Raw genomic sequence first — 115343 nt, 5'->3', positions numbered from 1 at the left:
TTTCCTCCAGGGCATCTTCCCCTTCCACGGAGCCGGGCTGGAAAAGCCGATCCCCATCCACAGCCAGCTCTCCCGCTACGTGCCCGACGGCGTGATCAACCAGACGCTGTATTTCCGCGGCGGCAACTCCTCCCCCGAGCTGATCACCGTGGTGCTGATGCGCGACGGGATCCCCATGCGCTACTTCCCCATCGGGGCCAGGGGCAACATCCACGTTCCGCTGCGTGTCGTGGAGGACATCGAGGGCGGCTCGCTGATCGAACTCAGGCTGCTGGCGGATACGGGAGTGAGCGGCTCCGTCGTGGTGGACCTGGGCATGGTGGAGCACTGATGACCACCCTGGTGAACCGCGCTCCCCGGACCAAGAGTGTGGATCCACGCCGCCGGCTCGTGGTGATCGGCAACGGCATGGCCGGGGCGCGCGCCGTCGAGGAGATCCTGGCCCGCGGCGGTGGAGTGCAGTACAGGATGACCATGTTCGGCGACGAGCCATACGGCAACTACAACCGGATCATGCTCAGCCACGTCCTCTCCGGCGAGGAGGACCCCGGCAACATCTTCCTCAACTCCCTGGCCTGGTACCAGGAAAACGGCATCACCCTGCACGCCGGCGTCCGTGTGGAACGAATCGACCGGTTCGCCAAGCTGGTGTTTTCCGACGACGGCCGGGCCACGCCGTACGACGTCCTCGTGATCGCCACCGGCAGCAGGCCCCACCTCCCGCAGATGGACGGGATGCGCACACCTGGCGGCCGGCTGTTGCCCGGAATCTTCGCCTTCCGCACCATTGACGACACCCGGACCATGGTTTCCCACGCCCGGCAGGACCACCATCACCGCGCCGTGGTCATCGGCGGCGGACTGCTGGGGCTGGAAGCCGCGCGGGGGCTGCAAAGCCATGGCATCGGCGTCGACGTGGTGCACTCCGGCGGGCACCTGATGAACGCACAGCTGGGGCCCGACGGCGCCGCCGTCCTGCGCCGCAGCGTGGAAGCCCTCGGCATCCGGGTTCACACGCGCAGCCGCACCGCTGCGGTCCTCGGTAAGGACAAGGTGCGCGGCGTCCGGCTTCGGGACAGGGACAGGGACACTCACAGGGACATCGAATGCGACATGGTGGTGGTCGCGGCAGGCATCCGCCCCAACGTGGAGATAGCGGTCACCAGCGGGCTGCCGGTGGAGCGGGCCATCGTGGTGGACGATTCGATGCGCGTCCCGGATGAGGACGAGATCTACGCTGTCGGCGAGTGCGTCCAGCACCGCGGCGAGGTCTACGGCCTGGTGGCCCCGCTGTGGGAGCAGGCAGCCGTGCTGGCGGACCAGGTGACCGGCGCCAACCCCAAGGCGGCCTACCTGGGCACCCGGACCGCCACCAAACTCAAAGTGGCCGGCGTCGACGTCGCATCCATGGGGCTGCAGGCCCCCGAACGCGATACCGACGAACACGTCCTGTTCTCCGAACCGAGCCGGGGAGTTTTCAAGTCGATCGTGATCCGGGACGGCAAGATCGTGGGCGCCACACTGCTCGGCGACAGCCGCAAGGTGGCATACCTGACGCAGGCGTTCGACCGCGGCCTTCCGCTCCCCGAGGAGCGCATCGCACTGCTGTTCGACGTCGGCGGGCCGGGCGAGGAAGCGGGAGTCGCCGAACTCGACGGCGGCGCCCAGGTCTGCAACTGCAACGGCGTCAGCAAGCAGGCGCTCATGGATACGGTGAAGGGCGGCTGCAGCACCCTGGCCGGCGTCATGGACACCACCCGGGCGGGCAAGGGCTGCGGCTCCTGCAAGCTGCTGGTCCGCCAGGTGGTCGAGTGGGCCGCGGACGGCGCTGTGGAGGAGGATCCCGCGGCCCGCTACTACGTGCCGGGCATTCCCCTGGAGAAGGCCGAGCTGATGCAGGCCATCCGCGGACAGGGGCTGCGCTCCGTCTCCGCGGTGTTCGCGGCGCTGGCTCCCGGCGGTACCGAGGACGCCAAGTCGAAAATGGGCCTGGCCTCGCTGCTGAAAATGATGTGGGCCGCGGAGTACATCGATGAGCGTGACGCCCGGTTCGTGAACGACAGGGTCCATGCCAACATCCAGCGCGACGGCACGTTCTCGGTGGTCCCGCAGATGAAGGGCGGCGTCACGTCACCGGAACAGCTGCGCCGGATCGCCGACGTCGCAGACAAGTACAAAGTTCCACTGGTGAAGCTAACCGGAGGGCAGCGGATAGACCTGCTTGGCATCCGCAAGGAAGACCTCCCCAAGGTGTGGGCCGATCTCGACATGCCGTCCGGCTATGCCTATGGCAAGAGCTTCCGCACCGTGAAGACCTGCGTGGGGCAGGAGTTCTGCCGCTTCGGAACCGGAGATTCCACGAAACTGGGCGTGGAGATCGAGTCGAAGTTCCAGGGCATTGAGTCGCCGGCCAAACTGAAGCTGGCTGTATCCGGTTGCCCGCGGAACTGCGCCGAGTCGCTGGTGAAGGACGTGGGTGTGGTGGCCGTGGAGGGCGGACGCTGGGAGATCTACGTGGGCGGTGCGGCGGGGGCACATATCCGCAAGGGCGACCTGCTCGCCACCGTGGACGACCCCGAAACCGTCAAGCTGCTGGCCGGCCGGTTCATGCAGTACTACCGCGAGCACGCCAACTGGCTGGAACGGACCTACACGTTTGTGCCGCGGGTAGGGATCGGGCATCTGCGTTCGGTGATCGTGGAGGACTCCGAGGGGCTCGGCGCGGAGCTGGATGCCGCCATGCAACGGTCTATCGAGAGTTACGTTGACCCCTGGACCGAACGCGACGATCCCTTCACACCAGGCCAGTTCCGCACTTCGCTGCCCCTCGAGGTCCTCCCCCAGGTGCCGGTCCGATGAGCGCGTGGCCGTCCACAGGACAGGACGCAGGACAGGACACAGGAGCGGGGGCTGATCCGGACGCCGGTGCGGACACAGGGCTGCACGTCCTCGGTCCGCTTGAACAGGTTCCCGTGGGCGAGGGACGGGCCTTCGCGGTGGCGGGCGAGCAGGTTGCGGTCTTCCGGCTGAGAGACGGCACGTTCCGGGCGGTCTCGGCAGTCTGCCCGCACAAGGGCGGCCCGATCGCCGACGGCACCATCGACCAGTCCGAGGTGATGTGCCCGCTGCACCAGCACGCCTTCGAGCTGGCCACCGGATGCTCAACCACCGGCGCCGGCCCGCTGCGCAGCTACGCGGTCTCCACCGACGGCGGGGGAAACATCGTCCTGCAGCTCCCTAAACCACCCGCCCCGGCGAACCCAACTCAGTAGCACTTGTGGTCATTCTGGGCGCTCAGAACGGCCACAAGTGCGACCTAGTTGGGCGGGGGATCCTGTGGCAGGGTAGACCCATGGATTACGCCGCCGATTCGCGCGTTGATGCGTACATTGACGCCCTTCCCGAGTGGCAGCAGGCCGTGTGCCGGCAGGTCCGTGACCTAGTCCACGCCGCCGACCCCGACGTGACCGAGACGATCAAGCGGACCCGGCAGCCGTACTTCGAACTCCAAGGCAATGTCTGTGCTTTGCTGGCCGCCAGGGACCACGTCAACGTCTTCCTGTACGACGGCGGGCTGACCCCGGACCCCGAGCACCTCATCACCGGCGGGCACGGGAACAAGACCGGCCGGACCGTGGCCTTCTACGAGGGCCAGAAGATCAACGGACCGGCGCTGACGGAAATGTTCAGGTCCATCATCGCCACCAACCGCGCCGGAGGCTGGCGCAGGATCCAGAAAGGCACCGAACATTGAGCACGCACGAGCCGCCGTCAGGCCACACCGAAGACAGTCGCCAAAAAGAGGGTCACCAAACAGACAGTCACCCAGAGGACAGTGCCATGGAAGGCAGCCACCCTCGAACAAACCACGACGGCGCCGCCCGGCTTTGGGACGACATGTACCGCAGCCGCCCACGCGTCTGGAGCGGCAGGCCCAACCCGCAACTGGTTGCCGAAGCAGCCGGCCTCGCGCCGGGAACCGCCTTGGATCTCGGCTGCGGCGAGGGGGCCGACGCACTCTGGCTCGCCGAGCGGGGCTGGACGGTGACCGCAGTGGACGTCTCCGCCGTCGCGCTTGAACGGGCGGCCGGGCACGCGGCGGAATCAGAGGCCGGACACCGTGTCACGTGGCTGCAGCGCGACCTGGAAACTTGGCAGCCGGACACGACCTTCGACCTGGTCTCCGCGCAGTTCCTGCACTCCACGGAAATGCCTTGGCAGCGGTCGCACCGGACAGCCGCGGACGCCGTGCGGCCGGGGGGCACACTGCTCGTGGTGGGTCACCATCCGGACGGGATGCCGCCCTGGTCGAGCCACAGCGAGACGAGCCACAGCCAGTCGACCCCCAGCGATGCGAGCCACAGCGAGGCGGGCCACAGCCATTCCAGCGGCGCGGCGGATCACAGCGCCGGCCACAGCGGCACCGCGAGGTACTTCACGGCGGAACAGCTCGTGGATGAACTGGGCATCACGCTGCCGGAGTGGAGTGTGGAAGTGGCCGAAAGCCGGGAGCGGGAGGCCACCGGCCCCGACGGGCAGGTGGCCATTCTCGCTGACGCCGTCGTGCGCGCCGTCCGCCTCGGCTCCCCTGGCTCCTGACCGAGGTCCAAGCCGCCTGCGGGGTGGCTAGCCAGCGCCGTGGGGAACTGAGTCGGCGCGCGGCTCCGGGCCGACGCGGGGTGCTGTGGCGACCGCGGCTGCGGCGATCAGCGCCGTCAGGGCGAAGACGCCGGCGAAGGAGGCCGCCGTCGTCGTAAACGAGGTGAACACGATGCCCGTGGCGGCCAGCGCGAGGGCGCCGCCGAGGGAGTCCGCGATGGACACTGCCGAACTGTTGAAACCCTCGGTGTCCGGCGTGGAGAGCGCGAGCGTCATGACGCTCAGCCGCGGATACATCAGGCCCATGCCGCCGCCGGCGAGGACCCAGCCAGCAATGGCGACGGCGGCCGGCCAGCCGAAGGCGGTGGTCACCAGCGCGAGCAGGATGGCAGAGAGCACAAGCACGGATCCCATCCGCACGGCCGCCGGGCTGGTGAGCCGTGCGCCCAGGCGCCCCTGGACGGCGGAGGCGGCGGCCCACGAGAGGGCCCCTGCGGTCAGGGTGAGGCCTGCGAATGTCGGTGAGAAGGCGTAGCGTTCCACAAGCAGGTAGGGCAGGTAGACCTCGGCTCCGAAAAACCCGGCCGAAGCGAGCCCGCGGGTCAGGATCACGCTGGGCAGGCCGCGGCGTGCAAGAAGCGTGCCGGGCGGCACCAGCGGCCTGACAGCCAGCAGTGCCACAACGACTGCGGCGCCCGCCAGGAGGGTGCCCACGGCCGGGATGCGGGCGGACAGGTTGAGGCTCAGGACGGCGAGGGCCGCGAGCGCGGCCCAGGCCAGCCGCCCGAAAGCCCAGGGCGCCGGCAGGTCCTCGGCGCCGGAACGGACGCCCCGCAGCGACGGGACCAGCATGGCCAGGGCCGGAATGACCAGGCCCACCACGCCCAGGAACACCCATTGCCACCCGACCGTCTGGGCCACGAGGCCGGCCGCAAACGGCCCCACCAGGGAGGGGATGACCCATGCTGCGGAAAATGCCGCGAAAATCTTGGGATGCAGCACCGGCGGATAGGCGCGGGCCACCACAACATAGAGGGCCACGGTCATGGCACCGCCGCCCAGCCCCTGCACCAGCCGCCCGGCCACCAGCACCTCCATGGCCGTGGAGGTGCCGGCAATCAGCAGTCCCAGCACGAACACCGCCACCGACACGTAGAGCGGGGCGAGGGGACCGCGGCGGTCCGACCAGTTGCCGGCGCCCACCATGCCGATGACCCCGGTGGCCAGCGGTCCTGCGAACGCGAGGGCGTACAGGCTTGCCCCGTCGAGTTCCCTGCTCACGAGCGGCATGACGGTGGTGACGGCCAGCGACTCGAAGGCGGCCAGGAACACGAGGGCGCAGGACCCCACTGTCACCAGGAGGTAGGGGCGCCGGAGGATCCCCTGGGCAGGGGCGGCGGAGAGCGGCGGAGCGGATTCGTGCACGGCGGCCTGATCGGTAGTCGGTTGGTACCGGGTAGCTTGCCACAGGACGGCGCCGATGTGGAGGATGGCCCCGCTGCTCCGGCTGACCTGCTCTGGATAACAGGTTCCGGCTAACCCGGGAGCTTCAGCCCCCGGGCATCAACGACGACGGCGCCACTCGCCGTGGAGTCCTCGTTCAGCATCCAGCCAACCCTCTTCACCGTGGTCAGCATAACGACGCTTTCCACCAGTTCGATGCCTGGAACCTTCTGCTGCAGGGCAAGCTCGGCATCCATGACGGCGGCCAGGGACTGCAGCCACATGATGATCACAAAGTTGGTTGGCCCGGTGGTGGACGCACTGAGCCGCACGTTCCGGATGGACCGGAGGCTGGCGGCGGCAGCTTCGTGCTGCCCGGCGGGTACGTTGACGAACCACTGGCACGTGACCGGAAACGACGAATACCGCTGCGCCACCTCGCACCGCAGGGACAGTATCCCGCTGGCCAGCACCCGGTTCAGCTGGCGCTGGACTGTAGCCGGATTGCGGTCCAGGCCCCGGGCAATGTCGGCAGCCGTTGCCCGGCCGTCTCTTGCCAGATACGGCAGCAGGTCCAGATGGCTGGCCGGCAGTGTTTCCCGGGAGGCGTCTGCGCGGTCCGGGTCCGAGGCTCCCGGCCGTGCGAATGCCTGCAAAGCCGCCTGCTGAGCGCGGGTGAGGACATTGAGCCGCCAGGCGTCGGCGCCCATATGCAGCCGTGTGCACAGCGACGTCTGGTACTTCACCAGGCCCTCGGTTTCCTTCAGCCGGGACACCACCTTGGTGCTGAAGTCCTCCAGTGACCGGGTGATGACGGTGAGCATGAGGTCGCGGTTGCTGGCGGCTTCTTCCACCGTGACGATCTCCGGTACCGCAGCCAGGCTCGCGGTGACCTGCTCCCGGCGGTTCATCTCACAGTCCACGGCCACGAAGGCAAGGCACATCTGTTTGGGGTCACCGATCAGATGCGCCGTTGTCCAGGAAGCACCGGCCGCCCGCAGCCGCTCCCAGCGGGCGGCCAGCGTGGTGGCGTGGACGCCAAGGACCTCCGAAGCGTCGGACCAGCTGAGCCGCGGCGCGATCTGAAGGGCGTTGATGAGGGCAAGGTCTTCCTCGCTGAGCTCCACGGACCCCTCTCCCGTTGCATGATTCCTGCAAAAAGCTCCCCCTCTTGCATTTTTCCAGTACTTCAGCGCACTGTGAAGCAGGTCACCTCAGAATAGACCACAGAGTCAGTACCCGAAGTCAAAGGAGTTCACGTGCCCATTGCCGCTGATGCCAAGGAGATGCAGGGCGACCTCGCCCGGTTCCGCCACGCCCTGCACTGGGAACCGGAAATCGGCCTGGACCTGCCGCGGACGCAGGAAAAAGTCCTCAAGGCGCTGGACGGGCTCCCTTACGAAATCACCCTGGGCAAGGACACGACGTCGGTCACCGCAGTTCTGCGCGGCGGCGCCCCCGGCGGAGCAGACGGAGCGGCCGGCCGAGCAGGCGGAGCGGGCAGGGCTGCCGGCGCTGCCTGGACGGGCCGTCCGGCCGTCCTCCTCCGTGCTGACATGGACGGGCTGCCCGTGCAGGAGAAGACCGGAGTGGACTACACGTCCCGGATCGACGGCGCCATGCACGCCTGCGGCCACGATCTGCACACCTCGATGCTCGCCGGCGCGGCAACCCTGCTGGCCGAACGGCAGCACCAGCTCCCCGGCGACGTCGTCCTGATGTTCCAGCCGGGCGAGGAAGGCTTCGACGGCGCCAGCTACATGATCCGGGAAGGCGTCCTGGACGCTCCAGGCCGCCGCGTGGACGCCGCCTACGGCATGCACGTGTTCTCCTCCCTCGAACCCCACGGCATGTTCTGCACCAAGCCCGGGGTCATGCTCAGCGCCTCCGACGGGCTCGTTGTCACCGTGCTCGGGGCCGGCGGCCACGGCTCGGCACCCCACTCGGCCAAGGACCCCGTGACCGCCGCCGCAGAAATGGTGACGGCTCTGCAGGTCATGGTCACCCGGCAGTTCAACATGTTCGACCCCGTGGTCCTCTCAGTGGGCGTTCTTCACGCCGGCACCAAGCGCAACGTCATCCCGGAAACGGCGCGCATTGAAGCCACCATCCGGACCTTCTCGGAAGAATCCCGGCAGAAGATGTCGGACTCCGTGCCGCGGTTGCTCAAAGGCATCGCCGCCGCGCACGGCCTGGAGGTCGACGTCGACTACCAGCAGGAATACCCCCTCACCGTCACTGACGAGGACGAAACGCACACTGCCGAGAAGGTCATCTCCGGCCTGTTCGGCGACTCGAGGCTTTCACGCTGGGCCACTCCGCTCAGCGGCTCCGAGGACTTCTCCCGCGTACTCGCCGAAGTGCCGGGCACCTTCGTTGGGCTGAGCGCCGTGCCGCAGGGCGTGGACCCGTCCGTCTCGCCGTTCAACCACTCACCGTACGCAACGTTCGACGACGGCGTGCTGGCTGACGGCGCCGCCCTGTACGCGGAACTCGCCATCTCACGGCTGGCTGCCCTGGATGCAGCCGCACCGGCAGCACCGGCCGCCTCCTCCGCCCCCGCCGCTTCCTAGCACCGCCCATATAAGGGAGAAACCATGAGCACCACCATCAACCAGCAGCAGGCTGACCGGATCTCCACGCGGAAGACCATCGTCGGCACCGGGATCGGCAACGCCGTCGAATGGTACGACTGGGCCATCTACGCGACCTTCACGCCTTTCATTGCAAGCCAGCTGTTCAGCAAGTCAGACCCGGCGTCGGCCGTGCTGTCCACCCTGGCGATCTTCGCCGTCGGCTTCGTGGCCCGCCCGTTCGGCGGGTTCGTCTTCGGCTGGATCGGGGACCGGGTGGGCCGCAAGGCCTCGATGACCCTCGCCGTCGGACTGGCGTCCCTGGGCAGCCTGATGATCGGCATCGCGCCGACCTTCGCGGCGGTGGGCGCCTGGGCGTCGCTCATGCTGCTGGTGGCCCGGCTGGTGCAGGGCCTGGCGCACGGTGGCGAGCTGCCGTCGTCGCAGACCTACCTCTCGGAAATGGCGCCCAAGGAGCACCGCGGCTTCTGGGCGACCCTGATCTACACCTCAGGCACGGTCGGCATCCTGTTTGGAACGCTCCTGGGCGCGGTGCTGAACATGGTGCTGAGCACCGAGGTGATGAACGCCTGGGGCTGGCGGATCCCGTTCCTGATCGGCGCCGCGATGGGCCTGTACGCGCTGATCATGCGTGCCAGGCTGCATGAGACGGACGTCTTCGAGGGCGAGACTGTCACAGAGAAGCGCGCCCCGATCTGGCCGCAGATCGTCCAGCACCGCAAGCAGGCCCTGCAGGTGATCGGCCTGACGGTCGGCCTCACGGTGATCTACTACATCTGGGGCGTCGTGGCACCGAGCTATGCGACCACTGCCCTGAAAATCGACCGGGGCGAAGCCCTGTGGGCAGGCGTCATCGGCAACGTTGTCTTCATCGCCGCCCTGCCGTTCTGGGGCAAGCTCTCCGACAAGATTGGCCGCAAGAAGGTGCTGTGGTCCGGCGCCATCGGCTCGGCGGTGATGCACTTCCCGATGACCTGGCTGCTCAAGGACTCCGCGTGGCAGCTCGCCGTCGGCATGTCGGTCATGCTGATTTTCATCGCCGCGAGCGCCGCCATCGTGCCTGCCGTGTATGCAGAGTTGTTCCCCACGAGCATCCGTACCGTGGGCGTGGGCGTCCCCTACTCCATCTGCGTGGCACTGTTCGGCGGCACGGCCCCGTACCTGCAGCAGTGGCTGGGCACCACGCTGCGCATGCCCGACCTGTTCAACGTCTACGCCGTGGTGCTCCTGGCCGTGAGCGCGGCGTTCGTCTTCACCCTCCCCGAGACGAAGGGCAAAGACCTCGCTCACTAGCTTGTCCAGCTCACCGATTCTCCCCACCTTTGAATAGCGACGCCGGCGATCACCGGCGGGCCGGCCCGGACACGCCGGTGATCGCCCTTCAAAAGTGGGGAGTTTCCGCCAGCCGCCGCGAGGTGGGCAGCCGCGAACACCTCAACCCCCGATGAAGCGGTCCCGGCCGGCCCGGTAGCCGAAGACGGCAGCGAGCAGGCCGACCGCCAGGAACAGCACTCCTGCAGCGGCGAACGAGCCGGTGGACTGGTACAGCTGGCCCACCATGAGCGTCCCGGTGGATCCAACTCCGTAGCCCACGCCCTGCATCATGCCGGAGAGGTGAGCTGCAGTGTGACCGTCCCGGGTCCGCAGCATGATCATGGTCAGGGCCACGGCCGTCAGGCTCCCCTGGCCCAGGCCCAGAACACCGGTCCACACCCAGATCAGCTCCTGCGGGCCGAAGATGCTGAGTGCGAAGCCACCGCCCGTCATGAGAGCCACCACTGTATTGATCGCCCGCTGGTCGCGGAACCGTGCCGCCAGCGCCGGGGCAAACAGCGAGCCCAGCATCTGCAGCACGATCGAGACGGACACCATGAGCCCCGCTGTTCCGCCGTCGACGCCCCGTTCACGAAGGATCGGTGCCAGCCACGCGAAAACACTGAAGGACATCATGGCCTGCAGCACCATGAAGAGCGTGACCTGCCACGCCATCGCCGAGCGCCAGACGCTTACGCCGTCACGCACGGTTTTGTGCCTGCCGTGCCGCTGCCTCACGGCAACAGGCAGGAAAAGAAAAAGGACGACGGCGGCCGGCACCGCCCAGAACCACAGCGCCGAAGTCCACTCCCCCGTCGCCCGGAAAACCGGGTACGTGAACCCGGCGCCGAGGGCTGCTGAGGCGCAGATGGCAGTCGTGTAAAGGCCGCCCATCAGCCCGAGCCTGTGGGGAAAGTCCCGCTTCACCAGCCCGGGCAGCAGCACGTTGCATAACGCAATGGCCGCGCCGCATGCGGCTGTCCCGGCCAGCAGGGCCGGCAGGTGCCCGGCCCCGGGGATGTCCACCGGCCGCAGGAGGAGCCCCGCCGTCAGGACCGCCATGGCCCCGAGCAACACACGCTCGGCACCGAACCGTCTCGCGAGGACAGGAGCCAGCGGCGCGAACACGCCAAGGAGCGTCACCGGAACAGTTGTCAGCACCACCACCGACCAGCCCGGGAGGCCTGCGCTGGATGTTATTTCGGGGAGCACGGCCGAAAAACTGGAGAAGACCGTGCGCAGGTTGAGGCCGATCAGGACCAGGCACAGGCCGAGATAGGCCAGGGCGCGCGGGCTGCCCACCTGTGTGGGTGCAGCGGCGGGGATCTCGCCGATCTCGGCGTCCACGAGGGTGCCGCCACCGCCGTCAGGGCCCTCCCGCCGCAGCTCGTTGGGTGCTGCTGGATTCTTCGCATCGGTCACCCGCCCATTCTTGCAGTCACGCCGCGCAGGCCTGCCCACGGCCCGAAACGAGCCTCCTCGCCGGTTATCCATGAACGAGCGGTTATCCACATAGGAACGACGCGCAATATTCACGGCCCGCGCGCGGCAATACGCTGGGTTGCATGTCCGTGCAGAGACGCCGGCCAGCCCGAATCTAGGAGGGGCACCATGGATTTTCCGCAGGCACCAAAGGTCCGCAGCCAGCCGCCAAGATATCGGCCCGGCGGCCAAGGTCCGGAGGGTCCGGTCAGCCCTCGTGAGTCCGGCAAGGGCGTGGCCAGCATCGCGTGTGCCACGCTGGTGGTGCCCAGCATGGTCGTCACGGCCATGCCCACAATGTTCGTTGCACTTTTCACACGTCCGGACACCGGCAGTAATGGTAAGGAATGGATGGCAAACATGGTCTTCCTCAGCCTGCCGGTGCTGTTCGGGCTGCTTTCCGTAATTTTCGGGCTCGTTGCACTACGACGGACGCCACGCGGTACCAACGGGTGGAGCCTGGGTGTTGCCGGGCTCATAGTGGTGGGAGTGGAGGCCGTCGTCATACTTCTGCCGGCCGTGCTGCGCGGCCGTTTTGATGTTTTCTATTGACGCGGCCGGTCCCATGGCTTCGCTGGTTCGCTGTTTCCGCCCCGCTTCCCCTGAGGACATGCCTCTCTAAACCGCCGGTATTCTGGAAGGGATGAGTGAATCTCCCGAATCCCCGCAGCCGCCGGCAAATCCGAACCAGCCCCGCCCCGTCACACCGGGCAGCCAGGCCTCGTACGGGACCTATGGCGGTCGGCCGGTCAGCTTCGTGCGCCGGGGAACCCGCCTTCAGGGCCGCCGCCAGGCTGCCTGGGAAGAGCACTCGGAGCGGTGGGCCCTGAACGTGCCGCGCCACGTCGCCAACACGTCGGTCCACCCGGACTACGCGTTCGATGCCGTGGCCGAGTTCGGGCGCAAGGCTCCGCTGATCGTCGAGGTCGGATCGGGCCTCGGCGACGCCGTCTGCCACGCCGCCGAGGAAAACCCCGACACGGACTTCCTCGCGGTGGAGGTGTACACCCCCGGCCTGGCCAACACGATGATCAAGATCAACAGCAGGGGCCTGACCAACGTCCGCGTCGTGGAGGCCAACGCCCCCGAGGTGCTCGCCACCATGCTCCCACCGGGATCGGTCAGTGAACTGTGGATCTTTTTCCCCGACCCGTGGCACAAGTCCAGGCACCACAAACGCCGCCTCATTCAGCCCGAGTTCGCAACTCTTGCTGCCCGGGCGCTGAAGCCCGGCGGGCTCTGGCGCATCGCAACCGACTGGTCCAACTACGCTGTGCATGTACGGGACGTGCTGGCAGGCTCAGCCGATTTCGTCAACATGCACGACGGCGAGCGCAGGGGACCAGAGAGTCCGCTCACCCACGTCTGGCAGACGGGCGTGGAGTCGGTGGTGGGCGGTGCGCCGGTCCGGGAAGGCCGGGCCCCGGTCAGCACGGAACACACTGGACCCAACGAAGGCATTGACGAAACCGGCGGTTGGGCGCCGCGGTTCGAAGGCCGGATCCGCACCAGCTTCGAAAACAAGGCCCACGAGGCCGGGCGCATGATTTTCGACCTCTGCTACCGCCGGGCCTGACCGCACCCGGGCCGCCGGCTGTTGCGCTCCGCCAGCTGTTGCCGTCCTCCGGCTGTTGCGCTCCGCCGGCTGTCGCGCTCCGCCAGCTGTTGCGGCTCCGCCAGCTGTTGCCGTCCTCCGGCTGTTGCGCTCCGCCGGCCTGTTGCACATCCACCGCGCGTGGCACGATGGGGATTGGGGAAGCCTGAGGAGATCCCAGGTTTGGTGCCGGCGCGAAGGAACGATCATCAAACGAGAACTGCAGGGCGCCGCGGACAAGGCCGAGGAAGTCACAAATTCCCGCGGACTGGAAGTACTGGCCAGGGCAGGATTCGCCGTCAGCGGCCTGCTTCATTTCCTGGTCGGGACCATCGCCATCGGCCTGGCGTTGGGCAAGGGCGGCAGGGCCGACGTCAGCGGCGCGGTGGCCGAACTGGGCAGCCAGCCCGCCGGACCGCTGCTGCTGTGGTCCAGCTTCGCGGCGTGCGTGGCGCTGGCCCTGTGGCAGGCGGGTGACGCCTTCTTCGATTACGGGCATCTGCCTGCCAGGAACAAGGCAGTTAAAAAGACCAAGGCCGCGGCCCAGGCCGTGGCATACTCCGCAATGGCCGTTACACTCGCCGCGTTCGCTCGGGGCAGCGGCAAGGACAACCGGGAATCGGCGAGTGACATGACGGTGGGCATCCTGCAGGCACCCGGCGGCCTCCTGCTCCTGATCGTTATCGGAGCAGCGATAGCCGTAGCCGGGATTGTTTATGTGGTCCGGGGGTTCCAGAAGGCGTTCAAAAAACACCTCCGCATGCCCGCATCTCCCACCGCACGCAAGGCCGTAACGGGCTTGGGGATCGCGGGCTATCTTGCCAAAGGGGTTGCCCTCTTCGTGACCGGCCTGCTCGTCATCATCGCCGCAGTCACGCTCCGCCCCGAACAGTCGACGGGACTCGACGGTGGCCTCAGGGCACTGCGCGAACAGCCGTTTGGCGTATACGTGCTCGCAGGTGTGGGCTTAGGGCTCATTTGCTACGGCGCGTTTATGGTGGTTCGGGCGCGGCTCGCCCGCATGGAAGCCTAGTTCAGGACCCTATGGCTTGAAGTCGTCGTGCAGCACGATGCGGGAAAGCTCCACCTGGCCGTTCAGAGCCTTCCAGTAGTGCAGCCGCCGGGCCGACGCCACGCCCTGTTCGATGGCCGCCCGGAAGCACCTTGCGCCGTCGTCGCGCTGGTGCTGGGGAGCATCGCCGCCCTCGCTCACGCGCAAAGGATGTACCTCGCGGGCTGAGCTGCGGTCTGCCAACCCCGTCAGCACTTCCACTACTGTCTTCAGCGCCTTGGCCACTGCACCCTGCTCCGTGCGTGCATACAGCGACGCGGCGAACTCCTGCCCTATGGTGAACTCCGCCGGCAGGGGAAATCTCGGTTTATCTTCGGCGGGGATGTACCTGGCCCAGGTCATGTAAATGTCATGACGTACCTGCTCGTCCGGTGTGGCGAACGCTCCGCTCTGATCATCCCTGCTCCGTTTCAGCGCCTGCTGCATTTCGCGGTTGCGGGCCCTGAGTGTGCGCAGGTCCTCGAGCTGCCTGACGTTCCTCGCCGCCAGTCCGGCCACATGCTCCTCACCGGCGGCGCTGTGCCGGTGCTCCAGCTCAAGTTCCCCACGCAGAGCGGCCAGTTCACGCTCCAGCCTCAGAAGCTCCGGCCCCGCACTGCTTCCGGCCGTCACCAGCTCCTGAAGCCTGGCGACCTCAGCCTTTTCGGTGTCGAGGGCAAGCTGCGCCGAGATCAGCGCAGCCGAGGCTTTCACAGGCGGTCGTGGCACGGCAACGGAGTGCCCTTCAGCCGCGGGCAAGCATCCCGCAACAGAGGGGCCAACCGGTGACAGTCCCTCGGCGGCCGATCCGTCAGCATTGGCCACTGTTTGGGCCGCTTCAACGAGGTGCCGGCCGGACTGCAGCCAGGGCGTGCCGCCGCGCAGCAGTTCCGGGGCACCCCGGACGTCGGCATCATCATCGACGTCAATGAGGGACAGGACGACGGAGCCCTTCACCCTCAAAAACCGGACCACCACCACCTCTCCCTCCGTCACCAGGCTGTCAGCGGTGTCCAGCGGGTTGGAGGAAATCCGCTGGACGGGAACTTCCCAGCTGGACCCGGGATACAGGGTGAGGATGGCCGCTTTGGCTCCGACTTCTTCAGCGAGTGCCAGCACCAGGTCGCCGGACGAGTAGAGCTCGGTGAGCCGTGGCACCAGCTTCAGCGCACCTATATCCAAGGTTCCGGCGGCAGGGTCATGCAGTCCGGACACTACCTGCCCGACAGCCAGCATCCAGTCGAGCCGTACAGACGGAGTGACACGCTCCCGCTGGATGGTGCAGCGCTGGCCTCCGTCCAACTCCACGATGGCCCGCGAACCCGCGCTGGCAAAGGCCTCAACTACCCCGGCCTTCTCTTCGAGCGGTTTCTGGGGAGCCGCAACAGCCGGCGGTGCCGTGACACGGTTCAAAACGTCCTCGATGATGCATTCCTCGGCAATTGCAGCGGCACGGGGAGTTTGTGCCATCCGCAACGGGCTCCGGTAAACGTCACGCAGCCAGTCGAGATCCGCAGAGTAGACCCGGGCGGCGTTCCCATAAACGTGCGCACCGGCAGGAAGCGCGTGTGCAAAGCGGAAGGACTCAGGACCATTCTCGAGGTAGTAGATGTCCGCCAGGTCACCCACCTCACGGGCGATCCGGCCGACGTCGATCCTGTTCTCCGGCATGCCGGGATGCCAAGCGATGACAGCCGCCGGACGCGTCCGGCCCACTGACATCAGCGTGCGGGCGAGCTGCTCCCCGGATGCGACGACCTGATAGTCAGCGGCCGCAGGTTCACGCTTGGGGTGGTCCCGGTTTGCCGGCCCCCGGCTCACAGCGGCACGGCTAGCGTGCTCCCGACGTTCATGGCCGTGGTCCCTGTGCCGCTGCTGCATCGCATCCCCTTCGTCCTGGAACCAGTAGAACAGCAGGGGGAGACAAAATTGGCTATTCAGCCGCCCGGCACGGCGATCACCGCAATAGTCTGCTGCTGTTCGTTCCGCAGCTCAACGCTGGCAATGCTCGCGAACGGCAGCGGGGTTGCGCTGGTAACCCTGGCCCTGCCGCTGGGGGTTGCCATCCAGGCACAGGCACGGTCTTCTGTCCCCGCCCGGTCCTTGACCCACAGCGAGAGCTTTCCCTTGTTCGGCAGGCTCCTCCCGTCCACGGCCAGCTCGGTGCCCCAGGTTTTCTTGACCATGCCGACGGTGACCTCGATGCCGGTATCCGCCTCGACCGAGTAGCTTGCGTCGGGTTTGTTGGCCGGGGCCAGCAGCGGCGCCGCTGCGAATCCCAAGGCGAGGCAAGCGGCGGCGACCGCCCCGACAAAGGCGGCCAGCCGCCGTCGGGCAGTCCGACGCCGGGCCGCAAGCTCATCCAGCACAGGTTGCGGCACGCTGGACGGAGTATCAGCGGCGGGCATGCGGGCCGCCGGAATGGCGAGCGCCACTGCGTCCGGAACCGGAACGGCGGCCAGAAGCCCCGGAAGTGACTCCAGATCCGCCAGCTCGTCCCGGCACATTCCGCACTGCTGCAGATGGTCTTCGAAGCGCGCCCTGTCCGCGTCGTCGAGACCCCCCAGCACGTACGCCCCCAGCAACTCATGGAGTTCCTTGCCGTTCACCGTTCCACACCCATCTCATCAAGAACTGTCCGCAGGGCCTTCACCGCGTAGAAGGCCCTGGATTTAACTGTGCCGCTCGGAATATTGAGCTGGACCGCGGCCTCATTGACTGTGAAGCGCCGGTAGTGCAATGCCACGAGCACATCCCGGTGCTCGTTGCTCAACCGGAGCAGCGCCTCTTCCATCAGCACCCTCGTAAGGAGCTCATCGACCTTTCCAGTGACCTCGGCAGGGTCGGCAAGATCGCGCTCCTCGGCCTCCTGCGGCCTGCGCTGGGACTTCCGGTAGTTATCGATCATGATGTTCCGGGCCGTGCGGAACAGATAACTGCGCAGACTCCCGGTGATCTTCGGCGCCTGCTGCCAGACGCGCAACACCGTTTCCTGAACGATGTCGTCGGCGAGCACCGGGTCATGGGAGGCACTGATCACGAACCGGCGCAGGGCCGCCCCGTGATCGCGGTAGATTGCGGCAACCACATCCTCGTCCAGCGGCACCAGTACCTCCCGGCGGTCACTCGCATCCGGTCCCTGCAGACCGGCATTACTGGCATGTAAGACGCCCGCGGGGACCAAAAAGTTCATTCAGATCCGTCGTCGGATCCTTGAACCATTCTTCACCTGCATGCGTCATTCCAGATAGCGCCGGTTCCCAGATGCCGGCCTGAGCCAAGGAGCAGCACATGAACAGGCAATTGAGCGTTGGCATTGCAGTTTTGGCCCTTGCCGCGTCGCTGACCGCTTGCGGCGGCGGTACGGGTACCACCCCGGCCCCGGCAACCACCGCCGCCGAGACCACTGCCGCGGAGTCGCCCGCGGCCACAGGCACGGAAACCGCGACAGCCGGCGAGACCGCCGCAGTGGACCTGAAGACCGCGACCTCGGACAAGGGCGAGATTGTGGTGGACGGCAAAGGCATGAGTGTCTACTACTTCACGAAGGACGTGAAGGACTCTGGCAAGAGCAACTGCACCGGTGACTGCCTCGTTGCGTGGCCGCCGGTCCTCACCACCAATGACACCCCCACGGTTGAGGGCGTCACCGGAAAGGTCGGGACCATCGACACTCCTGACGGCAAGAAGCAGGTGACCGTCGAAGGCATGCCCGTCTACCTGTGGGAGAAGGACAAGGCTCCCGGTGACACCACCGGACAGGGCGTCGGCAACGTCTGGTACCTCGTTGCCCCGGACGGCGCGATGATCAAGTGACCCCATAGGGTCACGCACGAACGGTGCCGGTGTCCATGCCCTCGGGCGCCGGCACTACCATCGGAGCATGGCAAACACACCTGACCTGAAATCCGCTGCGAGGACATGGCAGACCATGGTGGACAGCAACCAGGCCCTGCTGCTCCGGAAGTCCGGCCGCGATGTGCGCTGGTGGGTGGAGCAGGGGCGCACCGCCGGGGTGAAGAACGACGGCGAGCTCCGCGACTGGATGCGCGACGAGCACGGCATCACCGGGTACGCCCAATATGCCGTGTCCTGGGAAATGTTCGGCTATCCGGAGTTCATGCTTCGGGACGCCGACGAGCTCATCGACGGGCAATACGACTCCCACCCGCACCTGCGGCCCATAGCTGACGCCCTTCTGGCTTGGGCCGCAGCCACCGACGGGGTGGAAATCCAGATGCGGAAGGGATACGTCTCGCTCCATAGTCCCCGTCGCAAGTTCGCGCAGGTGACCCGCGCCAACAAGACGGCGGTGGACGTGACACTGCGCATCGAGAAGCCCATTGGGGGGCGACTCGAAGCCGCCACCGTCCGCGGCGGTGACTTCTTCGACCGGAAGGTCCGGATCACCGCCGTGGAACAGGTGGACGAGGAGCTGCTCGATCTGCTGGAAACAGCGCTGGAGCAGAACAGCCAGCCTGCTCGCTGACGAGCCCACGCCCGCTGATCGAACCTGATCTTGCGACCGTTTCGACGGTTCCGTGCACACTCGACACTGCGATGCGTCGAGCCGGCAGGGAACCGCCGAAACGGCGGCAGACGCGACGGCAGGCTCAGCCGGCGATGGTCAGGCTCAGCAGGGTGCCGGCGTCGCCTTCTGCCAGGAGGCCGACGGCGGTGCTCGAGTCTGAGGGGAACACCTGGTCCGTGATGGTGGCCAGCCCGTCCTGGGCGAAAACTTCCACGGAGCACCGGTCCAGGAAGATCCGCAGCCGCAGCCGGCCGTCGATCAGCGGAACGGCCACCCGCTCCACTGACGGGAAGGTGTCGTGGAAGCTGACGTTGCCGGACGACGTCCGGTCCAGGCTGAGCTCCCCGGTCACGGAATCGTAGGCCAGCACGGTCTGCTCGCTCCCCGAATCCAAGGCGGAGCAGCCGGAGGCCCGGAGCACCAGACCCGTTTTGCCCGCACCTGCCGGTTGAAGCTCGGCATCGATCCGGAGCACATCACCGGACGCCCCGGACGGCAGCCAGGTGATGCCGCGCTCCAGTTCCTGCCTGCCCAGCGTGAACGGCTCAGCTCCGGAGGCCGTGAAGGGATCCACGGCTTCCTGGACCAGCACGGGTCGACCGCCCCGGGATTCCAGCCTGACCTCGCGGGGCAGGGACATGGCGCTGCGCCAACCATCCGACGGTGTGGCGGCGGCGTACTGCCAGTTGTTCATCCAGCCGATCATCAGGCGGCGGCCGTCGGGCGCGTTGCTGAAGGACACGGCGGCGTAGTAATCGCGGCCCCAGTCCAGCCAGCCGTACTCGGCCATCCGGCTCCCGTCCGTCTGCAAACCCTCGGTGACGGTGCTTTCGGACCGGAACGTCACGCCGTCGAACGTCCCCACGAAATACTGGCCTGCCGAGCCGCCGGCGATACCGCCGGGGTTCAGGTTCACGATGAGGACCCACCGTGTGTCGTGGGGATCCCCGTCCACCGGCAGCTCAAACAGGTCGGGGCACTCCCAGACACCGCCGGTGGCGTTGGCCGGACCGAAGGAGCTCAGGAACTCCCAGGTTTTGAGGTCGGCGGACTTGTACAGGACCACTTCCCTGTCCTCGGCCTCGACGGCGGCCATCACCCAGTAGCTTCCGGCGCCTCCGTCGTACCAAAAGACCTTGGGGTCCCGGAATTCCGCGGACGCCCGGTCCAGCACCGGGTTCCCGGCGTACTTGGTCCAGGTGGCGCCGTCGTCGGTGCTGTAGGCGAGGGACTGCGCCTGCCGTCCGGCGAGGGGCGATCCCGGTGCGTAGGCGCTGGTGTAGATGGCCACCAGCGGCGGAACTCCCCCCACACCAAAACCGCTGGTGTTGGAGGTGTCCACCACTGCCGAGCCGGAGAAGATGGCTTCCTGCTCGTCGCACGGAATGGCGACGGGCTGCTCGTCCCAGGTCAGCAGGTCAGCGGAGGTGGCGTGGCCCCAGGACATGTTGCCCCAGACGTCGCCGTGGGGGTTGTGCTGGTAGAAGAGGTGGTAGACGCCGTTGGAGTACACGAGGCCGTTAGGGTCGTTGAGCCAGTTGCGTTCCGCGGCGTAGTGCCATTCGGGCCGGTACCGGCAGCCGAGTTCGGCTGTTGGGTTCATGGGTGTGGTCGTCTTTCGAACTAGGAAAAGCCGGTCAGCCTTTGACGCCGCTGGAGGCGATGCTGTTGATGAACGAGCGCTGGAAGGCGATGAACAGGACCACCACGGGAACCGTGATGAGGGAGGCGTAGGCCATCACTTCGCCCCAGGAAACGTTGAGCTGGAAGAAGTACTGGATGCCGATCATCACCGGGCGCAGCTCCTCGGACTGGACCACCATGAGCGGCCACAGGTAGGAGTTCCAGGCGGGCAGGAAGGTCAGGATGGCCACGGTTGCCGTGGCGGGCCCGGCCAGCGGCATGACCACCTGGCGGTAGATCTTGAACCAGCCGGCGCCGTCGATCCGCGCCGCCTCATCCAGTTCCTTCGGGATGGATTCGAAGTACTGGTGGTAGAGGTAGATGGAGAAGGCGTTGGCGATGAACGGGATGATCTGGACCTGGTAGGTGTCCAGCCAGCCCTTGGAGATTTCGAGGCTGAAGCCGTTGAGCTCGAAGTACGGGAGCTGGTTGACCCACCACACGAGCGGCAGCGCCAGGGTCTGGAAGGGCACGATCAGGGTGGCAAGGATGGCCGTGAACACCACGCGCTTGCCGCGGACCTGCATGCGGGACAGGGCGAAGGCGCACAGGCTGTTGATGAAGATGCCGAGCACGACGGTGACCGCGGAAATGCCGATGGAGTTGATCAGGAAGCGGGCGGCCGGCACCCGGTCGAAGACCGCGGCGTAGTTGTCCAGCGAGATGTTGCCGACGGGCAGGAAGGCGGCCACGGAGGACATGTCCCCGAAGATCTGCTGGTCCGGCTTGAGCGAGGACACGAGCATGAAAACGATGGGGAAGGCGGCGACGGCGGCGAACAGGATGCGCACGGCCATTGCCCCGGCACTGCTGAGGCGAAGAGCGCTTTTCACGTCAGTCCTTCTCTCGGGTCAGGTAACGCTGCACTGCGGAGATCAGCAGCACGAGGACGAAGAATACGAGGGAGATGGCGGAGGCGTAGGAGGTCTCCTGCTGCTTGAAGCCGGAGCGGACCGCCTCGTAGATGATGGTGGTGGTGGAGTCGAGCGGGCCGCCCTGGGTCATGACGCTGACCTGGTCGAAGAGCCCGAGCGCCTGGATGGTGATGGTCACCAGGACCAGGCTGCGCGTGTGCTTCAGGCCCGGCCAGGTCACGTACCGGAACTGGTGCCAGCGGCTGGCGCCGTCGAGCTGCGCGGCCTCGTACAGCTCGCCGGAGATGCTCTGCAGGCCGGCGAGCCAGATGATCATGTGGAAGCCGGCGGCCTGCCAGATGGACAGTGCGATGATGGCCGGCATGGCGGTGGCGGGGTCGTTGAGCCAGTCCGCCCCGGGAATGAGGCCGAAGCTCACCGTGGACAGGATCTCGTTGATCAGGCCGTCCTTGCGGTACATGAACAGCCACAGCAGGGACACCACCACCATCGAGGTGACCACGGGAAGGAAGTAGATGGTGCGGAAGAAATTCACACCGCGGAACTTCTTGTTGATCAGCAGCGCCATGGCCAGGGCCAGGGCTGACTGGACCGGGACCACCACGACGGCAAAGTAGCTGACGTTCAGCAGCGCACGCCAGAACGTGGGATCGGTGAAGAGCCTGGCGAAGTTGTCCGTTCCCACGAACTCCACGGGCCGGGGTGAAATAAGCCGGGCGTTGGTGAACGCGAGGCCGAAGCCGAGGATGGCGGGGAGGAACACGAAGGCGAGCAGGAGGACCGCTGCCGGAGCGATCATCCCCCAGCCGCTGAGCTGTTCGCGCAGGTAGCCCGGGCGGCGGCGCCGCGGGGCGACGGGCGGAACAGGCGGCGCGGCTGTGGTGACGCCGGAGCGGCGGCGGGGAGGAAGCTGGGTGGTTGTCATGGGAGTCTCCGTTGACAGTCAGTGCCGGCGGGAGGGCGACGGCGGCAGGTGCGTGCCGCCGTCGCCCTCCCCCTTGGCAGACGGCTAGTTCTTGTAGCCGCCGTTGGACTTGATGTTGGCGTCAATCGCCTTGACCGCTTTGTCCAGCACGGTCTTGGGTTCCGCCCCGGCCAGGATGTCCTGGACGGCCTTGCCGTATTCCGTGGCGATGAAGGGGTAGGCGGGCGTCTCGGGACGCATGACGGCCTGCTCGCGGGAGAATTCCATGAGCACCCGGTTGGCGCCTCCCTCGGCGAATTCCGGGAGGAGCGCAGCAGCCTCGTTGGTGGCCGGGATGGTTCCGGTTGCCTTGGCCACCGCGGCAATGTTCTCCGGCTTCAGGGAGTAGGACAGGTAGTCCATGGCAGCCTCGGAGTTACTGCAGCCGCTGGTCACGCCCCACTGCCAGGAGGCGCCGCCGATCTTCGGGCCGTTGCCGAGGTCCACGGTGGGCATGACCGCCAGGTCCTTGCCGAGTGCCTTGCGCGCCTTGTCCGCGGCCCAGGAGCCGGTGTACACAATGGCGCTCTTGTTGTTCAGGAAGTCCTGCGTGGAATCCTTGCCGCTCTTCTTGGCCATGAGGCCCTGGTCCGCGAGGCCGCGGAACCACGTGGCCCACTCGACGGCCTTCTCGCCGTTGAGGGCACCGTCCGCTGACTGGAAGCCGTCACGGTTGATGAGGTCGCCGCCGAAGGACTGCAGCAGCGGGGAGTAGGCGTAGGGCAGCCATTCGCCGGCGCCCGCCGTTCCCATGTCGAGGGGGTACTGCCACTTGCCCAGGGCCTTGAGCTTGGTCAGGGCATCCTGGAATTCTTCCTTTGTCCACGGCTTCTCAATGGTCGCAACGCGGATGCCGGCGGCCTTGAGGTCGGAGGTCCGGGCGAGCATCGCCAGCGCGACGTCGTAATAGCCGACGGCGTACGTCTCACCTTCCCACTTGGCCACCGTGCTGGGCAGGTGCTTGGACAGGTCTGTCGAGAGCTTGAGCGGGGCCAGATACTGCGCCCACGCCCAGTTCGGCACGTTGGGGCCGTCGATGTCCACGATGCAGGGCAGTTTTCCGGCGGCAGCGGCGGAGACCACGGAGTCGTTGTAGGATTCCTGCGGGAAGGCCTGGACCTTGATCTGGGCCTTGGCGCCGCTGCTCTTGTTGTAGGAGTCAACGATGCCCTGGATGGCCTTGAGCTCGTCCGGGTTGCCGGCGTTGTGGGTCCACATGGTGATCTCGTTGGAGCCCTCGGACGTCGCCGAGGCACTGCCCTTGCCGCAGGCGCCGAGGGTGCCCACGAGTGCGGCCGCGGCTATGCTGGTGGCCAGGATCCGAGTGAATCGCTTGTTCATGATGGTCAATCCTTCTGCTGAATTTGTGCGTGGATGATTGCCCCGGGTCCGCCGGGACGCGGCCGCTGCAACGGCTGCGTCCCTTTTTACGCGGATCCCCCTGCAGATCTTTCTGCGGATCGCCCGGGAGGGTGGTGGTGTGGTGGTGTTTCGTGTGCGGGGGCGTTCTGCCCGAGGCCCCTTGGCCGCCTACGCCGGCGGCGGGCCTACCGAGCCCCGCTCGATCAGGGGGCATTCCAGCTGGGCCTGCGCTGCGGGAGTCCCCGGATGTTCAATATCGTCCAAGATGCGGTTGACCGCCCAGCGCCCCATCTCGTAGTGCGGCAGGGCCACCGTGGTGAGGCCGGGCCAGAGGGCATCCGCAATGAGTTCAAGGTTGTCGACGCCCACGATCGAGACGTCGTCGGGAATGCTCAGTCCCAGGGCCGCTGCGGCCTGGTAGGCCCCCATGGCAACCCTGTCGCTGAAGCAGAACAACGCGGTCGGCGGTTCCTCCTGGCCGAGCAGGGCAAGGGCTGACCGCCGGCCCCCCGGGGTGTCCGACACGCCGGCGACGAAGTGCCGGGGGTCGTGCTCCAGGCCATGCCTCCGGAGGGTGTTGAGGAAACCCTCCAGCCGGCCGTGGGTGGCAGGGATGTCGTCCACATTGTTGATCATCCCGATCTTGGTATGGCCCGCCCGGATGAGGGCTTCGACGGCGGTTTCGGCCGCGCCCACCTCGTCCGGGACAACGGACGAGACGGAGCCGTTACCGGTGACGGCGTCCAGCAGCACCGTGGGAAGACCGGCCAGCTCACCCGGCAGCTCCACCCCCTGGTGGTACAGCCGGGCGTACACCACACCGTCCACCTGGTGCTGCTGGAGCATCCGGATTTCCCGAGCCTCCAGCTCGCTGTCGAGGCCGGAGTTGACCACCATGACCACATAGCCGCGGTCGTAGGCGGCGTCCTGCGCCCCGCGGATCATGGCGCCGGCGAAGGGGGTGGTGGTGATTTCATCACTGACAAGCCCAAGGATCTGGGACCGCTGGTTGCGCAGTCCGCTGGCGAGCCTGTTGGGTGCGTAACCAAGGTCCTTGGCTACGTCCCGGATGTGCTGCTGGGTTTCCGCTTTGACCCGGAAGCTGGTGGCTTCGTTGAGCGCGTGCGAGACCGTGGTCACCGAGACCCCGGCAGCTTTCGCCACCTCGCGTATACCAACCCTTGTCACCATCGACTCTTCCTTTGCAAAACGTTTTGTACTCCGTGTGATCCAGAGTACACAAAACGTTTTGCAAGTGTCAACGGGCTGGTGTGGGACTACCTCCAGGGGCTGGCGGCCCTCAGCCTTCCGAGCCTGCAACGAATAGCAGCAGTGTGTTGAGTGGGGTCAATAGAAGACATAGTGTGGCGTTGGCTCATAGAAACGCGAATACTCCCGGCGGGCCGGGGTACGTGAACTCTGAGCAAAGGTCTTGGAGGCATCCACGGCACCGAGGAACAACCTGTGGAAGGGAGAAATCTGTGCGGGAATCAAGCACCGACGAGAGAATTTCAGCACCGGAGGCAGTCGCCGCTGAGGCGGCCGCCGTCGAGGTGAAAGAAACAGAGGCCGAAGAAACAGAGGCCGAAGAAACTGAGGCTGAAAAAGTAGATGCGGCTACGGCCGACTCTGCAGCCGAGCCGGCGGACATCACCTACGACGAGCAGTTTTATCCGGCCCGCCCGAAGGCCCTGAGGCCGATCGCCCGCAGGCGCCAGTACCTGGCTGCCAGGCCCTCTCTCGAATTCGACGGCCGCAACGCGGCGTACGTCGACTGGCTGCGGAACCAGGCGATGCTGGGAGACGCCAACGTGCTGGCCCGGCAGCTCTCCGGGCAAGCCAGCATGTGGCAGAACTCCTACGCGCATCCCAACCCCAGGGCCGCCGTCGAACGTGCTCCCGTATGGTTCACCGCTTACCCGCTGTCCTTCATCACACAGCATGGCCAGTCCTTCCTTTCCGCCCTGGGCGATCCAGGCATGTGGGAAGCCTTCCGGGAGATCGGGATCAGGGCACTCCACACCGGCCCCGTCAAACTGGCGGGAGGCATCAGCGGCTGGACCCAGACTCCCAGCGTCGATGGACACTTTGACCGGATCAGCATGGCAATCGACCCGGTGTTCGGAACCGAGGATGAATTCCGGCAGATGTGCCAGGTAGCCGCCGACCACGGCGGAACGGTCATCGATGACATTGTTCCGGGCCATACCGGCAAGGGAGCCGACTTCCGCCTTGCCGAAATGAACTTCCGGGACTACCCGGGCATCTATCACATGATTGATATCCCCGAGGAAGACTGGCACCTGCTGCCGGACGTCCCCGAAGGGCAGGATTCGGCAAACCTGAGCCCCGAGTCTGAACAGGCGCTGCAGGAAGCCGGATACATCATTGGCCGGCTCCAGCGGGTCATCTTCTATGAACCCGGCGTCAAGGAAACCAACTGGAGCGCAACGCGGCCGGTCGTGGACACTACCGGAAAGACCCGCCGCTGGGTCTACCTTCACTACTTCAAGGCAGGCCAGCCCTCCATCAACTGGCTGGACCCCACCTTCGCCGGAATGCGCCTGGTCGTTGGGGACGCTTTGCATTCACTCGTTGACCTGGGCACCGGAGCGCTCCGCCTGGATGCCAATGGCTTCCTGGGCGTGGAGAAGAGCGCTGAGGAGCAGCCGGGCTGGTCCGAGGGACATCCGCTCTCCGAGGCAGCGAACCAGCTCATCGGGTCCATGATCCGCAAGGTGGGCGGGTTCTCCTTCCAGGAGCTGAACCTGACCATCGACGACATCAAGGCAACCTCCGAGGCGGGCCCTGACCTTTCCTACGACTTCATTACACGTCCGGCGTACCATTACGCGCTTGTCACCGCCGACACCGAGCTTTTGCGGCTGACGCTCCGTCTGTCGATGGAAATCGGCGTTGACCAGGCCTCGCTGGTCCACGCGCTGCAGAACCATGACGAACTGACCTACGAACTGATGCATTTCGCCTCCGGACACAGGGACGAAGTGTTCGAGTTCAACGGCCAGGAGCTCACGGGGGCCCAGCTCGCCGAACAGGTTCAACAGACCATGAGGGAGCGTTTGACCGGGGAGAATGCGCCCTACAACGCTGTCTTCACGACCAACGGCATCGCCTGCACCACGGTGAGCTTCATCATGGGCGCGCTCGGTATCCAGGACCCTGAAGCGATTACCCGGGAGCAGGAGGCCCAAGTACTGGATGCCCACATACTGCTGTCAATGTACAACGCCCTGCAACCGGGCGTTTTTGCCCTCTCCGGGTGGGACCTCGCCGGCATCACGGCCCTTGACCGCAAGCACGTCCAGGAGCTCACCTCGCAGGGCGACACCCGCTGGATCAACCGCGGCGCCCACGACATCATGGGCACCAGCCCGGACGCGGAGACCTCCTCAGCAGGCATGCCCCGCGCCCGCAGCCTGTACGGCTCGCTCCCCGAGCAGCTCCAGGATTCCGCGTCCTTCGCCCGGCGGCTCCAGCGCATCCTGGAGGTCCGGGAAGAAAGCGGAATAGCAACGGGCACTTTGTTGGACGTGCCGGATGTTTCCCACCGCGGGCTGCTCGTCATGGTCAACCGGCTGGGTGACGGGGCGCTGGAGGTCACCGTTCTCAACTTCTCCGGCCAGGACATCGCGGGCAGCATCCAGTCCGCCCACCTGCCCCCTGGTGCCAGCGTGCAGGACCTGTTCAGCGGCGAGACGGTGGGTCACGTGGATGACCTGCACAGCTTCTTTATCGAACTGTCCGCCTATCAGGGCACAGCACTGCTCCTGAAGGAAGAGGAACCTGGGGACGAGGAAGCGCCCGGTACGTAGCCCTGCGACGTCGGGCAGACGTTCCCTGCGTCCGGGACCGTGCCGTCGGGAACGCTGCGTTCCCGACGGCGGTCCCTCCGGAGCCGGCACAGCTCGCCGACCGCCCGGGCCGGGTTGCCCATCGCCAGGGCGTTGGGCGGCACGTGGCGGGTAACCACCGCGCCGGCGCCGATCAGGCAGTTCTTAAGGCGCCTGGCGGGTAAGGTCTGCGAGCGTCTGGTCGGCGTCCTCGAATTCGACGGCTGCGACGATTTCCTTGGTCTCTGGATTGAGCATGAAGGCCTCGTCGTCGTCCTCGATCATGAGGAACTCGCCGTGGTCTGTGCTGAACTTCCAGGCCAGGACGGTCTCGCCGTTGTGCTCGTAGTTGGGGTCGCCCATGGTGATGGCCTGCAGGGTGTACCCTGCGACGTCGCAGAGTTCCCGGATGATCAGTTCGAATTCCGGCGCAGTTTCGAGGGCTGCCTGCTCGGCGTCGGCAAGGCGCTGTTCCAAGTCAGGAACCTGCTCCAGCCGCAGTGCGATGTGGGCGCTGAGTTCTTCGCCCTGCAGCAGCAACAGCCCTTCCTGTTCGCGCAGCCAGGCTGCGTTCAGGGCGGTGATGTCCTCGTTTTCCAGCAGCGCCTCAAAGGCGGCGTCGAGGTCTTCCATGGCCTGGACGGCGTCCGGCAGGTCACCGTCCGTGGCCGCGTCCCACTCGCCGTCCAGGTAGATTTCTGCCTCCTCCTCCGAGAGGGCGCCAAAGGCGTCGGCGGCGCGGTCGAACAGTGCCAGGTGCGCGTTGGCGCCCATGCCCTTGAGGCCTTCGCGGACGTAGTTGTCGACCTCGTCCCGGTCGGCGGCCGTGAAAACGTACTGGGCAAAGCCGCCGGCAAGGGCCTGGGTGAGATAGAAGTCGACGAAGTAGCTGCGCAGTGCGTTGGGCGCGATTTCCCCGGGGCCGAGCAGTTCACGGTACATGGCGTTGACGACGGCGACGTTGGCGTCAACCACCTCCTCATCCCGTGCATCGGTGCCTTCAAGGGTCAGGACGACGGGGTACTCGTTGGAAGTCATGGGAATCCTCACTGCAGAAGCCGGTAGCGCTCAGGACAGTTACAACGTATGCCCCGCCTCCGGCGCGGAGGTTGGAAGCAGGTGAACGCCAGGCAAAATCTGCCGGAGCCCCGCAGGCAGCACAACGGCGTGAGTCCTCCGTCCGCTATGAGGCCCCACGCCGTCCGCTTATAAAGGGATACAGGCTCCTGATCCAGCGTTCCGCAGGTTACCTTTCCCGCGGCACCGCCGGTCCGGTGTTCCACCGCAGCAGTGCCGCCGCGTTTGCCCTGCCGGGAATGGCGGTAATCGGCACGAGCTCAACGTCGGCGTCCGTCAGCACCGCAGCCCGGATGAGGGCCGACGCCGCGGGGGCCTGCCCCAGGACCTGGGCCCCGAGAGCCTCGGACTTCTCAAGCGCCACCCACGGGCTCGCGGCGAGCACCAGCATGTTGTGCGCGGAACGGCTGCCAGGCCCGGCAGCCGTGTTGTCGGCGCCAAGGTCCCGCGTCAGCTCATTGCTGAGCACCAGGGTCTGGACCTGCGCCTGCTGCAGGGCATGGACCACCTCCCCGAGGCCGAATGCAGCCCTGCCCCTGTTGTGGCCCTTCTCCTCGGCGAGCTTGTCCAGCAGCTGATACTGGGACCGCGCCTCAACTTCGGCCAGCAGCCGTTCGACGGCGGCATGCATCACTTCGGGATCGGCGCCGCCCGCCCGGGTATGCGACTCCACCTGCGCAGCAACGGCGCGGCTGGCATCCGACAGCTGGTCAAAGACGAGCTCCCGCGCCCGGATGTCACCGCCGATGGCGACGACGGCGGGGCGCTCCGCCTCAACGAGCCGGTCGATTTCCGCGGCCACTTCTTCAGCGTTCTTCCGCCATACCTCCTCCGTCCGGTGCTGGAACTGTCCTTGGGACCAGCCTCCGGTGGGTACCTTCTTCAGGTTTTCGGTGATGCCTTGCGTTGTATAGGTGGACGTGCCCCCGGCGCCAAGCGGCCGCGCGGCATGGGCGAGGGTGATGTCGGCCCCCGTCCGGTCCACGCTGACAGCCACAAAAGGCATGTCTGCCGTGCTGTGCCGCAGCAGGGGCAGCAGATCCGGGATCACGCCAACGTTGACGTACGGACTGTCCACGCGTTCGCCGGTCATTACTTCATCGACTTCAACGTGGCCGTCATGGGCGATGACAAACCGGGCAACAGGGCTTGGCACTCCTTCCAGGGGCTTGACTGCTTCTTCCACCGCCCTGGCGTCCGCCGAGGCAGCTCCGGCCGCCAGCAGTTCGTCCCGGATGTGGCCGGGTCTGACGTCAGCCGCCTCAAGGGAATCAGCAGTGCCAGTTCCGGTGTCCGTCAGCACGGTGCACCAGGTGCCTCCGGCGGCCAGCAGCTTGGAATACTTGGAGAGTGTCATGGACATGCGGGTCGATCTCCTTTCCTTTTTGAACAGAGCCATGTCCGGGTAAGACATGGGGTCAAAACGTCCTGCAGATCACTTTCCACGGTAGCACCGGGGCTTTTCGCGGTGAACTGTCCGGCGAAGTTTCAGGGCCCCCGCCGGCTGACTAAGATGGATCAGATAACCTGCAGATGTTGACCTGCCGAAAGTAGCGCGCACCATGCCATCCAGACCGGACGAGAGTGCGGCACTGGCAATCCAGACCCCCGCAATCAACGACCGCTCCCTCGCGGCCGGGCTCGCCTATGCCATGGGGAGCCGCGTCACCGGCATTTCGTTTGACGCCGCGACCGGACTGATGCTGGGCAAGGTGCGCGGCGGCGCGGACGCGCCGTATTCCACCACCGCCAAGCTGGTGCGGAGGGCGGGCGGCTGGAGCTGCACCGTGGGCGTCTGCAGCTGCCCGGTGCGCAAGGACTGCAAGCATGTGGCCGCCCTGCTGTTCGCCGCAGAGGACAACCCCGCCATCCGGGTGCAGCTGCTGGCACCCGCCGACGTTTCCCGCCTCGCCAGGGAGCCCTCGCTGGCTGAGCCGGCAGGATGGGAGCAGGCGCTCAGCCCGCTGATTTCGCAGCCCGGCATCGCGCCCTCCGCCGGCGGGACCCCGCTGGCACTGCAGTTCGAAGTGGAGGAGCCCGCCCCGCACTTCTCCTACACCGGCCGGCGGGATCCCCTGCGCAGCGTCCGGCAGCTCAAGGCCCGCCCGGTGATTATGGGCGCCAAGGGCAAGTGGATCCGCGGCGACGTTTCGTGGAACACCCTCAGCTATCTGAGCTTCAAGCGGGAATGCAACCAGACCCACGTGGAGTGGATGCAGGCCTTCCTCGCCGCCCACACGTCTGCCGCCAACCGGGTGCATTCTTCCTCCGCCCTGTGGCTGGGAATGAACACGTTCGCGGGCAAGAACCTGTGGGGCCTGCTGGAGGAAGCCAAAAAGATCGGCCTTGCCCTGGTCCACAGCCGCGGGCAGGAGCCGGTCCGCATCGCCGAGTCTGCCGCCGTCGTCGGCCTTGATCTGAGCCGCCACGGCCCTGCCGTAAGCGGCAGTTCCGTGAGCGGCAGTTCCGCCAACGGCAGGAAATCCGACGACGGCGGGCTGGAGCTCGCCCCCACCATCACCATTGAGGGCGCCGGCGTTGATCCGGCCTCCGTGGGCACCATCGGCCGGCCGGCCCATGGCATCTTCGCCACTTCCGGTGGGGACGCGCTCCCCGGCATCAACGGTGATTCCGTCATCACGCTGGCACCGCTGGAAAGCGGGCTCAGTGAGGAACTGCTGGCGTTCGTGACGGCCGGCAGCACCCTGCACATCCCGGCGCGGGACGAAAGCCGCTTCCTGACCGGCTTCTACCCAAAGCTCAAGCAATCGGCGCGGGTGACCACATTGGACGAGTCCGTGGAGCTGCCCGAGCTCGCGGTCCCCACCCTGTCCCTGCTGGCCAACTACGGCGCGGACCACCGGGTGCGGCTGCACTGGGAATGGCATTACACGTCGGGAAACCTCGTCACCGCGCAGCCGCTGTGGCGCCATCCGGGCGATCATGGGTACCGGGATGATGCCGCGGAGGCACGCATCCTGGAGACAGTGGGCCAGCCGTGGGACGTGGTGCCCAAGCTGGGTGAATCATCCACCGGAGGCTGGGGCACGCCGCGCCTTGCCGCCTCCGCCGAGCTGAGCGGGCTGGACACCCTGGCCTTCACGGAGGAGGTTCTCCCCCGCCTGCAGAACACACCCGGCGTCGAGGTGGACACCTCCGGGGATATCGCCGATTACCGTGAGGCCGAAGAAGCCCCGGTGGTGGCGATCTCCACCACGGCCACCGACCAGCGGGACTGGTTCGACCTCGGCATCGTGATCACGCTGGAAGGCCAGCCCGTCTCATTTGCCGCCCTGTTTTCAGCGCTCGCCGCGGGTCAGACGCGCATGCTGCTGCCCAGCGGTGCGTACTTCTCGCTGGACCTGCCGGAGCTGCACCAGCTGCGGGCCCTCATCGACGAAGCCCGCGCGCTCCAGGACAACAAGGACGGCCCGCTGCAGATCAGCCGGTTCCAGGCAGGATTGTGGGACGAGTTGGCACAGCTGGGAATCGTGGATGAGCAGGCCGCTGCCTGGCGCGAAGCGGTCGGCGGACTGCTTGAGGGTGATGTGCAGGGCCTGCCCCTTCCCGCCACCCTGAATGCCGAACTGCGGCCGTACCAGCTGGAAGGCTATAACTGGCTGAGTTTCCTGTACCGGCACGGCCTCGGCGGTGTGCTGGCAGACGACATGGGACTCGGCAAGACCGTCCAGGCGCTGGCCCTGATGTGTGCGGCGAAGGAGCACGCCTCCGGCACGGTTTCCAAGGACGGTGCGGCTGCTGAAAACAACACAACGTACGACGGCGGTGCGCCCTTTTTGGTGGTGGCCCCCACGAGCGTCGTGGGCAACTGGGCGGCTGAGACGGAGCGCTTCGCTCCCGGGCTCACGGTCCGGGTGATCAGCGAGACGTTTGCAAAAAGCGCAGCTGACCCGGCCGGGACCATCGCGGGAGCCGACATCGTCATCACCTCCTACGCCCTCTTCCGGATCGACTACGAAGCCTACGCCGGACACCGGTGGGCCGGACTCGTGCTGGACGAGGCGCAGTTCGTGAAGAATCACCAGTCCAAGGCCTACCAGTGCGCCCGCAAGCTCCCCGCAGCCTTCAAACTCGCCGTTACGGGCACGCCGCTGGAGAACAACCTCATGGAGTTCTGGGCCCTGACCTCGATTGTGGCGCCGGGGCTCTTTGCCAGCCCCTCCCGCTTCGCGGAGTATTACCAGAAGCCGGTGGAAAAGAACGGCGACAAGGGGCAGCTGGACAAGCTCCGCCGTCGGGTCCGCCCCCTGATGATGCGCCGCACCAAAGAGCAGGTCATCAAGGACCTGCCGCCGAAGCAGGAGCAGATCCTGGAGGTGGTGCTCAACCCGCGCCACCAGAAGGTGTACCAGACGCACCTGCAGCGCGAACGGCAGAAGATCCTGGGCCTGATCGAGGACGTGAACAAGAACCGCTTCACGATTTTCCAGTCGCTGACCCTGCTGCGGCAGCTCAGCCTGGACGCGTCGCTCGTCGACGCCTCGCTGTCGGGCGTGCGGTCCAGCAAGCTGGACGTGCTTTTCGAGCAGCTGGAGGACCTGGTGGCGGAAGGCCACCGCGCCCTGATCTTCAGCCAGTTCACGGGCTTCCTGGGCAAGGTCCGCGAGCGCCTGGTGGAGGAGAACATCGAGTTCTGCTACCTCGACGGCGGCACGCGGAACCGCGCGGACGTGGTGAACGAGTTCAAAAACGGCGCAGCGCCGGTGTTCCTGATCAGCCTCAAGGCCGGCGGTTTCGGCCTGAACCTCACGGAGGCCGACTACGTGTTCCTGCTCGACCCGTGGTGGAACCCGGCGTCGGAGGCGCAGGCAGTGGACCGCACGCACCGCATCGGCCAGGCGCGGAACGTCATGGTGTACCGGCTCGTGGCCAAGGACACCATCGAGGAAAAGGTCATGGCGCTCAAGGCGAAGAAGTCCCAGCTGTTCGCAGATGTGATGGAGGGCGATGCGCTCTCCGGCGGCGCGCTCACCGCCGAGGACCTCGCGGGGCTCTTCAACGACTGATGGGTTCCGACGTCAGACGTCGCCGGCGTCGTGCATCACCGGCGTCGTTCATCACTGGGAGGGCACGTCACGCTGCAGCAGTGGCTGGCCGAAAGCCGCCCGCCGTCTGCTTCCTGAGCCACTTGCCCAGCGCCTTGCCTTTGCCCTTCCACCAGCTGTCCTCGTCAGTGTCGGTCCGCCACCGGTACGTCACCACCATCAGCACAAACATGCCGAGCGTGACGTCACCCCATACGCCGGTCGCCGCGTCGAGCAGCACGGTGCACGCCATGACCAGAATTGCCGGAAGCGCCAGGGTCCGGAAGACGGTGTTGGCCATGTAGCGCCCGCGCGAGCGGGGCACCGAGAGCAGGCGGAGCATGTCTGAACAGACGCACACCAGGACAAGGGTCTGCCCCAGCGCCAGCAGGATCGACCCCGGCAGGGAGGCGGCGAACTGAACAGCCGGGGCCAGCCCGGAGCTCACGGCGCACCCCCGGACGCTGCTGCTGTCTGTACGGGCATTGCCGACGCCGCGACCGGCGTTCGTAAGCAGATCATGCTGGTACCCCCTCGAACGGACTCTCCCTTGAGTGCCATTTAAAGGCGCGCGCAGCCATCACGTCACGAGAGCCGGCTACCCGTTCTCCGGCACCGCCACTACGCGGAAGCTAGTCGCGGTACGCAATTGGTTAGCCGTTAGGCTTTGCTGGGGAGTCGGGCGAAGGCGGGGTGGGGAGCTGCGCGATGATCTGATCGGCCCACGCGTCGACGGCCTCCCAGTCGCGCAGGTCACCGAACTTCCCGCCTGTGAGGCGGAACAGCCGCGGAGCAAGGGCGGCATTTGGCTGGCCTGATAGACGCCGGAGAAAAGCTCATGGTCCCGAAGGAGCATCTCTGATTGCAAGGCTTCCGCGAGCCATGAGGGGACTCCCTTCCGTTCTCTAGCGTGGCAGATATCTTTGCCAGCGGAAGGTGCCGAAAGGCTTCACCACGCGGTCGTCACCGCGATTTCCACGCATACCTGCGCTCGGGACGTCCGACGCCGTACTTCAGGGTGACCTCCACCTGCCCCTCATCGTTGAGGTACTCAAGGTAGCGGCGGGCGCTCACGCGGGACGTTCCCACCAGGACCGCGAGTTCTGCGGCGGAGACGTCACCGTCCGCCTCGCGCAGCGCACGCTCGACTACCTGCAGGGTTTCGGCACTGCAGCCCTTGGGCAGCGGCCGGTCACCGCGCTCCAGGCCGAAGACCCGGTTGACGTCGGCCTGCTCCGCCACGTCCTTGGAGGCATCCAGGCTGCGGTACGTGTTCCGGTAGTGCTCCAGGCGCTCCTGCAGGTCAGTCTGGGAAAACGGCTTGATCAGGTAGTGGACGATGCCGCCGCGCAGCGCCCGCCGGACGGTCTCCACTTCCCTGGCGGCGCTGATCACCAGCACATCCAGCTCCGGCGCCACTTCCCGCAGCCGGTGCATCAGGTCCAGCCCGTTGATGTCCGGCAGGTGGATGTCCAGCAGGACCAGGTCCGGCTGCAGCCGCTGCGTCTCCAGCACCGCCTGCGCCCCGGTGTGCGCCACTCCCACAACCTGGAAGCCGGAGGTGCGCTGGATGAATCCGGCGTGCACCTTCGCCACCATAAAGTCGTCATCGACAATCAGGACGTTGATCATGGCCGCCTCACCTTGCCTGGCTTTTCATTTCCCGCGGCTCCCGCCCGGAGCAGTTCGGCCGTGAACACCGCGCCGGCGTCGTTGTGCACCGTCAGCCGCCCGCCATGGCGCCGGCACACCACCCGTGCGAGCGCCAGGCCGTACCCCCGCCCGCCCTGGGACGACGTCTTGGTGGTGAAACCCTGCCGGAAAATGTCTTCCGTCATCTCTGCCGGGACCCCCGGTCCTGAATCATGCACCACAACCGTGATGCCGCCGTCGGCCTCCTCGATCAGCACCTCAACCTCGGCGCCGGCCGTGTTGGTGACCGCATCAAGAGCGTTGTCCACCAGGTTCCCCACCACAGTGGTCAGGTCCCGGGACAGCTCTTCATCCACCCGGTCCAACCGGGACTCCGGCGCGAGTTCCAACGAGACGCCCCGCTCGGCCGCGAGACTTGACTTGGCGATGAGCAGCGCGGCCAGCGCCGGGTCCGCGATCCTGCTGGTGACCTCGTCATTGAGCCGGGTGCGGTTGGACGTGGCGCCGTTGACGAACTGCACGACGGCGTCATACTCACCGATCTGGATCAGGCCGGAAATCGTGTGGAGCTGGTTGGCGAATTCGTGCGCCTGGGCGCGGAGGGTGTCGGTGGCCGTGCGGGTGGTGCCCAGCTCGCGCTCAAGGGAAGCCAGCTCCGTGCGGTCCCGCAACGTTGTCACTGAGCCGATGACGCGGCCGCGGGACCGGATAGGCACCCGGTTCAGGACCACCAGGCTCTCCCCGACAAGCACCAGGCGGTCGGCGACGGGCTGGTCCTCGGTGAGCACCTCCTTCAGCGACGGCTCCACCTCAAGGCTGGCCAGGTCCTTGCCCACGCAGTTGTCGGGCAGGCCCAGCAGCCGCCTCGCGCTGTCGTTGGCCACGGTGATCCGCTGCTCCGGGTCCAGCGCAACCACGCCCTCCTTGAGTCCGTGAAGCATTGCCTCCCGGTTCTCGACGAGCCCGGTGATCTCATCCGGCTCCATGCCCAGGGTCTGGCGCTTGACGCGCCGCGCCAGGAGCAGCGATCCGGCCACGCCGAGGACGCTCGCGACCCCCAGGTAGGTAAGCAGATTCGGCACCGCATCAGCCAGCCGTTCGATGACGGACGGGTAAGTCCTGCCGACGGCGGCGATTCCCACTATTTCGCCGGTGTCGTCCAGCACGGGCACGTGGGCGGAGAGCGCGTCTCCTGACCCTGTGCTGACCACGCCGGTCCAGGCACGCCCGGACATCACCACACTGTCGCCGAGTTCGAGTTGCCGGCCCTGCTGCGAGGGGTCCGACGACGTCACGACAGTCCGGTCGGCGCGCGCCAGTGCAACATGGGAGGACCCGGAAATGGTGCGCACTGATTCGGCGACAGAGGGAAGGGCAGCGCCGCTTCCCGGCTGGGCATCCTTCAGGAGGCCGCGGACTGTCGGGTTCGCCGCAAGAGTCTCAGCGGCCGACAACGCACGGCGCCCCTCGATGCGCTCAAAGGAAGCTGCGGACTGGGCCAGCGAGATCGCGACCACCGCCACGAGCACGGCAAACACGATCAGCAACTGCAGGCGGAGATACTGCCCCGCAAGGGACATTCCTCGCCGTCGAGTCATTGTGCTGCTGGCTTCCTGTGTGTGTTGGGCCGCCGCGGTGCGGGGGTGGTGGGGTGCAGACGGGAGGAGTTCGCCACACCCGTTATTCCGCGCCGTTGCCGTCGCGGTGTGGTGAACTATACCGCACCTGCAGCGGCTGGTTTTGCCGGTGGTCCAGGCCGCCCACCCTTCCAGCGTCACGTCGGAGGCAGTGGCAGGAGCCACAAGTCGGCACAGCTGCGAACCTTTCATTGGAGGGGGAGGCGCCGCATGATAGGCGCATGACCCAAATGACATCGGCCGACGAATCCGCCGTAGCAAGGGCACAACGCGAACTACAGGAGGCCGGCGTCCGCACCGTGATCGGCACGGTGGTGAATGCTTCGGGCATCACGCTGGCTAAGAGCGTTCCATTAGCCAGGCTTAGAACCTTCCACCAATCCGGGATGGGTGCCGCCCCTGTCTGGCACGTCTTCACCATCGACGGCGGGATAGCGTTCACGGACACCATCACGCCCGTTGGCGATATGCGTCTCAAGGTCGATATCGCGGGACTCCGTGTCCTGCAAGGGGGCCGGGCATGGGCACCGGCCAGCCTTTACGAACAAGACGGAGCCGCCTCTCCGGCCTGCGCGCGCGGCATTCTGTCCGACGTCTACGGCAGTCTCGACGAGGCCGGATACCAGGCACTCGTGGGCCACGAACTTGAATTCTTCCTCATCGCCCCGGATGGTTCAGCGCTGGAAACAACGCCCTGGGTCCCGTACGGGGCAACCGGTCTTCTGGACCGATCGGCATTCCTCGACGATCTGCTGTCGGCGTTGAACCGGGCCGGCATTCCCCTGGAGCAGATCCACGCCGAGTACGGCAGAAACCAGTTCGAGTTTTCCCTTCCGCCTGCCTCGCCCGTTCAGGCCGCGGACAGCGTGGTCCTTGCCAAGATCATCGTGGGCATCGTCGCCAGGGCACACAGCATGCAGGCCTCTTTCTCCCCATCGCCCTTTCCCGGCACCGTCGGAAACGGTGCCCACCAGCACTTTTCGCTCCAAAAGAACGGCCTGTCGCTGTTCTCCGGCGGCAGCGGACAGCACGGCATCTCCAGCGAGGGAGGCGCGGCCATCGGAGGGATCATCGCAGGACTCCCTGATATCCAGGGTTTCCTCACGGGATCAGTTTTGTCCGGAAGCCGGTTGGCACCCGGCACATGGTCAGGTGCCTACTTATGTTGGGGTCTGGAAAACCGGGAAGCCTCGGTGCGCTTTCTAAACGAGGGCGAGAGCAATCCGCACGGAGCCAACGTTGAGGTAAAAATCGTCGATCCGTCGGCCAACGTGTACCTGGCGTCCGCAGCCATCCTTGCACTCGCCCTTGATGGCATCCGCAGCGGGCGCAAACTTCCGGCAGAGGTTCCGGGTGACCCGGGAAGGTTGTCCGCCGACGAGCGGGACCGGGCCAACGTCCGCCTGCTCTCAAACTCCCCCACCGCCATTATCGACACGCTGGATAAGTCACGCCTTGCTCGCGGGCTTCTCGGAGACGCCATCGTCGATGCCACGGTGGCCGTCCGGCGCTATGAACAGCGGACCTCCGCGGAACTCGCGCCTGATGAGCTCGCCGAACGCTTTCGGCTGGCGTGGTCGATCTAATGGCGGGCAGTTCCTTCCCGGACTTTGTAGAATACGTCGGCCTCATCGATCACCACGTGCATGGCGCGTTTCACGCCGACGGCGACGAGGCACGCTTTCAGAACGCCCTCAACGAGGGGAACACCGAGTCCCTGGCCAAGCCAGAAGACACCTACAACACGCAGCTCGGTATCGCCATCCGATGCTGGTGCAGCGGCATTCTTGACCTGCCACGGCACGCCTCAGCGGCGGATTACTGGAGCCGGCGCTCCGAGCTTGGAGAGCTCGAGGTCAGCCGGCGCATGACCCGCGCGGCAGGGGTGAGCGACTGGCTGATCGACACAGGATTAGATACCGCTGACTATCTCGGCCCGGCTGGCATGGCCGACGTCTCGGGTGGGCGAACCCACGAGATCATTCGACTGGAAGTGGTCGCAGAGCAGCTGATACAGAAGATTGCCAACCCGGCCGACTACGCCGAAGAGTTCGGTCAGCGGCTGCAAAACCTCGCCCTCAACGCTGTGGGCTTCAAAACAGTTCTCGCCTACCGCGCAGGATTCGACCAGAATCTCAGCCGACCAGCCCCGGCTGCGGTCGCTGAATCTGCCCGCCGCTGGCAGGAGAACCTAGGTACCGGCACAATTGCGAAGCTCACCGACGTGACCCTCATGGCCCACGGGATCCATACGGCGGTGTCGATGAAGCTTCCGCTGCAGTTCCATGTGGGATTCGGCGACCGCGACCTGGACCTCCACAAAACCAATCCCCTGTACCTCCTTGACTTTCTCAGGTCCGCCGAAGTCCGGGACACACCGATCATGCTGCTGCACTGCTATCCGTTCGAGCGCGAGGCCGGCTATTTGGCCCACGCCTTTGAAAACGTCTACATCGACGTGGGACTTGCCGTGAACTTCACAGGGTCACGGAGCCGGAACCTGGTGGCCCGCTCATTCGAACTGGCTCCCTTCTCAAAAATCCTTTACTCCTCCGACGCATTCGGCCCGGCCGAACTCCACTACCTCGGAGCGAGGCTATGGCGCAACGCAATTGCCAAGGTCGTCGGCGGATGGATCGACGACGACGACTGGTCCGAGGCGGACGCCCGCCGGATCGTGCAGCTCATCGCACACGAAAACGCGCGCCACGTGTACCCGCTCCCCTGAGGGCGCCAAACCTCCCGCCGGGCCCTCGTTGGGCCCCGGAAACGTGAACGCAATGAACTTAACTTTCTCTGGTTACACAAGAGTGAGCCGCGTCACTTTGGGTCCTAGCATCAGAACCACACCGATCAAATGGACCAACGAGAAGAGGAACACCATGCGCGGACTCAGCGCATTGCGCATAGCAGCCGTAGCGGCAGGCATCGCCCTGATGGCTTCAGGCTGCGGAGCAACAGGCAAGACTGACGCCGGCACCGCCACCACCGGAGCAAGCACCGCACCCCTGACCGGGCTGCGCATCATGGTGCCCAACACCCCCGGCGGCGGCTACGACACCACCGCACGCGCCGCGGCAAAGGTTCTCGAAGACGAGAAGCTCGCCACCAACCCCGAGGTCTTCAACCTCGCCGGCGCCGGCGGCACCGTCGGCCTGGCCCGCGTGGTCAATGAAAAAGGCAACGGCGACTTGGCCATGCTCATGGGACTCGGCGTCGTCGGCGCCAGCTACACCAACAAGTCCGAGTCGAAGCTGACCGAGACCACCCCGCTGGCGAAGCTCATCGAAGAGCCGGGCGCCATCATGGTTTCCAAGGACTCCCCGTACAAGACCATCGATGATCTTGTGGCCGCGTGGAAGAAGGACCCGTCCAAGGTGAGCGTCGGCGGCGGTTCCTCGGCGGGCGGCCCCGACCACCTCCTGCCCATGCAGCTCGCTGGTGCCGTGGGCATCGACGCGACCAAGGTCAACTTCGTCTCCTACGATGGCGGCGGAGACCTGCTGCCGGCCATCATCGGCAACAAGCTCGGCTTCGCAGCCTCCGGCGCAGGCGAATACATGCAGCAGATCAAGTCCGGCGCCATCCGCGTCCTGGCAACGAGCGGTGAGAACCGGCTGGAAGGCGTGGACGCCCCCACCCTGAAGGAATCCAACATCGACCTGGTCTTCACGAACTGGCGCGGCATCGTGGCCCCTCCCGGCATCAGCGACGCCGACCGCGACGCACTGATCGCCACGCTGGAGAAGATGCACGAGTCAGCTTCGTGGAAGGAAACCCTGAAGACCCGCGGCTGGACCGACGCCTTCGTCACCGGTGATGAGTTCAAGACCTTCCTCACCGACCAGGACAAGCGCGTCGCCGACGTTCTGACGAAGCTCGGCCTGGCGTGACCTCCTTGGCCTCCCGCCTCAAAGGCCGCTCCGAGCTGGGCATCGCAGCCCTGCTCGGGGCGGTCGGCGCACTGGTCCTCATTGACGCAGCGCGCCTGGTTGTGCCGTACTCCCAGTCGGACCCGGTGGGCCCCAAGGCCCTGCCGATTATCGTGGGAGCACTCCTGCTCGTCTGCGCCGTGCTGCTGGCAGTGAACGTTCTCCGGGGCGGAAGCGGCGAGGCCGAGGGTGGCGAGGATGTCGACCTGACCCACCCTAGCGACTGGAAGACCGTCCTCCCCCTGGCCGGCGCCTTCATCGCCAACATCCTGCTCATCGACTGGGCCGGCTGGGTCATCTCCGGAACGGTCCTCTTCTGGGGCAGCGTGTGGGCGCTCGGCAGCCGGCACTACGTCCGCGATGGACTGATCTCCCTGGCTCTGGCACTCCTGACCTTCTACGGCTTCTACCTCGGCCTGGGCATCGCCCTCCCCGCCGGGCTCCTTGAAGGGATTCTCTAGATGGACATCCTGTCCTCACTCATGGACGGGTTCGCGACGGCGCTGACCCCCATGAACCTCCTGTACGCCCTGATCGGCGTCCTCCTGGGCACCGCCGTCGGCGTCCTGCCCGGCATCGGCCCGGCCATGACCGTCGCGCTGCTGCTCCCGGTGGCCACCGTCCTTGAACCGACCAGCGCGTTCATCATGTTTGCCGGCATCTACTACGGCGGCATGTTCGGCGGTTCCACCACCTCGATCCTGCTCAACACCCCCGGCGAATCCTCCTCGGTGATCACCGCGATCGAGGGCAACCTGATGGCCAAGGCCGGTAAAGCGGCCCAGGCCCTGGCGACGGCGGCCATCGGCTCGTTCGTCGCCGGCACGATCGGCACCACCCTCCTGGTGGTCTTCGCGCCGATTGTCGTCCAGTTCGCTGTGAGCCTTGGCTCCCCCAGCTACTTCGCCATCATGGTCCTGGCCCTGCTGGCCGTCACCGCCGTCCTTGGCTCGTCCCGGCTGCGCGGCTTTGCGTCCCTCGGACTGGGTCTGGCTATCGGCCTGGTCGGCCTCGACTTCGTCTCCGGCCAGGCGCGGCTCACGTTCGGGCTGCCGCTGCTCTCCGACGGCCTCGACGTCGTGGTGGTCGCCGTAGCGATCTTCGCCGTCGGTGAAGCATTGTGGGTTGCCGCGCACCTGCGCCGCACTCCGCTGCAGATCATCCCGGTGGGCGCGCCGTGGATGGGCAAAAAGGACTGGAAGCGGTCCTGGAAGCCGTGGCTGCGCGGCACGGCCTTCGGTTTCCCGTTCGGGGCACTGCCCGCCGGCGGTGCCGAGATCCCCACATTCCTCTCCTATGTGACCGAGAAGCGGCTCTCCAAGCACCCCGAGGAGTTCGGCAAGGGCGCCATTGAAGGCGTCGCCGGGCCGGAAGCTGCCAACAACGCGGCCGCGGCCGGCACCCTGACGCCGCTGCTGGCGCTGGGCCTGCCGACGAACGCCACCGCCGCCGTCATGCTGGCAGCGTTCGTGCAGTTCGGCATCCAGCCCGGGCCGCTCCTGTTCGAAAACGAAGGCCCGCTGGTCTGGGCGCTGATCGCCAGCCTGTTCATCGGCAACTTCCTGCTGCTGCTGGTCAACCTTCCCCTTGCCCCGGTCTGGGCGAAGCTGCTCCGGCTGCCGCGCCCGTACCTGTACGCAGGCATCCTCTTCTTCGCCACGCTGGGCGCCTACTCGGTGAACCTGCAGGCGTTCGACCTGGCGGTCCTGCTGGTCCTGGGCGTGCTGGGCTTCCTCATGCGCCGCTACGGTCTGCCCGTTCTGCCGCTCATCCTCGGAGTGATCCTCGGGCCGCGCGTTGAGACGGAGCTGCGCCAGACGCTGCAGCTGAGCGCCGGCGACGTCTCGGGGCTGTGGAGCGAGCCGATCGCCGTCGTCGTCTACATCATCCTGGCGCTCGTGCTCCTCTGGCCGTTCCTGTTCAAGATGTGGCGCCGCACCCGCCGCGGCGGGGTAGCAGTTGCCGGCGGCGTTGCTCCAGCTCCGGCGCCCGCCGGGGGTCCTGCTGACGCCCAGGCTGCTGACAGTCCTGCCAAGGACAGCCCGACGGCGAGTGGATCCACCGCTGTCAGCGAGGGTCACCCGGATTCCACCGACGGCCGGAAAGACACGCCCAAGGTCACCCATGCCAATCACGGACAGGAGAAGCAGTGAGCATCATTGTCGGGTACGTACCCACGCCGGAAGGCGCAGCCGCCCTTGACCGGGCGATCAGCGAGGCCCGGAATCATCAGAGCAGGCTGGTCATCATCAACTCCTCCCGCGGGGACGCGCTGGTGGACAAGCGGTACGCCCAGGCCGAAGACCTCAATGCGGTCACCGACAGGCTGGAGAAGGAGGGCTTGGAGCATCTCGTCCTGCAGCGGGTCCGCGGCAATGATGCGGCGAGTGAAGTGCTGGAGGCCGCTGAGGAATACCAGGCCGAACTGATTGTCATCGGCCTCCGCAAGCGGACTCCCGTGGGGAAGCTGATCATGGGCAGCACGGCCCAGCAGATCCTGCTGGAGGCAACCTGCCCGGTGTTGGCAGTCAAGGCCGGCTGACCCGTAAACAGGCCCACTCAATTAGCCTCAGAGGTAGGTTCCCGCACCGGCGGGTTCCTACCTCTTTGGTCTTGAGGCAGAAGGACACCATGCAGCAGCTCGCGATTCTCGATGACTACCAGCGCGTCGCCCACAGCTTCGCCGACTGGAGCTCCCTCGAACAGCGTGGCGTCGACGTCACTGCGTTCAACCACCACCTCGCTGCGGAAGCGGATGTCGTGAAAGCACTGCAGGACGCCGACATCATCGTTGCCATGCGGGAGCGGACGCCGTTTCCCGGCCGCGTCCTCGAACAGCTGCCCCGGCTGAAACTGCTGATTACCACCGGCGCCGCCAACGCCTCGATCGATGTGGACGCAGCATCCCGGCTGGGCATCACCGTCTGCGGAACGGGCGGCTCCCCCGCTGCCGCGCCCGAACTGACCTGGGCGCTGCTGCTGGCATTTGCCCGGGACCTGACGCACGAGGAAGCCAGCCTCCGCGACGGGCGCTGGCAGACCGGCGTCGGCTTCGAACTGTCCGGCAAGACCCTCGGCATTGTGGGGCTGGGGAAGATTGGAAAGCGGATCGCCGGCTACGGCCGCGCCTTCGGGATGGAGGTGCTGGCTTGGAGCCAGAACCTGACCGGGGACGTCGCTGCGGACGCAGGTGCCCGGAAGGTCGGCAAGGACGAGCTCTTCCGGGAGTCCGACGTCGTGTCCCTCCATTTGCGGCTATCGCCGCGTTCGGAGGGAACAGTCGGTGAACGTGAACTGCGGCTGCTCGGGCCGGACGGCGTGTTGGTGAACACCGCCCGCGGTCCCCTCGTGGACCAGCGAGCTCTGGTTACAGCACTGTACGAGGGATGGATCCGCGGGGCGGCGCTCGACGTGTTCGACCAGGAACCGCTGCCGGCCGGCCATCCCCTCCTCGGCGCGCCACGGACCCTGCTGGCACCGCACTTGGGCTACGTGACCGACGCCAGCTACCGGGCCTTCTTCGGCGGCGCCCTTGAGGACGTCACCGCATGGCTGGACGGCTCCCCGATCCGGGTGCTGGCGCCGTAGGAGACTTATGACGCCGGCAGGAATCGCCGTTGTCGCGTCTGTTGGCATGTGAGGGCCGGGGATAAGACCGGGCCCAGGCACGGTCACACTCCTGCGAGGTGGCCACCGGAACAGCCGGCCATGCCGCCGGAACAAGCCGCCAGAACAAGGAGACCCGGCCCGCCTTCAGGCCGCGCTGGTGGGACAGGCGGCCTTTTAGGCTGCTGCCAATGAGGCCCAGTCGGGCCGTGGATCTGCCGGCCGTGCTGGCCCTACTCCGTCGAAACCGTCCGGGTCGACGAAGTCGTCGGGGTCGATGAAGCGGTCGGGGTCGATGAAGCGGTCGGGGTCGATGAAGCGGTCGGGGTCGATGAAGCGGTCGGGGTCCTGCCAGTCCTGGGCGGGTGGCGGTTCCGGCCAGGTGGGCGGCTCCCAGTCCTGGTGTTCGCTGGGGTAAGACCGCCCCGACGGTGAGAGCCAGCCCGGGGCCGCGTCCCGGGTCGCGCCGACCGGTCGCCACGCTGTGGCGTGTTTCAGGCGGTGGTGTTTGGGGCAGGTCTGGCCGAGATTAAGGATGCCGGTGCTGCCGCCATCGGACCAGGCCAGGAGGTGGTCGGCGTCGTTGTCGAGGGAGTGGTTGTTGCAGGCGGGGAACGTGCAGCGCGCGTCGCGGAGCCGCAGCCATTGGCGCATTGGCTTCGTGACCCGGTAGCTCGTGCGTCCGATTTCCAGCGGCGCCCCGTCCCGTGGGTCGGTCAGCACCCGCAGGAACGAGCCCGCGCCGTCGGCGACGAGCCGGCGGGCCATGCTGGCGGGAATGGGCCCGTAGCCGTCGAGCATGGCCGGTTCCTCGGTCAGTCCGAGCAGTGAGAACACCGGAACCGTGACCAGCACCTGCGCCTTAGGGGACGGCACATCACCGGCCGGGGCGGAACGTGCGGGCATCAAACGTGCATGCACTGAACCTGCGGGCACGGATTCTGCGGGCGGGCCGTCAACCGTGCCATCAACCTCGTGGTCTGCCGTGAGCAACCAGCTGGCGAAAGCGTCGACGCGCAGCTGCGTCAGGGTCCGTGACTCAGCCTGACCCTGCATAGCCCGGGCGGCGGCGGTGGTCCGGTCCCAGATCCCGGCAGCCTGGTCCGCCGGCAGATACGCCGAGACCCAGGCCATACCGTCCCGGTCCGGAACGTACTCCAGCCGCCGATCCTTCGCACTCTTGGTGTGGCGGGTTTCGATGCTGTCCTGGTGATGCCGCTCCCGCCAATACCGCGCCTTGGCCCGGAACCTGCCCGGCGTCAGCTCCCCGGCCGGGCAACCCCGCGCATACCCGGGCGCGTCACGGTCTAGAAAATGCGCCTCGAAAGCAGCCGCAGCCGCCGGATCCAGCCCTTCGGTTTCATTGCACATGATGCGCCCGTGTTGCCACGAGAAAGTCCCTGCCTGAAGGGCGCCCAGCGCCAACGGCAGGTCGTTGCTCAGAGTGGCGGATTCGACCAGCAGCCGTGAGGCTGCCCCTTCACTGATGGTCAGGGCGCCAGCAACCTCAGCGGTCACGGACATCTGCCGGACGGTGCGGTCCTGCGCGGACGCCCCAGGCGGGGTCATGGCCTCGTCCGCCTCCGCGAACCCGGCGGCGAGGTGCACCTTCACCGCCGCCAAACGGGCCTCCATACGAGCCACATCGGCCAGGCCGTCCAGGCATGCATCCGCCTGATCCCCCAGCGGGTCCGCCTCGTCCTGCGGAAGCTCCGCCTTATCCGGTCGTGGATCCGCGCCGGCCGGGCCCGGATCCGCGCCATCCGCACCCGGATCAACCGCCCGGCGAAGCGCAGCAGCCAGTGAAAGAGCGGAGGCGCTTATGGCCTCCAAGGTCTCCGCAACTGCCGCGTTATCCATACCCGCAGCATGACAGGGGGCACCGACATTTAAGGGTGGCAGGGCGCCACGTGCGGGCCGAATCGAAAATGATTCTTTGATCCACCCGAGAACGAAAACTAGGTCGCAGATCGGGGCGTTCCCGTCCCTGAGAACGCCCTGATCTGCCACCCAGTTGGGCACTGGGTGAGCGGGCGCCCGTCAGCTGCCGGCACCCACTCAGCGGCCGGTACCCTCGAGGGCCGCCAATCAGGCCCCGGAGGCGTCGAGCGTCACGGTGCCGGCGTCGCCGTCGACCGTCACTCGCCGGCCGTTTGACACCCTTTGGGTGGCCACACCGGTGCCGAGGACGGCAGGGATGCCGTACTCGCGGGCGACGATCGAGCTGTGGCTCAGCGGGCCGCCAACATCCGTGACGACGCCGGACGCCATCGCAAATAGCGGTGTCCAGGCGGGGGTGGTCATGCGGGCCACCAGCACCTCGCCGGGCTGCATACTCGCAAAGTCGTCGGGGCCGTGCAGCAGCCGGGCCGTTGCGCTCACCTGTCCCGAGCTGGCAGCGACGCCGCAGATAACGTCCCCGGGCTGCTGCCGTGAACGCGCGGGCATCATGCTGCCGAATGCCCGCTCTATCCACCGGCTCTCGGGAAGCAGCTGCGGGACCGCGGCCTTCCGCTGGCCCCGCCACAGCATCCTGCGCTGCTCCACGGCTTCTGCCCGGACTGGCCGCCCTGTTCCGGTGATGGCTGCGCCGGGGTCCGCCAGACCGAAGTCAATGGCGGTGCGGAGCTCATTGATGCGGAGCCAGAAAATGTCGGACGGATCGGGGATGACGCCCGAGTCCGTGAGCCGCTTTCCCAGCTCAAGCAGCATCCGGCGCATTAGCGGCCAGGCCAGGCCGACGTCGGCCAGTGCGTCCTCGCGCACAGGCGCTGCCTGCTGCGCCCAGCGCAGCAGCCGGTGGAAGACGGCACGGCGCCGCGGCCCCAGCCTGGTGGCGATCTGCCGGGTCTGCTCCTCCCGCCGGTCTGCGGAACTCTGCTGCCGCTGGTAAGGATCCTTGCCCTGCCCGCTAACGAAGTACCTCAGGGTCTCCAGCAAGGCCGAGGGATCATCCGCCGGCACAGGGTTGACGAAGTCGAGGTTGTAGACGGCATGTCCGAAACGGTCCAGGTGCCGCCGGAAGCGGGAACTAAATTGGCCCCACTGGTCCCCGTCCACTCCCACCGGAGGCGTCGCGCTGCCGAGAGATTCAGCGATTCCGGCCGCCGGCACTTCAATGACGGCAGCGGCAAGCTGCGGCCGTTCCCGGGCCCACAGTGCCAGGTCATACAGCGACTTCTCGGCGCGGATGGGCTCGCTGTCATAGCCAAGGAGGAAAATCTCCGCGGACGGATCTCCGGGCCGCCGGAGGAGCTTGTCGTAGTAGCCCCGAAACATGATCTCGCTGGTCGCGGCGGCGGGGATAATGGACTGCACCGCGGTGTAGTACTCGGCGGCGGCGTCCAGGAGCGCGGAAATGCCCTCCAGCAGTTCTGCCGCCGGACGGTCCGATGGCGGTTTGGCCGCCCAGAACTTCACGAGTCCCCGGTATCGGGGGTGGGAGTGTTCCCGCCAGCCCTTGATACCCATGTGGGCCTTGCCTTGCGCCAGGCCGCGTACCGCCGTCAACGACTTGCCCAGCACACGCCGCATGCCGGCGTTGTTGTAGTAGTAGTACGCGTAGCCGTTGATGGTGGGCAGCGAGATGTCCCCCGGCCGCACCACGTTCTTACCGAACGCCTCGGCCATGAGGGCGTTCAGGGACTTCACCACGGAGCTGTCGATGAGGTCGGCGAACAGGGGCGACAGCGGATCCGGCAGCTGCTCAACGATGCTGGCCCGGAAATACAGGCCCTTGGGATACGGCAGCGGCCACTCCGTCGGCGCGTCGGCCGAGGGCTCGGGCAGCGCGGTGATGGGCCGGGCCTGGAGGATGAAGAATTCTCCGGCCGCACGGGCCCATTCAATGTCCTGAGGCGCCCCGAAGTGCTTCGCGATGGCGGTTCCGTGGCGGGCCAGCACGGCGGCCGCCTCGTCGTCGAGCACGGGCTCCCGGCGCTTCCGCTCCGGCACCGGCTGCTCGGCGGTGGCTGTTCCGTCATACACGGTCATGACGTCCTTGTCCGCTGTACGCCGATGTTCCACCCTGCCGGCAGCGGGATCCACCACGATGTCGTCAGTGGCGACGGCCCCGCTCACCACCGACTCGCCCAGCCCCCAGGCAGCGCTGATCAGCGTCTGGTCGCGGCGGCCCGTGGCGGGGTTGGCCGTGAACAAAACGCCGGCGGAATCGGCGTCGACCATCAGTTGGATCACGACGGCGAGGCGCACGGTGGCCGGATCGATCCCGTTCCGTGAGCGGTATGCCATGGCGCGGGCATTCCACAGCGATGCCCAGCAATCGATGACGGCGCCGGTGACTGGGTCGGCGCCGGCGATGTTCAGGTAGGTGTCCTGCTGGCCGGCAAAGCTGGCGGAGACGAGGTCCTCCGCCGTGGCCGAGGACCGCACCGCGACGCGCGCCCGCGTTGCTGGGGGACTGTGGTTTCCGGCCGCCGTCGCCTGCTGGCTGAGCCTGTCATAGGCGGCACGCAGCTCGCCGGCGATCTCCTCAGGCATGATGCTTTCGGTGAAAAGGGAACGGACCTGCCGTGCGGCGGCATCGTAGTCGTCGTTCGAAGCGCCGGCAGGTAACGCGCCAAGCTCAAGGATTCGGCCGGCAATTCCGTTGGCATTCACAAAATCCTGATAGGCCGCGGTGGTGAGCACGAAGCCCGGCGGCACCGGAAAGCCGGCCCGGGCCAGCTCACCGAGGTTGGCACCCTTGCCGCCTGCCTCGTCCAGGTCGCCGCGGCCCACCTGGCTGAAGTCCTTGATGTAGGTCATGACCACACGCCTATTGTCCGCCCCGCGGCCTCCATACCACGAGGGCCTGGGACCGGGCACGGGGGCGCTGGCCGCGGGCCAGGCTGACGACGTCTCCGGCAGCTCCGGCGGCAAAGATCCTGGAGTCGAAGGACTCACGACGGCGGCCCAGTTCCTCGGTCAGTTCGCTCACCCGGGCCTGCAGCGCGGCCACCTGGTTCTCCAGCTCCAGGATGCGTTTGATGCCTTCGAGGGAGACGCCTTCGTGTGAGAGACGCTGCACCTCACGGAGCATGTTCACGTCCCGCTGGGAGTACCGGCGGGACTTGCCGGGCGCGCGGCTGGGCCTGACGATGCCCAGCCGGTCGTACTGGCGGAGCGTCTGCGGGTGCATGTCCGCCAGCTCCGCCGCCACCGAGATCACGAAGATCGGCTGATCGAAGTTAATGTCCACGGCTGACGCCTTTTTTCTAGAGCCGGGCCTTGGCTGCCAGACCCTGGCGGACATCGGCACCGTTGGTGGCCTCTGCGAAGGCCTTCACCGCCGCCTCGGCGTCCTTGTTCAGGTTCTTTGGAACGGCGACGTCGATCGTCACGAGCAGATCGCCCGTCCCCTTCGACGTCTTCACTCCGCGGCCCTTGACCCGCAGGGTGCGCCCGGAGGGCGTGCCGGCGGGAACGCGGACCCGGACATTGTCGCCGTCGATCGTCGGCACCTCGATGTCGGCGCCCAATGCAGCTTCAGGGAAGGTGACCGGCACATGGATGCGGAGGTTGTCGCCGTCGCGCATGTAGAAATCGTGCGGCTTGACGTTAACGGTGACCATCAGGTCGCCGTTGCCGGCGGGGCCGTACTGGCCCTTGCCTCGGACACGGACCTTTTGCCCGTCCCTGATGCCGGGAGGAATGCGGACATCGATGACTTCGCCGTCCGGCTCGCGCAGGCCGATGGTGGTGCCACGGATGGACCCGGCAAACGAAATGCTGGTGGTCGCCGTGCGGTCAGCACCTTTCTGGGGCGCACGCTGGTAACCTGCCGGGCCTCCGGCACCGCCGAAGCCGCCGCCGAACAAGTCGGCAAATTCGGGAGGGATGCCCCCGGCAGTGCTGAAGCCGCCCGAGTGACGCCCGCCGCCGCCCGTGAACAGCCCACCGAACAGGTCTTCGAAGCCCCCGTTGGCGGAGCTTCCGGCACCGTGCGGAGCGAAGCGCGCTCCCCCGCCCATCGCCCGGATGGCGTCATACTGCTGGCGCTCCTCGGGGTCCGACAGCACGGAGTAAGCCTCGGAGATGTCCTTGAACTTCTTCTCCGAGACAGCATCACCGGAATTGGTATCCGGGTGGTACTGGCGCGCCAGCTTCCGGTAGGCCTTCTTAATGTCAGCGTCGGAAGCGTCCTTAGCGACACCAAGGATCTTATAGAAGTCCTTGTCCACCCAATCCTGGCTAGCCAATGGCGTTTCCTTTCAAAAGTTCAGAACGATAAGGCGAGACTACCGCTGAACGCCGTAGCGGATGAGGGGGCCCGGGAGTGGCATCGGGCCGGCCGGAGCGTGGCGGCTTAGGTCCGTAGGACCAAAGCCGCCACGCGTAGGGGCGGGGCCCCCTCATCCGTGAAGGCGTGGAGGTGCGACCTACGCCGGGACGGCCACAATTACTTGTGCCGCGCGGAGGACACGCTCGCCTGACTTGTAGCCCGAGCGGAGCACCTGGCTGACAGTGTCAACCTCGATGTCCTCGCCGGGCTGCTGGATGAGGGCCTCGTGGATCGTCGGATCGAACTCCACGCCGGTCTCATCGATGCGGGTCAGGCCATACGTCTTCAGCGCATTTTCCAGCTTGGCGGCAATCGCAGCGAACGGGCCGTCCGTGAGATCGCCGTGCTGGCGGGCGGCGTCGACGTCGTCCAGCACCGGCAGCAGCGAGTTCAGGACGCCGATGACGGCCATCTCCCCTGCCACGGCACGGTCGCGTTCCACGCGCTTGCGGTAGTTGACGTACTCGGCCTGCAGGCGGAGCAGGTCGTTCTTCAGCTCCGCCGCCGCGGCGGCCTCGGTACCCTGCGCCACAGACTCCTCCGCGGGCACCTCCACCCGGTTCAGGATCTCCTCAGCCTGGGCGAGGGCGTCCCCGTCGGAATCGGCTGCATCCACAGCCGGCTCCGCCGGGGTCCCACCCTCCGGGTGCCGTGCCTGCCCCGTCACCGGGTCCACCTTGCGGTGGTCCCGGATGACCGGCTCGTCGCGCTTGCTTCCCTGGTCGCGGGAAGAGCTGTGCTCTTCTTCGTTACCGTGATGAGGCATGGTTACTTCTTCTCTTCTTCGTCCACGATCTCGGCGTCGACGATGTCTTCATCTGAAGAAGAACCCGTCTTGTCGCCGGCAGCACCCTCAGCTCCAGCAGCACCGGTAGCACCGTCCGGCGAACCGGCCTGTGCGTAGATTGCTTCGCCGAGCTTCGTCTGGGAGGCCTGCAGCTTCTCAAACGCAGCCTTCACAGCGGCATCGTCGGTGCCTTCGAGCGCCTTCTTGAGGGCGTCGACGTCGGCCTGGACCTCGGTCTTGACCTCTTCGGGCAGCTTGTCCGCGTTGTCCGCGATCAGCTTGTCCACGGAGTAGGCCAGCTGTTCGGCGGTGTTGCGGGTGTCGGTTGCCTCGCGGCGGGCCTTGTCCTCGGCAGCGTGCTCCTCGGCGTCGCGGACCATGCGCTCAATGTCTTCCTTGGAGAGCGCGGTGCCGCCGGTGATGGTCATCGACTGTTCCTTGCCGGTGCCCTTGTCCTTCGCGGACACGTGCACGATGCCGTTGGCGTCGATGTCGAACGTGACCTCGATCTGCGGCACGCCGCGCGGAGCCGGAGCGATTCCGGTCAGCTCGAACGTACCCAGCGGCTTGTTGTCGCGGGTGAATTCACGTTCGCCCTGGAAGACCTGGATGGCCACGGACGGCTGGTTGTCGTCCGCAGTGGTGAAGGTTTCGGACCGCTTGGTGGGGATGGCCGTGTTGCGCTCGATCAGGTGCGTCATGACGCCGCCCTTGGTTTCGATGCCGAGGGACAGCGGGGTGACGTCGATGAGCAGGACGTCCTTGCGCTCACCCTTCAGCACACCGGCCTGCAGGGCAGCGCCGACGGCCACAACCTCGTCCGGGTTGACGCCCTTGTTGGGCTCCTTGCCGCCGGCCAGTTCCTTGACCAGTTCGTACACGGCGGGCATGCGGGTGGAGCCGCCCACAAGCACGATGTGGTCGATCTCGGAAAGCTTGATGCCCGCTTCCTTGATGACGTCATGGAACGGCTTCTTTGTGCGCTCGAGCAGGTCCTTGGTCAGGTCCTGGAACTTCGCACGGGTCAGCTGCTCGTCCAGGTGGACCGGGCCGTCGGGGGTGACGGAGAGGTACTGGAGGGAAACGTTGGTGCTGGAGGAGGAGGAGAGTTCCTTTTTGGCCTGCTCAGCTGCTTCGCGGAGGCGCTGCAGGGCGATCTTGTCCTTGGACAGGTCGATGCCCTTGACCTTGAGCTGGTTCAGCAGGTACTCCACGACGCGGTTGTCCCAGTCGTCGCCGCCGAGGCGGTTGTCACCGGCGGTGGCGCGCACCTGGATGGTCGAAAAGTCGTCTTCGTCCTTGCCGACTTCCAGCAGGGAGACGTCGAACGTGCCGCCGCCGAGGTCGAAGACCAGGATGAGCTCGTCTTCCTTGCCCTTGTCCAGGCCGTAGGCGAGGGCAGCCGCGGTGGGCTCGTTGACAATGCGCAGGACATTCAGGCCTGCGATTTCGCCGGCTTCCTTAGTGGCCTGGCGCTCGGCGTCGTTGAAGTAGGCCGGAACGGTGATCACAGCGTCGGTGACCTTTTCGCCGAGGTAGGACTCGGCGTCGTTCTTCAGCTTCATCAGCACGCGGGCGGAGATTTCCTGCGCCGTGTACTGCTTGCCGTCAATCTCGTGCTTCCAGTCGGTGCCCATGTGGCGCTTGACGGAGGAGATGGTGCGCTCAATGTTGTTGACGGCCTGGCGCTTGGCGATCTCGCCGACCAGAACCTCACCGGACTTCGAGAACGCAACGACGGACGGCGTGGTGCGGCCGCCCTCGGCGTTGGCAATAACGGTGGGCTCGCCACCTTCGAGAACGGAGACGACGGAGTTGGTGGTTCCGAGGTCGATACCTACTGCACGTGACATGTGTTGCTTCCTTCTTTCCTTGGAAACTGTGTGGCCCGGGATCCCGACGCCCGCAGGGTTCCAGCCCTGATCAAGCATGTCCGGATTCCAGGCTCGCCCACTCCTTGAGCGATCTGCACTCAACTCTACTCAGCCCCGGATTTAAGTCAATCCAAAGTTGAGTCAGCTTCGCTCAAGTTTGCTTGGGGGCGCGTCGCTCGACGGGTTCCCGCTAAGAAAGATGGCCCCCGGTTTTCCGCGGAGTCTAGCGGAAAACCGGGGGCCAGCATCGGGGTCAGTCCGTTTCGCTATGCGTGAACTCCCCCAGGGCCTCAGGGCGGGCTCAGCCGCCGGCGGACCGGCCGCCGTCGTCATTCCTGGGTGCATTAACCTGGCCGTCCGTGAGCTTGTCCCGGAGGTCGTCAGCAGCAGCCTGCCCGTTTGTGGCGCCTGCAGCCCCGTAGTCACCCTCGGGGTATTCGCCCTCTTCGTCACCGGGCCGTTCCTGGCCTACGCCGCCAGCCTTGCCGTAATCACCTTCGGGGTATTGGCCTTCCTCGGCCTCGGCAGGCACGTTCCCGGCCACACCGGCGTCGCCATAGTCGCCTGCGGCGTATTCGCCTTTTTCCGTGGGAGCGGGCTCCTTGCCGGCTACTCCGGCATCACCGTAGTCACCTTCCACGTACTGCCCGCTCTCGCTTTCAAGCGCAGGGTTCCGGCTGCCGGTGTGGGCCTTTCCCGCGCTGCTGGACTCGCTGTTCTCGGTCATCGCTTGATCACTCCTCAGGAGGACTGGGCGCGCCCGGCCGGACGCACTGGAAGTCTACTCAGATGGGCCGGACGGCAACAGGGCCTCTGGCCGCGGCCTTCGTCAGCGAACTCCGGCCTCCTCTGTCTCGGTTTCGTTCCGAATACCGGCATTAGAAACAGGTTTCGTGTGGGCCAGCCGGGCCGGCCACCAGATGCGCCGGCCCAGGTCATAGGACAGGGCCGGCACCAGGAGGGAGCGGACCAGCACTGTGTCCAGCAGTACTCCGAACGCCACGATGAACGCGAGCTGCACCAGGAACATGATGGGAATGACGCCGAGAGCGGCGAAGGTCGCCGCGAGCACCACGCCGGCGGAGGTAATCACGCCGCCGGTGACGCCCAGACCGCGGAGGATGCCCGGCCGGGTGCCGTGCTTCAGCGATTCTTCCCGGACGCGGCTCATGAGGAAGATGTTGTAGTCCACGCCGAGTGCCACGAGGAATACGAAGCCGAACAGGGGCACCGTGGCGTCTGCTCCCGGGAAGCCCAGGACGTGGTTGAACACCAGGGCAGAGACGCCCATGGCTGCCGCGTAGGAAAGAACCACCGAGGCAACGAGCAGGAGCGGGGCCAGGACGGAGCGGAGCAGCAGCATCAGGATGACCAGGATGACGCCGAGCACCAGCGGGATGATGGTGACGAGGTCCCGCTGAGCCGTGGTGTTGGTATCCAGGGCTGTTGCCGTCACGCCCCCGACAAGCCCCTCGGGATCCGCGGTCTTCACGCTCTCGCGCAGTGCCAAAACTGCGCTCTCCGCCTCGGCGGAGTCGGCCGCGAAGCCCAGGGTGGCATTGATCAGCACTTTCCCGTCCCGCACAGCGGGCTCGGAGGGTGCTCCCGGTGCCCCGGTGATGGGGACGCTGCCCTCGGCCAGAAGGTAAGCGGTCCCCACGCCGTCGGCTGCCTTTACTTCGTCAAGCACCTGTCCGGCCGCACCCTCGCGGGCAACGATCACGGCCGGGCTGCCGCTTCCCGCGTCGAAGTGGCGGGCCAGGGCATCCTGCCCGTCAACGGCGTTAGAGGCGCTGAGAATGACGTCGGTCTGCGGGACGCCGTTGGCCTTGAGCTGCAGCAGCCCGGCAGAAGCGGCGAGCAGCAGCAGCACCGAGGCCACCCAGACTGTCCGGGGACGGCGGGCAACCAGCGCTCCGGTGGCGCGCCACAGCCCCTTCTGGCCCTCCAGCCCGGTTGTCAGCACGCGCTCACGCTCTTCGTCCGGCACGGGCTTCGGGCGGAACGGCCAGAAGGCGGCGCTGCCAAGGAGAGCCATCAGCGCAGGCAGCAGGGTCAGTGCGCCAAACAGTGCGCAGAGGATGCCGGCTGCGGCGACCGGACCCAGGGCCTTGTTGGAGTTGAGGTCGGAGAAGAGCAGGCACAGCAGGGCAAGGATCACTGTGGCCCCGGAGGCGAGGATCGGCTCGAAGGAGGCCTTCCACGCGGTGAGCACGGCCGCGGTCCGGCTGGGCGTGTGGGTGAGGGCCTCGCGGAACCGCGCCACGTACAGCAGGGCGTAGTCCGTGGCGGCACCGATCACCAGGATGGAGAGAATGCCCTGGCTCTGGCCGTTGAGCTGGATCCAGCCGAGCTTCGCCATGCCGAACACCAGCAGGATGGCGGCGCACAGCGCGAAAACGGACGTCAGCAGCACGGCGATTGGAAGGAGCAGGGAACGGTAGACAACCAGGAGGATCACGAACACCGCCCCGAGCGCCACGAGCAGCAGGATGCCGTCGATCCCGGCAAAAGCGCTGACCAGATCGGCCGTCAGGCCCGCCGGACCGGTGACGAACGTTTGGATGCCGGCCGGGGCCGCGGCCTGCACTTCGTCCCGCAGCCCCTGGACGGCTTCCTTTATCTCGTCGGCGGTCTCGATGGGCACCACGAACTGCAACGCCCTCCCATCCTCGGACGGAATCGGCCCGATGACGGCGCTACCCACTTTCAGGGCTTCCAGCTTCCCCTTGAGCCCCGCCGCCTCACCCAGTTGGGCGGGCGTAAAGGTTGCATCGCTTTCAAGAACGACGACGGCGGGGACCTCACGTGAGTCCCTGAACTTGTCCTGCCAGGCGCGGGCCTCCGTTGCTTCCGCTCCGGCCGGGAGGAACGAAGCCTGGTCATTCGAGGAGACTTCGTCCAAGCGGCCAAAGGTCGGTCCGCCAACTCCGGCCACGGCCAGCCAGATGAGGACAAGGAGAACGGGAACCAGCCAGCGGAGCAGGAACGGAACGCGCGGCTGGCTGTCTGTGGGCTGCTTCATGGCGTCCTTCGTTCGATCACGGTTTGAGCGGCCGGAGTATAATAGTTCCATCATAGAATAACTCGATGATGGAGATACTTCCAGAGAAGGGAAAGCTGCGTCTTGGAACGCGCGGCTGAAGTAAACTCCGGAAGGCATGGATCGCGAAAGGGAGGTTGACCTTGGCCGGTAATTCGGTTGCCCTCCCGCCCGAGTCTGGTCAGTCACAAGTCGGTCCGCCGCCCGCCGGTCCGCCGCAGGCCGGTCCGCCGCAGGCCGGTCCGCCGCCCCTGGTCCGACTGCTTCAGGAGTTCACGCTCGAGGCCAACCGGTATGTGGATGCCGCCGGCGGGCGGAACGACATGCACCGGACCGACCTCAACGCGCTGGCCGTGATCATGAGGCACGCCGCCAAAGACCAGGTTGTCACTCCGGGCACGTTGCGGAAGGAGCTGAACCTCAGTTCGCCGGCTACGACTGCACTGATCGACCGGCTGTGCGGCTCAGGGCACCTGGTCCGCGAGCGTCAGGGCCAGGACCGGAGGCAGGTCCAGCTGCAGATGACCGAGAAGGCCTACCGGGACGGCAGCGCCATGTTCCTTCCGCTGGCCCGGCACATGGGTGCGGCAATGGCCGAGTTCACCGCCGACGAGCTCGAGATCGTCACGCGGTTCATGCACTCAATGATCGACGCCACCGTCCGCGCCGGCGAGGAAGCCTCCGGCCAGTCATAGGCGCAACCGCCCCGACACCCGCGCTGCAGCCCCAACTGGGTAGCAGCACGGGCCGTTCTGAGCCGTCAAAACGATCTGTGCTGCTACCTACTTGGGGTGGGGAGTAAGGAGTAGCGTTTCCCTATGAGTGCGCAGCAGCCAGAAGATGTGTACACGCACGGCCACCACGAGTCGGTGGTCCGCGCCCACGCCTCCCGGACCGCGGAGAATTCTGCGGCCTTTGTCATTCCGCACCTCACTCCCGGAACCAGTGTGCTGGATGTCGGCTGCGGCCCGGGAAGCATCACCTGCGACTTCGCCATGCTGGTGGCACCCGGAACCGTGACCGGACTGGACCGCTCCGCAGATGTGATCGCCCACGCCCGGGAGCTCGCTGCCGACCGGGGCGTGGAGAACGTCGAGTTCGTGGCCGGCAACATCTACGATCTGGACTTCGAGGACGACACCTTCGACCTCGTCCACGCCCACCAGGTGCTGCAGCACCTGACTGATCCAGTGGAAGCACTCCGGGAAATGCGGCGGGTAGCCAAACCCGGCGGTATTGTGGCCGTCCGTGACGCCGATTTCCACGGCATGAGCTGGTATCCCGCCATTCCGGAGCTCGATGAATGGATGGAGCTGTACCAGCGGATCGCGCGCCGGAACGGGGCCGAGCCCGACGCCGGGCGCCGCCTCGTGTCGTGGTCCCAGGCGGCAGGCTTCACCGACGTCGCCCCCAGCAGCAGCAACTGGCTCTACGCCACCGGGCAGCAGCGGCGCTGGCAGGCCCGCGTGTGGGGAGAACGCGTGCTGCATTCGGCCTTTGCCGAACAGGCGCTCGAGTACGGCTTCGCGCAGGAAGCGGACCTGACCCGCATCTCTGCCGGCTGGCACCGCTGGGGATCCACCGACGACGGCTGGTTCCTCATCCCCAACGGCGAGGTCATCGCCCGCGCCTGACTGGCGGACCGCCGTCGCACGCTTCTCTCCGTCATACCCGGGCCGCCGTCGTACAAACCAGTGGCTGCACGTCCGGCATGGGCGCACTAAGATTGATTAGTGCAATTTTCCCTGTGGCTGGCCCTCCTTGGCGCCGGCCTCCTCATCAGTTTTACTCCCGGCGCGGGCGCCATCAACACGATGAGCAACTCGCTGACATCGGGGTTCCGGCGCTCCATCTGGGGAATCCTCGGGCAGCAGGCTGCCCTGATCGTCCATGTGGTCATCGTGGCCCTCGGCGTCGGGGTTCTGGTGGCGGGATCTCCGGTTGCCTTCAACGTCATCCGCTACGCCGGAGCCGCCTACCTGGTGTATCTCGGCATCAGGCAGTTCCTGCACAAGCCGGATCTGGACCAGGAGAAGGCGGACGCACTCAGGAACGAGCCGGCATGGTCCATGTTCCGGCGGGGCCTGTGGGTCAACCTGCTCAACCCGAAGGCCATCGTGTTCTTCCTCGCGTTCACGCCGCAATTCATCCGGCCGGAACAGCCGCTGCTGCCGCAGTACGCGGTGCTCATCACCACCGTGGTGGTCATCGACATCCTGGTGATGTGGTTCTTCTTCGCAGCGGCGGCGAAATCCTTCCAGCGTTTCACGCACAACGCCCGCGGCCAGACCATCCTCAACAGAGCGTTCGGCATTCTGTTCGTCGCCGTCGGTGTCCTGCTGGCGCTTGTGCACTGAGGCGCGGATGAAATTTTATGAATAATAAGACTGCTTACTAGCCAAGTGGCATCGGCATCCCCCATGCTTAGCAGCATGTCCTCAACGACGAGCCCCTACCGGATCATCGCGGTCTGCACCGGCAACATCTGCCGCTCCCCGATGGCCGAGCTGATACTGACGGAAGCGTTCGCAGCGGCGGGGCTTGCAGATGCCGTCACCGTCGATTCCGCAGGCACCACGGCCTATGAGGCAGGGCGTCCCATAGATCCCCGTGCCGCACGCAAGCTGACCGCCCACAATCTCACGTCGGACCGGCACATTGCCCGGGAATGGCAGCCGGAATGGTACGCGGAACGCCACCTGATCCTGGCCCTCGACGTCGACCATTACGGCTGGCTCCGCGCGTCTGCCCCTGACCCAGAATCGGCGGCACGGGTCCGCATGCTGCGCAGCTTCGACCCCTCGCTCGAGTCGGACTACCCCCTGGACCAGGGCATCGAGGACCCCTGGTACGGGGACCACAGTGATTTTGAGGCTGTCTGGGACCAGATCCAGGCGGCCGCGCCGGGCATCGTCGACTTCGTGCGGGCCGTGCTCGACGCAGAACAGGCCCGGCTCATAGTTCAGGACAGTCAGCAGGTACGCTCTATCCCATGAGCCCCGCACCTGTGATCATCGCCATTGACGGGCGGTCAGGTGCAGGCAAAACCACACTGGCGATCGAGCTAGCGGCCAGGCTGCGGAACCACCACAAGGTTGCGTTGTTCCACCTTGAGGACATTTACCCCGGCTGGAACGGACTGGCTGCCGGCATCGACCGCTATGTCAGCACGGTGCTGGCACCCCTGAGCAAGGGTGAACCGGCAACGTGGATCAGCTGGAACTGGGAGCGGCATTACGACGGCGATGCCCGGGTCACGCTGCCAGCAGAGATCGTCATCGTGGAAGGTGTGGGGGCCGCCGCGGCCGCCGCCCGGCCGCTGCTCGACGCCGTCATCTGGGCTGATTCCCCCGACGACGAACGCCGGACCCGTGCCCTGGCGCGCGACGGCCAGACCTACGAGCCCTACTGGGACCAGTGGGCCGCCCAGGAGGCCGAACTCCTCGCCTCGGACGACGTGCGTGGCCACGCGGATATTCGGGTGCTGAACCATGCCGATGACGCTGCTCCCGCCGACGTCCTGCAGGCGCTCACCTACCTCCCCGCCCTTGCCACGGTGCTGGTTCCGGAGCTCTCTGCCCGCCGCGGCCTCCGGCTCCTCGCCGAGCGGATGGACGCCCGGCCGGACGCTGCTGCTCTCTTCCATTCCCTGTACGGGGAGTCCGGGAATGCCGTCTGGCTGGATTCCTCGCTGGTCCCGCCGTCGCCTGCACCGCCGCAGGGCAAACACAGCGGGCCGGACAGGAGGGGCGCCGCGGTCGCGGCCGGGCGCAGCCGCTTCAGCATCCTGGCAGACGACTGTGGCACGTTCGGGCAGTTTGTCCGGCACGGGTCGGGCACTACCCTGGTCACCACCGGATGCGCCACCGCCGAAGTACCCGGCACCTTCTTCCGCTGGCTGGAGACCGCCTGGGGACAGCCGACAGTCGCCCGACCCGAAGGCTATTCCTGCGACTTCACCCTGGGCTGGCTCGGTTACCTCGGCTATGAGCTCAAGCGCGAAACCGGCGGCTCCGACGTTCCCGCAGAAACCCCGGACGCCGCGCTGATTTTCGCGGGCCGGGCCGTGGTCCTGGACCACGCCGAGGGCACGGTGTGGCTGCTGGCTTTGGATGCCCCGGACGCCGCCGGCTGGCTCGCCCGAGGCCGCAGCGCCGTGGAGGCTGCCGGAGCAGCAGGCGCCGGTGCCGCTGCCGGCGCCGGCGCCCACGCAGGGGGCGGCAGCACCGCCGTCGAACTTCTTGCCGCCCCGGCCTTTGACTGCCGCGACACCGAGACGGACTACAAGGGCAAGATTGCCCGAGCCCAGCATGAGATTGCTGAAGGCAATTCCTACGAGGTGTGCCTCACCACCGCCCTCACTGCCGAGGTTGCGGCCGACGGCCTGGATTCCTGGCCCATTTACCTCGCGCTGCGGCAGAGGAACCCCGCGCCGTTTGCGAGCTACCTGCGGTTTGGCGGGCTCACCGTGGCGAGCACCTCGCCCGAGCGGTTTCTGAGGATAGCGTCCGAAGGCGGGATGCGCGCGGAGCCGATCAAAGGCACCCGCCGCCGGGCTGCGGACCCGGAAACGGACGCGGCGCTGCGGCACGACCTGGCGACGTCGCTGAAGGACCGGGCCGAGAACATAATGATTGTGGACCTTCTCCGGAACGACCTCAGCCACTTCGCGGAGCCCGGATCAGTGACCGTCAGCCGGCTTTGCGAGATCGAAAGCTACGCCACGGTCCACCAACTGGTGAGCACCATCGACGCCCAACTCCTGCCGGGTGCGCCCCGGGCCGAGGCAGTGGCGGCATGCTTCCCGGCGGGCTCCATGACCGGGGCGCCAAAAATCAGCACCATGGCAATTCTGGACCGTCTCGAGGAGGCGCCCCGCGGGGTCTACTCCGGCGCGATCGGCTACTTCTCGCTGAACGGCGCCACGGACCTCGCGGTGGCGATCCGGACGCTCGTAATCCAGACCCGGGACGAGCCCGGCAGCGCGACGGCCATCTTGAGCCTCGGGGTCGGCGGCGCGATCACGGCTGATTCCGTAGCGGAGGATGAATACGAGGAGATCCGCACCAAGGCCTTCGGCGTGCTCTCAACCCTCGGCTCGGAATTCCCCGCGCGAACGGGCACTTAAGGCCCCGCCCACCTGCGCGAACGGGCACTTAAGGCCCCGCCCACCTGCGCGAACGGGCACTTAAGGCCCCGGCACGTCGCTGACGGAGGGCCATAAGTGTACGTTCGCGCTCCAGGACGCGGCCATAAGTGTACGTTCGCGCTGGAACTACTGCACGGTGGCCGTCAGGCGGGCCACGTTGTCCACGTACCTCGCCGCGAGGGGGCGTCGCATCCAGTCCCCGAGCCTGAGCTCGTGGGAGATGTCCCGGTACGTGTCCTCCACCGCCCGCATGCTGTTCACGATGTCGGCGCCGAGGAGCATCACGGACACCTCCATGTTCAGCGAGAAGGAGCGCATGTCCATGTTGCTGGAGCCGAGGACAGCCACCTCGTCATCCACCGTGAAGTGCTTGGCGTGCAGCACGAACGGCGCCTTGTACAGGTAAATCCGCACGCCCGCCTCCAGCAGCGCCTGGTAATAGGACTGCTGGGCGTGGTGGACCAGGAACTGGTCGCCCTTTTCGGAGACGAAGAGCTCGACGTCGACGCCGCGCTGGGCCGCGGTGGTGATCGCGTAGAGCAGCGAATCGTCCGGCACGAAGTACGGGCTGCAGATGGAGATCCGGTGCTGAGCAGAGTAGATGAGCGTGTTGAACAGCCGGAGGTTGTTTTCGGTGCTGAAGCCGGGGCCGCTGGGAACAACCTGCGCGGTGACGTTGCCTGGAGCGGTTTCGGCAGGCAGCTCCAGCTGCGCTTCGAGCTGGGCCTCGAGCGATTCGTCCGTCTCGCTGAGCCAGTCGGTGGCGAATACCACGTTGAGGGTGGGCACGATGGGGCCGCGCAGCCGGGCCATCAGCTCCACCCATTCGCGGCCCACCTTCCGGTGCCGCGGGTTGTTGTAGGACGGCTCGATCAGGTTCTGGGAACCAGTGAAGGCCACTTGGCCGTCGATCACCATGATTTTGCGGTGGTTGCGGAGGTCCGGCCGGCGCCACTGGCCGTGGATTGGAAGCAGCGGGAGCATGCGCCGCCACTGGATCCTGCTGGCTTTGAGGCGTTTGAGGAGCTTGCTGTATCCCCTGACGCGGAGCGTGCCGATGTGGTCAAAGAGGACCCGGACCTCCACGCCCCGGTCGGCTGCTTCCTCCAGCGCCGTCAAAAGCTCGTCGGTCACATGGTCGGTGCTCATGATGTAGAACTCGGCGTTGATGAAGCGTTTGGCCTTCCGGACTTCCTCGGCCATGGCCTTAATGGAGTCCGGGTAACCCGGGATGAGCTCCACGGAGTTCCCGTCCACCATGGGGATGGAACCCAGCCGGCGGTTGAGTTCTGCGGCCGATCTGACCCATTCGGGGCCCGGATACACGCTTCCGACGTCGGACAGCAGGGATGTGCGCGCCCTGACCCTTTCGCTGACGAGCTGCTGCTGCTCGACCCGGCGCCTGGACAGCCTGAAGTTGCCGAACAGCAGGAAGAGGATCAGCCCGATCACAGGTATGAAGAAGATGCCGAGCAGCCAGGCCATGGCGGTGGTGGGCCGGCGGTTGCCGGGGATGATGCCCAGGGCAAGGATCCGGATGATGAAGTCCGCGGCGCTCAGCACGAAAACCAGCCAGGTCGGCAGGGTTCCAGTGAGCGGAAATGGCCACAGCACAGGCACAAACCCCCGTTGTTTCTTGCCCCCGGGCATTCCGGAAAGACGGTCCTGATCAGCCTATCGGGGACAGTCCCCACTAAGCTGGAGGCATGACTGCTCCTGCCGCCGCCACTGTGCTGGTATTCCTTGACCCGGACTACGAATACGGCCGGATTGCCGACCCCACCCAGCCGCAGCTGATGGCCACCGATCTGGGAGCCACCCGGGGTGACGGTGTCTTTGAGTCCATGCTCGCGGTGGCCGGCCGCACCCGGAAAGTCGATGCGCACCTTGACCGGCTGGCCGGTTCGGCACGTGCCCTGGACCTCGACATCCCGGACCGGGAGGTCTGGCGGCGGGTGATCGGGACGGGCGTCGCGGCGTTCCGGTCAGATTACCCGGCGGCTTCCCGTGAGGAGGACGAGTGCGTGGTCAAGCTCCTGGTGACGCGGGGCGTAGAAGGCGCCGAACGGCCCACCTGCTGGGTCCAGGTTTCGGCGGTCGGGGCAGCGGGCCGCCGGCAGCGCGAAGCGGGTATCGACGTCATACTGCTGGACCGCGGCTACGACAGCACCGTCGGCGAGCGCGCACCGTGGCTCCTGCTCGGCGCCAAAACCCTCTCCTACGCGGTGAACATGGCCGCCCTCCGCCATGCCCACAAGCAGGGCGCGGACGACGTCATCTTCACCTCGTCCGACGGCCGCGTGCTGGAGGGCCCGACGTCGACAGTTCTGCTGGCGCACGTCGAGGAGTCCGACGGCGGCACAAAGGTGAAGCGCCTCATCACGCCGCAGCTGGACAGCGGCATCCTCGCGGGCACCTCGCAGGGTGCCCTGTTCGCCGCAGCCAAGGCGGCCGGCTGGGAGCTCGGCTATGGACCGCTGGAACCGCAGGACCTATTCGACGCCGATGCCGTGTGGCTGATTTCCAGCATCCGCCTGCTGGCGCCTGTGAATTCGATCGACGGAAAAGAAATTGGCACCCCGGCACTGCGCAAGCAACTGACCGCGGAACTGGCTGAGCTGTTCGCCGGGATCGAGTAAACGGCACCAGCCGCTTGTTTGCGCCACCACGCAAACGTCGCAGGAACCATCCGGCGAACCATCCACCCCGCTGAGGGCGACGAATAACCGGCATGAGCAATGCGGAGAAAAAGAACCTGCGGTACTGCGACTACTACTGCTTCATGTCGTTGGCGGATTTCACTGCCTGGGTGCAGGACGACAGCGGCAGCGAACCGGACATGTCATATACGCGGGTTCCGAAAACCCGCACGTGAGATGTCGGTTCCAAAAAAGACAGACAAATTTTAGGTCCCCGTTGTACTCTTCTAGAACGGCCTGACCGCAGCATTCCCAGGGATGCGACGGTAAGGGCTGTGTCCCGGGCTCAGCCGGAACGAGTAGCCACAAAGGAATAGCCGATGTCCAGGGATGAAACCTCCCTTCCTGCATTGACAGACTCACTACCCGAGGGCTTGGGGGCCCAGGCAGCGTTGCCAGGGGACGTGGGTGAAATAACCGTGCGCTGGCAGGCACAGGAAATTATCGACCTGCTCCTGGCCGAGTCCGATCCGGACAGCGCCTGGAGCCGTGCGCGCCTGCGTGAGCTGGCCTCCTCCCATCCCGACAGTCCCGAGTTCGTGCTGCTCGAACACCTCAGCGCGGTCACGGCCATCACCAACGCCGAGGATGAGGCCGTGGAGCCGGTCCTCGCCGAGGCTGAGCCTGTTCCGGTTCCGTTTACCAGGCGGAGCAGGAACAGGATCGAAGCCGTCCTCGGTGACAAGATGCTCATGACGGCCTTCCAGCCGGTGCGGCAGCTCCCCGACGGCCACGTCATCGGCGTCGAAGCCCTGACCCGCTTCGTGAGCGATGACGGTGCCAGCGCGGACCACTGGTTCAGTGAAGCGGAATCCGTAGGCCTCGGCACCGATCTTGAAGTTGCCGCCCTGCTGCGGGCACTCACCGCGGCTCAGTCTGTTCCCGAACCCCTCTTCATTGCCCTGAACCTCACCCCGACAACGTGCTTGGATCCGCGTATCCAGGGCCTGCTGGAACACTCCCAGCTGGCGATTGACCGGATCGTCATTGAGCTGACCGGCCAGGTAGCCCCCGACCAGTACGCTCCGCTGACCGCCTCACTGGCGCCGCTTCGCCGCCGCGGCTTGAGGGTTGCCGTGGACGGCGCCGGCGCGGGCTTCACGTCCATGGACCAGATACTCGAGCTGTGCCCGGATATCATCAAACTTGACCGCCGTTTCATCCAGGACATCGAGCATTCGGAAGGGCAGCAGCTCCGTGGCGCGGCGATGGCAAACCTCGCGCAGTCCATCGGCGCCGAGCTCGCGGCGGAAGGAGTGGAAACCGTTGCTGAACTGACGGCCGTAACGGCTCTCGGGATGACCGCGGCGCAGGGCTACCTCCTGGGCAGGCCATCGGTGCACCCGCTGGATTGGACCGCCTGGATCCGTTCTGACAGCGAAACCGCCGCGAGCGGTTCGGCCTCCTGACCAGCCCGTCTTAGTCCAAGTCCAGACGGATGTGGTTGTCCGCAAGCCAGTCCGGGTTGAACGCCTTGCTCAGGTAGTTGAGCCCGGTGTCCGGCGCGATGGCCACCACCAGGGATCCATGCGGGGCGGCCCGTGCAACGCGCAGGGCGGCAGCAACCGTCAGCCCTGAGGACGGACCCAGGGACAGCCCCTCCTCGTTGAGCAGCTTGTGCACGGTGGTGTACACCTCGTTGTCCGGAATGCGGAGGAATCTGTCCAGCAGTCCGGGATCGAAGACCTTGGGCCAGTCGGGCTTCGGCCAGGAGTTGCCCACGCCATCCACCAGGATCCGGCCCGGGTGCCCGCCACTATATACCGAGCCGTACGGATCGGCGCCGATCACCTCCACATGGCCGGACGACTTCTCCTTCAGAAACCGCCCGTTTCCGGTGATGGTGCCTCCCGTGCCCACCCCCGCCACGAAATGCGTGATTCTGCCTGCCGTCTGTTCCCAGATTTCAGGCCCGGTTCCCTCGTAGTGCGCCCTCGGGTTGGCCGGGTTGTCGAACTGCAGGGGACGCCAGGCGCCCGGCGTCTCTGCCGTGATGCGCGCCGCCACGGCCCTCGCGTTGGCCGGCGAATCGGAGGGCGCGCTCCAGTCGGTAAACACCACCTGCGCCCCGTATCGCTGCAGCGCCTCGAGTTTTTCGGACGAGATGGAGTCCCCCGTCACCACCACCACGGGATGCCCGGTCAGTGCCCCGATGAACGCCAGCCCGATCCCTGTGTTCCCCGACGTGCTTTCCACGATGGTGCCGCCGGGCTGCAGGTCACCGCTGCGCTCGGCCGCCCGCACCATGCTCAGCGCCGTCCGGTCCTTGATGGAGCCGCCCGGGTTCTCCGATTCCAGCTTCACGAAGACAGTTCCGGGAAGTCCCCGGCTGAGCGTTTCCAGGGGCACGAGCCGTGTGGAACCCACCTGGGCCAGCACAGTGTCGGCGTCCGCCTCCACGTCAATGGCCGGCGCCGCATGCCGTGGCAGCCCGTCCTCCCCGGTGGTGATGCTCATCCCTCTCCGCCGATCTTCTCCGTCAGTCTTCTCCGTCTGTCCGCGGCATCCGCAGCTCAGGCAGCTCCGGCAGGAGTTTCCGCAGCGCCTCCCGTCCGCGCTCCACCAGCTCCGCCGCCGGCAGGTGCTCCGCGAGGAGCCCGGACAGGCAGTCGACGACGGCGGACGTCCCCTTACCGAGCGGCCGCACCTCCGCATCGGACTCCCTTTCGCCGGCCTCCGCCTCCCGGGTCTGGGCCAGCAGGTAAGCGGCGGTCAGGGCCTCGATGGTGAGCAGCTCCTCAGCGGCCCGCACCGACCGTTCCAGCTGCTGGAGCGCCAGCGGTGCCAGCGTTGAGTGGTCCTCCACGTCGGCCGAAAGGGTGGGGGCACCAAGCGTGGCCGGTGCCGCCAGGAACTTCAGCTCGGCAAGCAGCCCGGCGGCGGAATACCAGAGCAGGCCCGGCAGCTCCTCCGACGCCAGGGGCGTGCCGCTGCGGGCCGCCTCCAGGTTCAGCTGGCGGATGAGCCTCTGCGGCGGATAGAGCTTGGCGATCCGCCGCTCGCTGCTGATCCCCAGATGGGCCAGCCCAAGCCGCAGTGTCTCGAAGGCCAGGGCCAGCTGCATGGGCTGGAAGTTTCCGCCGGAAATCATCCGACCCGAATCCAGGTCCGTCAGCGGATTGTCGCCGCGGCCGTTCAGCTCCACCTCAAGGGCATCGGCAAGGGCGGTGACCTGGGCACGGAACGCCCCGTGCGTCTGCGGGGCGGCCCGGAAGGACAGCGCGTCCTGCACCGAGGCCTGACGGTACGGATCCTCAAGCCAGCCTCCCCGGACCAGGTTCCGGACGTTCGCCGCCGAAATGCGCTGGCCGTCCACCGGCTTGGCCGACTGCACAGCCGGCGAAAACGGGCTGAGGTTCGCACCGCCGTCGTACCTTCCCGTGGCCTCCAGTGACAACGCGAGGGCGGTGTCCGCGAGGTCTGCCACACGCAGCAGGCGGCCGAGCTCCAGCGCTCCGGCACCGATTGAATATGAGTTGGCGCTGACGAGGGCCAGGGCCTCGCCGGGCGCAAGCACCAGCGGCTGCAGGCCGGCCGCGGCGAGCGCCGCGCCTCCGGGCACCAGCGGACCGTCGGGGTCCAGCGCATGGCCTTCTCCAATGGCGACGGCGGCAATTGCGGCCAGCTGTGTGAGGTCTGAGGAGCCCACAGAGCCCTCGCGGGGAACGGCGGGCACCACTCCCCGGTTGAGCAGTTCAGCGTAGAACCGGGCTGTTTCCGGCCGGACACCGGAGCCGCCCCGGGTGAAGCCGATCAGCCGCGCCAGCATCACGGCGCGGACCTCCGCCGGGGTGAGCAGGGCGCCGATGCCGCTGTGGTGGTAGCGGACCACCTGCACCTGGTAGTCGAGGACGGACTCTTCCTCCACGGCCGTGTCCCTGCCAGAGCCCAGCAGGGTGTTGAGCCCGTACACGCGGTGTCCCGAGTCGATCGCGGCCTGCACCACCTCACGGGACAGGCTGATCAGGTCCAGCGCGTCGGCACTCAGGACCACCTCGACCGACGGATCGGCCGCCACCCTGGCCACGTCGGCGGCCCGGAGGTGCGCCGTGCCGATCAGGAAGGTGCCGGATCTGGTTCCCGGCATCGGCTCTTCAGGTCCTCCGGTCCCTGTCATGGCACTGAAAGTCCCGTCATGGCACTAGAAGTCCAGCAGGTTCCGGCGGAGTCCGCCGTCGCCGTAGGTCGTCCGCAGCAGTCCGCGCCGCCGCAGTTCCGGTGCCAGTTTGTCCAGCACTCCGTGCACGGTGGCCGGGTCCACGAAACCGGAAAACAGGAAACCGTCCCCGCCCACCGCTGCGCCTGTCTCCTCGAGGTGATCTGCAATTTCCCCGGCAGTGCCGATGATGCTGTCGCCGGCGCCGCCGCTGCGGGCCTGCAGGATCTCGCGCAGGGTGGAACCGGGCGGGGCCGCCTTGGAGAAATGCTCCAAGGTGCCCTGGTTGCTGTTGGTGGTCAGCTCCGGGAGCGGCTCGTCCAGGTCGAACTGTTTGAAGTCGATCACCGAGAGGTAGGAGATGGAGTTGAGCTGGCTGTCGATGTCCCGCTGCGTCAGTTCCTTGCGCGCGGCCCGCAGCTCGTCGGCTTCCGCCGTGGAGCCCACGACAGTGGGTTTGAGCACGAACAGCACCTTGACGTCGTCCGGGTTGCGGCCTGCCCCGGCTGCCTCGGCCCGGATGGAATCCCGGTAGGCCTTCATGCCGTCCACGCCGCGCGCGAGCGCAATGGCGACGTCCGCATTCCCGCCCGCGAACGCCTTGCCCCGCGGCGACGCACCTGCCTGCACCAGCACGGGCTCCTCGGGCAGGGGGGCCGTGTTCAGCGGGCCGCGCACCTTGAAGAACTCGCCGCTGTGATGGATCGGGCGCACCTTGGTGTGGTCGGCGAAGACACCGGCCCGGGAATCCTCCACGACGGCGTCCGGTTCCCAGCTGCGCCACAGCTTCCGCACCACGTCCACGAACTCCTCCGCCTTCTCATAGCGGAGGTCGTGCTCGATCTGCTGGTCCACGCCGTAGTTCTGGGCGGCGAGGTCGCTGCCGGAGGTCACCACGTTCCAGCCGAGCTGGCCGTTGGAGAAGTGCTGCAGCGTGGCCAGCAGCCGGGCCGCCGTGAACGGCGGGTAAAAGGACGCGCTGACCGTGGGGACAATGCCCAGGTGATCCGTGGCGGAAAGCAGGTACGGCACCAGGGCCAGCGGATCGTGCTTAGGCGCGAAGGACGCCTGCGCGAGGGACACCTCAGCTGTTCCCCCGTAGGTGTCCGGTACGGTCAGGGAATCCTCGATGATAAACAGGTCCAGTCCGGCCCGCTCGAACTCCCGCACCGCGTGCTGGTACAGCGCCGGTTTCTTCCAGTCGTAACCGATCCCGTAGCCCGGCGTCCCCCAGCCCTGAACCCCGAACCCGTGGCCCACAAACCACCCAAAATGGAGCATGGGACGGACTGTACTGGCGTTCGACTCATTCACTGCTGCCTGGTTTCATCCGGCGTTACGGCGGTTCATCTTCCGTCATTATGCACCCGGGCAGCCCCTTTGTAACCGCGGCGCGGGACCAGGTGCGGCCGGTTCGGAGGTCCCGGCAGGCCCGTCAGTGCCGCCGCGCTGCGGCCGGAAGCGTTACGGAACATGACGACGACGGCGGTGCGCGCCGCCGTCGTCGGTGTTACGTTTTTGGGGAGTCATGAGTACCGGCGCCAAGCCCTGACTGGCCGGTCGGCAACCCTCCCTCGCGGCGGGGTGCCTCAGGTGAATACTCGGCATATCGACCACTTCGAGCTGCAAGCGTGAGAGAAGGAGATCCGTCATGACGGAAGCCCCCGCCGGCGTTACCCTGCCAACCCAGCAGGTTACATCTGAGGACAAGCTGGCCTACCGCCTGATTACCGGGCCGGACAACCGTGCCTTTTGTGAGCGCATTTCCGACGCGCTGGCCGAAGGCTACGTGCTGCACGGCAGCCCCACGGCCGCCTTCAACGGCAGGGACGTGATCGTGGCGCAGGCCGTCGTCCTCCCCGTCGCCGTCGCCACGGCAGACGCTGCGGTTGCCACGGCAGTGGACCAGCTGGACTCTGACGAGAACCTGGACGCGGAAGCATTCGAGGGGCACGCATGAGCTACGCCGGAGACCTCACCCCGGAGGAGGCCTGGGCAAAGCTGGAGGAAGGCGCCGTCCTGGTGGACGTCCGCACCGAGGGCGAATGGGCCCACATCGGCATCCCTGACACCAAGGCCACCGAGAATGACCCGCTGTTCATCCAGTGGACCTTCCCCGGCGGCATCCCTAACCCGGACTTCATCGAGCACCTCCGGCAGCAGGCGCCGGAGGACCAAGGCACGGAGCTTGTGTTCCTGTGCCGGTCCGGCCAGCGCTCCATCGCCGCCGCCATTGCCGCCACGCAGGCCGGCTTCACCTCGTACAACGTCCTCGAAGGGTTTGAGGGCGAACCCGACCGCTATGGCGAGCGCACCGTCAACGGCTGGAAGAACCGCGGCCTCCCGACCAACCTGGGAAAAAACTAAGTGACTTTCAATCAAGATGCCGCCGGCTGGAGCCCCGAGACCCAGGCCGTACGCGGCGGGCTGGACCGCACCAATTTCCAGGAGACCACGGAGCCGATTTTCCTCAACTCCGGCTTCGTTTACGAGTCGGCGGCGGCCGCTGAGCGGGCGTTCACTGGCGAGGACGAGCGCTTCGTCTACTCCCGCTACGGCAACCCGTCCGTCGCCACCTTCCAGGAACGCCTGCGCCTCCTCGAAGGGACGGAGGCCTGCTTCGCGACCGCGTCGGGCATGTCCGCCGTGTTCACCGCTTTGGGCGCGCTGCTGGGCGCCGGCGACCGCATCGTGGCCGCCCGGTCCCTGTTCGGCTCTTGCTTCGTCATCCTGAATGAAATCCTGCCCCGCTGGGGCGTGGAAACCGTGTTCGTGGACGGACCGGACCTGGAGCAGTGGCGAGTAGCCCTGTCCACCCCGGCAACCGCCGTCTTCTTCGAGTCGCCGTCCAACCCCATGCAGGAGATCGTGGACATCGCCGCGGTCAGCGAACTGGCCCGTGCGGCCGCCGCGAAAGTCGTCGTCGACAACGTCTTTGCCACTCCCCTGCTGCAGCGCTGCGGCGAGCTCGGCGCGGATGTTGTGGTCTACTCAGGCACCAAGCACATCGACGGCCAGGGCCGCGTGCTGGGCGGCGCCATCCTCGGCACCAAGGAATTCATCGACGGGCCGGTCAAGCAGCTCATGCGCCACACCGGCCCTGCCCTCTCCGCGTTCAACGCGTGGGTGCTCACCAAGGGCCTGGAGACCATGGCGCTGCGCGTGAACCACTCGTCGGCCACGGCGCTGCGCCTGGCCGAATGGCTGGAGGACCAGCCAGCCGTCAGCTGGGTCAAGTACCCGCTGCTCAAGTCCCACCCGCAGTACGAACTCGCCGCCAGGCAAATGAAAGCCGGCGGCACCGTTCTCACCCTGGAACTCGCGACGACGGCCGGCCAGTCGGGCAAGGACGCCGCCTTTGCGCTGCTGGACGCCCTGAAGATTATCGACATCTCCAACAACCTCGGCGATGCCAAGACCCTCATCACCCACCCGGCCACCACCACCCACCGGGCGATGGGTCCTGAAGGCCGGGCAGCGATCGGACTGACCGACGGCGTGGTGCGGCTGTCGGTCGGGCTGGAGGATCCGGAGGACCTGATCGGCGACCTCGAGCAGGCGCTTAAGCAGATCTGAGGTTCAGGGTTCGGCCTGGACCGTCAGCCGGACCTCCACCTCGTCACCGGCGACAAGGTGCGCGGCGTCCCGGACGGATTTCTTCACCGGCAGCAGGTACGAGCCACTCTGCGCGTCAGGGAAAATGGAGGTCTGCCAGGACTGGCCGCCAGCCTGGGCAGTCACCTTCACGGACCCGAACCCCTTCCGGAAAGCGGCGGACTCCTCCCGAATGTCGTCGGCGACCCCCACGGGCAGCGTCAGGAAATGCCACCCTGCTTCCCCCGGGTAGAGCCACAGTTCTGCGCGGAATGAGTACGAGGTCGCCACGGTCCGAGTATGGCACCGTCACAGACATTTGTTGGATTTGATCCTGGCGCGAACGGGCAGTTGTGGCCCCAAATCCGCCGCGAAAAGGGGGCTTAAGTGTCCGTTCGCGCTCCGGGCAGGGGGTCAGGGCTGGCGCACGTGCACCAGCTCGGGCGCCGGAACAGGGTCCGTTTCTAAGTCGTTATCCGTTCCCCGCATCGTCGCCCGCACAGCATGCGCGACGACGGCAGCCAGCCCGCCGTCGTCGGGCGCTGCTTTGTCGATCACCGTCTGCCGCACGCGGCGCTGTTCCTCAGCACCGGTGCCGCGCTCAAAAACGGCGGCGATGCCGTTGCGTACGAGCTCCACTTCGCCCTGCTCGGCGAGCACGGGTTCGAGATATTCCACCAGGGAATTCACCACGTCGGCGGCGGGCGCCGGGCGGAAACTGCCGAAGTCCAGGAGCTCGCCGCAGAGGCCGAATTTACTGGCCTGCCACGACGCCATCCGCAGCAGCACGGTGGGGACGGGGGAAGGCTCCACACCTCCGCGCCATTCCCGTGCCGCAGTTTCTACGAGGGCGCGGACCAGGACTGCTATGAGCGCCGCGTCCTCTGCACGGAGGCAGACATCAGCCACCCTGACCTCCACCGTGGGATGGTTGCGGGAGAGCCGGGCGTCGAAGTAGATCATGCCTTCGTCCAGCATGACACCGCTCTCCAGCAGCCGCTGCACAAGGCGGCGGTAGGCGGATATGCTGCCGAAGATGGCGGACGGGCCCGACGTCGGCCACCGGTTCCACGCCTGTGTCCGGTAACTTTCAAACCCCGTTTCCATCGAGTTCCAGAACGGGGAGTTGACGCTGAGGGCCATGAGCACGGCCAGCTTGTCCCGGATCCGGTCCAGAACCGCCGCACCTTCCTCCTGCGACTCGATGTAGGTGTGGACGTGGAATCCGCAGGTCAGCTGTTCCTGAGCGGTGAGCCCAAACCGCTCCAGCATGCGTGCGTATCGGGGGTCCGGAGTGGTGTGGCTGGCCAGGGCCAGCGGTGACGTGGCCAGTGCGGCGACGCGGGCTCCCTGTTTGAGCGCCGCCTGATCCGCCATGGCCCGGCCTGCACGGATCTGGCGGAGCAGCTCATCATGATCCAGGCACGGGCGGGTCTGGGTCTCGATCTGCTCGAGTTTGAGTTCAGCGCTCAGGCCCATTTCGTCGTCGTCGAACGGGGTCTCACCGTGCGGCTCCAGCACCCGGGGCTTGTCCGGGGCGTCATCGGCTGCAAGTTTTCGGCCGGCGAGCAGCGCATCGGCGAGCGCCAGTGGCTCTCCCGTCCGGGGATCCACGATCAGCAGTTCTTCCTCGACCCCAAAAGTCCGCATGCGTACATTGTCCGTCAGACCAGCCGAAACGTCCCCGACATGACGAAGCGCGAACGTGCAGTTAATGCCCTCACATTCGTCGTTGGAGGGCCTTAAGTGCCCGTTCGCGCTCGACGGCGGGGGCTTAAGTGTCCGTTCGCGCTCGGTTTGTGCGGCGGGTCAGTCCTGGAAGTACTCGATCTTTGCCCCGATGGTGTTAAGCCGCTCAGCCAGATCCTCGTAGCCGCGCTCGATCACGTAGATGTTGCGCAGCTCGGACACGCCCCGCGCCGCGAGCATGGCCAGCAGCAGGCACGCGGCCGGCCGCAGCGCCGGCGGGCAGCCTACCTCGGCGGCACGCCACCGGGTGGGGCCGTTCACGTAGATCCGGTGCGGATCCAGCAGTTGCACGCGTGCCCCGAGCTTGTTCAGCTCGGTGAGGTAAATGGCCCGGTTCTCGTAGACCCAGTCGTGGATCATCGTCTGGCCCTCCGCGTTGGCGGCGATGACGGCGAAGAACGGCAGGTTGTCGATGTTCAGCCCGGGGAAGGGCATGGGGTGGATCTTGTCCTCGGGTGCCCGCAGCTCGGACGGTTTGGTGGTGACGTCGACCAGCCGGGTACGGCCGTTGCGGGCCACGTACTCGCCGGAAATCTCCAGCTTCTGGCCCATCTGCTCCAGCGTGGCCAGCTCGATCTCCATGAACTCAATCGGCACCCGGCGGATAGTCACCTCGGAATTGGTGACGATGCCGGCGGTGATGAGGCTCATCGCCTCGATCGGGTCCTCGGAAGGAAAGTACTCGATGTCGGCGTCAATGGATGGCTTGCCGGTGATCTTCAGCGTCGTGGTGCCGACGCCGTCGATCTGGATGCCGAGCCGCTCCAGGTAGAAGCAAAGGTCCTGGACCATGTAATTGGGGCTGGCATTGCGGATGACGGTGGTACCGCTGCGGTGGGCGGCGGCCATGATGGCGTTCTCGGTAACGGTGTCGCCGCGTTCGGTGAGCACAAAGGAACGGTCGACGCCGTCCGCCACGGGTGCCTGCACCGTGTAGAAGCCTGCGCTGGCCTGCACGGCCAGCCCGAACTGGCGCAGGGCCTGCATGTGCGGCTCGACCGTCCGGATTCCGAGGTCGCATCCCCCGGCGTAGGGCAGCCGGTATTCTTCGGCTTCGTCCAGCAGCGGACCGAGAAGCATGATCACGCTGCGAGTGCGCCGGGCAGCTTCAACATCCATGGACTCCAGGTCCAGGACGGCAGGGCGGCGGAGCCGGAGGTCGTTGTCGTTGAGCCAGGTGCATTCGACACCGATGCTTGAGAGCACCTCGACGATCCTGTTGACCTCCTCGATGCGTGCCAGGCGGCGCAACGTGGTGGTGCCGCGGTTGATGAGGCTGGCGCAGAGAAGCGCCACCCCGGCGTTCTTGCTGGTGTTGACGTCAACAGAGCCGGAGAGTGTCTGGCCGCCTTCCACGCGGAGGTGGGTCATCTGGGACTTGCTCAGCTGCACGATGCTTTGTCCAAAGATCGCCTCCAGCCGCTGGATCATTTTCAGGCTCAGATTTTGCTTGCCCTGTTCCATTCGGGCGACCGCACTTTGGCTGGTCCCCAGTTCGGCGGCGAGCTGTTCCTGGGTCCAGCCCTTTTGCCCGCGGGCATCCCGGAGCACGAGGCCAACTTGTTCGGCTGTCTGCTGTGTCATGAAAGAAATATATCATTTATGAGTTACTACTGCTCAGTGCCGGGGTGTTTCAATCCGAGATCGGCGGCCGCTACCCGCGTCATGCGATGATGCTCCCGCCAAGATGGACGGCTTGGGGAGACGTTCTACTACCGACCACCGGCACCCTGCCAGGCAGAGACCCCCTGCGGCACTATGCGCAGCGGGCGGCTGGGCCTTGACCTGACCACTCACCGGGAGCAAGCTAGCGCTAGCGGTTAGCGGCCACGATGAGGGAATGGGAGGCCGCCATGTCCATTTTCAGATCCGCCGCGTTCAGCAGAACGCGCCCGTCCAGGCAGCAGGTGACGGCCCTGGTGTCCTTCGTGGTCGCGACCGCTGTTGGGTTCGTCCCCGGTCCCCGCCTGGACGACGGAACGCCTCCGGCGCCGGAGTCTTCCATCACCCAGCCTTCCCGGTCAACCTCCCCGGCCCCATCGTCTTCGGCGTCCGCCGTTCCCTCGCCGTCGGCTTCCGCCGCCCCGTCCCCAACCTTGCAGGCGCAGCCGTCCGCCCCGTCGGACCGGAAAACAGCGCTGCTCGGCAACGACGTGTCCTGGCCGCAGTGCAACAAGGCGCTTCCCAAGGACCCCGCATTCGCAATCGTGGGTGTCAACAACGGACTGGCGAACAACACCAACCCCTGCCTCGCCGAACAGCTGGAATGGGCCAACAAGATCAACGACGACGTCACCGGCCAGCCCAGCGTGGCCCTCTACGTGAATACCGCAAACCCGGAAAAGGCCGGATCCTGGTGGCCCACCAGCAACGATTACGGCGGCAAACCGGTAGCGAACCCATACGGCACCTGCAAAGGTGAGCCGGACGCTGCGTGTGCCTACATGTACGGCTGGGCCAAGGCCTTCGACGACGCCTACATGCGCGGCATCAGCGAGCCGGACGACTACCTGTGGTGGCTGGACGTGGAGACGGAAAACAGCTGGAACGGCAGCCATGAGGAAAACAGGGCGGTCCTGGAAGGCATGACGGACTTCTTCCACAGCATTGACTCGGAGGTGGGCATCTATTCCACGGGCCTCCAGTGGTGGCAGATCGTCGGCACCGTCCCGGAAGGCAGCAGCCTCTACCGCCTGCCGAGCTGGCTGGCCGGAGCCAGCACGGCGAAAGGAGCCAAGAGCAACTGCGCCCTGCCTCCGCTGACAGCGGGAGGCAAGGTCACCATGACCCAGTTCGTCTCCAGGGGCTTCGACTACGACTACTCCTGCATCTAGGCCCGCTCCCATCGGGACTCTTTCCGCGGAGTTGGAGCCCGATACCGCACCCCCGCGCTCGTTAGACTCAGCCCATCGATCCCAGGGACGCCGTAAAGCCACTCATCAGGACAGCCGCAGCAGCGGACGCGCCGGTACTGGCCAGGCTGCACCTTCAGTGCTGGCGCGAGACCTACTCCGGTTTGCAGGCCTAGGCCCCTTCCAACCACACCATGTTCCAGGTTCCGGCCCAGACGGCGGCGGCCACGGCGCCGGCCGCGATGGCCGTTCCCCCGAGCAGCACCCAGATGTCTAGCCGGCTGTACGTCGATTCCCGGGCCCAGGTCCTGCCGGTGCCGCCGAAGCCGCGGGCCTCCATGGTGACCGCGAGACGGGTCGCGCGTCTGATGGCCTGGACCAGCAGCCCGAAGCTTTGCCCGAGGGTGGCACGCAGCCGCTGCCACGGGTTCCCGCGGGATCCGACGCCGCGGGCCCGGCGGGCCATGCCGATGGTCTGCCATTCCTCGGCCATCAGACCCACCAGACGCATGGCCGCCAGCGTTCCAAGCACGAAGCGGTGCGGCAGGCGGGCCTTCTGCGCGAGGGCGTCGGCGAGGTCGGTCGGGTCGGTGCAGCTCATCAGCAGCACCGCCGGCAACGCAATCGCCAGGCCCCGGAGCAGGAAACCCAGCCCCAGCTCAAGCGACCCTTCGCTCATGGACCAGATGCCGACGTCGAGAAGAATCCCTCCGCTGTCCGGCGCCAGAATGGAGGTACTCCAGCCGCCCACAGCGGCCGCGAGGATCAGGGGCCAGCCACGCTGCCAGAGCAGAGTCAACGTCAGGCCTGCGAGCGGGAAGAGCAGCAGCTCACAGACCAGCGCCACGGAGGCGGACATCCAGTCGATGGACAGGGCCAGGACCAGCGTGATGAGGAAGACTGCGGCGAGCTTGGCGAGCGGGTTGGCGCGGGTCAGCACCGCCTGGTTGCCGGAAATTGTCAGGGCGGCCCTCATGATGCGGCCGCTTCCGGGGTTCCGACGCCGGGTGCATGGAGGTCCGGGGCGCCGAGTTTGAGCTCGGTGCCGCCAAGCACGTGGGTGAATTCCTGGTCGTGCGTCACCGACACCACGGCGGTGCCGGCGTCGAGCAGTTCGGACAGGAAGGAGGCGAGTTCGGCCCAAGTGTTGGCGTCCTGGCCGAACGTCGGTTCGTCGAGCACCAGGACCTGCGGGTGTGCGGCCAGAACGGTGGCCACGGAGAGCCTGCGCTTCTCTCCGCCGGAGAGTGTGTAGGGGTTGGCATCCACGAGGCCCGTAAGACGGAGCCGCTCCAGCAGCTCGTCCACGCGCTCCTCGCCGTGCCCCAGGTGCCGGGGGCCGAACTGCAGCTCGTCCAATACCCTGCCGGTGACGAACTGGTGCTCGGGTTCCTGGAAGACCGTGCCGATCCTGGCGATCAGCTGCTCGGCCCGCCATTTGTAGGGGTCGATGCCGGCTCCGCGGCTTAGCTCCACAGTGGCGGAAACCTTGCCCTCGACAGGCGGAATCAGCCCGGCAAGCGTCAAGGCGAACGTCGACTTGCCGGCTCCGTTGGGACCGGTGATGGTGAGGGCTTCCCCCGCGCGGACCTGTGCGGTGACGTCGCGTTGCACCGGAACGGGCGGAATGGATTTGAAGCCCCGGCGGCGGGGGCGTTCCCGCGAGACGCCGAGGCGCTCAGCGGCGAGCAGCAACTGGCCCGGCACCAGCCCCCCGTGCGTGCGTCTCCCTTCGGTGCCGGCGCGCCCGGCCAGCGTACGTTGGCGGGTGGGCGGAACGTAACCGGGAACCCAGACGCCGGCGCGGATCAGCATGGTGCGGGCCTGCTCCAGCACCTGCTCCGGGGGGCCGTCGATCAGCACCGCCGGCTGAGTGTCGCTGCCCGGCTGCAGCACTACGATCCGGTCCACGAGGTCTTTCCACACGGCAACCCGGTGCTCGACGACCACCAGCGTCGCGCCGGTCTTGTCGACGCAGCGGGCAACGGCGTCGCGGACCTCAAGGACACCGGCGGGGTCAAGGTTGGCCGTGGGCTCGTCCAGCAGAATGAGACCGGGGCGCATCGCCAGGATGCCGGCCAGCGCAAGGCGCTGTTTCTGCCCGCCGGACAGAGCCGATGTCGGATGGTCCAGCGGAAAGTGCCCTAGTCCGACGTCGTCCAGCGCCTCGTGCACGCGGGACCAGATGTCGTCGCGGGGCACCGAGAGGTTTTCGGCGCCGAAGGCGACGTCATCGCCGAGGCGGGAAAGGACCACCTGCGTCTCCGGGTCCTGCTGCATGAGGCCGGCACGGCCGCGCTGGGCCCGGGGCGGTTCGCCGTCGACCAGGAGGCTGCCGCTTTCGTCCGCGTCGTCGCTCTCCGCCGTGCCGCCGTCGTCCGGTGTGCTGTCGCCAAGCACCCCGGCAAGCGCATGGAGCAGGGTGGATTTGCCGGCCCCGGAGGGTCCCAGCAGCAGCACCCGTTCCCCCGGCCGGATGTCCAGATCGAGGGCATTGACTGCAGGCCTGGTGCGTCCGGCGTGGCGCCAGCCCCAGCCGCGGGCGGTGACCGCGGCCGGGCGGACGCCGGCGTCGTGGTGTGCGGGCATCAGTTGAAGACGGGCTCCGTGGCTGCCTTCCGGGACGCGAAGGAGCTCAGCACGCCGGTCCTGGCCAGGCCGCGGGTGGCGATCCAGGACAGCGCACCGGCGATGATGGCACCGGAAACGGCGGTGAAGATGATGTAGGCCAGCTTGTCCCCGGCGGCGTAGGCGATGTTCCAGCCCCACGGAGCGAACGAGTCGTTCAGGCCGCAGAACAGCCCGGCGCCGGCACCCGCCAGCAGCGAGACGGGCAGGTTGAACTTCTTGTACCGGAACGCGGCGAACACCAACTCCGCACCCAGGCCCTGCAGCAGGCCGGAGATCAGCACCGTGGTGCCGTACTGCGAGCCCATGATCAGCTCGCCCGTGGCTGCCACCGTTTCGCAGAACAGCGCGGCACCGGGCTTGCGGATGATGAGCATGCCCAGCACCGCCGGGATCATCCAGCCGCCGGCGTAGAGGCCGGTCAGCGGCGGGTAGACCGCGTTTAGCGGTGCGGAGATAAGGTTGGCGCCCTGGGACCAGGCCCAAAAGATCACACCTCCGGCGACGGCGATCAGCGCCGCCACCACGATGTCGGCGACGCGCCAGTTGTAGCCGGACTTTTTAACTGTTGCTGTTGTCATGATGGTCCTCCTGAGGATCAGGAGGGGAAAGCGCTCCCCGGCTGCTGGCTTTGGGGTGCCTGCTGCCGGACACTTTGAGAACTCGACTCCCTTGCGCCGGTACTAGCCGGATCAGGTTCGAGGGTCTGCGGTTGTCCGCACTCTCAGCGCCCACCCGCGACGTCCTGGCAATGCCAGTGATGCCCGACGGCGGCGCTCCCCTGTCGTAATGAATATGCCCTTGGTGGGCTGGTCCAGTTTACACCGGCGATCCGCCTTCAGCCCGGCGCCGGAGTCACAATCCGGGAAGTAGGGCGGAGTACATTGGGGCAATGACCCCAGAGGACTCCGGAACCCCAGCCCTTTTTGACCCTGACTCCCCCGCCGAACAGCCGGCGGGAGCACTCGAGTCCCTGATTGCGGACATTGAGTCAGAGATCTCGGAACTCCAATTCCCGCGTTTCAGCAGGGACGACGCCCTCAACCTGGGCCTCCTGCTGGTTGAGCTTGGCAAGGACGGCCGCCTGCCTATCGCCATCGACATCTCCAGGGGCGAGCAGGTGCTCTTTCACGTTGCGCTGGATGGCGCCACCCCGGACAACGGGCACTGGGTCAAGGCCAAGCGGCGTGCCGCAGCCCGCTATGAGGAACCCTCCCTGCTGGTTGGCCTTCGGGGCCGGCTGGGCGGCGGCCGCATTGAGGACAACGCGTGGTTCGACCAGTCCACGTACGCCGCCCATGGCGGCTCGTTCCCTGTCTACGTGCAGGGCGTGGGGGCCGTGGCCACCGTGACGGTCTCGGGGCTGCCGCAGAAAGCGGACCACGACCTGGTGGTGCGGGCCCTGCGGGAAATCCTCGGGTCCATGCGGCTAGGCTAAGGACGAACTAGTAGTCACGTTGCAAGGGGTTTCGGAATGAGTTTTTTCATCAAGCTGCTTGGCACCGGCATTAGCCTGCTCGCCGGGTTCGCCGGCACCAAGGCCGTGGACGCCATCTGGGAAAAAACCACGGGCCGCAAGCCCCCCAAGGGCGACAAGGACGACGTTCCAACGACACTGCGCTCAGCCCTGACCTTCGCCTTGGTTTCAGCCTCGGTAAGCGCCGTCATCCAGGTTCTGACCAACCGCGGGACGCAGCGCGCCATCACCCGCTTCGCCAAGACCCAGGACATCGTCTAGGCACCGTTGTTCCAAGCCCTCTGATCCAGGCAACGCGCGCTAATACACGTTGCCTGGCCAGCAGTCGGTCCAGGCACCGGTGGCCTGCCCACCGTCGCTCGAGCAACCGCCGCTCTAGCCGTTGGTACCGGCCGCCGGAGCCTCCGGAGCAGTCGGCGCGGCTGTAGCTGCCGTGTCCGGTTCCGTTGCGGGCTTCTGCTGCACGTGCCGGGCGGGAACGGAAGTCGGCGCAGCACTGGGCGAAGAGGTCGGTTTGGGTGACGCCGTAGGTGCTGGAGCCGCCGTCTTTGTAGGCGACGGGGCAGGCGCAGCCGTCTTTGCAGGCGAGGGGGCAGGTGACGGCGTGGGACGCGGGGCAGGCGCAGCCGTCTTTGCAGGCGAGGGCACCGGCGTCGGACGCGGGGCCGGCGCGGCAGTCTTCGCAGGTGACGGCACCGGCGTGGGCGTAGGCCGCGGAACCCGCACCGGTGTCTTCACGGGCGAAGCGGGCTTGGCAGGCGCCACAGTCTTTTTTGGCGCCACAGTCGTTTTTGCAGGTGCAGAAGCGGCAGCGGAGACACGGGCTTTGGAACGAGAAGGAGCCTTGGCCGCTTTACGCTGTGGCGACTCGTGCTCATCGTGGTCCACCGCATGGTTGTGGGCCTCGGCGGCCGGGACCGCCCAGGCAGGTGTGTCCTTCGGCGTGCCGGGCTTCCGGTAGTCCGTCATCGTCACGTCAGCAGCTGGTTCCGCCGGATCAAGCGGCACCAGCGTCCACTCCTCAGGATCGGTGTGGCTGCCGTTGAGGACGGTTTCGAAATGAAGGTGGCATCCCGTTGAAGCGCCGGTGGTTCCGACCTCGGCAATGACGTCCCCGGCCTGTACCGACTCGCCCTTCCTGACCGCGATACCCTCAAGGTGGTTGTAGGTGGTGATCAGGCCGTTGCCGTGATCGACTTCAACCCGGTTGCCGCCGCCCCATTGATGCCATCCCACTGCCCGCACCACGCCGGCGTCCACAGCGTAGACGCGGGTCCCGCAGGCAGCTGCAAAGTCGCGGCCCCAGTGAAACTCCCCGGCATCACCCGTGATCGGGCTCTTACGCAGCCCGAAGGCAGAGCTGGGATGCAGGACCTCCAACGGCGACATCAGGGTCCCGGTTGCGGGACGCCGGGACCTGGATGACGAAGCGTCAAGCGTCCGGGTCCCTTCCTTTGCTCCCGTGAAGACCACGGAGCGGCTGTAGGAAAGTGAGGCACCCGCCGGCGCAGAAACAGGCGCAGAAACAGCCGCAGATACGGCGGCGGAGACGGCAGCGGCGCCCGAGGCGGGGACGGCGCCCAGAACGGCATCCCGGGCACCCCCGGCAGCGGCAGCGGAGCCCGCGGCCATCTTGACCGTGACGCTGCCCGGCGTCTGGGCCGACACATGGCTGGCGGAAAGCACTGAGCCGTCGCCGTGCATTCCGGAGGCATACGCCGCAAGCACCGCCGTTCCTGCGCCCATGCTCATTCGGATGGCGCGGCGTCGCTGCTGGGCAGCGCGCCGGGCAGCCCTCGGTGCCAGATGTTTTGCCACGTGGATCCCCCCATGAAGGCCACCCGAGTCCCCCGGGTGGCAGGCGTTTCTACCATGGGACCATGCAGCGTCGGCCGGCTGAAGCGAAAAAGCCTGCTATGTGGATAAGCTCAGAAAATCCTGCCCCGGTCACCGGTGACCTGCGGAAATCTTCACAGGAAGTTGAGCCAATTGCAGCGAATTCCCCCGAGGCGAGAAGACCCGGATACGGCAGTCAGCGGCCGCCGTCGGAATCCCGTGTCCTGGCCGCCTCGGCGGCCTTCAGCACGACGGCCTCCAGTTCGTCGGTGCTGAGCAGTTCCTTGTGGAGGTGCTTGGTGCGGTAGCCCGCGCGGCCCACCATGTGCGCAGACACCGGCACCGTCAGCAGCTGGAAGATCCATGCCACCAGCATCACAGGCCAGACCCACCAGGTTCGCATCTGCAGTCCCAAAGCGGCCAGGAGCAGGAACAGCCCGAGTACCTGCGGCTTGGTGGCGGCGTGCATCCGGCTCATCAAGTCCGGGAACCGCAGCAGGCCAATCGCTGCGGCCAGGGACATCAGGGCCCCCACGATCATGAAGACGGCCGACACTGCATCGATGACGGCATCCACTGCGTTTGTGTCAGGACTCACTGGGCTGCTCCCGCCGGTCGGCCACGAAGCGCGCCACGGTCACCGAGCCGATAAACCCGATGACGGACACGGCCACCAGCAGCATCAGGTTGTTCAGGTGCCTGTTCACGGCCATGTCGATGCACAGCGCCGCACCGAGGATGGCCAGCAGGACATCGGCCGCCAGCACGCGGTCCAGCAGTGACGGGCCGCGGGCGATGCGCACAATCGCACCCGCGCCGGCGAGGGACAGCACCACGGCGGTGACCGTCAGCACGAGTTCCATCATGCGCGTGCCTCCTGGTTCAGTGTGGCAAGTTCTTCTTTCGTTCCCATGACGCGGATCAGCCCGGCCTCCGTGTCCCGCACTTCCTTCCGTAGCTTCAGCACGTCATCGGCGTTCCGCACGTTCAGTCCGTGGATGTAGAGGGTCGAGGTCGACCTGTCCACCTCCACCACGAGCGAGCCCGGGATCAGGGAGATCACGTGCCCTGTCGCGGTCACCATCAGGTCCGAATGGCTCCGGAGCGGGACGGCGACGACGGCATTGGTCACCTTGGGGCCACGCACCACGGCCAGATAGAAGACCTGGAAGCTGGCGAGCACCACTTTGCCAAGGAACTGCAGGGCAAACGGGATGGCCCGCAGGATGCTGAAGCGTCCGCTGAGCTCCACCGGCGGCAGGTAGAACAGGCGGGCCACCACGACAGCGAGCAGCGCGCCGAACAGCAGGTTGCCCGGGCTGAAATCCTGCCAGAGGGCGCCCCAGACGATGACGAGCCATACGAGCAGTGGCAGTTCCTGCCTCAGGGAGATCCGTCGCCGGCTCATTTCCCACCGCCGTTCAGCGTGCCGCCGCCGGCTGCGCCGCCTTCAACTGCGCCGCCGCCGACCATGGACCCGTTCAGGGCAAATTCGGGGACCGTCGCCTGCTGGCCCAGCACGGCGTGGATGTACGCGGACCTGTCCAGCATGGCTTCCGCGGACTGGCCGGCCACCTGGAACAGCGGGCCCGCGAAGACCGTGAGCCCCACGCCCAGCACCACGAGCCCCAGCGTGGAACCCACCATGGTCCGGGGCAGCAGAATCATGCCCCGCTTGCCGGCCCGGAGGCCTGCAGGGGAATCCTTGGCGGCGGCGAGCAGCACGGGTGCGGGATGCTCCGCGTCCTCAGGCTTCCGCCAGAATGCGCGGTTCCAGACGCGGGCCACGGCCAGCAGCGTCAGGAGGCTGGTCAGCACGCCGCCGATCACCAGCGCGTACGCCAAGGGCGTCCCGAGCTGGATGCCGGCCTGCATCAGGCCCAGCTTGCCGAGGAAACCGGAGAACGGCGGAATGCCGGCCAGGTTCATGCCGGGAACGAAGAACAGCAGGGCCAGGATCGGGGAGAGCTTGGCCAGCCCTGCCACCCGGTCCATGGAGGAACTTCCGCCGCGGCGCTCGATCAGACCGGTCACGAGGAAGAGGCTGGTCTGGATGGTGATGTGGTGGGCCACGTAGAACACGGCCGCGGCGAGTCCTGCCACCGAGGACATGGCAAGGCCGAACACCATGTAGCCGATGTGGCTCACGAGCGTGAACGACAGCAGTCGCTTGATGTCGCTCTGGGCCAGGGCGCCGAGGATTCCCACCACCATGGTCAGGAGGGCGGCGATCATCAGCGGAGTGTTCAGCGAATCGCCCGGGAACAACAGCGTTTCGGTGCGCACCATGGCATACACGCCCACCTTGGTCAGCAGGCCGGCGAACACCGCCGTAACGGGGGCCGGTGCGGTGGGATAAGAGTCAGGGAGCCAGAACGACAGCGGAAACACGGCGGCCTTGATGCCGAAGGCCACCAGCAGCATGACGTGCAGCAGCGTCTTCGTGCCCTGGTCCAGCTCGGCCAGCTTGATGGCCAGATCCGCCATGTTGATGGTGCCCGTGGCGCCGTAGATCATCGCGATCGCGATGAGGAACAGCACCGAGGAAACCACCGACACCACCACGTACGTGACGCCTGCGCGGATCCGCGGGCCGGTGCCGCCCAGGGTCATCAGCACATAGCTGGCTGTCAGAAGGATCTCGAAGCCGACGTAGAGGTTGAACAGGTCGCCCGACAGGAAGGCGTTGGACACCCCGGCGACGAGGATCAGGTAGGTGGGGTGGAAGACCGACAGCGGCGCGTCGTGATCGCCGTCGGCCATGCCCTGCCCGGTCGCATAAATGAGCACGGCGAGGCTGACGGCCGAGGAAACCACCAGCATCAGGGAGGAGAACTGGTCCACTACCAGCACGATTCCCCACGGCGGCAGCCAGCCGCCGATGCTGACCGCCTCGGTGCCGCCGCCCCACACGGAGGCGAGCAGCAGGCACTCGAGCACCAGGGTCAGGGACAAGAGGGCGATGCTCACCGCGCGCTGCGCCCGGGAATGCCGGATCAGCACGAAGGTCAGGGCGGCGCCGAGGATGGGAAGAACGACGGCGAGAGGGGCCAGGGCAGCCAGGCTCACTTTCCGCCTCCTTCCGGGTTCATGTCGATGTTTGCCGAGCCGGGTTTCTCTTCATGCACCGCGGTCTCGCCAGGAATGGTGCGGCCGCCCGCCGGGACGGTGGCGGGCAGTCCTGACGAGGAGCTGCCCCGGGCGGAAGTATCCGGCAGCGGTTGATCGGGCGCCGGGGAATCCGACACTCCGCCACCGTCCGTGCCGAGCATGGTCAGCGGGAACTCGGAGGTTTCAGCGGGAATCACGGCGTCGTCCTCGGCGTCGAAGCTCGGAGTGGCCGCCACGCGGCGGTCCTCGAGGTCGTCCTGGATCTCGTCCTGGCGGGCCAGCACCCAGGTCCGGTAGATGATGCCGAGCATGAACGCAGTGACGGCGAAGGAGATCACGATCGAAGTCAGGATCAGCGCCTGCGGCAGCGGATCGTTGTAGGCTCCCGGGTCCGTTTCGTTGCTGAAGAGCGGGGCCAGCCCGGCGTAGCCGCCGGTGGCCAGAATCAGGAGGTTGGTGGCATTGGCCAGCAGCATCAGCCCGAGCAGCACGCGCGTAAGGCTGCGTTCGAGGATCAGGTAGATGCCGCATGCATACAGGGCGCCCATCACGGTCAGAAGGGTGAGGTTAACGCTCATGCCTGGCCCCTTCCGGTGGTTTCAGCGGGGATACCGGCAGCCTCCCAGTCCGGGGCCCTACGGGCCTCTTCGGACGGTCCTGCCTGGGCCTGCTCAGCGTTGGACAATTCACTGTCGGACAACTCCGCGTCGGACAGCTCAGCATCGGACGGCTGGCTGCCTGCCGGCGTCCGAGGCTGTTCTTCGAAGTGCTCGTCAATCTCGGCCCCGAGGGTGCGCAGCACGTCAAGCACCAGCCCCACCACCACGATGTACACGCCGATATCGAAGATCGTGGACGTGACGAACTTGATGTCACCGAAGACCGGCAGCCAAAACTCTACGATCGCGCTCTGGAACACTGTGCCGCCGAACAGCAGTGGTGCCACGCCGGTGGCAGCCGCCGTTGCCAGACCGATGCCCAGCAGGGTCCCGGCGCTGATGGGGGTGGCCTCGCGGAGTTCGTACCGGCCGCCGGCAAGATACCGGACGGTAAGAGCCAGCCCTGCCAGGAGTCCGCCGGCGAACCCTCCACCGGGAAAGTTGTGCCCGGCCAGCAGCAGGTACAGCGAGAAGATGATCATCGAGTGGAAGATCAGCCGCGTAATAACTTCGAAGATGATGGAGCGCCGCTCGGGCGCCAGTGTCCGGCCCGCCACCAGCCAGGCGTCGCGGTTGGCGGTGGCGAACTTGCGGGCCAGCGCGAGGGCGGCACCGTCGCGTGAGGATTTGTCCACGCCCCTGCGCCGGCCGACGGTCCCTTCGGCGATGGTGGACGATGCGCGGATGCCGTCGCCGCGGCCCCGGATGAAGATCAGGCTGGCCACGCCGGTGGCGGCCAGAGCAAGCACGGAGATTTCACCGAACGTGTCCCAGGCGCGGATGTCCACGAGCGTCACGTTGACGATGTTCAGCCCGCCGCCGCCCTCGTAGGCCAGCTTCGGGAACTCCAGGGACACCGGAGTGGCAATGCGCGCACCCATCGCGTGGATCGCGGCAAAAACCATCGTGGTCCCGAACGCGAGCCCGATGATGACGCGCACCACGCGGTACTTACCGCCGGTTCTGTCCCTGAGTTCGGCAGGAAGACTGCGCATGGCCAGCACAAACGCCACAAGGATAATGGTTTCGACCAGCATCTGGGTCAGCGCGAGGTCGGGGGCGCCCTGCAGGGCGAACATCAGGGCGATGCCGTAACCGGTCACGGACACCATGAGCACGGCCAGGAACCGCTTGTTGGCGCGGACGGCGGCCAGCGCTCCGATCACGATGCCTGCGCCCGCCACAGCCTGCAGCGGCGAATACGGGTCAATGAAGTACAGCCCTTCGGGCAGCGGCTTCCCTGCGGAGACCAGGGCGGCCAGGGGTAGCACGAAGGCGACGGTCAGGATGACGGCCAGGTAGAAGTACAGCGAACCGCGCTGGGTGCGGCCCGTCAGCCAGACGGCGACGTCGTCCAGGGCGCCGATGGTCAGCCGGTAGCCACGGTCTGCGTCGATCCAGTCCGGGACGAGGCTCTGGGCGCGTCCCACTGCGTCGCGGGCGAAGAACATGGCCAGCCCGAGGGCGAAAGTGACGGCGGTCAGGCCGAGGGCGGGGGTGAATCCGTGCCACAGCGCCAGGTGCCCGGCGGCACCCGCGCCGGTGCCGCCGTCGGACGCGGTGAAGAGGGCGGCGTACGGCTGGATCCAGTCATCCACGGGCGCTGGCCACAGGCCGTACACGATGGTGAGGAAACTCAGGACTGCGGGGGCCGCCAGGAACGACGGTCTGATGGCTTTGAACGGCGTGTGGTCGACGCCCGGCTTCACGGCGAAGGCACCCCACAGGAACCTGGCACTGTAGGCGAAGGTGAGCACGGATCCGAGCACCACGCCGGCGAGGATCACGATTCCCCACGGCCCGTAGCCCGGCTCCCCCGCGAAGTGGACGAAAGCCTCCAGCACCGACTCCTTCGCGACGAAGCCGCCGAGCAGCGGGACGCCCGCCATCGACGCGGCACCGATGCCGGCCACGATGCCGAGGGCGCGGGAGGACTGGAAGACGCCGGAGAGTTCGCGGATGTCGCGGGTGCCGGACTGGTGGTCGATGATCCCCACCACGAGGAAGAGCGTTGCCTTGAACAGGCCGTGGGCCAGCAGCATGGCAAGGCCCGCGAGCGCCGCGTCCGGCTTGCCGAGGCCCACCACCATGGTGAGGAACCCGAGCTGGCTGACGGTGCCGTATGCGAGGATGAGCTTGATGTCGGTCTGCCGGAGGGCCCGGTAGCCGCCGACGAGCATGGTGGCCAGGCCCAGACCGAGGACCAACGGCAGCCAGTAGGCCGTTTCCGTGAAGCCGGGTGCCAGGCGCGCCACGATGTAGACGCCGGCCTTCACCATCGCAGCGGCGTGGAGGTAGGCGCTCACCGGAGTGGGAGCGGCCATGGCCCCGGGCAGCCAGAAGTGGAACGGGACCAGCGCTGATTTGGTCACCGCCCCGATGAGGATCAGCACGACGGCGGCGCTCACCGCGCCGGAGGCCGGGCCGGCGTTCAGTTGGGGTGCCTGTTCGAGGATGGCCGAGATCCGGTAGGTGCCGGCAGCGGAGCCGAGCATGATCAGGCCGACGAGCATCGCCAGTCCGCCGGCGGTGGTGACCATGAGGGCCTGCAGGGCCGAGCGTCGCGCGGCAAGACGGGTCCTGGCGTAGCCGATCAACAGATAGGACAGGACCGTGGTGAGTTCCCAGAAGATGAACAGCAGAAGCAGGTCGTCCGCCGTGACCAGGCCGAACATCGCGCCGGCGAACGCGAGAAGCTGGGCGCCGAAGCCGCCCAGATAGTCGTCCTTGTCCTTGAAATAGCGGGCGCAGTACACCAGGACAAGGGCACCCACGCCCAGCACCAGCAGGGACATGACCCATGCCAATGCGTCGAGGCGGAAGGCGAACTCAATGCCGAGGTCAGGGATCCAGGGAGTGACTTCGCTTGCCTGGCCGCCACCTTCGCCGCCGGGCGGCCCAGCTGCCGGATAGACCGCGCCGTGCTGGAGCAGCAGCCAAATGAAGGACCCGGCAGGCACTGCAGCAAGCGCGTAGAACGAGCTCCGTCCGAATTTCCGGAAGATGAACGGCGCCACAGCAGCAACCGCAAAGTGCACGGCAAGGACTGTGATCACTGTATTCTCCGCAAATTCTGGAATTCGATTATCAAAAGTTGGAGCAGGCGGCTAAATCGTTTGGGTTCGGTCCGGACAGTTTATCAAGAGGGCACTGACACTTTTCCCTCCGGGCCGGTGGCTGGAGTAGGATTCCCCGAAACTCCGCGGGACTTTTCGCTCCCTGTTCGCCGCGGGCGGATAGCATCAGCGTTATGAACTCAGCCACCGCGCCCGAGGCCATGCAGCCGTCGTCGGAACTCGAGGCCGGAAAAGCGGCCGCGAATAAAGGGCGCATTCTGGCGTGGGCTGCCTGGGATTGGGGGTCTGCGGCCTTCAACGCCGTGATGACCACTTTCGTTTTCACCGTCTACCTGACCTCCAACGCGTTCGGCGGTGAAGACCACGCCTCGGCTGTGCTCGGCGGGGCGCTGGCCATCGCCGGCGCCGCCATCGCGCTGCTGGCACCGGTCACGGGGCAACGGTCGGATACGGGCGGCAGGCGGAAGCTGTGGCTGGGAGTGAACAGCGCCGTCGTCGCGATTCTGACAGCGCTGTGCTTTTTCGTGTTTCCCCGTCCCGAGTTCTTGCTGGTGGGGGTTTCGCTGATTGCCCTGGCCAACATCTTTTTCGAGTTCGCAGGCGTGAACTACAACGCCATGCTGGCGCAGATCTCCACCCCGCGGAACATCGGAAAGGTCAGCGGCTTCGGCTGGGGCATGGGATACCTTGGCGGAATCGTGGCCCTGCTGATCGTGCTCCAGCTCTTCATCCAGCCCCGCTTCGAGTGGTTCGGCGCCTCGACCGAGGACGGCCTGAACATCCGCCTCGTGGCAGTGTTTTCCGCCTTGTGGTTCTTCATCTTCGCGCTGCCGGTGATGTTCGCGGTGCCCGAACTGGCCCGGCCGCAGCGGGCCGTGAAGGTGGGCATCATCGCGTCCTACCGGCTGCTGGTCCGCCGCATCAAGGCGATCTACCGGACCAGCCCGCACACCATCTATTTCCTGCTGGCGAGCGCCATCTTCCGTGACGGGCTCGCCGCCGTATTCACCTTCGGCGGCATTATCGCCGCCGGCACGTTCGGCTTTGAGCTCCCGCAGGTCATTTTCTTCGCTATCTTCGGCAACATTGTGGCTGCGGTGGGTGCCATCATCGGCGGGTTCCTCGACGACAGGATCGGCCCCAAGGCGGTGATCATCGGGTCCCTCGTCGGCCTGCTGGTCGCGGGGACCATAATCCTGGTGCTCGGCAACGGCGACTATGTCTTCTTCGGCACGGCCTGGGCAGGCAGCACCACCTTCTGGGTGTTCGGACTGTTCCTCTGCCTGTTCGTTGGTCCGGCCCAGTCATCCTCCCGGGCTTATCTGGCCCGGCTGGCTCCGCAGGGTGAATCCGGTGAGCTCTTCGGCCTGTACGCAACCACCGGACGGGCCGTGAGCTTCCTGGCGCCGGCGCTCTTCACCCTGTGCATCGCTGTGGCCACCCCGCTTGTGGCTGCAGGGGAAGCGCAGCGCTGGGGCATCCTCGGGATCATGGTGGTGCTCCTGGCCGGGCTGCTGGTCCTGCTCCCCGTCAAGGCGCCCGGCGAAGCCCGGATCGCCGTCATCCCCGCCTCCTAGCGCGAACGGACACTTGAGGCCCCTCCACCCGCCGCCCCTTGGCGCGAACGGACAGTTAAGGCCCCGTTTCGGAGCGCAAACAGGGCCTCAACTGCCCGTTCGCGGACTAGTCTGATCTTATGAACGTGGAAGAGACGGACCTCCCCGGCCTCGGCAGGCGCAAGGACTTCATGACAGCTTCCGGCCGGAGGATCGGCGTGGTGGAACTGCGCGAAGGCCAGACGGAACTGTTCGTTTCCACCTGGGACGATCCGGACACCTGCCAGGCATCAATCCCTCTGACCGGCGACGAAGCGGCCACGCTGGGAAACCTGCTGGGCGGGCAGCACCTGGCGATGAAGCTGACCGAGGCCCATAAAGAGGTCCCCGGGATCGTCACGCGGCAGTTCTCGATCACCGCGGACTCGCCGTTCCAGAACCAGCCCATGGGCAAGGCGTGCATCCGCACCCGGTGCGGCGTTTCGATTGTGGCGATCATGCGTGAAGGTGAGGTCGTCCCCTCGCCGGGACCCGACGTCGTTCTTCACACAGGCGACCTGCTTGTCGCCGTCGGAACACAAGAAGGGCTCGACGCGGCGGCCGATATTCTCCGCAACGGCTGACCGCAATGGATGAGCTGGCACTGACCCTCATTGAACTGGGGGCCGTCGTGTTCTGCCTCGGCCTGCTCGCGCGGGCCGCCGGGCGGATCGGCATGTCACCCATCCCCCTGTACCTGGTTGGAGGCCTGTTCTTCGGCGCCGGCGGCCTGATGAAGCTTGAGGGCATCCAGAGCTTTGCCCATCTGTCCGGCGAGATCGGTGTGATCCTGCTGCTGTTGATGCTCGGGTTGGAATATTCGGCGCCCGAGCTGGTCACAGGCATGCGGCGTTCCTGGCAGGGCGGTGTGTTGGACCTTGTCCTCAACTTTCTTCCCGGGGCCGGTATCGCCGTCCTGCTGGGATGGGGCCCGGTAGGCGCCATGGTGATGGGGGGAATCACCTATATTTCTTCGTCCGGCATTGCGGCCAAGGTCATCACTGACCTTGGCCGCATCGGCAACAGGGAAACACCCGTGGTTCTCTCGATCCTTGTGTTCGAGGATCTCACCATGGCCCTGTACCTGCCGATTCTCACGGCGACACTCGCCGGGATCAGCTTCCTTGAAGGCCTGCTGACCGTCGGCGTTTCTCTTGCCGTGGTGACGGTGGTGCTGGCGGTGGCGCTCCGGCACGGCCATCAGGTTTCCAAGGCCGTGCACAGCGAAAATTCCGAAGTCTTCCTCCTCAACCTGCTGGGTGCCGCGCTTCTGGTTTCCGGGCTGGCGCAGGCGCTGCAGGTATCGGCCGCTGTGGGTGCGTTCATGCTCGGCATTGCGATTTCCGGAGCCACAGCCCACAGCGCCACGCGGATCCTCGAACCGCTGCGTGACCTGTTTGCCGCCATCTTTTTTGTGGCATTCGGGCTCAACACGGACCCTGCCTCCATCCCGCCCGTGCTGGGCTGGGCGCTTGTCCTGGCCGTGGTCACCACCGCAACGAAGATGATCACCGGAGTATGGGCGGCCAAACGGGCGGGCATCGCGCGGCGCGGCCGCTTCCGCGCCGGAGCAGCCCTCGTTGCCCGCGGCGAATTCTCAATCGTCATCGCCGGGCTGGCTGTCGCATCGGGCGCGGCCTCCGCGGAACTGGCCGCGCTCGCCACGGCATACGTCCTGCTGATGGCAATCACGGGACCGCTCGCAGCCCGTTATGTCGAGCCGGTGCTCGCACGGTTCACCCGCCCCGCAGCTCCGGAACCCGTGCGGGCCTGACTCCGGGCCTTGCGCCGGACTAGATGTCCGTGCGGTGGAAGTTCATGTGGCTGCGGCTGGCGGTGGGCCCGCGCTGGCCCTGGTAGCGGTTGCCGTATTCACCCGAGCCGTAGGGGTATTCCGCAGCCGAAGTCAGCCGGAAGAAGCAGAGCTGACCGATCTTCATGCCGGGCCACAGCTTGATGGGCAGCGTGGCCATGTTGGACAGCTCTAGCGTGACGTGGCCCGAGAAGCCGGGGTCAATGAACCCCGCAGTCGAGTGAGTCAGCAGGCCAAGGCGGCCAAGAGAGGACTTGCCCTCAAGGCGGGCGGCGATGTCGTCGGGCAGCGTGACGGTTTCGTAGGTGGAGCCGAGCACGAATTCGCCCGGGTGCAGGATGAACGGCTCACCCTCCTCCACCTCCACCAGGCGGGTCAGCTCGGGCTGCTCCTCGGCCGGGTCGATGTGCGCGTACTTGTGGTTGTCGAACAGCCGGAAGAAGCGGTCTATCCGGACATCAACGGAAGACGGCTGCACCATCAGGGAGTCGTACGGGTCCAGGACGATCCGTTCGGAATCAATTTCGGCACGAATGTCGCGGTCAGAGATCAGCACGCCTTCAAAAATAGCATCTAGGCGCGGGCCTCAGCCGTCGCGGTCCGGCCAAGAACCGCACAGCCGCGGCCCAGGCGCCCGGCCCCAGCAACACCCGTCACAGCAGTAACAGGGAGCAGACACGCAGCGCTGATGGGCGGAGCGGCTCCGCAACTGCGCTAAGCTAGTTTTTGCCCCGGCGGAATCCGGTGCATGCGGCTGTAGCTCAATGGTAGAGCGCTAGCTTCCCAAGCTCGATACGCGGGTTCGATTCCCGTCAGCCGCTCCAGTTTTTCCTTGAGCCCCGCGCTTCGCGCCCGGGTCCAGAGCCCCTGCCCGCTCTCAATACTCCGGACCGGCAATTTGGCTTCAGCCCCCGTCGCGGATCGCATTAGGGCCCTACCTGTATCGTCAGAAGTCAGGAACCCTCTTCGGTTCCGCTACAGGAGCAAACATGGCTGACAAGTCCCCCCGTCAAGCAGCATCCAAAAAATCCGGCAAATCCATCAAGGAAAAGCGCGCTGACAAGAGGGCTGCCGCAGCGCCGGCCACGTCACTGGACAAGAAGAGCGCGAAACCGATGTCGGCGAAGACGAAGTGACGGGTTCACCGAACCATCTCACCCTGGGGGTTGTCTCTTCATCCCGCAAGCCCGATGAACGCCGTCTGCCCCTGCATCCGCTCCACCTTGAGCGAATTGCACCGGAGCTGCGCCAGCGGATGATCCTGGAACAAGGCTATGGGGAGCGCTTCGGCTTTTCCGACGGCCAGCTTGCCCCGCTGGTGGGTCGCTTGGCCAGCCGCGAGGACCTGGTGGCCAAGGCCGACGTCGTCCTGCTGCCCAAACCGCAGCCGCAGGATCTCGCCGAACTCCGCGACGGCCAGACCCTGTGGGGGTGGCCGCATTGTGTTCAGGACCGCGCCATCACCCAAATGGCCATTGACAAGAAGCTCACGCTCATCGCCTTCGAGGCCATGAACCACTGGGCCAGCGACGGTGGTTTCGGCCTGCATGTGTTCCACAAGAACAACGAGCTGGCAGGATACTGCTCCGTTATTCACGCACTTTCCCTCACCGGCTCCACGGGCGACTACGGCCGGAGGATGAGCGCCGTCGTCATCGGCTTCGGCGCGACCGCTCGCGGCGCGGTTACCGCGCTGAACGCCCACGGCATCCACGACGTCCAGGTCCTGACCAACCGCGGCGTTGCCGCCGTGGGATCCCCCATCCACTCGGTACGAATCACGCAGTTCGACCACGATGACAAGGCGCCCTTCCTCAGCCAGGTGATCACCGACCGTGGCCGCGTCCCGCTGGCGCCGTTCCTGGCCGAGAGCGATATCGTGGTCAACTGCACCCTCCAGGACCCCAACAACCCGCTGACCTATCTGCAGCGGGAAGACCTTGCAGCGTTCAAGCCGGGCAGCCTGATTGTGGACGTCTCCTGTGACGAAGGGATGGGTTTCAGCTGGGCCAAAACCACGACCTTCGCCGAGCCGATGTTCACTGTGGGTGACCACATCTCTTACTACGCCGTGGACCACAGCCCGTCCTACCTCTGGAATTCCTCCAGCTGGGAAATCAGTGAGGCGCTCCTGCCGTTCCTGGAGACTGTGATGTCCGGAAGGGAAGCTTGGCAGGGAAATGAGACCATCAGCCGTGCCATCGAAATACGCGACGGGGTGGTCCTTAACAGAGGCGTTCTTGAGTTCCAGGGCCGCGAGGCGGAGCACCCGCACGCGGTGTTCGCAGGAAGCTAACTCTTACGCCGCCCGTTGCACCACCCGCAGCAGGCGGCGCCGGTCCCGGAAGTCCACCTGGAGCGTCAGCTGACCGCGGCGGGCAAGCACGACGGCGACTGTCACCGCCGCGAGCGCCGGCACCCCGCCCCCCACCAGCAGTGCGGCGCGGGGATCCACGTGCTCCGCGATGCTTCCGATCATGGGCCCTCCGATGGCCTGGCCGCCGATCAGGACCATGATGTACAGGCTCATCACCCGGCCGCGCACTCCCATGTTGGAGCTGATTTGGACCAGCTGGTTGGAGGCCGTGAGGAACATTAGGCACCAGAACCCGGAGAGCACCATGGCCGCACCGAACCAGACCACGGACGGCGCGAAGGCAGACAGGCACAGCATGAGTCCGTACATTCCGGCGCCCAGGACCACGGACCGCAGCCGCAGGTGGCGCCGGCGGGCGGAGGCGACGGCCCCGGCGAGCGCACCGAGTGCAACCAGGGCATTCAGCATGCCGTAGCCCCCGGCCCCGATGCGGTAGATATCGTCGGCAAAGGCGGCCAGCACGACAGGCAGGCTCATGGCGAAGACGGCGATAAAGCCCGCCATCAGCCATGGCCAGTAGATGGTCGGCTTGCTCAGCGCATAGCGCAGCCCTTCCCGGAGCATCCCCTTCCGTTTGGGGGCCGGCGCGCTGACGAACAGCTCATCCCGCCGCAGGAGCAGCAGCATCGCCACCGTAGAGCAGCAGGCCACGGCGTTCCCGGCGAAAGCCCAGCCGGCACCGACGGCGGTGAGCAACGCCCCTGCCAGGGCGGGCCCGATCAGCCCGCCCAGCTGGAACGTTGTGGAGTTGACGCTAATGGCGTTCCGCAGATGCCGGGGCCCCACGAGCTCCTGGACAAACACCTGCCGCGCCGGCTGGTCCAACACGGTGACCAGGCCCAGCACCAGCGCGATGCCATACACGTGCCAGACCTCGATCGCTCCAGTGAGAGCGAGCACCGCCAGGGCGGCGGCCAGAACGGCAGCCATGGACTGGCACAGGATCAGGATCCTGCGCTTCGCGAACCGGTCGGCCACCATCCCGCCCCAGGGCCCCAGGACCAGCGCCGGCAGGAACTGCAGCGCAACGGTGATTCCGACGGCGGTGACGGAACCGGACAGCTGCAGCACCAGCCAGTCCTGGGCGATGCGCTGCATCCAGATCGCAGTCACTGCGATGAAGTGGCCGATCGCGAAGATCCGGAAGTTGGGAACACTCAGGGAGATGAATGTCTGGCGCCACGGAAGGCGTTCACTCACGACGGCGACTGGCTGGGTGACGGTGGCCGCTGACGGCGATGGGGGTGTCAAAGGAAGTCCTCTGGAGAGCGGGCTGGCAGATGCCTTTCACGCTATGGTGGGCCAAGACGATTGTGGAAGACTATCCGTCCTATAACTTGGCCATCGACGCCCTCGAATCGGCTGGCCGGACCTGGCGCATCACCTGCACCACCAAGCAGATCAGCGGCGTGCTCGCGGCCGTCCGCGCGGGAATCGGCGTCGCCGTCATGCCGTCCTCGCTGGTGCCGGACGACCTGAAGATCATCACCCGCCGTTTCGAGCTGCCGTCGGTGGGGGACGTGGATTTCACCCTGATCCGGAATCCGTTGGCGAACGCAGAAGTCATTGACGCCCTCACCCAGGCCATCATGGGACGGAACTTAAAGAAGCAGGTTTGAACCCTGCCCCATCAGGGTACGAGGCAGAAAATCGTTGATAACCGTTCGCAGCCGTCCTATGCTGTGACTGTTGGAGGTCATGCAGCGGCTGATGACAGCGAATTGATTACGAACATATCCTGCAACGAAGCGGGCACTGTTCGGGATAGGCACGCCGTGACCACAGCCGCAAACCGCCATTTCCCCCGCCACTCCATGACCGTGGACTCCGACTACGTCGCCAAGCCTAACTGCGACAAATGCGGAACCGACGAGTTCATTTATCTAGAGTCATTCGTTCCGCCCAAGTACCGCCACGACGGCACCGTCAGGACACTGGGCGAAGTCGCATACACCTGCACGCGGTGTGAAGAGTTTTCCGCCCATAACGTTCCCTCATCATGGGCACCGCCCGGCTGGTACCTCGGCTGATTCAGGGGTCTGCACCAGGTCTCACTACGTCCAACACAGGGACACCACGAAGCTACGTCCGACACAGGGACGTTCAAAACAGACAGAAGCAACGAAAAACTGGCGGGCACCGGATGGTGCCCGCCAGTTTTTGTATCGCCCCGCGTTGCGGCAATGCGCCGCCGCGGGAGCCGCTAGATCAGTGAATCGGACAGGTGGTTCGGCGTTCCGAAGCGGTGTGCGGTGATGCTGACCGCCTGCTCGTGCAGGAACGGCAGCAGCTCAACGCGGCCCGCTTCGGTGACCTCGTGCGGGTAGATGGCCACGTCCGGGCGGCCGCCGGTTGCCTCGGCGAGGTCAGCAGCGGAACCGCCGATCAGGCGGATGCGTCCGTTGGACAGCTTGCCGGCGGCAGCGAGCCGGCCCGCGGAGGCGAGCCACGCGGCGTCGTCCTCTACCGTCACGGGGATGTCCAGTCCCGTCAGCACCGCGCGCAGCTGGGCGGGGAGCCCGACGCCGGTGGAGACGGTCAGCTGCGAACCGGCAAGTACGCCGGCGGCTACTGTACGGACGAGCGGGCGAAGGGATTCGCCGTCGGAGAGCCGGATGGTGACCGGAAGGTTGCGGTACCGGAAGATGTTGCGTTCGGCGCTCAGCCCCGAAACATCCTTGGCCGCACCGAATTCCTCAGCCCAAGCCAGGGCGTCCGAACCGACCGAGCGCTGCAGCGCGTCCAGTTCTGCGGAGTCGAGCTCACCCTGCACGGCGTCCACGAGGCGCTGCACGCCGGGGTGCGTGGGCCGCGCGGCTGCACCCTGTGCGCTTTCCTTGCTGGTCCAGTCGCCCAGGCCAACGAGATAGTTCGGTCCGCCTGCCTTGGTGCCGGCACCCACGGCCGACTTCTTCCAGCCGCCGAAGGGCTGGCGCTGGACGATGGCGCCGGTGATGCCGCGGTTCACGTACAGGTTGCCGGCCTGGATGCTGTCCAGCCAGATGCCCAGTTCCTCGGTGTTGAGGGAGTGCAGGCCTGCGGTGAGGCCGTATTCGATCTGGTTCTGGATGGCGATGGCCTCTTCCAGGGTGTCCGCGGTCATGACGCCGAGCACGGGGCCGAAGAATTCGGTCAGGTGGAAGTAGGATCCGCGCTTGACGCCGTAGCGCACGCCCGGGCTCCACAGCCGGCCGGTGTCATCGAGCTTGCGGGGCTCGACGGCCCAGTTCTCGCCCTCGCCCAGCGTGGTGAGCGCATTGAGGAGCTTGCCGTTGGCGGGCTCGATGATCGGGCCCATCTGGCTCGTGGGGTCTTCAGGGTAGCCGACCTTCAGCGAGGTGACGGCGTCGATCAGCTGGTTGTGGAAGCGCCTGGACTTGGCTACCGAGCCCACGAGGATCACCAGTGAGGCGGCGGAGCACTTCTGTCCGGCGTGCCCGAAGGCCGAGTAGGCAACGTCCTTCGCGGCGAGGTCAAGGTCAGCGCTCGGGGTGACGATGATGGCGTTCTTGCCGCTGGTCTCCGCGAGCAGCGGCAGGTCCTTGCGGAAGGAGCGGAACAGCTCGGCGGTCTCGTAACCGCCGGTCAGGATCACGCGGTCCACGGCCGGGTGGGCGATCAGCTGCTTGCCGAGCTCCCGCTCGCCGAGCTGGACCATGGTCAGCACGTCGCGGGGCACGCCGGCTTCCCACAGCGCCTCGATCATCACGGCACCGCTGCGCTTTGCCTGCTTGGCGGGCTTGACGACGACGGCGGACCCTGCGGCGAGTGCCGCGAGGACGGAACCGGCGGGAATGGCCACCGGGAAGTTCCACGGCGGGGTCACCACGGTGAGCTTGGCCGGGGTGAAGGTGGCGCCGTCGACGTCGTCCAGCTTGCGCGCGGACTCGGCGTAGTAGTGCGCGAAGTCAACAGCCTCGCTGACCTCGGGGTCGCCCTGGTCAAGGGTCTTGCCCGTTTCGCTGGCCATGACTTCGAGGAGGTCCGCGCGGCGGGCTTCCAGGACGTCGCCGGCGCGGTGCAGGATCTCGGCACGTTCGGCGCCGGACAGGGCGCCCCAGGCCTTGCCCTTTTCGACGGCGGTTTCAATCACCGTATTCAGGATGCCGGCGTCGGTGATCATGGCAGCCTCGACGGAGGCGTTGCCGAGGGTCGAGGACGGAACGCGGTCCAGGATGGCCCGGCCCCAGTCGCGGTTGGCGGGGAGGGACGGGTCGGTGTCCGGAGTGTTCTCGAAGTGGTCGTGCGGCATGGCCACCGGCGGGAGGTTGCGGTTCTGCTGGCGGTTCGGCGCCGGCACGGACTCGTCGAGGTCCTCGAGAGACCGCAGGAACCGGTCCTCTTCACGGGCGAACAGTGCTTCGTTTTCGCTGAGTTCGAAGACAGCGGACATGAAGTTTTCCTGGCTGGCGCCCTCTTCGAGGCGGCGGATCAGGTAGGCGATGGCGACGTCGAACTCGGCCGGGTGCACCACCGGCGTGTAGAGCAGCAGGGAGCCGACGTCCTTCTTCACGGCCTCGGCCTGGCCCTGGGCCATGCCCAGCAGCATTTCGAACTCGATACCCGATTCCACGCCGCGTTTCTTGGCCAGCAGCCATGCGAAGGCGATGTCGAAGAGGTTGTGCCCGGCCACGCCGATGCGGACATTGGCGATCCGGTCCGGGTGCAGCGAGTAGTTAATGACGCGCTTGTAGCTGGTGTCCGAGTCCTGCTTGGTGCCCCACGTGGCCAGCGGCCAGTCGTGCAGGGAAGCTTCGACTTGCTCCATCGGCAGGTTGGCGCCCTTGACCACGCGGACCTTGATGCCGGCGCCACCCTCGGCGCGGCGCGCAGCGGCCCATCCCTGCAGGCGGATCATGGCGTCGAGCGCGTCCGGGAGGTAGGCCTGAAGCACGATGCCGGCCTCGAGGTTCTTGAACTCAGGCTTGTCCAGGATCCTGGTGAAGACCGCAATGGTCATGTCCAGGTCCTTGTATTCCTCCATGTCCAGGTTGATGAACTTGGGCTTCGGGAAGGATGCCGCCTTGGCGAACAGCGGCGTGAGCTTCTCGACGACGTGCTCCACGGCCTCGTCGAAAGCCCACGGCGAGTGCGGCGCCACCGTGGAGGAAACCTTGATGGATACGTAGTCCACGTCCGGCCGAGCCAGCAGGGTGTGCGTTCCCTCAAGCCGGCGGGACGCCTCGTGCTCACCGAGGACAGCCTCACCGAGGAGGTTCACGTTCAGGTTGATGCCGTCCTTGCGGATCTTGGCGATGGCCGGGCCGAGCTTGGCGTCCGTGGCGTCAACGATGAGGTGGCCCACCATTTCGCGCAGGACCTTGCGGGCCACCGGGATGACAACCTGCGGCAGGACCGGGGCCATGAGGCCGCCCACCTGGACTGCACGGCGCATGTACCAGGGCAGGAAGGCCGGAACCTTGGGCGCCAGCGCCGCGAGGTTGCGGGCCGCGACCTTGAGGTCCTCGGGGCGTACCACGCCGTCCACGAAGCCAACCGTGAATTCCAGGCCGTTCGGGTCCTTCAGGACACCGGCGAGCTGCTCTGCGGAAGCGTCAGCGGGAATCTTGGCGGCCTCGGTGAGCCAGTGGCGTACGAGTGCGATGGTTTCGCCGGCGAGCGCGGTGGCTTCGGCGACGCTTGCGCCGTCCGGCAGGGAGGCGACGGCGCCGGTTTCAGCGGCGTCCTTGCCTGCAAAAACGCGGTGATCCGTAGCTGTGTGGGTCATGGCTTGTGCTCGTTCTTTCCGTGAGTAGTGACCTCTTATTCATCAGTATGGGCCTGGATTCACTTAAGATAAAGCGACCTTTTCCGAGCAATACACGTTAGAAAAAGCGAGCGTTCCCTGGCCTCTGCTGACGCCCCCTCACCTCCCGCCGCCCAACCCGCGACGCCCCCTCACCTCCCGCCGCCCAACCCGCGACGCCCCCTCACCTCCCGCCGCCCAACCCGCGACGCCCCCTCACCTCCCGTCGAGAAACGACGAACCCTCCCCCACCGGAGTGAGAGAGGGTTCGTCGATAGCAGCCCAAAAATGAGGAAGGGTCGCAGGATTAGGCGCCAGATGTGAGGGAGCGTGCCTTACACGGGGGTGTGCATCTCCACTGCCTCGTCGTGCCGCGGGCTGTTCGGGTTCATCAGTGAGTGCCGCTTGCCATAGGCGAAGTAGATAACCAGGCCGATGACGAGCCAGATACCGAAGCGCATCCAGGTCTCCCAGTGGAGCTGGAACATGAGGAAGGCCGACGCCAGGACACCGAAGGCCGGCACCAGAGGCATCAGCGGCAGGCGGAATTCGCGGGGAGCGTCCGGCTTCTTGTACCGGAATACGATCACCGCGAAGCAGACCACCACGAAGGCGGCAAGGATGCCGATGTTGGTGAGGTCGGCAACGGCCTTGATGGGGAACACGCCGGCCAGCAGGGCGGACGCGACGCCCGCGATCCACGTGACGCGCTGGGGCGTGCCGTGGCTGTCGGTCTTGGAGAACCAGCCGGGCAGCAGGCCGTCGCGGCTCATGGAGAACCAGACGCGTGTCACGCCGAGGAGGAAGGTCAGCATGACAGTGAGGATGGACAGCACGGCAAAGACCGAGATGATGGTGGCAATGACCGGCAGCCCGACCCCGGTGAACGCCGAGGCGAACCCGGCAGCGGGATCAATGTCCCGGTAATTCTGCATGCCCGTGAGGACAAGGGTGGCGGCAACGTACAGCAGCATGGCGATGATCAGGGACAGGATGATTGCCTTCGGCATGTGCTTCTTGCCGTCGGTGGCCTCCTCGGCGGCGGTACTCATGGCGTCGTAACCGAACACGGCGAAGAATACGGTGGCGGCGCCGGCAAAGACCGGTCCAATACCGCTGGGCATGAACGGGTTGAAGTTCTCGGCGTTGATGTAGAAGACGCCCAACCCAATGATGAACAGGATCAGGATCACCTTGATGGCCACTGCCACGAGCTCGAACCGGCCAAACGCCTTCGTTCCGCGCGACAGGATCCAGGTGACCAGCAGACAGACCAGGATGGCGGGGATGTTGACGATGCCGCCCCTGCCTTCATCAGCGGTTGACGTCATCCACACGGGCATCTCGATGCCGATGCCGGACAGGAAGGCGTCAAAGTAGCCGGAGATGCCGATGGCCACTACCGCCACGATGGCAATGTATTCCAGCAGCAGGTCCCAGCCGATGAACCAGCCGATCACTTCACCGAGGGCCACATAACCGTAGGTGTACGCGGAGCCGGCGCGGGGAATCATGCCTGCAAACTCTGCGTAGGACAGGGCGGCGGCAGCTGAAGCCAGACCCGCAATCAGGAAGGAAAAGAGAACAGCCGGACCGACGCCGGGAGTGCCCTCACTGCCGTGGGCCACGAGCCCCGCCAGCGAAAAGATGCCGACACCGATGATGCCGCCGACTCCAATGGCCGTGAGCTGCCACAGTCCCAGGGACTTGAAGAGGCCACTGTGCTTGTTCTCGACTTCAATGTCGTCAATCGGCTTGCGCCTGAGGATCGACTGGGTGGGATCTTTAGTTGTCATGCGGATAACTCCTGCGTAGATGCGGCCCCATCATCCGCCCTGTGATGGGGGTAACTCAGATTAGTATGCAAGGATCATTGCATTAGATAAAGTGAATACTCCTAACCAGTACCAGTTAGCTTATCCACTCATTCATCTCCAATCGAAGGAACAGTCGTGCTCGACGTACGCCGCCTAAGACTGCTCCGCGAGCTGAAAATCCGGGGCACCCTCGCAGAGGTGGCCGCAGCCCTGCAGTACAGTCCGTCCTCAGTGTCCCAGCAATTAGCCCTCCTTGAGAAGGAAGTGGGAGTGGAACTGCTGAGGAAAACCGGACGGAAAGTACAGCTCACACCGCAGGCGGAAGTCCTCGTCAGCCACACTGCGCAGCTCCTCGAGACGCTCGAGCAGGCGGAAGCAGACCTGGCCGCCTCCCTCACCACGGTTTCCGGCACGGTCCGGATCGCCGTCTTCCAGTCAGCGGCGCTTGCCCTCATGCCGGAAACCCTGACCCGCATGGCGGCGACCTACCCGGAGGTCCGCATTGAAATGACCCAGCGGGAGCCGGAAACGGCGCTGCACGAGACTTGGGCCAGGGACTTCGACATTGTCATCGCAGAGCAGTACCCGGGCCACGCCGCTCCGCGTTATCCGGAGCTGGACCGGATCCGGCTGACCACCGATGCCATCCGGCTTGCGGTTCCCCCCGCGTCAGGTGATCGGCCGGCCCTCACATCGCTGGCCGACACAGCGGAGATGGCCTGGGTCATGGAGCCGCGCGGCGCCGCTTCACGCCATTGGGCGGAACAGGCCTGCAGGAGTGCCGGGTTCGAACCGGACGTGCGCTTCGAGACCGCGGACCTCCAGGCGCAGATCCGGCTGATTGAATCCGGTAATGCAGTCGGCCTCATGCCCGATCTTGTGTGGACGGGCCGCGGCACCACAGCAGAGCTGATCGAACTTCCCCAGAAGCCGCACAGGACGGTGTTCACGTCCGTGCGCCGCTCAAGTGCCCAGCGTCCGGCCATTCTCGCCGCCCGCGAAATCCTGGCAGCCACCGCCTCTTCGATAGCGGCGTCGAAGGACCATGAGATGGAAGGGCCAGCGTAGTGTTCCCTGGCTCACAGCCAGATGGTTGACCCCGGCGTTAGACTGTTTCCGTTATGAATCGCACAATGTTCAAGTCCAAAATCCACCGCGCCACTGTCACGCACGCGGACCTGCACTACGTGGGTTCCGTCACTGTGGACCTGGACCTGCTGGATGCTGCCGATATTCTGCCCGGCGAGCTCGTAGCCATTGTGGATGTCACAAACGGCGCCCGCCTCGAAACGTACACCATCGCCGGTGAACGCGGTTCGGGCGTGATCGGGATCAACGGCCCGGCGGCACACCTGGTGCACGAAAACGACATCGTCATCCTCATCACCTACGCGGAGATGACCACCGAGGAAGCCAAGGCCTACGAGCCGAAGGTGGTCCACGTGGACAAGGACAACCGTGTCATCCAGCTTGGCAACGACCCCGCCGAAGGCCTCACTCCCGGTCTCATGCGCCCGCCGTTCGCGCTGAACAACGCCACCCTGAGCTGACACTGCCCTGAGCACGCGCAGGGCACGGGGACTAGCAGACTGCCCGCACAGCGAGATCCCTGCCACAAGCCCCTCCGTGGCTGAATAAATATGATTAGGCTGGGACGGTGGACACCGCCCCCTGCACAGCCGAGCCCCCAGCGACCGCCGGATGCTAGGCGTTCTCGCGGGCTTCTTTGTCGTCTGGTCCATCATCCTGGTCGGCATGTTCGTTGGCCGGAGGGGCATCCTCGGTGACAACGCCCGCCAGGTCCTGAGCGGGCTGACCTTCTTTGTGGCCAGCCCGGCGCTGCTCTTCGAGACACTCAGCAAGGCCCGGCTCCAGGACGTTTTTGCCGCGCCGCTGCTGGTCGCCGCGGCCGGCGCCACCGCCACCGCCGCCATCTTCTTCGTCATCGTCAAGTTCCTGCTCAAGCGCAGCCTTCCGGAATCCCTCATGTCATCCATGAGTGCCTCCCTCGCCAACTCGGCGAATCTCGGCATTCCCATTGCCGTATACGTGCTGGGGGATGCGAGCCATGTGGCTCCCCTGCTCATCTTTCAGCTGGCATTTTTCACACCCCTGTTCCTCATGGCGCTGGATGCGACCACCAGCGCGCACCGCACCACGCCGCTGCGGTTCATCCTGATGATCCTGAAAAACCCGATGATCGTAGGTTCAGCGCTCGGTCTTGTGGTGGCCGGAACCGGCTGGCAGGTGCCGGACCTGATCCTGGAGCCGATCCACCTGATCGGCGGCGCCGCCATCCCCGCCATGCTGATGGCGTTTGGCATGAGCCTGAACGGGTCACGCCCCCTGCAGGCCGCCGCGGGACGCCGGCTTGATACCCTGTTGGCGAGTGCCTTCAAGCTCGTCGTCCACCCGGCGATCGCCTACGTCTTTGCGCGTTTCGCGCTGGGCATGGAAGGCCAGGCGCTCTTCGCTGTCGTGGTGACGTCATCCCTGCCGACGGCCCAGAACGTGTTTGTCGCTGCAAGCCGCTACCGGACGGGCGTCACCGTCGCGAAGGACACCGTGCTGATCACCACCGTCGTGGCCGTTCCGGCCATGATCGGCGTGGCACTGCTGCTGACGTGACGTCCGGATCTTTGGAGGAATCTTGAACACCACTGTGGACACTGTGGTCATTGGCGGCGGGGCCATGGGCTCCGCCGCGGCCTGGGCTCTGGCCCGGCGCGGCCGGCAGGTCACGCTGCTGGAGCAATTCGGGCCCGGGCACCGCATCGGCGCGTCTCACGGGGCCACGCGGAACCTCAGCCTGGCTTATGCCGAACCGGACTACATCGCCATGCTCGCGGAGTCCCTGCAGCTGTGGAGCGAACTCGAACACGAGAGCGGCGGGCAGTTGCTGGCGCGCACCGGCGTCGTCAATCATGGCCCTGACCCCGCGTTGAATGCGATGCATGCGGCGCTGAACCAGGCCGGCCTGAAGGCCGAATTCCTGCCGACGGGGGAAGCCGGCGAGCGCTGGCGCGGCATCCGCTTCGACACGCAGGTGCTTTACATGCCGGACGGCGGGCAGCTCAATCCCGAGCTCGCGCTGCCGGCCCTCCAGGGGCTGGCGGCCGGGAACGGGGCGGAGGTACGGCACCACGTGAAGGTGGTGGGACTGCGGATTCTCGACGACGGCGTCCGGCTCACCCTCGACGGCGGCGGGCGCACCGAGGTGCTCACCGCGCGGCAGGCGGTGGTAACCGCCGGCGGCTGGACCTCCAAGCTGCTCGGCGGCGTGGCAGCTTTGCCGCGGCTCACTGTGACGCAGGAGCAGCCGGCGCATTTCGGAATCGCCGACGCCGGTGCTGACTGGCCAGGATTCAACCACTTTCCGGGAACCGGCGCGGACTACGCGGACTGGTACTCCCCCGTGTACGGCATGCTCACCCCCGGTGAAGGCATCAAGGCGGGCTGGCACGGGGTGGGGCCTGTGGTCGATCCGGACCGGCGGTCGTTCCAGCCGGAACCGGTGCAGCGGGCTGCCCTGCAGCGCTACGCGAGACGATGGCTCCCCGGGGCCGATGCCGACTCCATGGCAGACATCAGCTGCACCTACACCACTGCAGCGGACCACAACTTCATCCTGGACCGCCTTGGCCCGGTGGTGATCGGGGCGGGATTCGCCGGCCACGGGTTCAAGTTCACACCCGTCGTGGGCCGGATCCTGGCCGACCTCGCCACCGGGGCCGGGCCGGCGCCCGCGATCTTCGCCGCGTCCCGCCCCGGGCTGCACTAGCGCCTGGCATCGCTTACACGTGGCTACACTAGGCCGGGCGCCACTAGACCGGTTTCGCTAAACCCGGGCCAGTCCGGCTGCCTGGGCCAGCAGTTCCACGGACCGCAACCGCGCGGCGGTGCCCGTGCTCTGGTGCGCAACGATGAGTTCGTCGGCGTCGGCGTGCTGGGCAAAGCCGTCCAGGTACTCCAGCACCACATCGGGTGTTCCGACGGCCGAGTATTTCATCATCTGCGTGACGTGCTGGCCCTGCGGGGAGTCCAGGATCATGTCCGCCTCGTCGTCGGTAAACTCACGGCCGCCGCCGAAGAACAGTGAGACGCGGGCCCGCAAGGTGGCCCGCAACATCTCCTGCGCCTCGGGAGCCGAGTCAGCCGCGATGACATTGGCGCCGGCGATGACGTATGGTGCAGCGAGCTGCTCCGAGGGCCGGAACTCCCTGCGGTAGACCGCCACAGCGTCCTGCAGCGCGTTCGGCGCGAAGTGGGAGGCGAAGGCGTAGGGCAGGCCGAGCTGCGCTGCGAGACGGGCACCGAACAGCGACGATCCCAGAATGTACAGCGGCACGTTGGTTCCCTTGCCCGGCGTCGCCTCGACGCCCTGGATGCGGGTGGGGCCGGTCAGGTATCCCTGCAGCTCGAGGACGTCCTGCGGGAAGCTCTCGGCCGACGAGGGGTCGCGGCGCAGGGCGCGCAGGGTGTTTTGGTCGCTGCCGGGGGCGCGGCCGAGGCCCAGGTCGATGCGGCCCGGGTGCAGGGTTTCGAGGGTTCCGAACTGCTCCGCGATGGTGAGCGGCGAGTGGTTGGGCAGCATCACGCCACCCGCCCCCAGCCGGATGCTTTCGGTCTGGGCGGCCACATGGGCGATCAGGACGCTCGTGGCGGAGGAGGCGATCGAGGACATGTTGTGGTGCTCGGCGTACCAGACCCGGCGGTAGCCGAGCTCCTCGGCGCTCTGTGCCATGGCCACGCTTCCGGCGAAGCTCTCCGCCGCCGTCTGGCCCCTGCCAATCGTCGCAAGGTCAAGGATGGAGAGGGGAACAGTCACAGTGACGCCGGCCTTTCGTTGCACTTCGCGGGCTGGCCGCGGTTGCGCGGCACATCTCTTGACAACGACGGCGGGACGGGGGTTATTTCTGCCCGACCAGGTGACGCTGTCCACAGTTGGCGCTTGCGCAGGCACTTGCCGGGAGAGTTTGCGCCACTAAGCTAGCGGCATGGCCAACAAATCGACAGCAGACAAAGTCGCCACGATACGGAAGGGCTATGCGCTGGAAGGCCCCACGATCGAGCTGGGAGCGGCAATCGTGGATGGCGAACTCCACAAGGACGCACCGGTCCGGCTGCCCCTGTCGATGATGAACCGGCACGGCCTGGTGGCCGGAGCCACCGGCACGGGCAAGACGGTCACGCTGCACATGATGGCCGAGCAGCTTTCGACGGCGGGCGTCCCCGTGTTCCTGGCGGACATCAAGGGCGACCTGTCCGGCCTGGCTACGGCAGCCACCGGGAGCGGCAAGCTGGCGGAACGGACTGAAAGCATAGGCCAGCAGTGGGTCGGCAAGACGTTTCCGGTGGAGTTCCTTGCCCTCGGCGGCGACGGCAACGGCATCCCCGTCCGCGCCACCATCACCTCGTTCGGCCCCATCCTGCTGTCGCGGATCATGGAGCTCAACGACACCCAGGAGTCCAGCCTCCAGCTCGTCTTCCACTTCGCGGACAAGAACAACCTCGAACTGGTTGACCTCAAGGACCTCCGCGCGGTCATCCAGTACCTGACGTCAGACGAGGGCAAAGCGGCCCTGCAGGACCTGGGCGGTCTGTCCAAGGCGACGGCGGGCGTCATCCTCCGCGAACTTGTCACCCTCGAGGCACAGGGCCTGGAGCGCTTTTTTGGGGAGCCGGAATTCGACACCGCCGAGCTCCTCCGCACCGCCCCCGACGGCCGCGGTGTCATCACGTGCCTGGAACTGCCCACGCTGCAGACCAAGCCCCTGGTGTTCTCCACCTTCCTGATGTGGCTGCTGGCGGACCTGTTCGAAGACCTGCCCGAGGCAGGCGACCTGGACAAGCCCAAGCTTGTCTTCTTCCTCGATGAGGCCCATCTGCTTTTCAACGACGCCTCCGACGCCTTCCTCGAAGCCATCACCACCACCGTCCGGCTGATCCGCTCAAAGGGCGTGGGCATCTTCTTTGTGACACAAACTCCGAAGGATGTCCCTGCCGACGTCCTCGGCCAGCTGGCCAACCGTGTGCAGCATGCACTGAGGGCCTTCACGCCGGAGGATGCCAAAGCCCTCAAGGCCACCGTCTCCACGTTTCCGCTCAGCGACTACGACTTGGAGGAGACGCTCACGTCCGCGGGCATCGGCGAGGCTGTTATTACTGTCATGAACGAGAAGGGCGCGCCCACTCCCGTTGCCCTGACCCGCCTGCGGGCCCCCGAATCGGTCATGGGACCGAGCGCGGACGAACTGATCAAGGGCACGGTTGCCGGCTCCGCTCTGCTCGCTAAATACGGCACGGCAGTGGACAACATGTCCGCCTACGAGAAACTGTCCGCCAAGTCCGCTGCTCCCACCGGCCCCGCCGCCCCCGGCCAGCCGCCGGTTCCATCCAGCGGCGTCTTCGTTCCCGGCAGTCTGAATGCCGGAGCGGCGGACACCCCCGATGTGGACGCTGAGGCCCGGCGCATCGAGGAGGAGATTCTCGGACGCCCCAGCACCAGGTCCGCCCCGCAATCCCGGCGCGAGCCCGCGCAGCAACCCCGGCGCGAATCGGCCCCGAGCCCTGCTCCCCCGGCCGGCGGCATGGTGGACGACCTCAGCGGAGCCCTCGGGGGAGCCCTCGGCGCAGGCCTGAAAAGCATGGTCCGGTCGATGGGGACCCAGCTGGGCCGTGAACTTCTGCGGGGCGTTTTCGGCACGTCGTCCCGGCGGCGCCGCTAGCGCCAAGGGGCCGCATGCCTGCCTGTGGAGTGCGGCCGTCGAACGTTTCTTTGATGGGCCTGCCGCGTCATGATCCGCACCGCCAAATCCTGCCTCCACACGCCTAGCAGGTAACGTAAGGTGGGTGCAGATGAGTCAAGCGTTGGTGAAGACAGCAGCCGGGTGGCTGCTGGGCCTCATGCTTGCCGTTGCCGGAGCCGTCGTTTCGGTCAACCTGGTCAACAACTCTGTGGCCAGCCCGCAGCAGCCTGTCCGCGATTATCTGCAAGCCCTGCAGAAGGGTGAGGGCGAGCGGGCCCTGGGTCTCCTCCGCGCCAAGGTGCCGGACGCCGACGCCGCCATGCTCGACGGCACAGCGCTGCAAACCTCCGCCGCCAGGATCGGCAATGTGAAGATCGGCGACGCGGAACCGCGCGGCGGCAAGCGGGTGATGGTGCCCATGGAGTACACCATCGACGGCAGCCGGCTGCGCACCGAGTTCCTGCTGGAAAGCACGGGCACAGAATGGCTCTTCTTCCACAAGTGGTCCTTTGTTCCGTCCACCCTGCCCACCGTTGACGTGACAGTGGTCAACGCGAATGAGGCCACGCTGAACGGCGTTCCGGTCAACATGCCCGGCGGCCGCAACACCTTCGCCGTCTTTTACCCTGGCGAGTATGAAGCGTCGCTGAACGGACAGTACTTCTCGGCCCCACCCACGCGGGCCACCGTCGCCGGGAGGGACGTCCCCGCGGCGCCGCTGAACCTTCTCACGCAGGCCAACGACGAACTGAACCAGGCCGTGGCGTCCAGGGTCAAGGAGTTCCTGGACACCTGCGCAGCCGATGCGGTCAAGCAGCAGCGTCTCCAGCCGGACTGCCCGTTCTACCACGCCACGCCCAACCGGGTGGTTGACGGCACCATCAAGTGGACCATCACGGAGTACCCGAAGATCACTATCGAACCGTTCGACGGCAAATGGGTAGTGGCGCCGCTGGACGGCAAAGCCCGGATCACCGCCGAGCAGGTCGACCTGTTCTCCGGCGCGGTCGCCCCACTGAACGTGGAGCACAACTTCAGCTTCACGACACGCCTGGACATCAAGGGCGACACCATCAGCGTCACGCCCGTCCTGAGCTTCTAGAACGTTGTTCTGGCCGGGCCTGTCGGAGGCGCGGTCACGGAACGGCTTCCCTTCATCAACCAGGTCATAACGCCGCCGGCCCGGTTCTCAACCCGTGTGGGGTCGAAAACCGGGCCGGTTCAGGTGGCGTTTACTCAGTCGCCGTTACTCAGTCGCCGTTATTCAACGAGGCTGCGTCGGTTCAGTCCATGCCGCGCAGGTCCAGCACCAGCTCGGCATCGCCGTCGGTCTGCACCACCACCGGGATGCCCCAGTCCTGCTGGTACAGGTGGCACGCCGCGTGGTCCGGGATCTCGCCGTCCTCGGTTTCGGGGCCGTCGCAGGCGGCCGCGCGGGCGGTAATGTGCAGCACGCCCTCGGGCACGTCGGAGGACAGCTCCAAGGTCCGGAGGAGTCCCACCGAGGTGCCGCCGCCGGATACAAGCAGTTCAGGCGGGGTGGAGGAGATTTTCAGCTGCGTCGGGTCGCCCCAGCGGTCATCCAGCTTCTGCCCGGTGGGCGCGGTGAAGCGCACCGTCAGCTCCAGCGGGCCCGGAGCCACAGGGCTCTTGGGCCGGTGGGTCTGGACCGCGCCCTCATCCACCTGCTGCGCTTCCTTGGGAATGGGCACGTAGACGAGCTGGTGCTTGTTGGCCTCGACCACCACGAGCAGCGGCTCTTTGCCGGCCACCTGGGTGTGGTCGACGATTACGTCCGAGGGCTCCAGGAGGCCGCGGGCGAGCGTGGACACGGTCTTGGTCGCGGGGTCGTAGCGCCGCACGGCACCGTTGTAGGTGTCGGCAACCGCTACGGAGCCGTCGGGGAGCACTGTCACGCCGAGCGGGTGCTGCAGGCGGGCCTCGGAGGCCTCGCCGTCGCGGAAGCCAAAATCGAAGAGGCCCTTGCCCACGGCAGATTCGACGGTGACCGTGCCGTCGTCGTCAATCGCAAGCTTCCGGAGCGCGGAGGTCTCCGAGTCGGCAACCCAGATGTTGCCGTCAGCGTCCTCGGCCAGGCCGGACGGCTGCGCGAACCAGGATTCGTGGGCGGACCCGTCCAGCAGGCCTTCAAGGCCGTTCCCGGCGATGATGGAGACCTCGCCGGACAGCGGCTCGAAGCTGAAGATCTGGTGCACGCCTGCCATGGCCACCACAACTGCCTTGAGCTTGCTGGACCACACGACGTCCCAGGGCGAGCTGAGGGAAACGTCCAGCGGGTGGTCGCTGAGGCGTCCGGTGAAGCCGGCGGCGTCCTCGTCCACCCGGGCCGGTCCGGTCTCCAGCAGGCGCTGCACGCCGTTGCCGACGAGCGTGGTCACGGTGCCGTCCTTGAGGGACAGTCCCCTGAGGCGGTGGTTGACGGAGTCGGCAATTACGACGTCGTAGCCCGTCTTCTCTGCCACGTCCTCAGGCAGCAGGACAAGACCCTGCGGCTCGTTGAATTCCGCGACCGGCTCGCGGGAGTCGATGGCCACGCCCGGGCCGTCGGCGTGTCCCCTGTTGCCGGTACCGAAGGCGCCGAGCACCGTGTGGAAGTCGGTGTCGAGCTCCACAACACGGTGGTGGCCCGTGTCCGTTACCAGCCACGTGCCGGCGCCTTCCGCGGTGGCTTCCGCGGTGGCGGTAGTTGCAGCGCCGGCGGCCGCACCGGCGTCGGACTTTGCAGCTGAACCCCGACCGGCAGGGAGGTAAAGGGCCTTGCCCGGGAAGCGGAGGGTGCCCGACGTCGGCTCCGGGGCCACGTAGGGGCCAGTGCCGCGGTGCAGGGTGCCGCGGGCCTCGTGCTGGGCGATGAGCTCGGGAATCAGCACGCCGAGTCCGTCGGCGTGGCCTTCTCCGGACAGGTGGGCCACGATGTAGCCCTCGGGGTCGATGACCACCAGCGTGGGCCAGGCGCGGGCGGTGTAGGCCTTCCAGGTTTCCAGCTCGGGGTCGTCAAGGACGGGGTGGTGGATTTCGTACCGCTCCACGGCGGCAGCGAGGGCCACGGGATCGGCCTCGTGCTCGAACTTCGGGGAGTGCACGCCCACGGTGACGAGGACGTCGGAGTACTTTTCCTCCAGCGGACGCAGTTCGTCCAGCACGTGGAGGCAGTTGATGCAGCAGAAGGTCCAGAAGTCCAGGAGCACGATTTTGCCGCGCAGGGCTTCCAGGTCCAGGGACTTGCCGCCAGTGTTCAGCCAGTTACGGCCCACCAGTTCGGAGGCGCGGACCCGGTGGTGGGTGCGTACGGTTTCGCTCATCAGCGTCCTTCCAGCTTTGAGTTGCGGTCAGCCAGCTTGGCGTCTCGTTCGGCCAATTTGGCAAACATATCGTTGTAAGCGGTGAGATCGGCGTCGTTATTCCTGTCCGCCGCCCGGTCAGTGCGGCGGGTCTCCCGTTCATCGGAGCGGGACCACATGATGGCGACGCCGATCGCCACCAGGAGGGTGGGAACTTCCCCGATGCCCCAGGCCACGGCACCGCCGAGCTGCTGGTCCGCCAGGGCCGACGGGCCCCACTCCCGGCCGAGGTTGCCGAAGTAGTCGGCGGCGAGCAGTCCGGTGCCGCCCATGATGGCGACCCCGAAGAATGCGTGGAAGCCCATCGTCGCGAGCAGCAGCAAAAGCCGCAGCGGGTACGGCGCACGGCGCGGCAGCGGGTCCGTGCCGATCATGGTGAGCACGAAGATGTACCCGGTCAGCGCGAAGTGCAGGATCATCAGCTCGTGGCCCACATGCTCCCGCATTGCGAAGCCGAAGGCGTCCGAGTAGTAGAAGAGCACGATGGAGCCGGCGAAGTTGGCGGCGGCGAACAGCGGGTGAGTGACGAGCTGCGAGACCCTCGAATGAACGAAGAGCAGCAGCCACTCGCGCAGGCCGCGGGAGCCGTCCGTCCTGGCGGGAAGTGCGCGGAGCGCGAGCGTGACCGGTGCGCCCAGGACCAGGAAGAGGGGAGCCACCATGGTCAGGGCCATGTGGTCCACCATGTGCGCGGAGAACAGCACACGGCCATAGACCGCCGGCGGCCCGGAGGTGATGTAGGTCAGCACCAGCAGGCCGATCACCCAGGGCAGGGTGCGGAAGATGGGCCACCGGTCCCCGCGTGCCCGGACCTTGGCCACCCCCAGGAAGTAAGCCACGAGGCCGAAAGCAGCAACCGCCACCCAGATCCAGTCCAGGCGCCACTCGGTGAGCCAGCGTTCCGAAGTCAGCTCCGGGGGCAGCTCATAGCCGGTGAGGATGAAGGCGGGTGAGGCATCCGGGGCGTAGGAAGTCGGCTCGGGCGGTGAGGAGCGGCCCAGGGCCACCGCGATTCCGGACGTGGCGCCCATGATGAGCAGTTCCATCAGAATCAGCTGCCACAGTACGCGGCGCGAGGACGTACCCTTGCGGGTCAGCTGCGGGATCACCCACTGCCGGTGCATGAAGCCGATGCCGCCGAGCACGAAGGTGGCTGCGGTCTTCGCCACGATCAGCTGCCCGTACGGCGAGCCGAACAGATCGCTCCAGCTGCTGATCCGGACGGTGGAGTTGATGACGCCCGAAGCAAGGACCAGGACGAAGGCGAAGCCCGCCAGCGCGGAAAAACGGCGCAGCGTGGGTTCGGTGATGTCCGTTGTGCTGCCGCGTACTGCAGTTTTAGTGGCAGGGGTGCTGGTTGCTTTGCTGGCTCCGGTGCTGCCGGCACCGCCGGACCCGGACAGCAGGCCCGAGAGCAGCGCGAGCACCACGATGCCGCCCACCCAGACGCTGACACCCACAAGGTGCATCCCCAGTGAGCTGATGGCGCCCTCGTGGTCGTTGGAGCTTGCAGAGTGGCCGATGAGTGCAGTGGGGACCAGTCCGATCAGGGCGAGCACCAGAGTGAGCGCCAGGGCTGTCAGTGACCGAACGCCGAACAGAGCGGTGGTGACCACGGCCGCGATGATGGTGACGGCGAGCCAGGCACGCCCGGTCGGGATGTCCGTCATGAAGAAGACGAGCGCCCTGGTGAATTCCGCATCACCGGACACGCTCTGTCCGGCGACGTCGGAATAAGTGAGTACCAGGACGGCGATGGAGGACAGGGTCCACGCAACGCCGGCAGCCGCCGCGATGGCCAACGCCCTGGCAAACGCCGGGTGCTCGGGGGCGTTTTCTTCCGGGGACCGGCTCTTGGAGCGGCGGCGGTCGATAGTCGGCGGCAGGATGCCGGCGGCGAAAATGAGCCCGCCGATAACGGTGGCCAAAGACACGTTGTGGATCGCCTTGCTGACGGGAAGGCCCCAGCGGACCATGGCGCCCGGATCGGAGACATCGCGCACTACGGCCGCACCTGAGAAGAGCAATGCTGCAGCCAGCCCGAGGAAAAGCGCAGCCAGACCTGCCAGCTGCCAGGACCGGGGGATGCCAAGCACGGCGCCAGCCTGGTTTAGCCCGCCCCCGCTGGGGGCAGGCTGTGGAGTAAGGGATTCTGTGGCTGAGGGCACCTATCCATTGTCCGCCAACGCCGCCTGCGCAGCGAATCGGCGGGCGTGAACCGCAGCACGCCCCGCTTCGACCCCCCTTGCGCGTATCCCGCACCGCTGGCCCGTGCCGCTCATGCCCCTGCCGCTTTTGCCCGTGCCGCTTCGGTCTCCGCCCCGATTCGGTCACCGTCCCGGACATCCCGTGCGGCAGTCCCGACCAAGTCAGGGCACTTCCCCGGTCGCTCCTCGCGGTCTGGCCGGCTCCGGTTCTGGGGGGTCGTCAGGTTAACGGGCTCTTCGCAGATGAGCATGGTTAGGGCGGTCTGAGGCTGGCGCCGCAGTTGCGGCGCTAGCGGTGCGGCGTGGTGCGGCAGCAAAGAGGCCAGGGCCTCTTTGAATTGGTAGCGACCAAGCAAACCAATAACCAAAGAGACCCCGACATGAATAACTCTATGTCTTGTTCTGATGGC

General features: G+C 66.4%; 95 protein-coding genes, 1 tRNA gene, 1 pseudogene and 2 riboswitches (1 of these 99 running past the window's edge). Of the genes and pseudogenes, 49 read left to right on the top strand and 48 right to left on the bottom strand.

Annotation, left to right across the window (positions count from 1 at the left end; translation table 11 throughout):
* From ACIP9X_RS15450 to ACIP9X_RS15430, 5 genes are all read left to right on the top strand, one after another.
* Nucleotides 1-331 carry the 3' portion of a molybdopterin oxidoreductase gene (locus ACIP9X_RS15450; protein WP_400480625.1) on the top strand. The gene continues 17 nt to the left of window position 1, outside the view, so 331 of the gene's 348 nt are visible here — the last part of the coding sequence; the start codon falls outside the window, past its left edge; it ends in the stop codon at nucleotides 329-331.
* A complete protein-coding gene (gene nirB, locus ACIP9X_RS15445; RefSeq protein ID WP_400480624.1) occupies nucleotides 331-2859 on the top strand; it encodes a nitrite reductase large subunit NirB in 2529 nt (842 codons plus the stop codon). The genes ACIP9X_RS15450 and nirB overlap by 1 nt, the downstream gene beginning before the upstream one ends.
* Complete coding sequence (locus ACIP9X_RS15440) at nucleotides 2856-3272, top strand: Rieske (2Fe-2S) protein (protein WP_400480623.1); 417 nt, start codon at nucleotides 2856-2858, stop codon at nucleotides 3270-3272. Before nirB ends, ACIP9X_RS15440 begins: the two co-directional genes overlap by 4 nt.
* A gap of 80 nt (nucleotides 3273-3352) precedes the next feature.
* Nucleotides 3353-3754, top strand: a complete 402-nt coding sequence (locus tag ACIP9X_RS15435) for a DUF1801 domain-containing protein (RefSeq protein WP_400480622.1) — start codon at nucleotides 3353-3355, stop codon at nucleotides 3752-3754.
* An 86-nt stretch (nucleotides 3755-3840) separates the two neighbouring features.
* Nucleotides 3841-4599 carry an SAM-dependent methyltransferase gene (locus tag ACIP9X_RS15430; RefSeq protein WP_400480621.1) on the top strand — a complete coding sequence of 253 codons (759 nt, stop codon included), beginning with the start codon at nucleotides 3841-3843 and terminating at the stop codon, nucleotides 4597-4599.
* A 27-nt stretch (nucleotides 4600-4626) separates the two neighbouring features.
* Here ACIP9X_RS15430 and ACIP9X_RS15425 read toward each other — a convergent pair whose 3' ends face one another.
* Both ACIP9X_RS15425 and ACIP9X_RS15420 read right to left on the bottom strand, forming a co-directional pair.
* Nucleotides 4627-6024: an MFS transporter gene (locus ACIP9X_RS15425; protein WP_400480620.1), complete on the bottom strand. Its 1398-nt coding sequence runs from the start codon at nucleotides 6022-6024 to the stop codon at nucleotides 4627-4629.
* 110 nt (nucleotides 6025-6134) lie between these two features.
* Nucleotides 6135-7169 (bottom strand): Lrp/AsnC family transcriptional regulator, encoded by a 1035-nt coding sequence (locus ACIP9X_RS15420; RefSeq protein ID WP_400480619.1) that lies wholly within the window; start codon nucleotides 7167-7169, stop codon nucleotides 6135-6137.
* Between the two features lie 132 nt (nucleotides 7170-7301).
* Between ACIP9X_RS15420 and ACIP9X_RS15415 the strand changes: the two genes are divergently transcribed.
* The gene (locus ACIP9X_RS15415) at nucleotides 7302-8615 is read left to right on the top strand and encodes a M20 family metallopeptidase (protein ID WP_400480618.1); all 1314 of its coding nucleotides are present in this window, start codon (nucleotides 7302-7304) and stop codon (nucleotides 8613-8615) included.
* Between the two features lie 24 nt (nucleotides 8616-8639).
* Complete coding sequence (locus ACIP9X_RS15410; RefSeq protein ID WP_400480617.1) at nucleotides 8640-9929, top strand: MFS transporter; 1290 nt, start codon at nucleotides 8640-8642, stop codon at nucleotides 9927-9929.
* A gap of 141 nt (nucleotides 9930-10070) precedes the next feature.
* Here the strand turns inward: ACIP9X_RS15410 and ACIP9X_RS15405 are convergent, their stop codons facing one another.
* A complete protein-coding gene (locus ACIP9X_RS15405; protein WP_400480668.1) occupies nucleotides 10071-11336 on the bottom strand; it encodes an MFS transporter in 1266 nt (421 codons plus the stop codon).
* A gap of 225 nt (nucleotides 11337-11561) precedes the next feature.
* On the opposite strand from ACIP9X_RS15405, the gene ACIP9X_RS15400 reads away from it, so the two are divergent.
* The 3 genes from ACIP9X_RS15400 (at nucleotide 11562) to ACIP9X_RS15390 (ending at nucleotide 14059) form a co-directional block, all read left to right on the top strand.
* Complete coding sequence (locus ACIP9X_RS15400; protein WP_400480616.1) at nucleotides 11562-11984, top strand: hypothetical protein; 423 nt, start codon at nucleotides 11562-11564, stop codon at nucleotides 11982-11984.
* Nucleotides 11985-12075: 91 nt separating this feature from the next.
* A complete protein-coding gene (trmB, locus tag ACIP9X_RS15395) occupies nucleotides 12076-13008 on the top strand; it encodes a tRNA (guanosine(46)-N7)-methyltransferase TrmB (RefSeq protein WP_400480615.1) in 933 nt (310 codons plus the stop codon).
* Between the two features lie 238 nt (nucleotides 13009-13246).
* The gene (locus ACIP9X_RS15390; RefSeq protein ID WP_400480667.1) at nucleotides 13247-14059 is read left to right on the top strand and encodes a DUF1206 domain-containing protein; all 813 of its coding nucleotides are present in this window, start codon (nucleotides 13247-13249) and stop codon (nucleotides 14057-14059) included.
* A 9-nt stretch (nucleotides 14060-14068) separates the two neighbouring features.
* On the opposite strand, the gene ACIP9X_RS15385 is transcribed toward ACIP9X_RS15390, so the two are convergent.
* The 3 genes from ACIP9X_RS15385 to ACIP9X_RS15375 are packed head-to-tail and all read right to left on the bottom strand — an operon-like array spanning nucleotide 14069 to nucleotide 17183.
* Nucleotides 14069-15958: a hypothetical protein gene (locus tag ACIP9X_RS15385; RefSeq protein WP_400480614.1), complete on the bottom strand. Its 1890-nt coding sequence runs from the start codon at nucleotides 15956-15958 to the stop codon at nucleotides 14069-14071.
* A 56-nt stretch (nucleotides 15959-16014) separates the two neighbouring features.
* Nucleotides 16015-16686 (bottom strand): anti-sigma factor family protein, encoded by a 672-nt coding sequence (locus ACIP9X_RS15380; protein WP_400480613.1) that lies wholly within the window; start codon nucleotides 16684-16686, stop codon nucleotides 16015-16017.
* Entirely contained in the window at nucleotides 16683-17183 is a 501-nt protein-coding gene (locus tag ACIP9X_RS15375) for a sigma-70 family RNA polymerase sigma factor (RefSeq protein WP_400480666.1), read from the bottom strand. Before ACIP9X_RS15375 ends, ACIP9X_RS15380 begins: the two co-directional genes overlap by 4 nt.
* Nucleotides 17184-17368: 185 nt before the next feature.
* On the opposite strand from ACIP9X_RS15375, the gene ACIP9X_RS15370 reads away from it, so the two are divergent.
* Nucleotides 17369-17893 (top strand): hypothetical protein, encoded by a 525-nt coding sequence (locus ACIP9X_RS15370; protein ID WP_400480612.1) that lies wholly within the window; start codon nucleotides 17369-17371, stop codon nucleotides 17891-17893.
* Between the two features lie 67 nt (nucleotides 17894-17960).
* Entirely contained in the window at nucleotides 17961-18566 is a 606-nt protein-coding gene (locus ACIP9X_RS15365) for a DUF5655 domain-containing protein (protein WP_400480611.1), read from the top strand.
* Between the two features lie 124 nt (nucleotides 18567-18690).
* On the opposite strand, the gene ACIP9X_RS15360 is transcribed toward ACIP9X_RS15365, so the two are convergent.
* From ACIP9X_RS15360 to ACIP9X_RS15340, 5 genes are all read right to left on the bottom strand, one after another.
* Nucleotides 18691-20211 carry a glycoside hydrolase family 32 protein gene (locus ACIP9X_RS15360; RefSeq protein WP_400480610.1) on the bottom strand — a complete coding sequence of 507 codons (1521 nt, stop codon included), beginning with the start codon at nucleotides 20209-20211 and terminating at the stop codon, nucleotides 18691-18693.
* A 34-nt stretch (nucleotides 20212-20245) separates the two neighbouring features.
* Nucleotides 20246-21124 carry a carbohydrate ABC transporter permease gene (locus ACIP9X_RS15355; protein WP_400480609.1) on the bottom strand — a complete coding sequence of 293 codons (879 nt, stop codon included), beginning with the start codon at nucleotides 21122-21124 and terminating at the stop codon, nucleotides 20246-20248.
* 1 nt (nucleotide 21125) lies between these two features.
* Complete coding sequence (locus tag ACIP9X_RS15350; RefSeq protein WP_400480608.1) at nucleotides 21126-22091, bottom strand: carbohydrate ABC transporter permease; 966 nt, start codon at nucleotides 22089-22091, stop codon at nucleotides 21126-21128.
* An 84-nt stretch (nucleotides 22092-22175) separates the two neighbouring features.
* Complete coding sequence (locus ACIP9X_RS15345) at nucleotides 22176-23471, bottom strand: extracellular solute-binding protein (protein ID WP_400480607.1); 1296 nt, start codon at nucleotides 23469-23471, stop codon at nucleotides 22176-22178.
* Nucleotides 23472-23660: 189 nt separating this feature from the next.
* Complete coding sequence (locus ACIP9X_RS15340) at nucleotides 23661-24683, bottom strand: LacI family DNA-binding transcriptional regulator (protein WP_400480606.1); 1023 nt, start codon at nucleotides 24681-24683, stop codon at nucleotides 23661-23663.
* Nucleotides 24684-25141: 458 nt separating this feature from the next.
* Between ACIP9X_RS15340 and treS the strand changes: the two genes are divergently transcribed.
* On the top strand, nucleotides 25142-27325 hold the full coding sequence (gene treS, locus ACIP9X_RS15335) for a maltose alpha-D-glucosyltransferase (RefSeq protein WP_400480665.1): 2184 nt from the start codon (nucleotides 25142-25144) through the stop codon (nucleotides 27323-27325).
* A gap of 183 nt (nucleotides 27326-27508) precedes the next feature.
* Here the strand turns inward: treS and ACIP9X_RS15330 are convergent, their stop codons facing one another.
* Both ACIP9X_RS15330 and ACIP9X_RS15325 read right to left on the bottom strand, forming a co-directional pair.
* Nucleotides 27509-28381, bottom strand: a complete 873-nt coding sequence (locus ACIP9X_RS15330; protein WP_400480605.1) for a hypothetical protein — start codon at nucleotides 28379-28381, stop codon at nucleotides 27509-27511.
* 208 nt (nucleotides 28382-28589) lie between these two features.
* On the bottom strand, nucleotides 28590-29783 hold the full coding sequence (locus ACIP9X_RS15325; protein ID WP_400480604.1) for a Vms1/Ankzf1 family peptidyl-tRNA hydrolase: 1194 nt from the start codon (nucleotides 29781-29783) through the stop codon (nucleotides 28590-28592).
* A gap of 199 nt (nucleotides 29784-29982) precedes the next feature.
* Between ACIP9X_RS15325 and ACIP9X_RS15320 the strand changes: the two genes are divergently transcribed.
* Nucleotides 29983-33447, top strand: coding sequence for an SNF2-related protein (locus tag ACIP9X_RS15320; RefSeq protein WP_400480603.1), 3465 nt, complete (start codon nucleotides 29983-29985; stop codon nucleotides 33445-33447).
* A 67-nt stretch (nucleotides 33448-33514) separates the two neighbouring features.
* Here the strand turns inward: ACIP9X_RS15320 and ACIP9X_RS15315 are convergent, their stop codons facing one another.
* From ACIP9X_RS15315 to ACIP9X_RS15305, 3 genes are all read right to left on the bottom strand, one after another.
* Entirely contained in the window at nucleotides 33515-33913 is a 399-nt protein-coding gene (locus ACIP9X_RS15315; protein WP_400480602.1) for a hypothetical protein, read from the bottom strand.
* Between the two features lie 515 nt (nucleotides 33914-34428).
* Entirely contained in the window at nucleotides 34429-35097 is a 669-nt protein-coding gene (locus ACIP9X_RS15310; protein WP_400480601.1) for a response regulator, read from the bottom strand.
* Complete coding sequence (locus ACIP9X_RS15305) at nucleotides 35094-36698, bottom strand: ATP-binding protein (RefSeq protein WP_400480664.1); 1605 nt, start codon at nucleotides 36696-36698, stop codon at nucleotides 35094-35096. Before ACIP9X_RS15305 ends, ACIP9X_RS15310 begins: the two co-directional genes overlap by 4 nt.
* A gap of 278 nt (nucleotides 36699-36976) precedes the next feature.
* Here ACIP9X_RS15305 and ACIP9X_RS15300 point away from each other — a divergent pair, with 278 nt between their 5' ends.
* From ACIP9X_RS15300 to ACIP9X_RS15270, 7 genes are all read left to right on the top strand, one after another.
* Entirely contained in the window at nucleotides 36977-38341 is a 1365-nt protein-coding gene (locus ACIP9X_RS15300) for a glutamine synthetase (protein ID WP_400480600.1), read from the top strand.
* Nucleotides 38341-39483, top strand: coding sequence for an amidohydrolase family protein (locus ACIP9X_RS15295; RefSeq protein ID WP_400480599.1), 1143 nt, complete (start codon nucleotides 38341-38343; stop codon nucleotides 39481-39483). Before ACIP9X_RS15300 ends, ACIP9X_RS15295 begins: the two co-directional genes overlap by 1 nt.
* Before the next feature lie 154 nt (nucleotides 39484-39637).
* Nucleotides 39638-40648 carry a Bug family tripartite tricarboxylate transporter substrate binding protein gene (locus ACIP9X_RS15290; RefSeq protein WP_400480598.1) on the top strand — a complete coding sequence of 337 codons (1011 nt, stop codon included), beginning with the start codon at nucleotides 39638-39640 and terminating at the stop codon, nucleotides 40646-40648.
* Complete coding sequence (locus tag ACIP9X_RS15285) at nucleotides 40645-41148, top strand: tripartite tricarboxylate transporter TctB family protein (RefSeq protein WP_400480597.1); 504 nt, start codon at nucleotides 40645-40647, stop codon at nucleotides 41146-41148. The genes ACIP9X_RS15290 and ACIP9X_RS15285 overlap by 4 nt, the downstream gene beginning before the upstream one ends.
* The gene (locus ACIP9X_RS15280) at nucleotides 41149-42840 is read left to right on the top strand and encodes a tripartite tricarboxylate transporter permease (RefSeq protein WP_400480596.1); all 1692 of its coding nucleotides are present in this window, start codon (nucleotides 41149-41151) and stop codon (nucleotides 42838-42840) included.
* Nucleotides 42837-43229 (top strand): universal stress protein, encoded by a 393-nt coding sequence (locus tag ACIP9X_RS15275; protein WP_400480595.1) that lies wholly within the window; start codon nucleotides 42837-42839, stop codon nucleotides 43227-43229. The genes ACIP9X_RS15280 and ACIP9X_RS15275 overlap by 4 nt, the downstream gene beginning before the upstream one ends.
* 89 nt (nucleotides 43230-43318) lie before the next feature.
* Complete coding sequence (locus ACIP9X_RS15270) at nucleotides 43319-44275, top strand: D-2-hydroxyacid dehydrogenase family protein (protein WP_400480594.1); 957 nt, start codon at nucleotides 43319-43321, stop codon at nucleotides 44273-44275.
* Nucleotides 44276-44470: 195 nt separating this feature from the next.
* On the opposite strand, the gene ACIP9X_RS15265 is transcribed toward ACIP9X_RS15270, so the two are convergent.
* From ACIP9X_RS15265 to ACIP9X_RS15230, 8 genes are all read right to left on the bottom strand, one after another.
* On the bottom strand, nucleotides 44471-46153 hold the full coding sequence (locus ACIP9X_RS15265) for a DUF222 domain-containing protein (protein ID WP_400480593.1): 1683 nt from the start codon (nucleotides 46151-46153) through the stop codon (nucleotides 44471-44473).
* Nucleotides 46154-46381: 228 nt separating this feature from the next.
* The gene (locus ACIP9X_RS15260) at nucleotides 46382-49060 is read right to left on the bottom strand and encodes a PEP/pyruvate-binding domain-containing protein (protein ID WP_400480592.1); all 2679 of its coding nucleotides are present in this window, start codon (nucleotides 49058-49060) and stop codon (nucleotides 46382-46384) included.
* 10 nt (nucleotides 49061-49070) lie between these two features.
* The gene (locus ACIP9X_RS15255; RefSeq protein ID WP_400480591.1) at nucleotides 49071-49493 is read right to left on the bottom strand and encodes a heat shock protein transcriptional repressor HspR; all 423 of its coding nucleotides are present in this window, start codon (nucleotides 49491-49493) and stop codon (nucleotides 49071-49073) included.
* Between the two features lie 16 nt (nucleotides 49494-49509).
* Nucleotides 49510-50493 carry a DnaJ C-terminal domain-containing protein gene (locus ACIP9X_RS15250; RefSeq protein ID WP_400480590.1) on the bottom strand — a complete coding sequence of 328 codons (984 nt, stop codon included), beginning with the start codon at nucleotides 50491-50493 and terminating at the stop codon, nucleotides 49510-49512.
* A gap of 180 nt (nucleotides 50494-50673) precedes the next feature.
* On the bottom strand, nucleotides 50674-51342 hold the full coding sequence (locus ACIP9X_RS15245; RefSeq protein ID WP_400480589.1) for a nucleotide exchange factor GrpE: 669 nt from the start codon (nucleotides 51340-51342) through the stop codon (nucleotides 50674-50676).
* Nucleotides 51343-51344: 2 nt separating this feature from the next.
* Nucleotides 51345-53216: a molecular chaperone DnaK gene (gene dnaK / locus ACIP9X_RS15240; RefSeq protein ID WP_400480588.1), complete on the bottom strand. Its 1872-nt coding sequence runs from the start codon at nucleotides 53214-53216 to the stop codon at nucleotides 51345-51347.
* A 322-nt stretch (nucleotides 53217-53538) separates the two neighbouring features.
* Nucleotides 53539-53964, bottom strand: coding sequence for a hypothetical protein (locus ACIP9X_RS15235; protein ID WP_400480587.1), 426 nt, complete (start codon nucleotides 53962-53964; stop codon nucleotides 53539-53541).
* A 102-nt stretch (nucleotides 53965-54066) separates the two neighbouring features.
* Nucleotides 54067-56262, bottom strand: a complete 2196-nt coding sequence (locus ACIP9X_RS15230; protein ID WP_400480586.1) for an MMPL family transporter — start codon at nucleotides 56260-56262, stop codon at nucleotides 54067-54069.
* A gap of 269 nt (nucleotides 56263-56531) precedes the next feature.
* On the opposite strand from ACIP9X_RS15230, the gene ACIP9X_RS15225 reads away from it, so the two are divergent.
* The 5 genes from ACIP9X_RS15225 (at nucleotide 56532) to pabB (ending at nucleotide 61408) form a co-directional block, all read left to right on the top strand.
* Nucleotides 56532-56975, top strand: coding sequence for a MarR family winged helix-turn-helix transcriptional regulator (locus ACIP9X_RS15225; RefSeq protein WP_400480663.1), 444 nt, complete (start codon nucleotides 56532-56534; stop codon nucleotides 56973-56975).
* 123 nt (nucleotides 56976-57098) lie between these two features.
* The gene (locus tag ACIP9X_RS15220) at nucleotides 57099-57914 is read left to right on the top strand and encodes a class I SAM-dependent methyltransferase (RefSeq protein ID WP_400480585.1); all 816 of its coding nucleotides are present in this window, start codon (nucleotides 57099-57101) and stop codon (nucleotides 57912-57914) included.
* Nucleotides 57915-58013: 99 nt separating this feature from the next.
* Complete coding sequence (locus tag ACIP9X_RS15215; RefSeq protein WP_400480584.1) at nucleotides 58014-58637, top strand: LysE family transporter; 624 nt, start codon at nucleotides 58014-58016, stop codon at nucleotides 58635-58637.
* A gap of 75 nt (nucleotides 58638-58712) precedes the next feature.
* Complete coding sequence (locus tag ACIP9X_RS15210) at nucleotides 58713-59276, top strand: low molecular weight protein-tyrosine-phosphatase (RefSeq protein ID WP_400480583.1); 564 nt, start codon at nucleotides 58713-58715, stop codon at nucleotides 59274-59276.
* Nucleotides 59273-61408: an aminodeoxychorismate synthase component I gene (gene pabB / locus ACIP9X_RS15205; RefSeq protein ID WP_400480582.1), complete on the top strand. Its 2136-nt coding sequence runs from the start codon at nucleotides 59273-59275 to the stop codon at nucleotides 61406-61408. Before ACIP9X_RS15210 ends, pabB begins: the two co-directional genes overlap by 4 nt.
* Before the next feature lie 147 nt (nucleotides 61409-61555).
* On the opposite strand, the gene cls is transcribed toward pabB, so the two are convergent.
* The gene (gene cls, locus ACIP9X_RS15200) at nucleotides 61556-63043 is read right to left on the bottom strand and encodes a cardiolipin synthase (RefSeq protein ID WP_400480581.1); all 1488 of its coding nucleotides are present in this window, start codon (nucleotides 63041-63043) and stop codon (nucleotides 61556-61558) included.
* A gap of 92 nt (nucleotides 63044-63135) precedes the next feature.
* Between cls and ACIP9X_RS15195 the strand changes: the two genes are divergently transcribed.
* The 3 genes from ACIP9X_RS15195 (at nucleotide 63136) to ACIP9X_RS15185 (ending at nucleotide 65537) form a co-directional block, all read left to right on the top strand.
* Nucleotides 63136-64068 carry an aminodeoxychorismate lyase gene (locus tag ACIP9X_RS15195; RefSeq protein WP_400480580.1) on the top strand — a complete coding sequence of 311 codons (933 nt, stop codon included), beginning with the start codon at nucleotides 63136-63138 and terminating at the stop codon, nucleotides 64066-64068.
* Between the two features lie 92 nt (nucleotides 64069-64160).
* Nucleotides 64161-64304 (top strand): hypothetical protein, encoded by a 144-nt coding sequence (locus ACIP9X_RS15190; RefSeq protein WP_400480579.1) that lies wholly within the window; start codon nucleotides 64161-64163, stop codon nucleotides 64302-64304.
* Nucleotides 64305-64448: 144 nt separating this feature from the next.
* Nucleotides 64449-65537, top strand: a complete 1089-nt coding sequence (locus ACIP9X_RS15185) for an EAL domain-containing protein (RefSeq protein ID WP_400480578.1) — start codon at nucleotides 64449-64451, stop codon at nucleotides 65535-65537.
* A gap of 10 nt (nucleotides 65538-65547) precedes the next feature.
* On the opposite strand, the gene ACIP9X_RS15180 is transcribed toward ACIP9X_RS15185, so the two are convergent.
* Genes ACIP9X_RS15180 through ACIP9X_RS15170 form a run of 3 tightly spaced genes read right to left on the bottom strand, consistent with a single transcriptional unit; the run spans nucleotide 65548 to nucleotide 69565 of the window.
* Complete coding sequence (locus ACIP9X_RS15180; protein WP_400480577.1) at nucleotides 65548-66585, bottom strand: PLP-dependent cysteine synthase family protein; 1038 nt, start codon at nucleotides 66583-66585, stop codon at nucleotides 65548-65550.
* 22 nt (nucleotides 66586-66607) lie between these two features.
* Nucleotides 66608-68215 carry an aromatic amino acid ammonia-lyase gene (locus tag ACIP9X_RS15175; protein ID WP_400480576.1) on the bottom strand — a complete coding sequence of 536 codons (1608 nt, stop codon included), beginning with the start codon at nucleotides 68213-68215 and terminating at the stop codon, nucleotides 66608-66610.
* A 54-nt stretch (nucleotides 68216-68269) separates the two neighbouring features.
* Entirely contained in the window at nucleotides 68270-69565 is a 1296-nt protein-coding gene (locus ACIP9X_RS15170; RefSeq protein ID WP_400480575.1) for an NtaA/DmoA family FMN-dependent monooxygenase, read from the bottom strand.
* 243 nt (nucleotides 69566-69808) lie between these two features.
* Nucleotides 69809-69922, top strand: a riboswitch (SAM riboswitch).
* Nucleotides 69923-69935: 13 nt separating this feature from the next.
* On the opposite strand from ACIP9X_RS15170, the gene ACIP9X_RS15165 reads away from it, so the two are divergent.
* Genes ACIP9X_RS15165 through ACIP9X_RS15155 form a run of 3 tightly spaced genes read left to right on the top strand, consistent with a single transcriptional unit; the run spans nucleotide 69936 to nucleotide 71860 of the window.
* Nucleotides 69936-70244: a DUF1737 domain-containing protein gene (locus tag ACIP9X_RS15165; RefSeq protein WP_400480574.1), complete on the top strand. Its 309-nt coding sequence runs from the start codon at nucleotides 69936-69938 to the stop codon at nucleotides 70242-70244.
* Entirely contained in the window at nucleotides 70241-70651 is a 411-nt protein-coding gene (locus ACIP9X_RS15160; RefSeq protein WP_400480573.1) for a rhodanese-like domain-containing protein, read from the top strand. The genes ACIP9X_RS15165 and ACIP9X_RS15160 overlap by 4 nt, the downstream gene beginning before the upstream one ends.
* The gene (locus tag ACIP9X_RS15155) at nucleotides 70652-71860 is read left to right on the top strand and encodes an O-succinylhomoserine sulfhydrylase (RefSeq protein ID WP_400480572.1); all 1209 of its coding nucleotides are present in this window, start codon (nucleotides 70652-70654) and stop codon (nucleotides 71858-71860) included. It abuts the gene before it with no gap.
* Nucleotides 71861-71863: 3 nt separating this feature from the next.
* Here ACIP9X_RS15155 and ACIP9X_RS15150 read toward each other — a convergent pair whose 3' ends face one another.
* From ACIP9X_RS15150 to ACIP9X_RS15140, 3 genes are all read right to left on the bottom strand, one after another.
* Complete coding sequence (locus ACIP9X_RS15150) at nucleotides 71864-72169, bottom strand: DUF1905 domain-containing protein (RefSeq protein ID WP_400480571.1); 306 nt, start codon at nucleotides 72167-72169, stop codon at nucleotides 71864-71866.
* Nucleotides 72170-72292: 123 nt separating this feature from the next.
* Nucleotides 72293-73528, bottom strand: a complete 1236-nt coding sequence (locus ACIP9X_RS15145) for a glutamate--cysteine ligase (protein WP_400480570.1) — start codon at nucleotides 73526-73528, stop codon at nucleotides 72293-72295.
* 159 nt (nucleotides 73529-73687) lie between these two features.
* Nucleotides 73688-75211, bottom strand: coding sequence for a UDP-N-acetylglucosamine 1-carboxyvinyltransferase (locus ACIP9X_RS15140; protein ID WP_400480569.1), 1524 nt, complete (start codon nucleotides 75209-75211; stop codon nucleotides 73688-73690).
* A 269-nt stretch (nucleotides 75212-75480) separates the two neighbouring features.
* Here ACIP9X_RS15140 and ACIP9X_RS15135 point away from each other — a divergent pair, with 269 nt between their 5' ends.
* On the top strand, nucleotides 75481-76461 hold the full coding sequence (locus ACIP9X_RS15135; RefSeq protein WP_400480568.1) for a hypothetical protein: 981 nt from the start codon (nucleotides 75481-75483) through the stop codon (nucleotides 76459-76461).
* 190 nt (nucleotides 76462-76651) lie between these two features.
* Here ACIP9X_RS15135 and ACIP9X_RS15130 read toward each other — a convergent pair whose 3' ends face one another.
* The 3 genes from ACIP9X_RS15130 to ACIP9X_RS15120 are packed head-to-tail and all read right to left on the bottom strand — an operon-like array spanning nucleotide 76652 to nucleotide 79688.
* On the bottom strand, nucleotides 76652-77455 hold the full coding sequence (locus ACIP9X_RS15130; protein WP_400480567.1) for an energy-coupling factor transporter transmembrane component T family protein: 804 nt from the start codon (nucleotides 77453-77455) through the stop codon (nucleotides 76652-76654).
* Nucleotides 77452-79068, bottom strand: a complete 1617-nt coding sequence (locus ACIP9X_RS15125; RefSeq protein ID WP_400480566.1) for an ABC transporter ATP-binding protein — start codon at nucleotides 79066-79068, stop codon at nucleotides 77452-77454. Before ACIP9X_RS15125 ends, ACIP9X_RS15130 begins: the two co-directional genes overlap by 4 nt.
* Nucleotides 79068-79688 carry an ECF transporter S component gene (locus ACIP9X_RS15120; protein ID WP_400480565.1) on the bottom strand — a complete coding sequence of 207 codons (621 nt, stop codon included), beginning with the start codon at nucleotides 79686-79688 and terminating at the stop codon, nucleotides 79068-79070. Before ACIP9X_RS15120 ends, ACIP9X_RS15125 begins: the two co-directional genes overlap by 1 nt.
* Nucleotides 79689-79758: 70 nt before the next feature.
* Nucleotides 79759-79900: riboswitch (TPP riboswitch) on the bottom strand.
* A 99-nt stretch (nucleotides 79901-79999) separates the two neighbouring features.
* Here ACIP9X_RS15120 and ACIP9X_RS15115 point away from each other — a divergent pair.
* Nucleotides 80000-80545, top strand: coding sequence for a heme-degrading domain-containing protein (locus ACIP9X_RS15115; protein WP_400480564.1), 546 nt, complete (start codon nucleotides 80000-80002; stop codon nucleotides 80543-80545).
* A 36-nt stretch (nucleotides 80546-80581) separates the two neighbouring features.
* On the top strand, nucleotides 80582-80845 hold the full coding sequence (locus ACIP9X_RS15110; RefSeq protein ID WP_400480563.1) for a DUF4235 domain-containing protein: 264 nt from the start codon (nucleotides 80582-80584) through the stop codon (nucleotides 80843-80845).
* 114 nt (nucleotides 80846-80959) lie between these two features.
* Here ACIP9X_RS15110 and ACIP9X_RS15105 read toward each other — a convergent pair whose 3' ends face one another.
* The 7 genes from ACIP9X_RS15105 to ACIP9X_RS15075 all read right to left on the bottom strand — a co-directional run bounded on the left by ACIP9X_RS15105 (nucleotide 80960) and on the right by ACIP9X_RS15075 (nucleotide 89246).
* Nucleotides 80960-82402: a peptidoglycan DD-metalloendopeptidase family protein gene (locus ACIP9X_RS15105; RefSeq protein WP_400480562.1), complete on the bottom strand. Its 1443-nt coding sequence runs from the start codon at nucleotides 82400-82402 to the stop codon at nucleotides 80960-80962.
* A 214-nt stretch (nucleotides 82403-82616) separates the two neighbouring features.
* Complete coding sequence (mnhG, locus tag ACIP9X_RS15100; protein ID WP_400480561.1) at nucleotides 82617-83018, bottom strand: monovalent cation/H(+) antiporter subunit G; 402 nt, start codon at nucleotides 83016-83018, stop codon at nucleotides 82617-82619.
* Nucleotides 83008-83286, bottom strand: a complete 279-nt coding sequence (locus ACIP9X_RS15095) for a monovalent cation/H+ antiporter complex subunit F (protein ID WP_400480560.1) — start codon at nucleotides 83284-83286, stop codon at nucleotides 83008-83010. Before ACIP9X_RS15095 ends, mnhG begins: the two co-directional genes overlap by 11 nt.
* Nucleotides 83283-83828 carry a Na+/H+ antiporter subunit E gene (locus tag ACIP9X_RS15090; RefSeq protein WP_400480559.1) on the bottom strand — a complete coding sequence of 182 codons (546 nt, stop codon included), beginning with the start codon at nucleotides 83826-83828 and terminating at the stop codon, nucleotides 83283-83285. Before ACIP9X_RS15090 ends, ACIP9X_RS15095 begins: the two co-directional genes overlap by 4 nt.
* A complete protein-coding gene (locus ACIP9X_RS15085) occupies nucleotides 83825-85489 on the bottom strand; it encodes a Na+/H+ antiporter subunit D (RefSeq protein ID WP_400480558.1) in 1665 nt (554 codons plus the stop codon). The genes ACIP9X_RS15090 and ACIP9X_RS15085 overlap by 4 nt, the downstream gene beginning before the upstream one ends.
* Nucleotides 85486-86109 (bottom strand): Na(+)/H(+) antiporter subunit C, encoded by a 624-nt coding sequence (locus ACIP9X_RS15080; RefSeq protein WP_400480557.1) that lies wholly within the window; start codon nucleotides 86107-86109, stop codon nucleotides 85486-85488. The genes ACIP9X_RS15085 and ACIP9X_RS15080 overlap by 4 nt, the downstream gene beginning before the upstream one ends.
* Nucleotides 86106-89246, bottom strand: a complete 3141-nt coding sequence (locus ACIP9X_RS15075) for a Na+/H+ antiporter subunit A (RefSeq protein WP_400480556.1) — start codon at nucleotides 89244-89246, stop codon at nucleotides 86106-86108. The genes ACIP9X_RS15080 and ACIP9X_RS15075 overlap by 4 nt, the downstream gene beginning before the upstream one ends.
* A 194-nt stretch (nucleotides 89247-89440) precedes the next feature.
* On the opposite strand from ACIP9X_RS15075, the gene ACIP9X_RS15070 reads away from it, so the two are divergent.
* The 3 genes from ACIP9X_RS15070 (at nucleotide 89441) to ACIP9X_RS15060 (ending at nucleotide 92636) form a co-directional block, all read left to right on the top strand.
* Complete coding sequence (locus tag ACIP9X_RS15070; protein ID WP_400480555.1) at nucleotides 89441-90844, top strand: MFS transporter; 1404 nt, start codon at nucleotides 89441-89443, stop codon at nucleotides 90842-90844.
* Between the two features lie 119 nt (nucleotides 90845-90963).
* Nucleotides 90964-91446, top strand: a complete 483-nt coding sequence (locus tag ACIP9X_RS15065; protein WP_400480554.1) for a cation:proton antiporter regulatory subunit — start codon at nucleotides 90964-90966, stop codon at nucleotides 91444-91446.
* Between the two features lie 5 nt (nucleotides 91447-91451).
* Nucleotides 91452-92636 carry a cation:proton antiporter gene (locus ACIP9X_RS15060; RefSeq protein WP_400480553.1) on the top strand — a complete coding sequence of 395 codons (1185 nt, stop codon included), beginning with the start codon at nucleotides 91452-91454 and terminating at the stop codon, nucleotides 92634-92636.
* A gap of 19 nt (nucleotides 92637-92655) precedes the next feature.
* Here ACIP9X_RS15060 and dcd read toward each other — a convergent pair whose 3' ends face one another.
* Nucleotides 92656-93231, bottom strand: a complete 576-nt coding sequence (dcd, locus tag ACIP9X_RS15055) for a dCTP deaminase (RefSeq protein WP_400480552.1) — start codon at nucleotides 93229-93231, stop codon at nucleotides 92656-92658.
* Nucleotides 93232-93425: 194 nt separating this feature from the next.
* Between dcd and ACIP9X_RS15050 the strand changes: the two genes are divergently transcribed.
* The 3 genes from ACIP9X_RS15050 (at nucleotide 93426) to ACIP9X_RS15040 (ending at nucleotide 94971) form a co-directional block, all read left to right on the top strand.
* Nucleotides 93426-93499: transfer RNA gene (locus tag ACIP9X_RS15050), tRNA-Gly, on the top strand.
* Between the two features lie 165 nt (nucleotides 93500-93664).
* A complete protein-coding gene (locus tag ACIP9X_RS15045) occupies nucleotides 93665-93811 on the top strand; it encodes a hypothetical protein (RefSeq protein WP_400480551.1) in 147 nt (48 codons plus the stop codon).
* Nucleotides 93808-94971: a N(5)-(carboxyethyl)ornithine synthase gene (locus ACIP9X_RS15040; protein ID WP_400480550.1), complete on the top strand. Its 1164-nt coding sequence runs from the start codon at nucleotides 93808-93810 to the stop codon at nucleotides 94969-94971. The genes ACIP9X_RS15045 and ACIP9X_RS15040 overlap by 4 nt, the downstream gene beginning before the upstream one ends.
* A 3-nt stretch (nucleotides 94972-94974) precedes the next feature.
* Here the strand turns inward: ACIP9X_RS15040 and ACIP9X_RS15035 are convergent, their stop codons facing one another.
* Entirely contained in the window at nucleotides 94975-96303 is a 1329-nt protein-coding gene (locus tag ACIP9X_RS15035) for an MFS transporter (RefSeq protein WP_400480549.1), read from the bottom strand.
* Nucleotides 96304-96380: 77 nt separating this feature from the next.
* Here ACIP9X_RS15035 and ACIP9X_RS15030 point away from each other — a divergent pair.
* Both ACIP9X_RS15030 and ACIP9X_RS15025 read left to right on the top strand, forming a co-directional pair.
* Nucleotides 96381-96671, top strand: a pseudogene (locus ACIP9X_RS15030) (LysR substrate-binding domain-containing protein); the annotation flags it as partial.
* A 156-nt stretch (nucleotides 96672-96827) separates the two neighbouring features.
* The gene (locus tag ACIP9X_RS15025; protein ID WP_400480548.1) at nucleotides 96828-97082 is read left to right on the top strand and encodes a hypothetical protein; all 255 of its coding nucleotides are present in this window, start codon (nucleotides 96828-96830) and stop codon (nucleotides 97080-97082) included.
* Between the two features lie 173 nt (nucleotides 97083-97255).
* Here ACIP9X_RS15025 and ACIP9X_RS15020 read toward each other — a convergent pair whose 3' ends face one another.
* Both ACIP9X_RS15020 and ACIP9X_RS15015 read right to left on the bottom strand, forming a co-directional pair.
* Nucleotides 97256-100780 carry a bifunctional proline dehydrogenase/L-glutamate gamma-semialdehyde dehydrogenase gene (locus tag ACIP9X_RS15020; RefSeq protein ID WP_400480547.1) on the bottom strand — a complete coding sequence of 1175 codons (3525 nt, stop codon included), beginning with the start codon at nucleotides 100778-100780 and terminating at the stop codon, nucleotides 97256-97258.
* Between the two features lie 353 nt (nucleotides 100781-101133).
* A complete protein-coding gene (locus ACIP9X_RS15015) occupies nucleotides 101134-102594 on the bottom strand; it encodes an amino acid permease (protein WP_400480546.1) in 1461 nt (486 codons plus the stop codon).
* A 156-nt stretch (nucleotides 102595-102750) separates the two neighbouring features.
* Between ACIP9X_RS15015 and ACIP9X_RS15010 the strand changes: the two genes are divergently transcribed.
* From ACIP9X_RS15010 to ACIP9X_RS14995, 4 genes are all read left to right on the top strand, one after another.
* A complete protein-coding gene (locus tag ACIP9X_RS15010) occupies nucleotides 102751-103683 on the top strand; it encodes a LysR substrate-binding domain-containing protein (protein ID WP_400480545.1) in 933 nt (310 codons plus the stop codon).
* A 53-nt stretch (nucleotides 103684-103736) separates the two neighbouring features.
* The gene (gene panD / locus ACIP9X_RS15005) at nucleotides 103737-104165 is read left to right on the top strand and encodes an aspartate 1-decarboxylase (RefSeq protein ID WP_400480544.1); all 429 of its coding nucleotides are present in this window, start codon (nucleotides 103737-103739) and stop codon (nucleotides 104163-104165) included.
* A gap of 151 nt (nucleotides 104166-104316) precedes the next feature.
* Nucleotides 104317-105243: an AEC family transporter gene (locus ACIP9X_RS15000; RefSeq protein WP_400480543.1), complete on the top strand. Its 927-nt coding sequence runs from the start codon at nucleotides 104317-104319 to the stop codon at nucleotides 105241-105243.
* 22 nt (nucleotides 105244-105265) lie between these two features.
* Nucleotides 105266-106396: an FAD-dependent oxidoreductase gene (locus ACIP9X_RS14995; RefSeq protein ID WP_400480542.1), complete on the top strand. Its 1131-nt coding sequence runs from the start codon at nucleotides 105266-105268 to the stop codon at nucleotides 106394-106396.
* A 57-nt stretch (nucleotides 106397-106453) separates the two neighbouring features.
* Here ACIP9X_RS14995 and ACIP9X_RS14990 read toward each other — a convergent pair whose 3' ends face one another.
* Nucleotides 106454-107443, bottom strand: a complete 990-nt coding sequence (locus ACIP9X_RS14990; protein ID WP_400480541.1) for an LLM class flavin-dependent oxidoreductase — start codon at nucleotides 107441-107443, stop codon at nucleotides 106454-106456.
* A 169-nt stretch (nucleotides 107444-107612) separates the two neighbouring features.
* Here ACIP9X_RS14990 and ACIP9X_RS14985 point away from each other — a divergent pair, with 169 nt between their 5' ends.
* Nucleotides 107613-109343 carry a helicase HerA-like domain-containing protein gene (locus ACIP9X_RS14985; RefSeq protein ID WP_400480540.1) on the top strand — a complete coding sequence of 577 codons (1731 nt, stop codon included), beginning with the start codon at nucleotides 107613-107615 and terminating at the stop codon, nucleotides 109341-109343.
* Nucleotides 109344-109473: 130 nt separating this feature from the next.
* Complete coding sequence (locus ACIP9X_RS14980) at nucleotides 109474-110466, top strand: hypothetical protein (protein WP_400480539.1); 993 nt, start codon at nucleotides 109474-109476, stop codon at nucleotides 110464-110466.
* A 181-nt stretch (nucleotides 110467-110647) separates the two neighbouring features.
* Here the strand turns inward: ACIP9X_RS14980 and ACIP9X_RS14975 are convergent, their stop codons facing one another.
* Together ACIP9X_RS14975 and ACIP9X_RS14970 are read right to left on the bottom strand one after the other, a co-directional pair.
* A complete protein-coding gene (locus ACIP9X_RS14975; protein WP_400480538.1) occupies nucleotides 110648-112687 on the bottom strand; it encodes an NHL domain-containing thioredoxin family protein in 2040 nt (679 codons plus the stop codon).
* A complete protein-coding gene (locus ACIP9X_RS14970) occupies nucleotides 112687-114894 on the bottom strand; it encodes a cytochrome c oxidase assembly protein (protein ID WP_400480537.1) in 2208 nt (735 codons plus the stop codon). Before ACIP9X_RS14970 ends, ACIP9X_RS14975 begins: the two co-directional genes overlap by 1 nt.
* Nucleotides 114895-115343 lie beyond the last annotated feature (449 nt).

The sequence above is a fragment of the Arthrobacter sp. NPDC093125 genome (assembly GCF_044754225.1).
Lineage (GTDB): Bacteria > Actinomycetota > Actinomycetes > Actinomycetales > Micrococcaceae > Arthrobacter.
Note: the sequence above shows the minus strand (reverse complement) of the source record. Positions and strands in the feature narration are given on the sequence as shown.

Bases quoted from the DNA above. Each gene is read 5' to 3' on its own strand.
- nirB (WP_400480624.1), top strand. From the start codon at position 331: ATGACCACCCTGGTGAACCGCGCTCCCCGGACCAAGAGTGTGGATCCA.
- ACIP9X_RS15440 (WP_400480623.1), top strand. From the start codon at position 2,856: ATGAGCGCGTGGCCGTCCACAGGACAGGACGCAGGACAGGACACAGGA.
- ACIP9X_RS15435 (WP_400480622.1), top strand. From the start codon at position 3,353: ATGGATTACGCCGCCGATTCGCGCGTTGATGCGTACATTGACGCCCTT.
- ACIP9X_RS15430 (WP_400480621.1), top strand. From the start codon at position 3,841: ATGGAAGGCAGCCACCCTCGAACAAACCACGACGGCGCCGCCCGGCTT.
- ACIP9X_RS15410 (WP_400480617.1), top strand. From the start codon at position 8,640: ATGAGCACCACCATCAACCAGCAGCAGGCTGACCGGATCTCCACGCGG.
- ACIP9X_RS15400 (WP_400480616.1), top strand. From the start codon at position 11,562: ATGGATTTTCCGCAGGCACCAAAGGTCCGCAGCCAGCCGCCAAGATAT.
- trmB (WP_400480615.1), top strand. From the start codon at position 12,076: ATGAGTGAATCTCCCGAATCCCCGCAGCCGCCGGCAAATCCGAACCAG.
- ACIP9X_RS15385 (WP_400480614.1), bottom strand. From the start codon at position 15,958: ATGCAGCAGCGGCACAGGGACCACGGCCATGAACGTCGGGAGCACGCT.
- ACIP9X_RS15370 (WP_400480612.1), top strand. From the start codon at position 17,369: ATGAACAGGCAATTGAGCGTTGGCATTGCAGTTTTGGCCCTTGCCGCG.
- ACIP9X_RS15365 (WP_400480611.1), top strand. From the start codon at position 17,961: ATGGCAAACACACCTGACCTGAAATCCGCTGCGAGGACATGGCAGACC.
- ACIP9X_RS15360 (WP_400480610.1), bottom strand. From the start codon at position 20,211: ATGAACCCAACAGCCGAACTCGGCTGCCGGTACCGGCCCGAATGGCAC.
- ACIP9X_RS15350 (WP_400480608.1), bottom strand. From the start codon at position 22,091: ATGACAACCACCCAGCTTCCTCCCCGCCGCCGCTCCGGCGTCACCACA.
- ACIP9X_RS15345 (WP_400480607.1), bottom strand. From the start codon at position 23,471: ATGAACAAGCGATTCACTCGGATCCTGGCCACCAGCATAGCCGCGGCC.
- ACIP9X_RS15340 (WP_400480606.1), bottom strand. From the start codon at position 24,683: ATGGTGACAAGGGTTGGTATACGCGAGGTGGCGAAAGCTGCCGGGGTC.
- ACIP9X_RS15330 (WP_400480605.1), bottom strand. From the start codon at position 28,381: ATGACTTCCAACGAGTACCCCGTCGTCCTGACCCTTGAAGGCACCGAT.
- ACIP9X_RS15325 (WP_400480604.1), bottom strand. From the start codon at position 29,783: ATGTCCATGACACTCTCCAAGTATTCCAAGCTGCTGGCCGCCGGAGGC.
- ACIP9X_RS15320 (WP_400480603.1), top strand. From the start codon at position 29,983: ATGCCATCCAGACCGGACGAGAGTGCGGCACTGGCAATCCAGACCCCC.
- ACIP9X_RS15310 (WP_400480601.1), bottom strand. From the start codon at position 35,097: ATGATCAACGTCCTGATTGTCGATGACGACTTTATGGTGGCGAAGGTG.
- ACIP9X_RS15305 (WP_400480664.1), bottom strand. From the start codon at position 36,698: ATGTCCCTTGCGGGGCAGTATCTCCGCCTGCAGTTGCTGATCGTGTTT.
- ACIP9X_RS15300 (WP_400480600.1), top strand. From the start codon at position 36,977: ATGACCCAAATGACATCGGCCGACGAATCCGCCGTAGCAAGGGCACAA.
- ACIP9X_RS15295 (WP_400480599.1), top strand. From the start codon at position 38,341: ATGGCGGGCAGTTCCTTCCCGGACTTTGTAGAATACGTCGGCCTCATC.
- ACIP9X_RS15290 (WP_400480598.1), top strand. From the start codon at position 39,638: ATGCGCGGACTCAGCGCATTGCGCATAGCAGCCGTAGCGGCAGGCATC.
- ACIP9X_RS15280 (WP_400480596.1), top strand. From the start codon at position 41,149: ATGGACATCCTGTCCTCACTCATGGACGGGTTCGCGACGGCGCTGACC.
- ACIP9X_RS15270 (WP_400480594.1), top strand. From the start codon at position 43,319: ATGCAGCAGCTCGCGATTCTCGATGACTACCAGCGCGTCGCCCACAGC.
- ACIP9X_RS15265 (WP_400480593.1), bottom strand. From the start codon at position 46,153: ATGGATAACGCGGCAGTTGCGGAGACCTTGGAGGCCATAAGCGCCTCC.
- ACIP9X_RS15260 (WP_400480592.1), bottom strand. From the start codon at position 49,060: ATGACCTACATCAAGGACTTCAGCCAGGTGGGCCGCGGCGACCTGGAC.
- ACIP9X_RS15245 (WP_400480589.1), bottom strand. From the start codon at position 51,342: ATGCCTCATCACGGTAACGAAGAAGAGCACAGCTCTTCCCGCGACCAG.
- dnaK (WP_400480588.1), bottom strand. From the start codon at position 53,216: ATGTCACGTGCAGTAGGTATCGACCTCGGAACCACCAACTCCGTCGTC.
- ACIP9X_RS15235 (WP_400480587.1), bottom strand. From the start codon at position 53,964: ATGACCGAGAACAGCGAGTCCAGCAGCGCGGGAAAGGCCCACACCGGC.
- ACIP9X_RS15230 (WP_400480586.1), bottom strand. From the start codon at position 56,262: ATGAAGCAGCCCACAGACAGCCAGCCGCGCGTTCCGTTCCTGCTCCGC.
- ACIP9X_RS15220 (WP_400480585.1), top strand. From the start codon at position 57,099: ATGAGTGCGCAGCAGCCAGAAGATGTGTACACGCACGGCCACCACGAG.
- ACIP9X_RS15210 (WP_400480583.1), top strand. From the start codon at position 58,713: ATGTCCTCAACGACGAGCCCCTACCGGATCATCGCGGTCTGCACCGGC.
- pabB (WP_400480582.1), top strand. From the start codon at position 59,273: ATGAGCCCCGCACCTGTGATCATCGCCATTGACGGGCGGTCAGGTGCA.
- ACIP9X_RS15195 (WP_400480580.1), top strand. From the start codon at position 63,136: ATGACTGCTCCTGCCGCCGCCACTGTGCTGGTATTCCTTGACCCGGAC.
- ACIP9X_RS15190 (WP_400480579.1), top strand. From the start codon at position 64,161: ATGAGCAATGCGGAGAAAAAGAACCTGCGGTACTGCGACTACTACTGC.
- ACIP9X_RS15185 (WP_400480578.1), top strand. From the start codon at position 64,449: ATGTCCAGGGATGAAACCTCCCTTCCTGCATTGACAGACTCACTACCC.
- ACIP9X_RS15180 (WP_400480577.1), bottom strand. From the start codon at position 66,585: ATGAGCATCACCACCGGGGAGGACGGGCTGCCACGGCATGCGGCGCCG.
- ACIP9X_RS15175 (WP_400480576.1), bottom strand. From the start codon at position 68,215: ATGCCGGGAACCAGATCCGGCACCTTCCTGATCGGCACGGCGCACCTC.
- ACIP9X_RS15170 (WP_400480575.1), bottom strand. From the start codon at position 69,565: ATGCTCCATTTTGGGTGGTTTGTGGGCCACGGGTTCGGGGTTCAGGGC.
- ACIP9X_RS15165 (WP_400480574.1), top strand. From the start codon at position 69,936: ATGACGGAAGCCCCCGCCGGCGTTACCCTGCCAACCCAGCAGGTTACA.
- ACIP9X_RS15160 (WP_400480573.1), top strand. From the start codon at position 70,241: ATGAGCTACGCCGGAGACCTCACCCCGGAGGAGGCCTGGGCAAAGCTG.
- ACIP9X_RS15145 (WP_400480570.1), bottom strand. From the start codon at position 73,528: ATGCGGACTTTTGGGGTCGAGGAAGAACTGCTGATCGTGGATCCCCGG.
- ACIP9X_RS15140 (WP_400480569.1), bottom strand. From the start codon at position 75,211: ATGACACAGCAGACAGCCGAACAAGTTGGCCTCGTGCTCCGGGATGCC.
- ACIP9X_RS15135 (WP_400480568.1), top strand. From the start codon at position 75,481: ATGTCCATTTTCAGATCCGCCGCGTTCAGCAGAACGCGCCCGTCCAGG.
- ACIP9X_RS15130 (WP_400480567.1), bottom strand. From the start codon at position 77,455: ATGAGGGCCGCCCTGACAATTTCCGGCAACCAGGCGGTGCTGACCCGC.
- ACIP9X_RS15125 (WP_400480566.1), bottom strand. From the start codon at position 79,068: ATGCCCGCACACCACGACGCCGGCGTCCGCCCGGCCGCGGTCACCGCC.
- ACIP9X_RS15120 (WP_400480565.1), bottom strand. From the start codon at position 79,688: ATGACAACAGCAACAGTTAAAAAGTCCGGCTACAACTGGCGCGTCGCC.
- ACIP9X_RS15115 (WP_400480564.1), top strand. From the start codon at position 80,000: ATGACCCCAGAGGACTCCGGAACCCCAGCCCTTTTTGACCCTGACTCC.
- ACIP9X_RS15110 (WP_400480563.1), top strand. From the start codon at position 80,582: ATGAGTTTTTTCATCAAGCTGCTTGGCACCGGCATTAGCCTGCTCGCC.
- ACIP9X_RS15095 (WP_400480560.1), bottom strand. From the start codon at position 83,286: ATGATGGAACTCGTGCTGACGGTCACCGCCGTGGTGCTGTCCCTCGCC.
- ACIP9X_RS15090 (WP_400480559.1), bottom strand. From the start codon at position 83,828: ATGAGCCGGCGACGGATCTCCCTGAGGCAGGAACTGCCACTGCTCGTA.
- ACIP9X_RS15080 (WP_400480557.1), bottom strand. From the start codon at position 86,109: ATGAGCGTTAACCTCACCCTTCTGACCGTGATGGGCGCCCTGTATGCA.
- ACIP9X_RS15070 (WP_400480555.1), top strand. From the start codon at position 89,441: ATGAACTCAGCCACCGCGCCCGAGGCCATGCAGCCGTCGTCGGAACTC.
- ACIP9X_RS15065 (WP_400480554.1), top strand. From the start codon at position 90,964: ATGAACGTGGAAGAGACGGACCTCCCCGGCCTCGGCAGGCGCAAGGAC.
- ACIP9X_RS15060 (WP_400480553.1), top strand. From the start codon at position 91,452: ATGGATGAGCTGGCACTGACCCTCATTGAACTGGGGGCCGTCGTGTTC.
- ACIP9X_RS15045 (WP_400480551.1), top strand. From the start codon at position 93,665: ATGGCTGACAAGTCCCCCCGTCAAGCAGCATCCAAAAAATCCGGCAAA.
- ACIP9X_RS15020 (WP_400480547.1), bottom strand. From the start codon at position 100,780: ATGACCCACACAGCTACGGATCACCGCGTTTTTGCAGGCAAGGACGCC.
- ACIP9X_RS15015 (WP_400480546.1), bottom strand. From the start codon at position 102,594: ATGACAACTAAAGATCCCACCCAGTCGATCCTCAGGCGCAAGCCGATT.
- panD (WP_400480544.1), top strand. From the start codon at position 103,737: ATGAATCGCACAATGTTCAAGTCCAAAATCCACCGCGCCACTGTCACG.
- ACIP9X_RS15000 (WP_400480543.1), top strand. From the start codon at position 104,317: ATGCTAGGCGTTCTCGCGGGCTTCTTTGTCGTCTGGTCCATCATCCTG.
- ACIP9X_RS14985 (WP_400480540.1), top strand. From the start codon at position 107,613: ATGGCCAACAAATCGACAGCAGACAAAGTCGCCACGATACGGAAGGGC.
- ACIP9X_RS14980 (WP_400480539.1), top strand. From the start codon at position 109,474: ATGAGTCAAGCGTTGGTGAAGACAGCAGCCGGGTGGCTGCTGGGCCTC.
- ACIP9X_RS14975 (WP_400480538.1), bottom strand. From the start codon at position 112,687: ATGAGCGAAACCGTACGCACCCACCACCGGGTCCGCGCCTCCGAACTG.